Origin of the sequence: Streptomyces sp. NPDC090127, from assembly GCF_044746945.1 — a bacterium.
Classification (GTDB): domain Bacteria; phylum Actinomycetota; class Actinomycetes; order Streptomycetales; family Streptomycetaceae; genus Streptomyces.
In genome coordinates, this window is record NZ_JBIVDE010000007.1 from 226,264 (window position 1) to 337,488 (window position 111,225).

Genomic DNA, 111,225 nt, shown 5'->3' on the forward strand with positions numbered 1-111,225 from the left:
GGCCTCGCGGAAGGCCAGCTGCAGGGACTTCAGGCCGTCCCGCAGCGGCGCCGCGTGGAAGGAGCTGATCTCCGTCGTGCTGGCGTCCAGGAGGCCGGCCAGGGCGTGGACCAGCTTGCGGGCCTCGTCGAGGTCCTTGTGCTGCTCGCCGTCCTCGGTGAGACCGAGCTTCACCGCGGCGGCGCTCATCAGGTTCACCGCGACGGTCACGATGACCTCGACCGCGGGGACCTCCGCGATGTCACGGGTCATGTCGTCGAAGTCGGGGGAGTCGGGGGACTCGGTGTGGGGCGTCTCGCTCATGCCCACACGATATGCCGGGACGCCCCGCACTCCTGCCCGCGGGCTCGGTTGGTCAAGCAACCCGGACGGTGCTAACCTTGTGTAACGACCGGCCGGACACCTATGTGCCCGGCCCACAAGTGGAGGCTCCGATCTCCCACCTGACCGCCCTCGCGGGCGGCGGGTCACCGGTCAGGTGGCGCCCATCGTTCCGTACGGACGATGGAGCCGCCCGATGTGCGCCCCGCGGAACACCGCGGCGGTGCTCCGGTATTTCCGTGGAGCCCCGCCTGTGTCCCGTCCGGGGCATTTTTCATGTACCGGCGCGGTTGGTCTCACGAAACAGAACATACGTGTCCGTCCGCCAGGCGGTCACGTGGTGCTACCGAGGAGGATCCATCAGCGCCGAGCCCCGCATCAACGACCGGATTCGCGTTCCCGAGGTGCGACTTGTCGGTCCCAGCGGCGAGCAGGTCGGGATTGTTCCGCTTGCCAAGGCCCTGGAGCTCGCACAGGAGTACGACCTCGACCTGGTCGAGGTCGCGGCGACCGCCCGTCCGCCCGTGTGCAAGCTCATGGACTACGGGAAGTTCAAGTACGAGTCGGCCATGAAGGCCCGTGAGGCGCGCAAGAACCAGGCGCACACGGTCATCAAGGAGATGAAGCTCCGGCCGAAGATCGACCCGCACGACTACGACACCAAGAAGGGTCACGTCGTCCGGTTCCTCAAGCAGGGTGACAAGGTCAAGATCACGATCATGTTCCGTGGTCGTGAGCAGTCCCGCCCCGAGCTTGGCTTCCGGCTGCTGCAGCGGCTGGCTTCGGACGTCGAGGAGCTTGGCTTCATCGAGTCCAACCCGAAGCAGGACGGCCGGAACATGATCATGGTTCTCGGCCCGCACAAGAAGAAGACCGAGGCCATGGCCGAGGCGCGTGAGGCCCAGGCCGCGCGTAAGGCGGAGCGTCAGGGCGTCTCGTCCGACGACACCGCCGAGGCCCCGGCCGAGGAGGCTTCGGCCGAGGCTCCCGCCGAGGCCGAGAACCCCGAGGCGTGACCCGAGGGGCTGCCATCCAGGCAGCCCCGGGCCCCGCCCGGAACCACCACACGAACTGACGCTCCCGGATGTCCGGTGCCCGCACCGGGGGGAGCGCCACTGACGAGGAGATAACGGCGCGATGCCGAAGAACAAGACGCACTCCGGTGCCAAGAAGCGCTTCAAGATCACCGGCTCCGGCAAGGTGCTGCGCGAGCGCGCCGGCAAGCGCCACCTGCTCGAGCACAAGTCGTCCAAGCTGACGCGTCGCCTCACCGGCAACGCCGAGATGGCCCCGGGCGACGCGGCCAAGATCAAGAAGATGCTGGGCATCTGATCTTGATCTCCCGCCCTCGGCGACGAGGGCATCCGGCCAAGACCGGGACCCATCCGTTTTCCGGGTCGTGTGTGTACCCCCACGGCCCCGCTACAAGGAGTTAAGAAGTGGCACGCGTCAAGCGGGCAGTCAACGCCCACAAGAAGCGCCGGGCGATCCTCGAGGCGGCCTCCGGCTACCGCGGTCAGCGTTCGCGCCTGTACCGCAAGGCCAAGGAGCAGGTCACCCACTCCCTGGTCTACAACTACAACGACCGCAAGAAGCGCAAGGGCGACTTCCGTCAGCTGTGGATCCAGCGCATCAACGCCGCTGCCCGCGCCAACGGGATGACGTACAACCGCCTCATCCAGGGTCTGAAGGCCGCCAACATCGAGGTGGACCGCAAGATCCTCGCCGAGCTGGCCGTCAACGACTCGAACGCGTTCGCCGCGCTCGTCGAGGTCGCGCAGAAGGCCCTTCCGGCCGACGTCAACGCGCCGAAGGCCGCTGCCTGATCTCCAGGCCGCAGATCTTCCGCACCGGACCCGCAGGCCTTCGGGCCTGCGGGTCCGGTCGTGTTCGGAGCACGCCAGACCCTCACCCGCCCGGACCCCTGAAAAGAGCCACCGACCCCATGGGCACCCCCGAGCTGATCTCCCCGCGTTCGCCGCGCGTCGTCGCCGCACGGCGGCTCGCCAAGCGCAACTTCCGGGGCAAGGACCGTCTCTTCATCGCCGAGGGCCCCCAGGCCGTCCGCGAGGCCGTCGAGCACCGCAGCGGCTCCGGTGAGCCCACCCTCGTCGAGCTCTTCACCACCGTCGAGGCGGCCGAGCGGTACGCCGGGATCGTCGACGCCGCCCGCGCGGCCGGGGCCCGGGTCCACTACGCCGACGCCACCGTCCTCGCCGAGGTCTCCCAGACCGTCACGCCGCAGGGCCTCGTGGGGGTCTGCCGCTTCCTGGACTCGCCGTTCGAGGAGATCCTCGCGGCCAGGCCCAAGCTGGTCGCCGTCCTCGCCCACGTACGCGACCCCGGGAACGCCGGCACCGTGCTGCGCTGCGCCGACGCGGCCGGCGCCGACGCGGTCGTCCTCACCGACGCCTCCGTCGACCTCTACAACCCCAAGTCGGTCCGCGCCTCCGTCGGCTCCCTCTTCCACCTCCCGGTCGTCGTCGGCGTACCGGTCGAGCAGGCCGTCGCGGGACTGAAGAGCGCGGGCGTACGGATCCTCGCCGCCGACGGCGCCGGACAGGACGACCTCGACGACGAGCTGGACGCCGGCACCATGGGCGGCCCCACCGCCTGGGTCTTCGGCAACGAGGCCTGGGGGCTTCCCGAGGAGACCCGCGCCCTCGCCGACGCGGTGGTGCGCGTCCCGATCCACGGCAAGGCCGAGAGCCTCAACCTCGCGACGGCCGCCGCCGTGTGCCTCTACGCCTCGGCACGTGCGCAGCGCCCCCGAACCTCCGCCTGAGGGGCTCCAAAGCGTCACCCGCACCTAGTAGGGTGGCCAACTCGGGGGCCCACTGCGCAACACGGAGGGGTGGGGAACGGGGATGACGGTCGGCACGGACAGTCCCGCACAGGCACGGAGCGCCCCACCGGATGCCCCGGAGGACCAGGACGGGTCCTCCCTCGCGGCACCGGGCGTTCCCGGCATCGACCCCGACGACCTGCCCGACGGACTCGTCGTCGCCGACGCCACCGGACACGTCGTCTGCTTCAACGCCGCCGCCGCCCGCATCACCGCCGTACCGCCGGAACGGGCCCTCGGCCTCCCGCTCGACCAGGCGCTCCCGTTGGAAGATCTCAAGGGCCGCCGCTGGTGGGCCCTCACCGATCCGTACGGCGGCCTCGCCACCCGCCGCGGCCAGCCCGAGCGCAACCTGCTCCTGCCCGGCGGTCGCGAGGTCCTCGTCTCCGCCCGTTACGTCCGCGAGCACCCCACCGGCCCGGTCCGCCGGGTCGTCGTCTCCCTGCGCGGCACCGAGGCCCGGCGCCGTACCGAACGCAGCCACGCCGAGCTCATCGCCACCGTCGCCCACGAGCTGCGCTCCCCCCTGACCTCCGTCAAGGGCTTCACGGCGACCCTGCTCGCCAAGTGGGAGCGGTTCACCGACGACCAGAAGCGGCTGATGCTGGAGACCGTCGACGCCGACGCCAACCGGATCACGCGGCTCATCGCCGAGCTCCTCGACATCTCCCGGATCGACTCCGGCCGACTGGAGGTGCGCCGGCAGCCCGTCGACATCGCCGCCGCCGTCGGCCGCCACATCCAGGCCCACACCGCCGGCGGCCAGTCACCCGACCGCTTCTTCGTCCGGGTCCGGACCCAGCTGCCCGACCTGTGGGCCGACCCCGACAAGGTCGACCAGGTCCTCGGCAACCTGCTGGAAAATGCGGTGCGCCACGGCGAGGGAACCGTCACCATCGAGGTGGCACCCACCAGCGACACCCCCGACGGAGAGAAGGGAACGGCGGTCACCGTGAGCGACGAGGGCCCCGGCATCCCCGAGGAGTCGATGGGCCGTGTCTTCACCCGCTTCTGGCGGGGCAGCAAGCGCGGTGGCACCGGTCTCGGTCTCTACATCGTCAAGGGCATCGTCGAGGCCCACGGCGGAACGATCACCGTCGGCCGGGGCCCCCGCGGCGGCGCCGAGTTCCGATTTATCCTGCCCGTCGGCGCCCCGGCCTATCTCGCCTGACGAGATCACCGGCCGCCCGGGCCGCCCACGGGCTCATTCGCGTCCCCGCGCCCCGTTAGACTCGACCTTTGGCACGTTTGCGCCCTTGACGTCGAGCGGGGCCGCGCCCAAGCCAGCCAAACGGAAGCACGGGAAGAGATGTCCGCACCCAATAAGTCGTACGACCCGGTTGAGGTCGAGGCCTTGAAACCGGAAGAGATCGAGCGCATGCGGGACGAGGCGCTCGCCGCCTTCGCCGCCGCGGGTGACCTCGACGCGCTCGCGCACGCGAAGGTCGCGCACACGGGTGGCACCTCGCCGCTCGCGCTGGCCAACCGCGAGATCGGCGCGCTGCCGCCGCAGGCCAAGGCCGCGGCCGGCAAGCTCGTGGGCCAGGCCCGCGGCGCCGTCTCCAAGGCCCTCGCCGGCCGCCAGGCGGAGCTGGAGGACGAGCGCGACGCCCGCGTCCTGGTCGAGGAGGCGGTGGACGTCACGCTGCCGTACGACCGGGTTCCGGCCGGCGCCCGCCACCCGCTGACCACGCTCATGGAGCGGGTCGCCGACGTCTTCGTATCCATGGGGTACGAGGTCGCCGAGGGACCCGAGGTCGAGGCGGAGTGGTTCAACTTCGACGCCCTCAACTTCGTGCCGGACCACCCGGCACGCCAGATGCAGGACACCTTCTTCGTCCAGGGCCCCGAGGGGACCACCGGGGACGAGTCCGGTGTCGTGCTGCGGACGCACACCTCCCCGGTGCAGGCCCGCACGCTCATCGACCGGGAGCCGCCGGTCTACGTCGTCTGCCCCGGCCGGGTCTACCGGACCGACGAGCTCGACGCGACGCACACCCCGGTCTTCCACCAGATCGAGCTGCTCGCCGTCGACGAGGGCCTGACCATGGCCGACCTCAAGGGCACCCTCGACCACATGGTCCAGGCGCTCTTCGGGTCCGACATGAAGACCCGGCTCCGCCCGAACTTCTTCCCCTTCACCGAGCCGTCCGCCGAGATGGACATGCTCTGCTACGTCTGCCGCGGCGAGTCCGTCGGCAACCCCGACCGCCCCTGCCGCACCTGCGGCAGCGAGGGCTGGATCGAGCTGGGCGGCTGCGGCATGGTCAACCCCAAGGTGCTCGTCGCCTGCGGTGTCGACCCGGAGAAGTACAGCGGATTCGCCTTCGGGTTCGGCATCGAGCGGATGCTGATGTTCCGCCACAACGTCGATGACATGCGAGACATGGTCGAGGGTGACGTCAGGTTCACCCGGCCGTTCGGGATGGAGATCTGATGCGGGTCCCGCTTTCTTGGCTGCGGGAGTACGTCGACCTGCCGGCGACGGAGACCGGACGTGACGTCCAGGCCAAGCTCATTTCGGCAGGGCTCGAGGTCGAGGCCGTCGAGCGGCTCGGCGCGGGCCTCACCGGTCCGCTGGTGGTCGGCAAGGTCCTCACCATCGAGGAGCTGACGGAGTTCAAGAAGCCCATCCGCTTCTGCACCGTCGACGTCGGCCAGGCCAACGGAACCGGTGAGCCCCAGGAGATCATCTGCGGCGCCCGGAACTTCGCCGTGGGCGACAAGGTCGTCGTGGCGCTGCCCGGCGCCGTGCTCCCCGGTGACTTCCGGATCGCCGAGCGCAAGACGTACGGCCGGGTCTCCCGCGGCATGATCTGCTCCGGCGACGAGCTCGGCATGGGCGACGACGGCACGCACGGCATCATCGTGCTGCCGCCGGAGCACGAGATCGGCATCGACGCCACCGTGCTCCTGGAGCTGTACGACGAGGTCCTCGACATCGCCGTCACGCCCGACCGCGGCTACTGCCTCTCGATGCGCGGCGTCGCCCGCGAGACCGCCATCGCGTACGGCCTGCCGCTGCGCGACCCGGCGCTGCTCGACGTGCCCGCGCCGAACTCGTACGGCTACCCGGTCCAGATCACCGACCCGATCGGCTGCGACCGCTTCACGGCGCGCACCGTCGTCGGCCTGGAGCCGGAGGCGCGTACGCCGATCTGGATGCGGCGCCGTCTGCAGAAGGCCGGCATGCGGCCGATCTCGCTCGCCGTGGACATCACCAACTACGTGATGCTGGAGCTCGGTCAGCCGCTGCACGCCTACGACCGCACGCGGATCGAAGGTCCCATCGGGGTCCGCCGCGCCGAGCAGGGCGAGAAGATCACCACGCTCGACGGCACCGTGCGCGTCCTGGACGCCGCCGACCTGGTCATCACCGACGACCGCGGGCCGATCGGCATCGCGGGCGTCATGGGCGGCGCCAACACCGAGATCGCAGATCACGCGGACGAGGCGGGCGCCACCACCGAGGTCGTCATCGAGGCCGCGCACTTCGACGCGATCTCGATCGCCCGGACCGCCCGCCGGCACAAGCTGGCCTCCGAGGCGTCCAAGCGCTTCGAGCGCGGTGTCGACCCGCAGGCCGCGGCGGCCGCCGCGCAGCGCACCGTCGACCTGCTCGTGCTGCTCGCGGGCGGCACGGCCGAGGCCGGCGTCACCGAGATCCTCGCGCCGTCCGCGCCGCGCACCATCACCATCCCGGCGGACCACCCGGACCGCGTCGCGGGTGTCGCCTACGGTCGCGAGACCGTCGTCCGCCGCCTCCAGGAGGTCGGCTGCGACGTCTACGGCCAGGACGAGCTGATCGTCACCGTCCCGTCGTGGCGCCCGGACCTCAACGAGCCGAACGACCTCGCCGAAGAGGTCATCCGGCTCGAGGGGTACGAGAACCTGCCCTCGACGCTGCCCAAGCCGCCCGCCGGGCGCGGTCTCACCGAGAGCCAGCGCACCCACCGCCGGGTCGGCCGCGCGCTGGCCGGCGCCGGTTACGTCGAGGCGCTGAACTACCCGTTCATCGGCGCGCAGGTCTTCGACCAGCTCGGCCTGGACGCGGACGACGCCCGCCGTCGCGTGGTCACTCTGGTCAACCCGCTCTCCGACGAGGAGCCCGCGCTCCGTACGACGCTGCTGCCGGGCCTGCTCGGCGCGCTGCGCCGCAACGACGGGCGCGGCAGCCACGACCTGGCGCTCTTCGAGACCGGTCTGGTCTTCCGGCCGGGCGACCGGCCGGGGGTCGCCGTCCGGCTGCCCGTCGACCGCCGTCCCACGGCCGAGGAGATCGCCACGGTCAACGCGGCGCTGCCCGCGCAGCCGCGCCGGGTCGCCGTCGTCCTCGCCGGGGCCCGCGAGCAGGCCGGCTGGTGGGGCAAGGGCCGCCCGGCCGACTGGGCCGACGCGATCCAGGCGGCCCGCACCGTGGCCGCCGAGGCCGGTGTCGAGCTGATCATCAGCTCCGACCAGCACGCCCCGTGGCACCCGGGCCGCTGCGCGGCGTTCCACGTGGTCGCGGGCGGCGAGAAGGTCCTCGTCGGCCACGGCGGCGAGCTGCACCCGCGCGTCGTCAAGGCGCTGGGCCTGCCCGACCGCACCTGCGCGATGGAGCTGGACCTGGACCTGGTGGAGCAGGCCAACGAGGGCCCCCTGAAGGCCCCGAGCATCTCCTCCTTCCCGGTCGCCACGCAGGACGTCGCCCTGGTCGTCGACGCGTCGGTCCCGGCCGCGACGGTCGAGGCCGCGCTGCGCGACGGCGCCGGTGAACTCCTGGAGTCCGTCCGGCTGTTCGACGTCTACACCGGCGACCAGCTCGGTGCGGGCAAGAAGTCCCTGGCGTACGCGCTGAAGTTCCGCGCCACGGACCGCACGCTCACGGTCGACGAGGCCACCGCCGCACGCGACGCGGCCGTCGCCCTGGCGTCGACGCGCACGGGCGCTGCCCTGCGCGGCGCCTGAGCGTCCCGCTCCCTGAGGGGGCCGACCCGGTAGATCCCGGGCCGGCCCCCTCCGGCGTTCCCGGGGGCTACGCGAGGCCGGTTCGCCGGTCCGTCGTCTACCCGTCCGTCGATTCGCCGTTTGTCGATCCCCCGTGCGGAGAGCGATCTCCCGTGCGGGTGGCGCGCCGGTGGCGAAGGGCGGCGTGTGGGGGGCGCTCACTCCTTCGGGTGAGATGGCCGGGGGCTGTTCCCCGGTGACCGGTGCGGTCGGGAGAATCGACGCGGCCACAGGGGCGGGCCTGTGTGCCGCAGGGCCTTCGGGCGCTGCAGGGCCTCAGGAAGGGCCGTGCATGATCCGTACCAGGACGTCGCTCTCCGATGGCAACCGGCTGCGCCGGCTGGGGCCACTCGCTCTTCCCACCCTCTGGGGTGCCGTGGCCGTGACCTGGAAACTCGGCTGTCCGCTGGCCCAGCAACCGGGCCTTCCCATGCGCATCGCGACCAGCGTGGTCTTCTTCAGCGTCGGCACCGGACTGATCCTCGGCATCCGCCGGGGCCTCTCCCGCGAACTGGAGCGGATGCGGGCCATCGCGCACGCCACCCAGCGCGTCCTGCTGCGCCCGCCGCCGCCCCGGCTCGACGGCCTCTCCGTCGCCGCGGGCCAGCTGTCCGCCTCCCGGGGCGCGACCGTGGGCGGGGATCTCTACGAGGCGGTGGCCACGCCCTACGGCGTACGGATCGTCATCGGCGACGTCCGGGGCCACGGTCTCGCCGCGCTCGGCGCGGTGGTCGCCGTGCTCGGCAGTTTCCGCGAGGCCGCCCACGACGAGCCCGAGCTCGGCGGCGTCCTGCGCCGGCTCGACCGCGCCCTCGGCCGCCATCTGCGGGAGCGGGCGCGCGAGGAGCACCCGGCGGCCTGCTCCGGACGTGAGCCGGAACACCCGGCCGCCGAGGAGTTCGTCACCGTACTGCTCCTGGAGATCGGCAAGGACGGGGAGGTGTACGCGCTGAACTGCGGGCACCCCGGCCCGTACCGGATCGGCCGCCGGGTGGAGGCCCTCTCCGTCGGCGACCCGCTGCCGCCGCTCGGCACCTTCCCGCTGCCGGCCGACCTCACCCCGTACCCCTGCACCCGGCTCCTGCCGGGCGAGGCGCTCTTCCTGCACACCGACGGCGCGGAGGACGCGCGGGACGGGACGGGGCGCTTCTTCGGCCTCGAAGCGGTGCTGACGGAGGCCGTCCGTGACGAGCCCGTCTCCCCGGCGGCGCTGGTCGGTCGGGTGCACGGTGCGCTGCTGCGGCACACCCGTGGCCGACTCGCCGACGACGTGGCCCTGTTGGTCGTCAGGAACGACCGGATGCGGGTGCCGGCGCAGCCCGCCGAACCCGGGCTGCGCCGTACCCGACCTGAACCCTCCCGTCAGTGTTGAGCGGACAGGTTCCTGAGGCCGGCGCCGCCCGGACCGCCTGGGAGTGTCGGGCAGGTCGGCGGGCGGGCGGCGCGGGACGGGCCGCCGCACTGTACGAGGGGGGAGCCCGGCGGCCCGGTTCGCCTTGCGGCGAGGCGCTCAGTCAACCGGCCCCGAGGGGGCGGCGGCAGAGTGCACGGACCGGGGGAACGGGCACTCCATTCACACCCCGTGCGAAACCGCCCGGCCCTACGCTGGGCGGACCGCTTCATCGGAGGGGCCCATGCACCCCAACACCCTGCTCGACGCCCTGCTCGACGAGGCGGGCGTCTCGCACGCCGGCCTGGCCGCCCATGTGAACCGGGCGGGCCGCTCCCGGGGGCTCGCCCTGCGGTACGAACACACCGCCGTCGCCCGCTGGTTGAAGGGCCAGCGACCCCGCGGCCAGGTGCCCGACCTGATCTGCGAGGTGCTCGCCGCGCGGCTCCACCGGGCGGTCACCCTCGACGACATCGGCCTGGGCGTCTCCGGCGGCTCCGCCGTCGCGCACGGCACACCGCTCTCCGCGTTCGTCGAGCGGGCCGCCGCCCTCTGGCGCTCCGACGAGCAGCAGCGGCCGCACATACTCGGTGTGCAGGCGGTGACCGGCACCCCGGCCGTGATGCCGGTCTGGGAGTGGGAGAACCCGCCGGAGGACGCCGACGTCTCGCGCGACGGCATGACCAGGGTCTCGACGGCCGACATCGCCATGCTCGGGGCCGCCCGGGCGCACTACGAGCAGATGTACCGCAAGACCGGCGGTGTGGCTACCAGGCAGCGGATCGTCGGCTTCCTCAACTCCGAGACCGCGCCGCTGCTGCGGGGCGCGTACGGCGACCGGCTGGGCCGGCAGCTGCACCGGGCCACCGGCGGTCTGGTGGCCGTCGCCGGCATCTGCGCCTACGACTCCGACGCCCTCGGCCTCGCGCAGCGCTACTTCCACCAGGCGCTGCGGCTCGCGAAGGCGAGCGGCGACCGGGGCCTCGGCGCGTACGTGGTCGCGCTGCTCGTCAACCAGTCGCTGTTCATGGGGGAGTACCGGCAGGCGGTCGCCTTCGCCGAGGCGGCGCTGCGGTCGGCCGGCGCGCGGATCACCCCGGCGCTCGCCGCCGACCTCTCCGCGATGCAGGCGAAGGCCTACGCACATCTCGGCGACGGGGCCGCCGCGTTGACCTGCATCCGGCGGGCGGAGTCCGAGGCGGAGGGGATCCGTCCCGGGTACGAGCCGGCCGAGACCGGATACGTCCAGCCGGGACTGGTCGATGTGCAGGTCGCCGAGGCGCTGCTCAGCCTGGGTGATCTTCCGGCGGCCCGGGAGCACGCCCGGACGGCCGTGGAGACCCCGGCGCACGACCGGGGCCGGGTGCACCGGCTGGCCATGCTCTGCCAGATCGAGCTGCGGCAGGGGGAGGCCGACGCGGCGGCCCGGACGGCGGTGGAGATGACCGAACGGGCCCGCGGTATGGAGTCGCGCCGGTTGCGGGACCGGCTGCGGCTGGTGCGGGAGCATCTCCTCGCGAGCCGGTGCGGGGACGCGAAGCAGGCCGCCGAACTCATCGACGGGGCGCTACGCGTTCCCCTGTGACCCCGGGACTGCTCCCATATTGCCACCGAACAATCGGAAGGTGGCAGAAACGTGCAGTGGACGAAACTGAGCGAACAACCGGTCTATGAGAACCGCTGGTTCCGTGTGAACCTCGCGGACGTCGTGCTCCCGGACGGCCGCCACCTCGACCACTATCTGATCCGGCTCCGCCCGGTCGCCGTCGCGACCGCCGTCAACGAGGCCAACGAAGTCCTCATGCTCTGGCGGCACCGCTTCATCACCGACAGCTGGGGCTGGGAGCTGGCCGCCGGTGTCGTCGAGGACGACGAGGACCTCGAAACGGCGGCCGCCCGCGAGATGGAGGAGGAGACCGGCTGGCGGCCGGGGCCCCTGCGCCACCTCCTCACCGTCGAGCCCTCCAACGGCCTCACCGACGCCCGGCACCATCTCTACTGGGCCGAGGAGGCCACGTACACCGGCCCGCCGGTGGACGACTTCGAGTCCTCGCGGCGCGAGTGGATACCGCTCAAGCTGGTCCCGGACATGATCGCCCGGGGCGAGATCCCGGCCGCCAACATGGCCGCCGGACTGCTGATGCTCCACCACCTGCGGCTCGGCTGACCGCGCGTCGCCGGTGGCCGGACGCCGAACGGCCCGTACCTGTGCGGGTGTACGGGCCGTTCGGACGTCTGGGGCGGCGCTCAGGAGTACGGGTAGAAGCCCGAGCCCGTCTTGCGGCCGAGCCGGCCCGCGTCCACCATGCGCTGGAGCAGCGGGGGAGCGGCGTACAGCGGCTCCTTGTACTCCATGTACATCGAGTCGGCGATGGAGGCGATGGTGTCCAGGCCGATCAGGTCGGCGAGCTTCAGCGGGCCCATCGGGTGGGCGCAGCCGAACTCCATGCCGTTGTCGATGTCCTCGCGGCTCGCGATGCCCGACTCGAACATCCGGATCGCGGAGAGCAGGTACGGGACCAGCAGCGCGTTGACCACGAAGCCGGACCGGTCCTGGGCGCGGATCGCGTGCTTGCCGAGCACCTTCTCGGCGAAGACCTGGGCGCGGCTGATCGTGCCCTCGGAGGTGGTGAGCGCCGGGATGAGCTCCACCAGCTTCTGCACCGGGGCCGGGTTGAAGAAGTGGATGCCGATGACCTGGTCCGGGCGGAAGGTGGCCACCGCCAGCTTGACCAGCGGGATGGAGGAGGTGTTCGAGGCCAGGATCGCGTCGGGCCGGGTGACCACCTGGTCGAGGACCTTGAAGATCTCGGTCTTGATCTGCTCGTTCTCCACCACGGCCTCGATGACGAGGTCGCGGTCGGCGAACTCGCCGAGGTCGGTGGTGAAGCTCAGCCGCGCGAGCGTGGCGTCGCGCTCCTCCTCGCTGATCTTGCCGCGCTCGGCGGCCTTCGCGAGCGAGTTGTAGAGCCGCGTACGACCGATCTCCAGCGCCTCGCCGGTGGTCTCGGCGACCATCACCTCAAGACCGCTGCGGGCACACACCTCCGCGATGCCCGCGCCCATCTGGCCGCAGCCCACCACTCCGACGCGCTCAATGTCGGCCATGGAGTCCGTCACCTCGTGCCTTTCGCTTTTCACTGGCGGCGGGCCCCGAGTGCTTCGGTGCGTCCGCCTCGACCCCACGACGTTACCGCTCATTAACCGATGATCGATCGGCCGGGGCGGGCATGCTCTGCCTGTGGGTGTGACCTATCCGACACAAGAGGGGCGACAAATGGGACTGATCGGGAGAAGGGGGTTCGTGGCGGGCACGGCCGCTGCGATGCTCGCCACGACGGGTGCGAGCGCGGGACGGGGTGCGGACCCGGCAGCGGGTCGAGGAGGGGGACCAGGAGTGGGGGGAGCGGACCCGGGTACCGATCCGGGCCTCGCCGACGCTCGGGCGGAGCCGAGGGCGCCGCGCGCGAGCGAGTTCCGGGGGATGTGGGTCGCCACCATCGCCAACCGCGACTGGCCCTCCCGTACCGGCCTCGAACCCGAGGTCCAGCGGGCCGAACTCCTCGCCCACCTGGACCGCGCCGTCGCCCGTCGGCTGAACGTCGTCGTCCTCCAGGTCCGGCCCAGCGCCGACGCCCTGTGGCCCTCGCCGCACGAGCCGTGGGCGCAGTGCCTGACCGGGGTGCAGGGCCGTGACCCCGGCTGGGACCCGCTGGGGACGGCCGTCGAGGAGGCCCACGCACGGGGGCTCGAGCTGCACGCCTGGTTCAACCCGTACCGTGTGGCGAACCACACGGACCCGACCAGGCTGTCGGCGGACCATCCGGCCCGGCGTCACCCGGAGTGGACCGTTCCGTACGCCGGGAAGCTGCACTACAACCCCGGCCTGCCCGAGGTGCGCCGCTTCGTCCAGGACGCGATGCTCGACGCCGTCGGCCGCTACGCCCTCGACGCCGTCCACTGGGACGACTACTTCTACCCGTACCCGGTGGCCGGCCAGGCCTTCCCCGACGACGAGGCCTACGCGCGCCACGGCGGCGACTTCCCGGACAGGGCGGCCTGGCGGCGGAACAACGTCGACCTGCTCGTCTCGGAGACGGCCGCCCGCATCAAGGAGATCAACCCGCAGGTCGCCTTCGGCATCAGCCCGTTCGGTGTCTGGCGGCACGCCACCACCGACCCCAAGGGCTCGGACACCCGGGGCGTGCAGAGCTACGACGACCTGCACGCGGACACCCGGAAGTGGGTCAGGGAGGGCTGGATCGACTACGTGGTGCCGCAGTTGTACTGGCACATCGGCTTCGCGGGCGCCGATTACGCCACGCTCGTGCCCTGGTGGGACGCGGTCGTACGGGACACGGGCGTCGCGCTCCACATCGGCGAGGCGCTCTACAAGGCCGGCGACCCCGCGCAGCCCGCCCCCTGGCAGGACCCGAAGGAACTCTCCCGCCATCTGACCCTCGCCGAGCGCTATCCGGGGGTCGGCGGGCACTGCTGGTTCGCGGCGAAGGAGGTCACCACGGACCCGATCGGGGCGATGGCCGCCGTCGTGGCCGACCACTACCCGACCTCGGTGCGTCCGCCCGGCTAGGGCGTGTTTCGACAGGGCACGCCCGTGCGGGCGGCCGTGCCGCGGGCGGCCTTCCTCACTTCTCGTGGTGGCGTACGACGGTGTCGGGGCCGGGAGCCATCAGGGCCTCGTGGCCGTCGTCGTCGAACTTGACGCGGTACGGGGGGTTGCCGTTCTCGCCGAGCACCTGAAGGACCTCGGCCGTACGGTCGTGCTGACCGACGGTCCGGCCGTGCACCAGCAGTTTGTCGCCCACGCTCGCTTCCATCGGGGTGACCTCCTCGCGGCCGTGCTTGTCCTCGATCCGAGCCTGTCCCCGCCATTGTGACCCTCGCCACCCCGGGGCGCGCGCCCGGGCCGTCCGCTCGGCGGCGGGTCAGCTGTTCGCGCGCCGGGTGACGAGCCCTCCGGCGCGCTGGGTCACGAGCTCTTCCGCGTGCCGGCTCACGAGCTCCTCCCCGCGCCGGGTCACGAGCTCTTCGCGCGTTGGGTCACGGCGATGCAGACGAGCACGGCGGCGGCGGCCAGGGGGGCGGCGGGCGAGAGCGACTCGCCGAGCAGCGTCACCGACCAGACCAGGGTCAGCAGCGGCTGGGCGAGCTGGAGCTGGCTGGCCTTGGGGATGCCGATGGCCGCCATGCCCCGGTACCAGACGTACAGGCCGAAGAAGGTGGAGCCGGCCGCGACCCAGATCAGGCCGGCGACGCCATGGGCGTTCAGGTGGACCGGCTCGAAGGAGAGGGCGAGGACCGAGCCGACGAGCATGAGCGGCAGGCAGAGGATCAGGGCCCAGCCGATGACCTGCCAGCCGGGCATGAGCGTCGCGAGCCGCCCGCCCTCGGTGTATCCGGCCGCGCAGACGAGCAGCGCGCCGAACAGGTACAGGTCACCCGTCGACAGGGCGCCGCCGCTCTGCTGGAGCGTGAAGGCGAGGACGACCACCGCGCCGGAGACGGCCGCGATCCAGAACGTACGAGAGGGGCGGCGGCCGGTCCGGATCGCGGCGAAGGCCGCCGTGGTGAGCGGCAGCAGGCCCACGACCACGGCGGCGTGCGAGGTGGTGGAGGTCTGCAGGGCGAGGGTGGTCAGCAGCGGGAAGCCCACCACGACGCCGCCGGCCACGACGGCGAGGCCCGCCCAGTGGCGCCGCGCGGGCAGCGGGACCCTCAGGGCGAGCAGGAAGGCGCCCGCGATGAGCGCGGCGAGGGCCGAGCGGACGGCGACGAGCGACCAGGGGCCGAAGCTCTCCAGGCCCCAGGCGGTGGAAGGGAAGGTGAGCGAGAACGCGAGGACGCCCAGGCCGGCGAGGAGCGTGCCGCGGGTCGGCGGGGAGGCCGTGTCCGGAGCCTCGACCGCTATCGTGGAGGAGTGGGTAGCGCTATCCTGTGCTGTCATGCACGAGCGTAGCAGCGTCTCTGAACTGGCCACATCCCTGAGGGCGGAGCTCAACCGCTACTCACCCGGCGGGAAGCTGCCATCGAGTCGCGCCCTCGTCGAGCGCTACCGCGTCTCCCCGGTGACCGTCACCCGAGCCCTCGCCCAGCTCTCCGCCGAGGGCCTCGTCGTCACCCGGCCCGGAGCCGGGGCGTTTCGCGCGGAGCCGCGCGAGCGGGCGGTCGAGACGGGCGACACCTCCTGGCAGGAGGTCGCGCTCAGCGCCGACACCGCGACGGAGCTGGTCCCGCGCAGCGTCGACGCGTCCGGCGTCCTGGTGACCCTGTCGGCGCCGCCGCCGGGCGTCATCGAGTTCAACGGCGGCTATCTGCACCCCTCGCTCCAGCCGGAGCGGGCCATGGCCGCCGCCCTCGCCCGCGCCGGCCGCCGCCCCGGCGCCTGGGGGCGGCCGCCCACCGACGGCCTGCCCGAACTCCGCGAGTGGTTCGCCCGCGAGATCGGCGGCACCGTCACCGCCGCCGACGTCCTCGTCACCGGTGGCGGCCAGCCCGCGATCGCCACCGCCCTGCGGGCCCTCGCCCCGCCCGGTACCCCCGTCCTCGTCGAGTCGCCCACCTACCCGGGCATGCTCGCCGTCGCCCGCGCGGCCGGCCTGCGTCCCGTGCCGGTACCGGCCGACGCCGACGGGGTGCGCCCCGAACTGCTCGAAGCCGCCTTCCGGGCCACCGGCGCCCGGGTCTTCGTCTGCCAGCCGCTCTTCCAGAACCCGACCGGCGCCGTGCTCGACCCCGAGCGGCGGCGTGCCGTGGTCCGGATCGCGCGGGCCGCCGGAGCCTTCGTGGTGGAGGACGACTTCGCCCGCCTGCTCGTCCACGAGGACGCCGGACCGCTCCCCGCGCCCCTGGCCGCAGCGGACCCCGACGGCGTCGTCGTCCACGTCCGGTCGCTGACCAAGCCGACCTCGCCCAGCCTGCGCGTCGGCGCCCTCGCCGCGCGCGGCCCCGTCCTGGAACGGCTCCGCGCCATCCAGGTCGTCGACAGCTTCTTCGTCCCGCGCCCCCTCCAGGAGACGGCCCTCGAACTCGTCGGCTCGCCCGCCTGGAGCCGCCATCTGCGTGCCGTCTCGCAGGAGTTGAAGGACCGGCGCACGGCGATGGCCGGCGCCCTCGCCCACGTGCTCCCCGAGCTGGTCCTGCCGCACATCGCCGCCGGCGGTTACCAGCTCTGGCTCCGGCTGCCCGACACCCTCCCCGAGGCCGCGCTCCTCGCCGGAGCCCTGCGGGCCGGGGTCGCCGTCGCCCCCGGCCGCCCCTACTTCAGCGCCGAACCGCCCGCCGGGCACATCCGCCTCAGCTTCGCCGGCGTGGCGGGTCGCGCCGAGATCGCCGAGGGGGTGCGCCGGCTGCGGACGGCCGTCGACGAGCTGACGGGCTGACGGGCTGACGGGCCGACGGGCTGACGGGCTGACGGGCTGACGGGCTGACGGGCTTGAGCGGCCGACCGGGCGGGGCCGTCCGCCCTCGCCGCCCCCGCCCCCCGCCGCAAAAGAACCTGACAGGCGGCCGGGCGGTCTGCCAGCCTGCGCGTCATGACCGACACGCACACCCCCGCGACGCTCACGCACGGCGCGTACGAGATCTCCACCGACCCGGCCCGCGTCGACCGCGACCGCGTCCACCACTGGCTCTCCACCGACGCCTACTGGGCGCTCGGTCGCCCCCGGGACAAGCAGGACCAGGCGATCGACGGCTCCCTCAACTTCGCCGCGTACCACCGCGAGACGGGCGAGATCGCCGCCTACGCCCGGATCGTCACCGATCGCGCCACCTTCGCCTACCTCTGCGACGTCTACGTCGACCGCCCCGCCCGCGGCACCGGCCTGGGGACGGCGCTCGTGACCGCCGTACGGAACCACCTGGAGCCGTACGGCCTGCGCCGCATCCTTCTGGCCACCGACGATGCGCACGGTCTGTACGAGAAGGTCGGATTCGAGCCACTGCGGAACGCGGACAAGTGGATGGTTGTCGGACAGCAGTAGGGTCCGAAGGTCTCACAACCGTGACCGGAGCCCGCGCATATGCCCTCTTGACCTGCCAGGCGTCCGGCCTCACGATCGCGGCCATGGGTCTACGGGTCACGCTCGTGGCAGCGGCGCGCAGCTCCTCCCTGCTCGCCGAGCGGTTCGACGACGACCGGCCGCTCGACGAGGCCGGCTGGTACGAAGTGCAGCTCGCCGCGCACTCACTGGTCCCGCTCGGCGCGGCCGAGTTGCGCTACTGCTCCCCGACGCCCCGCAGCAGGGCCACCGGCACCGCGCTGGGGTACGCCCCGCTCGCCCAGCCCGCCCTGCGCGACTGCGACATGGGCCGCTGGCGCGGGCTGACCCTGGCGGAGGTCGCGGCGCTGGAGCCCGCCGCCGTCGACGCCTGGCTCGGCGATCCGCGGGTCGCCCCGCACGGAGGCGAGAGCCTCCTCGCCTTCATCTCGCGGATAGGGGGCTGGCTCGACACCCGCCCCGCCGACGACGGTGCCATCGTCGCCGTCGCCGAGCCCTCCGTCGTCCGGGCCGCCCTGGTGTACGCCCTGAAGGCGCCGCCCGCCACGTTCTGGAGCGTGGACGTCCGCCCGCTGTCCACCGTCACCCTCACCGGCCGCCCCGGCCTCTGGCACCTCCACCTCCAGGCGGCCGTGGGCTGACGACCGGTCGAGGCGACGCCCTGGCGGCCCGGCACCCCGGCGACCGGGGGCGGCGGCGGCCCGGCACCCCACCGGCCGGCAAGTCGGCACCCCGCCGGCCGACGAGGCGGCGACCCGGCGACCGGCGTCGCGGCGGCCCGGCCACCGGTCGGCCAGCGGGACCGGCGAGGCGGCGGCCCGGCGACCTGTCGGTCGGCGACAGGCGGGCGACCGGCTAGCCTGAGGGCACGATGAACCGTCTGACCACGTCATGGGGCGACTTCCCGCTCACCCGCTTCCCCGAGGACCCGCGCGACACGCTCCGAGCCTGGGACGCGTCCGACGAGTACCTGTTGAACCACCTGACCGAGACGGAGACCGACCTCTCCGGCACGGTCGCCGTCGTCGGCGACCGCTGGGGCGCCCTCGCCACGGCGCTCGCGGCCCGCCGCCCCGGCGCGCTCGCGCAGATCTCCGACTCCTACCTCGGCCGCCGGGCGACCGCCGAGAACCTCGCCCGCTCCGGTGCCGACCCGGACGCGGTACGGCTCCTCACCACCCTGGACACCCCGCCCGAGCGGATCGACGTGCTCCTCGTCCGTGTCCCCAAGAACCTCGCGCTCCTGGAGGACCAGCTGCACCGGCTGGCGCCCGCCCTGCACGAGGGCACCGTGGTCGTCGGGACGGGCATGGTCAAGGAGATCCACACCTCCACGCTCCAGCTCTTCGAATCGATCATCGGCCCCACCCGCACCTCGCTCGCGGTGAAGAAGGCCCGGCTGATCCTCTGCACCCCGGACCCCGCGCGGGAGCGGGCGGCGAATCCCTGGCCGTACCGCTACGACCTGCCCGCCGACGCCGGGACGGTCGCGGGGCGGACGGTCGTCAACCAGGCCGGCATCTTCTGCGCCGACCGCCTCGACATCGGCACCCGCTTCTTCCTGAAGCACCTGCCGACCGGCATCGGCGGCGCCCGCGTCGTCGACCTGGGCTGCGGCAACGGAGTCGTCGGCCTGGCCGTCGCGCTCGCCGAGCCCGAGGCCGACCTGGTCTTCACCGACGAGTCGTACCCGGCCGTCGCCTCGGCCGAGGAGAACTTCCGTACCCACGCGGAGCCCGGCCGCACGGCGGAGTTCGTGGTCGGCGACGGTACGGCCGAGCTCGCCGCGGACTCGGTCGACCTGGTCCTGAACAATCCGCCCTTCCACAGCCACCAGGCGACCACCGACCGCACCTCCCGTCGGATGTTCACCGACGCGCGGCGGGTCCTGCGGCCCGGCGGCGAACTGTGGGTGGTGGGCAACCGGCACCTCGGCTACCACGCCACACTGCGCCGGATCTTCGGCTCCTGTGAACTGGTCGCGAGCGGACCGAAGTTCGTGGTCCTGCGGGCCGTCAAGCGGGCGGGCGGGCAGGACCGGCGGCGCGAGCGGGCGGCGGCCGCCACCCCACCGGAATCGCACGTGTGACCAGGACCGTGCCCCGCTCGGTGACCCCGGGCGGGGCACGGCCTGGTCCGCGTAGACGTGACGGGCCCAGTCCGGCGGCGGCACGGCCGCTCGGGGGCGGCGGCCCGCGCCGTCAGTTCAGGTCCGGGCGGCCCGCGCCGTCAGTTCAGGTCCGGGCGGCCCGCGCCGTCAGTTCAGGTCGACGAGGTCCCGGTACTCCTCGCTCCACAGGTCCTCGTCCCCGTCCGGGAGCAGCAGCACCCGGTCGGGCCGCAGCGCGTCGATCGCCCCCGCGTCGTGCGTGACCATCACGATCGCGCCCGGGTACGTACCGACGGCTGCCAGGACCTCGTCGCGGGAGGCGGGGTCCAGGTTGTTCGTGGGCTCGTCGAGCAGCAGGACGTTCGCGCCCGAATGGACGAGACAGGCGAGCGCGAGCCGCGTCTTCTCGCCGCCCGACAGCACCCCGGCCGGCTTGTCGGCGTCGTCGCCCCGGAACAGGAACGCCCCGAGGACGCGCCGGACCTCACCGTCCGTCAGATGAGGCGCCGCCGCGGCCAGCTGCGCCCGGACCGTACGGCCGGGGTCGAGCGTCTCGTGCTCCTGGGCGAAGTACCCGACCCGCAGCCCGTGCCCGCGCACCACACGTCCCGAGTCCGGCACCTCCACGCCTGCGAGCAGCCGCAACAGGGTCGTCTTCCCCGCGCCGTTGAGGCCGAGCACGACGAGACGGCCGCCCCGGTCCACGGCGAGGTCGATGCCGTCGAGGACCGGGCGCCCGCCCCCGTACGACATGGTCAACGAGACCGCGCCCAGCGGCGTCCGGCCGCACGGCGCGGGCTCGGGCAGCCGGATCCGCGCGACCCGCTCGGCCTGCCGGACGGGGTCGAGCCCGTCCAGCATCCGGTCGGCGCGGCGGGCCATGCTCCGGGCCGTCGTCGCGGTCGCCGAGCGGGCCTTCATCCTGTCCGCCTGGGCGTGCAGCGCGGCCGCCTTGCGTTCGGCGTGGGAGCGCTCGCGGGCGCGCCGGCGCTCGTCCGCGTCCCGCCGGGCGAGGTACTGCGCCCAGCCGGTGTTGTGCACGTCGACCGTGGCGCGCGCCGGATCGAGGTGGAAGACCCGGTTGACCGTGTCGGCGAGGAGCGTCACGTCGTGGCTGATCAGCACGAGACCGCCCTGGTGGGCGGCGAGGAAGCCGCGCAGCCAGCCGATCGAGTCGGCGTCGAGGTGGTTGGTGGGCTCGTCGAGCAGCAGGGTGCCTTCGCGGCCGTGCCCGGCGAACAGGATCCTGGCCAGCTCGACACGGCGTTTTTGGCCGCCGGAGAGCGTGCCGACGGCCCGGTCCATGACGTCGGCGGGCAGCCCCAGGCCGGCCGCGACCCGGGCGGCCTCCGCCTCGGCGGCGTACCCGCCCCGGGTCTGGAACTCCGTCTCCGCGCGGGCGTAGGCCGCCATGCGCCGCTCGTCCGGGGCCTCGCCGAGGGCGACGGCGGCCGTGTGCAGATCGCGTACGGCCCGGTCGAGGCCGCGCGCGGAGAGGATCCGGTCGGTGACGGACACGGTCGGGTCGGCGGCGCGGGAGTCCTGCGCGAGATGACCGATCCCACCGGTACGGGTGAGGGTTCCGGCAGCCGGCGGGCGCAGCCCGGCCAGGGTGTCGAGGAGGGTGGTCTTCCCGGCTCCGTTACGGCCGACGAGGCCGATCCGGTCACCGGGGGCGACGTGGAAGGAGAGGTCGGACAGCAGGAGCCGGGCGCCGACGCGCACGTCGGCACCGCGAACGGTGATCATGGGGTAACGCTCCGAAAAAGCAGAAGGACACACGGGTGGCGTGGAAGCGGGTCCTTGAGCTAGGAGATTCGGGGCGTGGACATGCGTCCACGCTAAGGCAGGCCCCGGCCCGGACGCAGGTGGTTTTCCGCGGCACCGCCTCGGACGCGCCGCCGGGCGCGCTGGACGAGGCGCGCCGCGTCCGCCGTCGTACGGCCGGTGAGGCGGGCGACCTCGGGGAGCGGCAGGGCGAACAGGTCGTGCAGGACGAGCGCGAGCCGCTCGTCCGGCCCGAGGGAGCCGAGGACGACGAAGAGCGCGAGCTGAGTGCCGTCCGCGAGAGCTGCGGCGTGCGGGTGGGCGGTCTCGGGCGTGGGCGCGGTCGTGGGCACCGGCCCGAGCGTGTGCGCGGGCCCGAGCGTGGGCCCGGGCGTGGGCCCGGGCGTGGGCGGGTGGCCGGGCGGGAACGTGTGGCTGGGCGTGAACGCGGGTCGGGGTGCCGACGCGTGGCCGGGCGGGAAGCCGGGTCGGGGTGCGCCCGCGTGGCCGGGCGGGAAGGCGGGTCGGGGTGCGCCCGCGTGGCCGGGCGGGAAGGCGTGTCGGGGTGCGGACGCGTGGCCGGGCGCGGAGGCGGTTCGGTGCCCGAGTGCCGTCTCGTGCGGGTGAGAGGGCGGCCTCGGCTGCGCCCGCGCCCGGGCCCGCAGCCGCTCCACGCACACACGCGCGACCACCGTCGCCAGCCAGGAGTCGATCTCCGCGAGGCCGGCCGCCCTGGCCGTACGCAGCGCCTCCTCCGCCTCGCGCCGCGAGCCCAGCATCCGCTGGGCGACGGCACGCAGACGCTCGTGGTGCAGGTCGAACTGCTCGGCCAGAAACGCGTCCCCGCTCATGGGCCCTCACTCCTCTACGTCGGCTCACCTCGCCGTTCGTAGCGATGACGCGCCCGTCGGGGCTGATGTGACAGGGCGGGCCGGGCCACGGGGCGGCGGAGCCGGGGCGCGGTCGGGGCGGTGCGGGACGGTCGGCAGGAGCGGACCGAGGTCCCGGCCGAGGCGGGCAGGCTCTCCTCGCACCCGAGCAGCGTGGCGGAACGCGTGTCACACCCGTCTGCGATGCTGGTCGATGTGACCACGCTCGAAGACCTGGTGCGCCTGCGCCGCGCGCGCGACGCGATGGACCGCGACTACGCCCAGCCGCTGGACGTCCCCGCGCTGGCGCGCATCGCCCTCATGTCGGCAGGGCACTTCTCCCGCAGCTTCCGCGCGGCCTACGGGGAGACGCCGTACAGCTATCTCATGACCCGCCGCGTCGAGCGGGCGAAGGCGCTGCTGCGCCGCGGCGACCTGAGCGTCACGGACGTCTGCCTCGCCGTGGGCTGTACGTCGCTGGGCTCGTTCAGCACGCGCTTCACCGAGCTGGTCGGAGAGAGCCCCAGCGCCTACCGGGCCCGCTGCCACGAGGCGGGCGCGCCGATCCCGGCCTGCCTGGCGAAGATCCACACCCGACCGGTCAGGAACGGCGCCCCCGCCGCCTAGAGAGCCTCTGCCCCGCTGGGTGAAGAACCCGTGCCCCACCGCGTAAAGCCAAGGCAAGCCAAGGCAAGCCAAGCCAAGGCAAGACGCGGCAAGGCAAGACGCGGCAAGGCAAGACGCGGCAAGGCAAGACGCGGCAAGGCAAGCGGAATGCGGCGCCGCCTCCTATCGTCGGAGCCATGACCATCAAGCTCGCACAGTGCTTCATCGCGGTGGACGACCACGACAAGGCGCTCGCCTTCTACCGCGACGTCCTCGGCATGGAGGTCCGCAACGACGTCGGCTTCGAGGGAATGCGCTGGGTCACCGTCGGCTCGCCCGAGCAGCCCGACGTCGAGATCGTCCTCGAACCGCCGCTCGCCGACCCGAACGCCTCATCCGCCGACCGCCGGGCGATGGCGGAGCTGCTCGCGAAGGGCATGCTCCGTGGGGTGATCTTCCAGACGGACGACTGCGACGCCACCTTCGAGCGCATCCGGGCGGCCGGCGCCGAGGTCCTCCAGGAGCCGGCCGACCAGCCCTACGGCGTCCGCGACTGCGCGTTCCGCGACCCGTCGGGCAACATGCTCCGCTTCAACCAGCCCCGCACGGCCTGACCCCGCCGCACCCGGCCCAGCCCCACAGGGCCTGACCCGGCCCAGCCGCGCACGGCCTGCCCCCGCATCACCCGACCCCGCATCACCCGACCCCGCACCGCCTGACCCCGCCTCACCCGGCCCCGCCCCGCGCCACCTTCCGGCCGGCGCCGAGGGCGCCCGGGAGGTGCTCGGCCGCCTCTGCGGCCGTGTACGACGAGGCGAAGGTGAACGCGCGCGGCGACGGGCCGTGCGTCCGCAGGTCCGTCAGCCGCTCCAGCGCCTCGTCGACGGTCGGGAGGTGGCCGGCGGGGACCCACCAGAGCACCATGTACGCCTCGACGTGCCGCTCGAACCACTCACGCCGTCGCCGCATCACCTCCAGGTGCCCGCTGCGGTAGGCGAAGTCCCACAGCGCCTCCTGGGTCTCCCACACGGACAGGTTCACGATCACGTCCTCACCGGCCGGGCGCATGCCCGTGGCGTCGGGTGCGCCCTCCTCGACGAGCCGCCAGACGAAGCCGGTCGCCGCGTCGGCGGCGGCGTTGACCGGTTCGAGCGCCTCGACGAACGGCGCCACACGCGGGTCGTCGAGGGGGTGGCGGAGCGTTGCGACATTGAGTTGGGCGAGGTGGGCGGCGGCAGGCGTGGGTGCGGTCATGGCGCCATCCCAGCACGGCCCGCTTTTCTATGTCAATGCTCGTTGTTTTTAGAGTTCTGGACCACGACGCAACACTCGCCCGGCCGGGCGTCCATGCGGGCGCGCACCGGACCGTCCGTGCCGAGCAGCCCTTCGAGGAGTGCGAGGTTCATGCCGCAGACGAGGGGCGGGAATCGCTCGGCGACGGCGTGGAAGGGGCAGTTGCGCATCCGTACGACCGCCTCTTCGGCGCCGCTCCCCGGCGTCTCGCCCGCCTCCGGTCCTTCCAGGTGGGGCTCGTACCCTCGGTCGGCCAGCGCCTTCATGGCCTCGTCGAGGTCGCCGCAGGGCGCCGCCGAGCCGCGCAGGGCCTCGCCCCGGCGGCGGGCGGCCGCGCAGAGTCCGGCGTCGAGCCCGGCGTGCTCGGCGGCTTCGGCGAGCAGCTCGGCGGCGGTGCGGTAGTCGCGGGCGGGCAGCGCCACCGACCACTCGGCCCGTGCCCGCGTGTACACCTTGGCGGGGCGCCCCGCCCCCGGCCCCGAGCGTCCCGTCAGGCGCCGGCTCCCGCTCTCCAGCAGCCCGGCCTCGGCCAGCCGGTCCAGATGGTGCGCGGCGAGCGTCCGCGCGACCCCGGCCGCCTCGGCGGCCTCGTTCCGGCCGACCTCGCGGCCCTGTGCGGCCACGTACTCGTACAGGCGGCGTCGTACCGGATCCTGCAACATTGCGATCGCGTCGATGTCCTCCACCCGGCCAGTCTACGAACAACGTAGGTTGGAGATAGAAGCTCCCGCCGCAGGGGGCGGGTCGGTGAGCGATCGCCCGGTGAGCGTCCGGGGCGGAGTCTGATTGCATAAAAGTGCGGCGGCACGTATAGTCATGCCATCCATGAGGAGGGTTCTGATGACGGTACGAGCAGCAGTGGCGGGTGCGAGCGGATACGCGGGCGGAGAGCTCCTGCGTCTTCTTCTCGGCCACCCCCACGTCGAGATCGGCACTCTGACCGGCCACTCCAACGCCGGTCAGCGCCTGGGCGGCCTCCAGCCGCATCTGCTCCCGCTCGCCGACCGCGTCCTCGCGCCGACGACCCCCGAGTCGCTGGCCGGGCACGACGTCGTCTTCCTCGCGCTGCCGCACGGGCAGTCCGCCGCCGTGGCCGAGCAGCTCGGCCCGGACGTCCTCGTCGTCGACATGGGCGCCGACTTCCGGCTCGCGGACTCCGCCGACTGGGAGACTTTCTACGGCTCCCCGCACGCCGGCACCTGGCCCTACGGCCTCCCGGAACTGCCGGGTGCCCGCACCGCGCTGGAGGGGTCCAAGCGCATCGCGGTACCCGGTTGCTACCCCACCGCCGTCTCCCTCGCGCTCTTCCCCGCGTACGAGAACGGCCTCGCCGAGCCCGACGCGGTGATCGTCGCCGCCACCGGCACCTCGGGCGCGGGCAAGGCCCTCAAGCCGCACCTCCTCGGCAGCGAGGTCATGGGCTCCATGTCCCCGTACGGCGTCGGCGGTGGCCACCGGCACACCCCCGAGATGATCCAGAACCTCAGCGCCGCGGCCGGCGAGCGCGTCGGGGTCTCCTTCACCCCGACCCTCGCCCCCATGTCCCGGGGCATCCTCGCCACCTGCTCCGCCAGGGCGAAGCCCGGCGTCACCGCCGAGACCGTGCGCGCCGCGTACGAGAAGGCCTTCACGGACGAGCCCTTCGTCCACCTGCTGCCCGAGGGCCAGTGGCCCGCCACGGCGTCGGTCCACGGTTCCAACGCCGTGCAGATCCAGGTCGCCCACGACGTCGCCGCGGGCCGGATCATCGCGATCAGCGCCATCGACAACCTGACCAAGGGCACCGCCGGCGGCGCGGTGCAGAGCATGAACATCGCCCTCGGGCTCCCCGAGGACACCGGACTTTCCACGATTGGAGTCGCTCCATGAGCGTCACAGCGGCGAAGGGATTCACGGCAGCGGGCATCGCCGCCGGGATCAAGCAGAACGGCAACCCGGACCTGGCCCTCGTGGTCAACACCGGGCCGCGCCGCGCCGCCGCGGGAGTCTTCACCTCCAACCGCGTCAAGGCCGCGCCCGTGCTGTGGTCGCAGCAGGTGCTGGCCACCGGCGAGCTGGCCGCCGTCGTCCTCAACTCCGGCGGCGCCAACGCCTGTACGGGCCCGCAGGGCTTCCAGGACACCCACGCCACCGCCGAGAAGGTCGCCGAGGTGCTCTCGGCGAAGGGCGCGACGGGCACGGACATCGGCGCCGGCGAGGTCGCCGTCGCCTCCACCGGCCTCATCGGCCTCCTGCTGCCCATGGACAAGGTCCTGGCCGGTGTCGAGAAGGCCGCCGGCGAGCTCTCCGAGCACGGCGGCGAGAAGGCCGCCATCGCCATCAAGACCACCGACACCGTGCACAAGACCTCCGTCGTGACGAAGGACGGCTGGACGGTCGGCGGCATGGCCAAGGGCGCGGGCATGCTCGCCCCCGGTCTCGCCACCATGCTCGTCGTCCTCACCACCGACGCGGACGTGGAGAGCAAGGACCTGGACGCGGCCCTGCGCCGGTCCACCGAGGTCACCTTCGACCGGGTCGACTCCGACGGCTGCATGTCCACCAACGACACCGTCCTCCTCCTCGCCTCCGGCGCCTCCGGCATCACCCCGGAGCGGACCGCGTTCGCCGAGGCCGTGACGGCCGTCTGCGACGACCTCGCCCGGCAGCTCATCGGCGACGCCGAAGGCGCCAGCAAGGACATCCGTATCGAGGTGATCAACGCCGCGACCGAGGACGACGCCGTCGAGGTGGGCCGCTCCATCGCCCGCAACAACCTGCTCAAGTGCGCCATCCACGGCGAGGACCCCAACTGGGGCCGGGTGCTCTCCGCCATCGGCACGACGCGGGCCGCCTTCGACCCCGACCAGCTGAACGTCGCCATCAACGGCGTCTGGGTCTGCAGGAACGGCTCGGTCGGCGAGGACCGCGACCTCGTCGACATGCGCTACCGCGAGGTCACCATCACCGCCGACCTCGCCGCGGGCTCCGAGACGGCCGTCATCTGGGCCAACGACCTCACCGCCGACTACGTCCACGAGAACAGCGCGTACTCGTCATGACCGAGACCCGGAAGCACACCGCGCTCCCCAAGGCCGAGATCCTCATCGAGGCGCTGCCCTGGCTGACCCGGCACAACGGCAAGACGGTCGTCATCAAGTTCGGCGGCAACGCGATGATCGACGACGAGCTCAAGGCGGCCTTCGCCCAGGACGTCGTCTTCCTGCGCCACGCCGGTCTCAAGCCGGTCGTCGTGCACGGCGGCGGGCCGCAGATCAGCGCCGCGCTCGACCGGCACGGCATCGTCAGCGAGTTCAAGGCCGGGCTGCGCGTCACCACCGAGGACGCGATGGACGTCGTACGGATGGTGCTCGCCGGCCAGGTCCAGCGCGAACTCGTCGGCCTGCTCAACCAGCACGGGCCGTTCGCCGTCGGCCTGACCGGCGAGGACGCCCACACCATCACCGCCATCAAGCACCAGCCGGTCATCGCGGGCGAGGCGGTCGACATCGGCCGGGTCGGCGAGATCACCGCGATCGAGACCGGCGCCATCGAGGCGCTCCTGGAGGACGGCCGGATCCCGGTCATCTCCTCCATCGCCCGCTCCGAGGACGACGGACATGTCTACAACGTCAATGCTGATACGGCGGCTGCGGCTCTCGCTGCGGCGCTGGGCGCCGAGACCCTGATGGTCCTGACCGACGTCGAGGGGCTCTACGAGGACTGGCCCCACAGCGACGAGGTCATCAGCCGGCTCACCGCGAGCCAGCTGGAGAAGCTGCTGCCCGAGCTCTCCAGCGGCATGGTCCCCAAGATGCAGGGCTGTCTGCACGCGGTACGGAACGGGGTCACCACGGCCCGTGTGATCGACGGCCGCGTGCAGCACTCGATCCTGCTGGAGATCTTCACCGACTCGGGCATCGGCACGATGGTCGTGGCCGACGAGACGACAGGGGGCGGGAAATGAGCAACGAGGAACTGACCCGGCGGTGGCAGGGCGCGCTCATGAACAACTACGGGACGCCGAAGCTGTCCCTCGTCCGTGGCGCGGGCGTCAAGGTCTGGGACGCCGACGGCAAGGAGTACCTGGACTTCGTCGGCGGCATCGCGGTCAACGCCCTCGGCCACGGCCACCCGGCGGTCGTCGAGGCCGTGTCACGGCAGATCGCCTCCCTCGGCCATGTCTCCAACCTCTTCGTCGCCGAGCCGCCCGTCGCGCTCGCCGAGCGGCTCCTGCAGCTCTTCGGCCGGCCGGGCAGGGTCTTCTTCTGCAACTCCGGCGCCGAGGCCAACGAAGGCGCCTTCAAGCTCGGTCGGCTGACCGGCCGTACCCACATGGTCGCGACCCACGGCGGCTTCCACGGCCGGACCATGGGCGCGCTCGCACTCACCGGCCAGCGGGGCAAGCAGACGCCGTTCCTGCCGCTGCCCGGTGACGTCACGCACGTGCCGTACGGAGACGTGGAGGCGCTGCGCGCCGCGGTCACCGAGGAGACCGCGTTCGTGATCATCGAGCCGATCCAGGGCGAGATCGGTGTCGTCGTGCCGCCCGCCGGCTACCTCCAGGCCGCCCGCGAGATCACCCGCGCCACCGGCACCCTGCTCGTCCTCGACGAGGTCCAGACGGGCGTCGGCAGGACCGGCCCCTGGTTCGAGTACCAGGGCCACGACGGGGTCGACCCCGACATCGTCACCCTGGCCAAGGGGCTCGGCGGCGGGCTGCCGCTCGGCGCGACCGTCGCCTTCGGCCCGGCGGCGGAGCTCTTCGAGCCCGGTCACCACGGCACGACCTTCGGCGGGAACCCGGTCGCCTGCGCCGCCGGACTCGCCGTGATCGACACCCTCGGGGCGGACGGAACCCTCGACGAGGTCAAGCGGCTCGGCGAGAAGCTGCGGAGCGGAATCGAGGGTCTGAACCACCCGCTGGTCTCCCATGTCCGTGGTGCGGGCCTCCTGCTGGGTATCGTGCTCACCGAGTCCCTCGCGCCCCAGGTGCAGCAGGCGGCTCAGGACGCCGGTCTCCTGGTGAACGCGCCCGCCCCCGATGTCGTACGGCTCATGCCGGCACTGATCATCACCGACGTGGAGGTGGACGCGTTCCTGGCAGCGCTGCCCGGTGTCCTCGACGGAGCGGTGAACGGGGAAGGACGAACCGGAGAATGAGACGACGATGACCGATGCGCAGGAAACCGAGCACGGCGGGCCGTCCGTTCCGCAGACCCGTACCGCCCGCCACCGCAGGATCGTCGACATCCTCAACCGGCAGCCGGTGCGCTCGCAGAGCCAGCTCGCCAAGCTCCTCGCGGACGACGGGCTGAGCGTCACCCAGGCGACGCTCTCCCGCGACCTCGACGAGCTCGGTGCGGTGAAGATCCGCAACACGGGCGGCGAGCTGATCTACGCGGTGCCCAGCGAGGGCGGCTTCCGCACCCCGCAGGCGCCGCTCGGCGAGTCCGCCAAGGAGGAGCGCATGCGGCGCCTCTCCGGCGAACTGCTGATCTCCGCCGAGGCCTCCGCCAACCTGGTGGTCCTGCGGACCCCGCCGGGGGCGGCCCAGTTCCTCGCGTCGGCCATCGACCAGGCCGAACTCCGCGCGATCCTCGGCACGATCGCGGGCGACGACACGCTGCTGCTGATCTCCCGCGACCCGGCGGGCGGCCAGGCGCTCGCCGACCACCTGCTGCGACTCGCGCAGAACGACCGCTAGGCGACCGGGGCGAGCGAGGCCGACCACCGGCCCCGCCCGCCCCGCCTTCCGCTACGGCGCCGCCGGGCGCCGGCCTACCGCCCCGGCCGGGGGAGCGGTGGCAGCGGGAGCGGCAGCCCCGGCAGCCCGTCCATGCTGACGCCGATGTGGTCCTTCTTCTCGAAGTACGCGCTCAGCGAGGCGTCGTCCTCGCGCGCGAACCGCCGCCCGTGCAGATCGCGATCCTCGTCGTACGTCATGAACGGCACCGCGTACCCGCAGGAGTCCCGGATCACCTCGGCCGTGACGACGATGATCGCGCGCAGCCCGTGCTGGGTCACATCGATCGAGGGGAAGTGCGCCATGAGCCCCTCCCACCGCGGATCGTCCCGGAACACGGGCTCGCCCCGCCCGTGCACCCGCACGATGCTCGGCGGCCCCTGGAAGGCGCACCACATGAGCGTGATGCGTCCGTTCTCGCGCAGATGCGCGACGGTCTCGGCGGTGGACCCGGCGAAGTCGAGGTAGGCGACGGTCAGTTCGTCGATGACGGCGAAGGACCCCGTCAGCCCCTTGGGCGAGAGGTTGACGGTGCCGTCGGCGTCGAGCGGGGCGGTGGCGTGGAAGAAGATCGGCTGGGCCTCTATGAAGGCGCGAAGGCGCCCGTCGATGCGTTCGTAGGTCTTTCCCATGGTCCTATTCTCCTTCTCCGGGTGGGACGATGGAGGAACGGTTCGGCCTCGTCGTGCCGACCGGCCCGGCGCACGCGGTGACGCCTGCCGCGCGCACGCGTCCCGGGCGGGCGCCGAGCAGGGGGAGCAGTACGGCGTCGGTCAACCCCGAGCCGGTCGCGGCGAGCGCGGAGGCATCGGGTGGGGTGCGGGACGGGTTCAGGCTCGGAAGCGGGCTGTTCCCGCCCTGGCGCAGGCGCCGACCGCGGAACCAGGCGTGGCTGGGCGCCCGACAACGACCCCAGCGGATCTCCTCGCGTATGCCGAGATCCAGCGCGATCCATGCGGCCGCAGACCCCGTGTCGAGCACGTCGGCCAGCGGTGTGCCATCGGCGAGCCGACGTGCGGCACCCTCTTCCCCCTCCCTCATGCACCGCAGCCTACGGAGGGCGCACCCCGCCGACCAGGCCTTTTCCCTGCGTCGTTGACAAACCATACGGAGGACCGCATAGTTATACCCATCGTGCTCGCAAGATAAGGAGGAACCCGTGACCGACCGTGTCGTACTCGCCTACTCCGGTGGCCTGGACACCTCCGTCGCCATCGGCTGGATCACCGAGGAGACGGGCGCCGAGGTCGTCGCGGTCGCCGTGGACGTCGGCCAGGGTGGCGAGGACCTGGACGTCATCCGTAAGCGCGCCCTCGCCTGCGGGGCCGTCGAGGCCGAGGTCGCGGACGCGCGGGACGAGTTCGCCGAGGAGTACTGCCTCCCGGCGATCAAGGCCAACGCCCTCTACATGGACCGCTACCCGCTGGTCTCCGCCCTCTCCCGTCCCGCCATCGTCAAGCACCTCGTCGCCGCCGCCCGCAAGCACGGCGCCGGAACCGTGGCGCACGGCTGCACCGGGAAGGGCAACGACCAGGTCCGCTTCGAGGCCGGCATCCAGGCCCTCGGGCCCGACCTGACCTGCATCGCCCCGGTCCGCGACTACGCCATGACCCGCGACAAGGCCATCGCCTTCGCCGAGAAGGCCGACCTCCCGATCGCGACCACCAAGAAGTCCCCGTACTCCATCGACCAGAACGTCTTCGGACGCGCCGTCGAGACCGGGTTCCTGGAGGACATCTGGAACGCGCCGATCGAGGGCATCTACGAGTACACCTCGAACCCGGCCACCCCGCGCGAGCCCGACGAGGTCGTCGTCTCCTTCGACGCGGGCGTCCCCGTCGCGATCGACGGCAGGCCCGTCACCGTCCTCCAGGCGATCCAGCAGCTCAACGAGCGCGCCGGAGCCCAGGGCGTCGGCCGGATCGACATGGTCGAGGACCGGCTCGTCGGCATCAAGTCCCGCGAGGTCTACGAGGCTCCCGGCGCGATCGCCCTGATCACCGCCCACCAGGAGCTGGAGAACGTCACCGTCGAGCGTGAACTCGCCCGCTACAAGCGACAGGTCGAGCAGCGCTGGGGCGAACTCGTCTACGACGGCCTCTGGTTCTCCCCGCTCAAGCGCGCCCTCGACGGCTTCCTCCAGGAAGCCAACCAGCACGTCACCGGCGACGTCCGGATGACCCTGCACGGCGGCCGCGCCGTCGTCACCGGCCGCCGCTCCGAGAAGTCCCTCTACGACTTCAACCTCGCGACCTACGACTCGGGCGACACCTTCGACCAGTCGAAGGCCCAGGGCTTCATCGACGTCTTCGCCCTCTCGGCGAAGATCGCCGCCCGGCGTGACCTCGCGTAACCACGACTCGTTCCACAGCCGCCTCCCCACCACGGGACCGGGGAGGCGGCCTGTTATCCACCCTCCTGAGGAGCAGTAGCTGTGAGCAGCAACAACGGTGACGTCCGGCTCTGGGGCGGCCGTTTCGCCGACGGACCGGCCGAGGCCCTGGCGAAGCTGTCCGCGTCGGTCCACTTCGACTGGCGCCTCGCGCCGTACGACATCGCCGGTTCCCGCGCCCACGCGCGCGTGCTCCACAAGGCCGGGCTGCTCACCGAGGACGAGCTGACGCGTATGCTCGCCGGCCTCGACCAGCTGGAAGCGGACGTCGCCGACGGCTCCTTCGTCGGTACCATCGCCGACGAGGACGTCCACACCGCCCTGGAGCGGGGCCTCCTGGAGCGCCTCGGCGCCGACCTCGGCGGCAAGCTGCGCGCCGGCCGGTCCCGCAACGACCAGGTCGCCACCCTGTTCCGGATGTACCTGCGCGACCACGCCCGGATCATCGGCGGTCTGATCGCCGACCTCCAGGACGCCCTCGTCGGCCTCGCGGAGGCCCACCCGGACGTCGCGATGCCGGGCCGGACGCACCTCCAGCACGCCCAGCCGGTGCTCTTCGCCCATCACGTCCTCGCCCACGTCCAGTCCCTCTCCCGGGACGCCGAGCGGCTGCGGCAGTGGGACACCCGTACCGCGGTCTCGCCGTACGGCTCCGGCGCGCTGGCCGGCTCCTCCCTCGGGCTCGACCCGGAGGCGGTCGCCAAGGACCTCGGCTTCGAGCGGGGCTCGGCGGGGAACTCCATCGACGGCACGGCCTCGCGCGACTTCGTCGCCGAGTTCGCCTTCATCACCGCGATGATCGGGGTCAACCTCTCCCGTATCGCGGAGGAGATCATCATCTGGAACACGAAGGAGTTCTCCTTCGTGACCCTGCACGACGCCTTCTCCACCGGGTCGTCGATCATGCCGCAGAAGAAGAACCCGGACATCGCGGAGCTGGCCCGGGGCAAGTCGGGTCGCCTCATCGGCAACCTCAGCGGTCTGATGGCCACCCTCAAGGCCCTCCCGCTCGCCTACAACCGCGACCTCCAGGAGGACAAGGAGCCGGTCTTCGACTCCTGCGACCAGCTGGAGGTCCTGCTGCCGGCCTTCACCGGCATGATGGCCACGCTCACCGTCAACCGGGAGCGCATGGAGGAGCTGGCCCCGGCGGGCTTCTCGCTCGCGACCGACATCGCCGAGTGGCTGGTCAAGCAGGGCGTGCCGTTCCGGGTGGCGCACGAGGTGGCCGGCGAGTGCGTGAAGGTCGCCGAGGCGGAGGGCAAGGAGCTGGACGAGCTCACGGACGAGCAGTTCGCCAAGATCTCCGCGCACCTCACCCCCGAGGTCCGTACCGTCCTCAACGTCCCGGGCGCGCTCGCCTCCCGTGACGGCCGCGGCGGCACGGCCCCGTCGGCCGTCGCCGCCCAGCTGATCGAGGTCAAGGCCGACCTGGTGATCCAGCACGCCTGGTCCACCGCCAAGCGGTAACCCGCAGCAGCAACCGCAGCCCTACAGCGCCGCCGCCCAGTCCGCGAGCGCGTCGAAGTCCGACCGGAGCAACCCGAGCCGGGGATCGACACGCGGCGACAGGGCGGCGGCGAGGCGTTTCTGGCCCACGTAGGCGTGGTCGTACGACGTGATGTCGTCGTCGAGCGGGCGCCCGGGGGGCCAGCGCTTCGCCTCTCCCGGGCTAGGCGTCGATTTATTGAATGAGACGTTGATGTCTCATTCGGTGTATGGTCGTCTCATGTCAGTCGACCGCACCCAGGTGCTCCGCGCCGCCGCCGCCCTGCTCGCCCGGAAGTCGACCTCCACCATGGACGAGGTCGCCCGGGCCGCCGGTATCGGTCGCGCCACCCTGCACCGGCACTTCGCCGGGCGGGACGCGCTGGTCAGGGCCCTTGAGGCGATGGGTATCGAGGAGTTCGAGGCCGCGCTCGACGCCGCGCGCCTCGACGACGGACCCGCCGACGAGGCCGTGCGGCGGCTCATCGCCCAGTCCGAGGCCAACGCCCAGCTGCTGGCCTTCCTGGTCACCGAGAACCAGCTCTTCGAGGGCGACCAGGTCAACGAGGGCTGGGCCCGGCTCGACGCGCGCGTCAGCGACGTCTTCAAGCGCGGCCAGGAAGAAGGCGTCTTCCGGATCGACCTGAGCCCCGCATGGCTCACCGAGGCCCTCTACGGCCTCATCTCGTCCTGCGCCTGGGCCGTCATGGACGGCCGGGTCGCGGCCAAGGACTTCCCATTCATGATCACCGAGCTGCTGCTCGGTGGCGCACGACGGAGCGTGGAGAAATGAGCGGCACCCGCCAACTGGACCCGACGACGGAGGCCGAGGTGAGGAGCCCCGGCCGCTGGCTCGCGCTCTCGGTGCTCGTCCTCGCCGTGCTGCTGGTCGCCGTGGACGCCACCGTCCTGGGGCTCGCGACGCCCGCCCTCAGCGAGGACCTGGAGCCCACCGGCACCCAGCTGCTCTGGATCGGCGACATCTACTCCTTCGTCATCGCCGGACTCCTGGTCTCCATGGGCTCCCTCGGTGACCGGATCGGCCGCAAGAAGCTGCTCCTGATCGGCGCGACCGCGTTCGGCGCCGTCTCGGTGCTCAACGCCTACGCCACCAGCCCCGAGATGATGATCGTCGCCCGCGCGCTCCTCGGCGTCGCCGGTGCCACGCTGATGCCGTCGACCCTGGCGCTCATCCGGAACATCTTCCACGACCCCAAGGAGCGCAGCCTCGCCATCGGCATCTGGGGCGCCACGGCCTCGGCCGGCGCCGCCGTCGGCCCGGTCGTCGGCGGAGCGCTGCTCCAGCACTTCTGGTGGGGCTCGGTCTTCCTGATCAACCTGCCCGTGATGGCCGTCCTGGTCGTCGTCGGCGTCAAGCTGCTGCCCGAGTCCAAGAACCCGGTCTCCGGCCCATGGGACCTGATCAGTGTCGGGCTCTCGCTCGTCGGCGTCATCGGTGTCGTCTACGCGATCAAGGAAGCCGCCTCCCACGGCCTGTCCTGGGAGATCGGGGCCGCCGTCGTCATCGGTGCCACCGCCCTGTGGGCCTTCGTGCGCCGCCAGCACCGGCTGACCTCACCCCTGCTCGACATGCGCCTGTTCAAGCACCGCGGCTTCTCCGGCGCGGTCCTGGCCGATCTGCTCACCGTCTTCGGCCTGTCCGGACTGGTCTTCTTCCTCTCCCAGTTCCTCCAGCTCGTCCAGGGCCGTGAGCCGCTGGAGGCCGGTCTCGCCGAACTGCCCGCCGCCATCGGCGCGGTGGTGACGGGTCTGATCGCGGGCCGGTACGCCCGGCGGTTCTCCGTACGGGGCGTGGTGACCGGCGGCCTCGCGGCGATCGGGCTCGCCCTCGCCGTCGTCACCGTGATCCACCAGGACACCGGCTATCCGCTGCTGGGCGCGGCCCTCCTGGTCGTCGGCCTCGGTGCGGGCTTCTCGTTCACCGTCACGGCGGACGTGATCCTCTCCAGCGTTCCCAAGGAGCAGGCCGGTTCGGCCTCCGCCGTCTCCGAGACCGCGTACGAACTGGGCGCGGCGCTCGGCATCGCGCTCCTCGGATCGATCGTCACCGGCGTCTACCAGGGCTTCGTGACCCCGGCGGGCGTCCCGGCCGACGCCGCCGCCGCGGCGCACGAGTCGCTCGGCGGCGCGGTCGAGGCCTCCGCGGGCCTCGCCCCCGACGCGGCGAACGCCCTGGTCTCCACGGCCCAGGACGCCTTCGTCGACGGCCTGAACATGGCGGCGGGCGTCGGCGCGGCGGTCCTCCTCGCCACCGCCGCCGCGGCCTGGTTCCTGCTGAAGGGCCAGAAGCTGCAGGACGGCATCGAGCACTGACACGCGGCATCGAGCACTGACACGCAGGGCTCACACGAAGCAGGGCCCCGTACGGCACGCGCCGTACGGGGCCCTGCTGTGTATGCCGTCGCCGCGGTTACGCGGCCTTCGCCTTGGTGGCGTACATGTCGACGTACTCCTGGCCGGACAGTCGCATCACCTCGGCCATCACCGAGTCCGTCACCGCCCGCAGCACATAGCGGTCGCGGTCCATGCCCTCGTACCGGGAGAACTCCATCGGCTCGCCGAAGCGGACCGTCACCCGGCCCGGCCGGGGCAGCCCCGCCCCGCCCGGCTGGATCTTGTCCGTGCCGATCATCGCGAACGGCACCACCGGCGCACCGGTCATCAGGGTCAGCCGCGCGATGCCGGTACGGCCCCGGTACAGCCGGCCGTCGGGGGAGCGGGTGCCCTCCGGGTAGATGGAGAACATCCTGCCCTCGTCCAGCACCCGGCGACCCGTCATCAGCGCCGCGACACCGCCCCGGCCGCCGTCGCGGTCCACCGGGATCATGCCGACGCTGGTGAAGAACCAGGCCATCAGCCGGCCCTTGAGCCCCTTGCCGGTGACGTACTCGTCCTTGCCGATGAAGAAGACCGGACGGTCGATGCAGATGGGCATGATCATCGAGTCGATGAACGTGAGGTGGTTGCCCGCCAGGATCACAGGACCGGTCCCCGGGATCTTCTCCGCACCGTCGACACGGGGACGGAACATCAGGCGCAGGAGCGGTCCGAGCACTGCCTTGATGAGTGCGAGACGGGACAACGGTTCCTCCGGTGTCGGGGGCTGGAGCGGCGTCGTACGGGGGCCGTGCAGATGAGGACGATACTCGCGGGTCACCCTCGTGCGCACATCGGGTTCATCGGGTGGATACGCAGTGTTGACGTGTGTTTCCGCCGTGTTCGGCCAAGGTCTGCCGTACGGAGGGGCCGACTGCCTACCGTCGGACCGGCGTTGGACAGGTGCGGGACATCACATCGAAGGAGCCTCGGATGACACAGGGTGAGCACGCGAGCCCCGCTCGGCGCACGATCCTCGGAGCGGCGGGCGCGGCGGTGACCGGAGTGGCGGGAGCCGCCGTCCTCGGCGCCTCCTCGGTCCTCGCCGCCGGTACGGCCCAGGCCGCCGAGGCGCGGGCAGGAGCCCAGGAGCACGGCCGGGAGCACGGCCACGGCTACCGCTCCCTCCCCGTCCCCACCGTCATCGCCCACCGCGGCGCGAGCGGCTACCGCCCCGAGCACACCCTCGGCTCCTACCAGCTCGCCCTCGACCTCGGCGCCCACGTCATCGAGCAGGACCTCGTCCCCACCAGGGACGGCCACCTGGTCTGCCGCCACGAGAACGACATCACCGGCACGACCGACGTCGCCGACCACCCCGAGTTCGCCTCCCGCAGGACCACCAAGTCCGTCGACGGCGTCTCGTACACCGGCTGGTTCACCGAGGACTTCACGCTCGATGAGCTGAAGACCCTGCGCGCCAAGGAGCGCATCCCGGGCACCCGCCAGGAGAACACCCTCTACGACGGCCGCTGGCAGATCCCGACCTTCGAGGAGGTCCTGCGCTGGGCGGAGCGCGAGGGCCGCCGTCGGGGCCGCGACGTCTGGCTGCACGTCGAGACCAAGCACCCCACCTACTTCCGCTCCCTCGGCCTCGGCCTGGAGGAGCCCCTCGCCAAGCTGCTGCGCCGGTACGGCCGCCACCGCGCCGACTCCCCCGTCTTCCTCCAGTCCTTCGAGCCGAGCAGCGTCCAGCGCCTGGCGAAGCTGGTGAACTCGCCGCGCGTCGTGTTGCTCTCCGCCGCGAGCAGCCGCCCGTGGGACTTCGTCCAGGCGGGTGACCCGAGGACCGTCGCCGACCTGGTGACCCCGCAGGGCCTGCGCTGGATCGCCTCCTACGCGCAGGGCATCGGCCCGACCCTCGACCTGGTCGTCCCGCGCGACACGAGCGGCCGGCTGGGGAGCCCGACGACCCTGGTGCGGGACGCGCACGCGAAGGGCCTGATCCTCCACCCGTACACCCACCGCAACGAGAACAGCTTCCTGCCCGCCGACTTCCGTCGAGGCACGGATCCGAACGCCTACGGCGACTCCTTCGGCGCGCTGAAGGCGTACCTCGCGACGGGCATCGACGGCATCTTCTCCGACAACCCGGACACGGCCCTGCTGGCGGTCTCCGACTGACCGTCGCGCCCACGGGTGCGGTGCCGTGGTTCTGGTCCGTGGCGCCCGGGACCAGGGCAACGGCACCCACCCGAGTGGTTTACCGCCCGTCCGGCAACCGCCCGCGACAGCGCGCCGTCGTGCCGGTCATGACCGACCCCACCCTCCTGCGCACCCTCGCCCCCCTCCTCGCCGCGGAATCGAAGGCCGAGGCCCCCGCCGCCGGTGTCGAGGCGGGCGACCTCGAACAAGCCGTGTGGCTGCGGCTCCTGGAGCGTCTCGACCGGGACGACGCGCCCAGCCACCCCGCCGACTGGCTCCGCCGCGCCGTCCGTTCCGAGGCCCGGCGAGCCCGCCGCGCCGCCCTGCGGGAGCGCCCGTACCGGGGTGAGGAGGCCACCGAGCCGCACGAGCGCTCGCCCGAGAGCACCGCCCTCACCAGCGAACGCCGCCGTGCCGTCCGCGCCGCCGTGCGCCGGACCCCTGGTCACTGCCCGCGTCTGCTCACCGCGATGCTCGACCCGGCCGACCCCACCTACCGAGAAATCGCAGGGGAGTTGGGTATCTCACAGGGCAGTCTGGGGCCCATGCGTTCCCGTTGCCTGGGATGCCTGCGCAGAATGCTGGCTGCAGAGGTTCCCGCAGCGACCCCGAGGGGAAGGGTGCGGGAGACCGACCGATGGACCAGGTGAGCGGGAGGCATGCGCACATGGGCATGAGCGTGACCATCTCAGCGGCGGACGCACAGGACGCGGAGCACATACTGAAGCTGCAGTACCTCTGTTACCAGAGCGAGGCCGAGCTCTACGGCGACTGGGGCATCGAGCCGCTCACCCAGACCCTGGACGCGCTGCGCGCCGAACTCTCCCTCGGGCACGCGCTCGTGGCGCGCCTCGGCGACGAGGTCGTCGCCTCCGTACGCGGGCGGGTCGACGAGGCCGGCACCGTACGGATCGCCAAGCTCATCGTCCACCCGCGGCTGCGGCGGCACGGAATCGGCGGCCGGCTCCTGGACGCCATAGAGCGGCACTTCGCCGGCGACCCGGCGCCCACCGCCAAGCGCTTCCAGCTCTTCACCGGCCACCGCAGCGAGGGCAACCTCCGGCTGTACCGCAGCAGGGGCTACGAGCGGGTGGCCGCCCGCGAGGTCGGCCCTCGGCTCACCCTGGTGACCCTGGAGAAGGCGGCCTAGGGGGTGCTCGCGACGGTCGCGCGGGACCGTCGCAGCCACCAGATCCCGGTCACCGGCAGCAGGACCGGGATGAAGATGTAGCCGTAGCCGTAGTCCGACCAGACCGTGGCGTCGGGGAACGCGGACGGGTCGGCCAGCGTCCACGTCCCCACGGTCAGTACGCCCACCAGCTCGGCGGCGCAGCACACCAGCGCCGCCCTGCGGGCCGTCTCCCCGCCGCGCACCAGCGTGTACGTGATGAAGGCGTACACCACGGCCGCCACCGCCGACAGCGCGTAGGCGAGCGGTGCCCGGTCGAACTCGGTCGCGATCTGGTAGATCGAGCGCGAGACCGCGCCGACCGACATCACCCCGTACAGCCAGACCAGCAGCATGCCGGGGCCCTTGACCAGACGCGTCCCCGCGCCGGTCTCCCGCGTCGCGGTCATCAGCCCACCGTCCAGATGTCGAAGAGACGTACTTCCAGGACCGCGAGCACGACGCCGCTCGCCGCCACCGTCGCCGAGCCCCACCGGCTGCGTTCCGTCAGCGACATGAAACCGGCCGCCGGCACCGCGCACAGCGCGCCCAGCAGATACGCGACGAAGATCGTCGTGCCCTCCTCGGCCTTGTCGCCGCCGGAGAGCCGCACGATGCCGACGACCAGCTGCACCAGGGCGAGAAAAGTCACCACGGCCATGCCGATGAAGTGCCAGTCCTTGGTCGGCTGGTCGCGGGTGAAGGCGAAGCCGCACCAGGCGGCGAGGGCGAGCGCGGCCACCGAGACCGCGACCGTCAGGGCGTCAAGCATGCGCCCGAGGGTATTACGGGCCGAAAGGCCCGATGCGCTCACCCCCCACCCTCCCTTTAGGGTCGGGAGGCATGAAGATACGCGCGGAAGCCCTCCTGTTCGACAACGACGGAACCCTCGTCTCCTCCATGGCGTCCGTGTACCGGTGCTGGACCCGCTGGGCGGTGGAGTACGGGATCACGGCGGAGGAGTTCGCGCGGGTCGAGCTGCACGGCCGGCCCGCCGCCGAGATCATCGGCGACCTGCTGCCCGCCGCCCGGGTGCCCGGCGCGCTGCGCCGCATCGAGCAGCTGGAGGTCGAGGACGTCCCCGGCGGTGTCGAGCTGCTGCCCGGCACCAAGGACCTGCTCTCCTCCCTCCCCGCCGACCGCTGGGCCGTCGTCACCTCCGCGACCCGGCCGCTCGGCGAGGCGCGGCTGCGCGAGGTCGGCATCGATGTCCCCGTCCTGGTGGCCGCCGACGACATCACGCGCGGCAAGCCCGACCCGGAGCCCTTCCTGCTGGCCGCCGCCAGGCTCGGCGTCGACCCGGCCGCCTGCGTCGTCTTCGAGGACGCCCCCGCGGGTCTCGCCGCCGGTCGCGCCGCGGGCATGCGGACCGTGGCCTTGGCCACAACCCACGACCGAGCCGCACTCGACGCCGACGTCGTCGTGACCGACCTCTCGGCGGTGTCCGCCCAGGCCACGGACGGGGGAGTGGAGATCGTCATCGGCGTCTGACGGACGGCGGAGGTGTCCGCATGGTGTCTCAACGCCGTCCGCTATACGGACACCCCCGGAGCCGCCGTACCCCCGCGTGCTTTACTTGCAGACATGACCACGACGAGCAGCCGCACCCTTGCGACCGAGGCGAACACGACGCCCGGTGCTCGCTGTATGTGTCGAATGTGCGCCTTCTGAGGGCCCCCGTTCGAGCCTCGCGCCCCGAAGCGAGACCCTGACGGCCGTGCCGTTCCACCTGCCGAAACCGGCGCCGGAACGTGCCCGCCCCGCGCACGCGCTGCCTGCGGTCCACCCACCGAAGCGGCCCCTGCGCGCCTGACTGTCCGAACGACGAATGCCCCGTGCCCGGCGGACCCCGCGCCGCGCACTCGACAGTGACGGAAACCCCTGTGATCACCACTTCGGGCCTGACCAAGGTCTACGAGTCGCGAGGCCGCCAGGTCACCGCTCTGGACGGCGTCGACCTCCACGTCCGCGAGGGCGAGGTGTTCGGCGTGATCGGCCAGAGCGGCGCCGGCAAGTCCTCGCTCATCCGCTGCGTGAACCTCCTGGAGCGCCCCACCTCCGGCACCGTGACCGTGGACGGTGTCGACCTCACCGCGCTCGCCGCCACCGGCCGCCGCGCCGGCAAGGACCTGCGTCGCGCCCGCAGCAGCATCGGCATGGTCTTCCAGCACTTCAACCTGCTGTCCTCCCGCACGGTCAAGGACAACATCGAGCTCCCCCTGGAGATCCTCGGCCTCTCCGGCGCCGAGCGCAGCCGCCGCGCCCTTGAGCTCCTCGACCTCGTCGGCCTCGCCGACAAGGCGAAGTCCTACCCGGGCCAGCTCTCCGGCGGCCAGAAGCAGCGCGTCGGCATAGCCCGCGCCCTGGCCGGCAACCCCAAGGTCCTGCTCTCCGACGAGGCCACCAGCGCCCTCGACCCGGAGACCACCCGCTCCATCCTCCAGCTGCTGCGCGACCTCAACCAGCAGCTCGGCCTCACCGTCCTGCTCATCACGCACGAGATGGACGTCGTCAAGACGATCTGCGACTCGGCCGCGCTGATGCAGAAGGGCCGGATCGTCGAGTCCGGCACCGTCGCCGAACTGCTCGCCACCCCCGGCTCCGAGCTGGCCGCCGAGCTGTTCCCGGTCAGCGGCGCCCCCACCGGCCCCGACCGCACGGTCGTCGACGTCACCTTCCACGGCGAGGCCGCCACGCAGCCGGTGATCTCCCAGCTCTCCCGTACGTACAACATCGACATCTCGATCCTGGGCGCCGCCATGGACACCGTCGGCGGCCGGCAGATCGGCCGGATGCGGATCGAGCTGCCCGGACGGTACGAGGAGAACGTCGTGCCCGTCGGCTTCCTGCGCGAACAGGGCCTCCAGGTCGACGTCGTCGACGAGGACGCCCAGGCGTCCGCGCCCACCGAGATCCTGGTCAAGGAAGGTGCCAAGTGACCTGGTCGGAGATGCAGCCCCTCCTGGAGCAGGGCACGGTCGACACCCTCTACATGGTCCTGTGGGCCACGCTGGTCACCGTCCTCGGCGGACTGCCGCTCGGCATCCTCCTCGTCCTCACGGACAAGGGCGGCCTGCTGCAGAACACCGTGGTCAACAAGGTCGTCGGCGTGATCGTGAACATCGGCCGCTCGCTGCCGTTCATCATCCTGCTGATCGCCCTGATCCCCTTCACGACCTTCGTCGTCGGCACCTTCATCGGCCCCACCGCGATGATCGTCCCGCTCGCCATCGGCGCCATCCCGTTCTTCGCGCGCCTCGTCGAGACCGCGATCCGCGAGGTCGACCACGGCCTGGTCGAGGCCGTCCAGTCCATGGGCGGCTCGGTGCCGACGATCATCCGCAAGGTGCTGCTGCCGCAGGCGCTGCCCTCGCTGGTCTCCGGGACCACCACCACCGTCATCGTGCTCATCGGCTACTCCGCGATGGCCGGAGCGGTCGGCGGCGAGGGCCTCGGCTCCAAGGCGATCACCTACGGATACCAGCGCTTCGACACCCAGTTCATGCTGGTCACCGTCGTCATCCTGATCGCGATCGTCACCGTCGTCCAGCTCATCGGCGACCTCGCCGTCCGGCTCCTCGCCCGCCGGGGCCGTACCGCGTAACCCCCCCCAGACTTCGTCCTTCGAAGAAGAGCCCGGACTTGTTGTCCAGGCGTCCCACCGCACCACCGGAAAGAGGCACTTTTCGTGCGTAAGAACATCAAGCTCACCGCCGGTATCGCCGCCACCGCCGCGCTCGCCCTGGGCCTCACCGCCTGCGGCACGGCCTCGGACCCGTCCTCCTCGAAGGGCGCGGCCGGCTCCGCCGACAAGCCGCTCGTCGTCGCCGCGTCCCCGACGCCGCACGCCGACATCCTCAACTACGTCAAGGACAACCTCGCCGCGAAGGAGGGCCTGAAGCTGGAGGTGAAGGAGTTCACGGACTACGTCCTGCCGAACACCGCCACCGAGACCGGCCAGGTCGACGCCAACTTCTTCCAGCACAAGCCGTACCTCGACGACTTCAACAAGAAGAACAACACGCACATCGTCCCGGTGGTCAACGTCCACCTGGAGCCGCTCGGCCTCTACTCCAAGAAGGTCAAGGCGCTCTCGGACATCAAGGCCGGCCAGACCATCGCCGTCCCCAACGACACCACCAACGGCGGCCGCGCCCTCCAGCTGCTCGCCGAGAACGGTCTCATCACGCTGAAGGACGGCGTCGGCACCAACGCCAAGATCTCCGACATCACGGACAAGAAGGGCCTGGAGTTCAAGGAGCTGGAGGCCGCCACCGTGCCCCGCGCCCTGAACGACGTCGACGCCGCCGTCATCAACGGCAACTACGCCATCGAGTCCAAGCTGTCCCCGGCCAAGGACGCCATCGCCGTGGAGAAGGCCGAGGGCAACCCGTACGCCAACTTCCTCGCCGTCAAGGAGGGCAACGAGAAGGACGCCCGCGTGCAGAAGCTCGTGAAGCTCCTCAACTCGCCCGAGGTGAAGAAGTACATCGAGAACACCTACAACGGCTCGGTCGTCCCGGCCTTCGGCGCCGTCGCCAAGTAAGGCCCGCCGCACCGCCCTTGTCGCGAAGGCCCCCGCACCCCGTCCGGTGCGCGGGGCCTTCGTCGTACCCCCGCGCACCCGAACCTGACGCCACATCGGACCCGGCCATGCACACCGACCGCTGCATGCTGCATGCTGTGCGTTCACGGTCGATTCGGACGGTCCACGGCATGGAGCTGCGCATGACTACCACCTTTCCGGACATCTCCATCAACACGGACCGGTTGGTGCTGCGCGCGCTCGAGGAGGCGGACGCGCCCGCCCTCGCCGAGATGATGAACGACGAGATGGTCGCCGCGTGGACGGCCGTCCCCCAGCCCTACACCGAGGACGCCGCGCTCCGCTGGATCACCGAGTACGCCCCCACCGAGCGCACCGAAGGCCGCGGCCTCGACCTCGCCGTCACCGAGTTCCTCACCCAGCGCCTGGTGGGGATCATCCAGCTCGGCAACACCAACTGGCGGGTCCGCTCCACCGAGATCTCCTACATCGTCGCCCCCTGGGCCCGCGGCGAGGGATACGCCACCGAGGCCGCCCTCGCCACCGCCCAATGGCTCTTCGGCGACCAGGGGTTCGAACGGATCGAGCTGCGCACCGCCGCCGGCAACACCGCCTCCCAGCAGGTCGCCCAGAAGATCGGCTGCATCAGCGAGGGCGTCCTCAGAGGCGCCTGCATAGCCCGCACCCGCACCGAGGACGGCACCTGGGCCGACCTGCGCACCGACTTCATCGTCTGGGGCCTGCTCCCCGAGGACCTCGAAGGCGTCGCCGACCAGATGGCGGAGGCCGGCTACTCCTCCTTCACCGACTGGAGCTGAGCCCGCCACCCGAGCCGGGTACCCTCGACACGCCCACGACCCGCGACCAGACCTCAGGAGACAGACGAGATGGCCGACCGGGTCACGGTGATCGGCTGGGACGGCTCGCCCCTCACCGCGGCGGCCCGATCCGCCCTCTCCGCCGCCACGCTCGTGGCCGGTGCCGCGCACCACCTCGCCCTGCCCGAGGTCCCGCCCGCCGCCGAAAGGATTCGCCTCGGCAGCGTGGACCTCGCCGCCCGCCGCATCGCGGGACACCGCGGCAGCGCCGTCGTCCTCGCCGACGGCGACCCCGGCTTCTTCGGCGTCGTCCGCACCCTGCGCGCCCCCGAGCACGGCCTGGAGGTCGAGGTCGTCCCGGCCGTCTCCTCCGTCGCCGCCGCCTTCGCCCGCGCCGGCATGCCCTGGGACGACGCCCGGGTCGTCGTCGCCCACCAGCGCACCCTGCGCCGGGCCGTCAACGTCTGCCGGGCCCACCCCAAGGTCGCCGTCCTCACCTCGCCCGGCGCCGGACCCGCCGAACTCGCCCTCCTCCTCGACGGCGTCCACCGCACCTTCGTCATCTGCGAGGAACTCGGCACCGACCGCGAACAGGTCACCGTCCTCACCTCCGACAAGGCCGCCGACCACGCCTGGCGCGACCCCAACGTCGTCATCGTCATCGGCGGCACCGCCGGAGCCCCGCCCGGCGGCTGGCTCCTGGGCCAGGAGACCCCGGCCGTCCGCGGCTGGGCCCTGCCCCCGGACGCGCCCGCCGCCCCCCGGGGCGGCAGCGGCGAGGACCGCACCCTGCGCGCCGCCCAGCTCGCCCGGCTCGGCCCCCGCGTCGGCGACCTCGTCTGGGACATCGGCTGCGGGCGCGGAGCGCTCTCCGTCGAGGCCGCCCGCTTCGGAGCCGCCGTCATCGCCGTGGACGCCGACCCGGAGGCCTGCGCCCGCACGGAGGCCGCCGCCCGCCGCCACGGCGTCCAACTCCAGGCCGTGCGCGGCCGCGCCCCGCACGTACTGGAGCGGCTGCCCGAACCCGATGTCGTACGGATCGGGGGTGGCGGCGTCCCCGTAGTCACTGCCTGCACCGACCGCAGGCCCGAGCGGATCGTCGCGCACGCCTCCACCCGCGACGAGGCCGAGGCCATCGGCGCGGCCCTCGCCGACGGCGGCTACGACGTCGAGTGCGCCCTGCTGCAGAGCGTCGGTCTCGACCCCGACGACTGGTCGGAACGCGACCGCACGGTGGTCTTCCTGCTCTCCGGCCGCCGGTCGACCGCCTCCTGACGGCACGGGGTGGACCCCCACCCGTGATCAGCCCGTCCACCGGGCCAGGTAGGCTGGCCGATCGTTGTACCGCCCCCGGACCTTCGGTGTTTTGTTCGCCCACGTCCGGATTGAGGGGCCCGAAAGGGCCCCTGATGTGGTACTGGGCAACGGGGGACGCGCGACGTGGCGCAGTCCACAGCAAACCGTGGCGGATCCGCCTGTCACGACGGCCGATGGCCGCGACAATGCTGGGGTGCCCGCGCGTCATTCGTGCCGCACGGCGCGCACGCTCGTTCTTGTTGACGGGCGAAGGTCTGAAGGAGCACAAGCGATGGGCGAGGGGTACGCATGACGGACACCGGCCAGGTCCCGGGCGAGGGGCTGCCGGAGAACGCAGGCATGGTCGAGCAGCCGGGCATCCCCGCTCCGGGCGCGTACACCTTCCTGGACCCCTCCGAGAACGTAGCCGAGGACGACGACCTGCTCCTGATGCCGGGTGCCCAGGGTGCCTGGAGCGAGCACCCGCCGGGCGCCGTGGCCGCCCAGCCCGTCGCCGTCCCGGCCCCCGGGACCATGCCGGGTCGACCGGTCGGCGACCCGCTCACCGATCCGCTGGCCGGCCCGATCGCCGACGCCCTCGCCGCCCAGACCCCGATGGCCCCGCCCGCTCCGGCCGCCCCCGTCGCCCACGAGGCCCTCTCCACCCCCGCGCACGGTGTGCCCCTGGCGCCCGAGGCCCCGCACGTCCCCTCGACCCCCGCGCACGGCGTGCCCGTCGCCCCGGAGGCCGGACAGATCCTGTCCACCCCCGCCCACGGCGTCCCCGTCGCGCCGCAGGAGCAGGCCGAGGTCATGACGGACCACGGCTACGAGCCCGGCATCCTCGACACCGGCGCCCACGAGGCCGCCGGCCGCGACTCCGGTTCCGTGGATCTCCGGGGCGTACGCGTTCCCTCGGCGGCCTCGGCCCCGACCCCGCCGCCCGCCCGCCGCCCGCTGCACATGGGCCCGCCGGTACCCGAGACCGGCGGAGTCGTCCGCTCCCTCGCCGACCGGGGCCCCGCCGCCCCCGCGCCCGCGCCGATGCACACGCCGGTCGCGACCCCGGTCGCCGCGACGGCACCCGCCCCGATGCCGACCCGGGCCCCGGGCCCGCCGACCACCGGCCTCGAGTACCTCGACGTCCCCCAGGAGCAGCCGGCCGCGCCCCACTTCGGCGACGTCCCGCCGCAGGGCGCCGTGCCGTGGGACACGCAGCCGCAGGGCCCTGTGCGGCAGCCGGGGTCCGCAGAAACGGTCGGCCAGTTCGTCCCGGTCGAGGGCACGGTCCCGACGACCCCGCACCTGGCGCCCACGCCGGTGACCGAAGAGCCGCCGGCCGAGGTCCCCGACGCGCCCGACGCCGCCCACGCTCCCGCCGAGGACGCCCAGGCGGTCGTCCCCGCCCCACGCGACGGCGGCCCGGCCGCCGCCGTGCCCGTACCGCCGGCCGAGGACGCCGCCCCCGAGGCGTCGCCGGAGCCCGAGGCAGCCGAACCCGCCCTGGAGCAGGCCGAACCGTTCGAGGAGCCGCAGGCGCAGGAGCCCGCGGCGGATGAGCCGCCGGCTGCCGAGGTCCCGGCCCCCGAGACGGCGACCGCGGCCGAAGACCCCGCTGCCGAGCAGGCCCCGGCGGCCGAAGACTCCGCTGCCGAGGAACCGGCGGCCGAGGCCGTCGTGACCGTCGCCGCCCCGGAGGCCCCCGACGAGGGAGCGGCCGTCGCCGAGTCGATCGTCGTCGAGCCGGCCGCCGACGCCGAACCCCTCGCCGCGGAACCGGCCGTCGCCGAGGCTGCCACCGAGGCCGAGGCCGAGGTCGAGGTCGAGGTCGAGGTCGTCACGGCCGAGCCGATCGTCGCGGATACCGCCGTGGAACCCGTCGTGGAGGGCGCCGTCGCGGAGGCCACTGTCGTGGAACCCGCCGTCGTGGAGCCGGATCTCACCGAGCCCGTCGTCCCCGAGCCGACCGTCGCGGACCCCGCCGCCACGGAGCCGGACGCCACCGAGCCCGCCACCGCCGCGGTCGCCGACGACTCCGCCGCCGCGGATCCGACCGCTACCACCCCCGACGTCACCACCCCCGAGGTGGCCGACCCGGACACCACCGACCCGGACGCCACCGACCCGGACACCACCGACCCGGACGCCACCGACCCGGACGTGGCCGACCCGGACGTGGCCGACCCGGGTGTCGCTCCCGTCGCCACGGACCCGGCCGTCGCCGAGCCCGCCGTCGCCGCCCCCGCCGTCGACGCATCCCTTGCCGAAGCACCCCCCGTCGAGGAGCTCCCGGTCGACGAACCCGTCGGCGCCCCCGCGCCCGGGTACGACGACGCCGAGCGCGAGGCCGTGCTCCGGGTCATGCGCGAGCGCCGCGACATCCGCAACGGCTTCCGCTCCGACCCGATCCCGCACGAGGTGCTGCTCCGCGTCCTGGAGGCCGCCCACACCGCGCCCAGCGTCGGCCACTCCCAGCCCTGGGACTTCGTCGTCATCCGCTCGGCGGAGACCCGCCGGACCATGCACGAACTGGCCCAGCGCCAGCGCGAGGCGTACGCCAAGTCGCTGCCGAAGGCGCGGGCGAAGCAGTTCAAGGAACTGAAGATCGAGGCCATCCTCGACACCCCGGTCAACATCGTCGTGACCGCCGACCCGACGCGGGGCGGCCGCCACACCCTGGGCCGCTACACGCAGCCGCAGATGGCCCCGTACTCCTCGGCCCTGGCGGTCGAGAACCTCTGGCTCGCGGCCCGCGCCGAGGGCCTCGGCGTCGGCTGGGTCAGCTTCTTCGACGAGCGCGAGATGGTGCGCACCCTCGGCCTGCCCGAGCACCTCGAAGTGGTCGCGTACCTCTGCGTCGGTTACGTCGACGAGTTCCCCGAGGAGCCCGAGCTGATGCAGGCGGGCTGGTCCAAGCGCCGCCCGCTGTCCTGGGTCGTCCACGAGGAGACGTACGGACGCCGGGCGCTGCCCGGCGAGGAGCCGCACGACCTGCTCCAGGAGACCGTCGCCAACATCCGCCCGCTGGACGCCAAGGCGCTGGGCGAGGCGTGGGAGCGGCAGAAGCGCATGACGAAGCCGGCCGGGGCGCTCGGCATGCTGGAGATCATCTCCGCGCAGCTCTCCGGGCTCTCCCGGATGTGCCCTCCCCCGATCCCCGAGCCGGCCGCCGTCGCGATCTTCGCGGGCGACCACGGCGTGCACGCCCAGGGCGTCACTGCCTGGCCGCAGGAGGTGACCGGCCAGATGGTCGCGAACTTCCTCGGCGGGGGAGCGGTCTGCAACGCCTTCGCCAACCAGGTGGGCGCCGAGGTCTGCGTCGTCGACGTGGGCGTCGCCTCCGACCTGCCCGCCACGCCCGGCCTCCTTCCCCGCAAGGTCCGGGCGGGCACCGCCGACTTCACGACGGGCGTCGCGATGACCCGTGACGAGGTGCTGGCGGCGATCGAGGTGGGCATCGAGACCGCGCGCGACCTCGTCGCCGCCGGTAACAAGGCGCTCCTCACGGGCGAGATGGGCATCGCGAACACCACCGCGTCCGCCGCGCTGATCTCCGTGTACACCGGCGTCGACCCGGTCGAGGTGACCGGTCGCGGTACGGGCATCAACGACGAGATGCACGCGCGGAAGGTGGACGTCGTCCGCCGCGCCCTGGAGTTCCACCAGCCGGACCCGGCGGACCCCGTCGGCGTCCTCTCCGCGATCGGCGGCCTGGAGCACGCGGCGCTCGTCGGTCTGATCCTGGGCGCGGCCTCGCTGCGCGTCCCGGTCGTCCTCGACGGTGTCTCGACGGGCGCGGCCGCGCTGGTGGCCCGGGCCATCGCGCCCGAGGCGCTGGCGGCCTGCATCGCGGGCCACCGCAGCGCCGAGCCGGGCCATGTGGCGGCTCTCAACAAGCTGGGCCTGCGGCCCCTGGTCGACCTCGACCTGCGCCTCGGCGAGGGCACGGGCGCCCTCCTCGCCCTCCCGATCGTCCAGAGCGCGGCCCGGGCGATGCACGAGGTGGCGACGTTCGACTCGGCGGGCGTGACCGAGAAGTAGCCGCCGCCCCGCGCGTCCCCGCACTCACCGGGAGTGGGGGACGCGCGGCGGTCGCGGACACCGGCACCCGTACCCGTACGCGTATCGGCACAGGGTTCCGAGCGTTCCGCACCTCGATACAGCCCCGCGCGCGGCCCCAGGCTTCTCCCGCAGCAGGGGCGCACGCACCGCGAGGGACAAGCGTCACAGGGAGCCCACCTCGGGTGACCGATATCGTGGGCACCAGGGCCTCGCACCGCCCCACCCGCGTCCCCACCAGCCGCTTCACCGCCGCAGCGGCCCCCGTCACACCGCCCTTCCGAGGAGCCGCACACCCATGGCTGACCCCGCCGCCTCCGCCGCGACCCCCGCCTACCCCGTAGGCCTCCGCCTCTCCGGCCGGCGCGTCATCGTCCTCGGCGGCGGCCAGGTCGCCCAGCGCCGGCTCCCGGCCCTGATCGCGGCCGGCGCCGACGTCACCCTGATCTCCCCGTCCGCGACCCCGTCCGTCGAGGCGATGGCCGAGGCCGGCGAGATCACCTGGGTGAAGCGCCGGTACGAGGACGGGGACATCGCCGACGCCTGGTACGCGCTCGTCGCCACCAGCGACGCCGTCGCCAACGCGGCCGCCTCCGCCGAGGCCGAGCGGACGAAGACCTGGTGCGTGCGCTCCGACGACGCCGAGGCGGCCACCGCGTGGACCCCGGCGACCGGCCGCAGCGAGGGCGTCACCGTCGCCGTGCTCACCGGCCACGACCCGCGCCGCTCCGCCGCCGTGCGCGACGCGATCGTCGAGGGCCTCCGGGACGGCTCGATCGCCGCCCCCGCGCAGCGCTCCCGTACGAACTTCGTGGCGCTGGTCGGCGGCGGCCCCGGTGACCCCGACCTGATCACGGTCCGCGGCCGCCGCCTGCTCGCCGAGGCCGACGTGGTCATCGCCGACCGCCTCGGCCCCCGCGACCTGCTCGCCGAACTGCCCCCGCACGTCGAGGTGATCGACGCGGCGAAGATCCCGTACGGCCGGTTCATGGCCCAGGAGGCCATCAACAACGCGCTGATCGAGCACGCCAAGGCCGGCAAGTCGGTCGTACGGCTCAAGGGCGGCGACCCCTTCGTCTTCGGCAGGGGCATGGAGGAGGCGCAGGCACTCGCGGCGGAGGGCATCGCCTGCACGGTCGTGCCCGGGATCTCCAGCTCGATCTCCGTCCCCGGCGCGGCGGGCATCCCGGTCACGCACCGCGGGGTGGCCCACGAGTTCACCGTCGTCAGCGGCCATGTGGCGCCCGACGATCCGCGGTCCCTCGTCGACTGGGCGTCGCTCGCCAAGCTCACCGGCACGCTGGTGATCCTCATGGGCGTCGACAAGATCGGGAAGATCGCCGAGGCGCTCGTCGCGCACGGCAAGTCCCCCGACACCCCGCTCGCCCTCATCCAGGAGGGCACGACGGCGACGCAGCGTCGGGTCGACGCCACCCTGGCGACGGTCGCGGAGACGGTCGTGGCCCAGGAGGTCCGCCCGCCGGCGGTCATCGTCATCGGCGACGTGGTGGCCGAGGGCCCCGAAAAGCTGGTGAAGCCGTAAAGCCGACTGCTGTGGCGCCGTCATGAAGTGACCACGCCGCAGCAGTAACAGGGGGTGACCGAACCCCCGCCGCAGCGCACACATTGGCACCGCACCCCGGACAAGGCAGTATCACCCCGTGGCCGAACTCATCACGATCGACGACCCTGACGACCCGCGCCTGCGCGACTACACCGGCCTGACCGACGTGGAGCTGCGCCGCAGGCGCGAGCCCGCCGAGGGCCTGTTCATCGCCGAGGGCGAGAAGGTCATCCGCCGGGCCAGGCAGGCCGGGTACGAGATGCGGTCGATGCTGCTCTCGGCCAAGTGGGTCGACGTCATGCGCGACGTCATCGACGAGGTCCCGGCGCCCGTGTACGCGGTGCAGCCGGAGCTCGCCGAGCGCGTCACCGGCTACCACGTCCACCGCGGCGCCCTCGCCTCCATGCAGCGCAAGCCGCTGCCGAGCGCGGAGGACCTGCTGCGTCCGGCCCGCAGGGTCGCGGTGATGGAGTCGGTCAACGACCACACCAACATCGGCGCCATCTTCCGCAGCGCGGCCGCGCTCGGCATGGACGCGGTGATCCTCTCCCCGGACTGCGCGGACCCGCTGTACCGCCGGTCCGTGAAGGTCTCCATGGGCGCGGTCTTCTCGGTCCCGTACGCCCGCCTGGAGACCTGGCCGCGCGGCCTGGAGGCGGTACGGGAGGCGGGCTTCAAGCTGCTCGCCCTCACCCCGGACGAGAAGGCCTCCCCGATCGACGTGGCGGCCCCGCACAAGCTGGAGCGGGCGGCCCTGATGCTGGGCGCGGAGGGCGACGGTCTGTCCACCCAGGCGCTCAGGGCGGCGGACGAGTGGGTCCGGATCCCGATGGCGCACGGAGTGGACTCGCTCAACGTGGGCGCGGCGGCGGCCGTGGCGTTCTACGCGGTGGCGAGCGGCCGCCCGCAGGACTGACGGGCCGGCCCTAGCCCTGCAACGGCCGCCCGCAGGACTGACGGGCCGGACCTAGCCCTGCCACGGCCGCCCGCGGGACTGACGCGTCGGGCGCCAGCCCTGCAACGGCCGCCCGCAGGACTGACGGGTCGGCCCTAGCCCTGCAACGGCCGCCCGCGGGACCGACGGGCGGCCGCTAGCCCTGCAGCGCCTGAGCGGCCGCGATCCCCAGCGCCACGACCACCGTCACCACGACGAAGACGAAGAGCCGCTGGCGCAGCAGCCGGGGGTTGGCGGGCCGCCGGCCGGTCGACGTGCTGCGCGCGCCGCCGGGCCGGGAGGGCGTGGGACGGCCGTTGGGCCGCGACTGCGGAGCGGACCGGCCGCCGGTACGTGACGGGGAGGACGGCCGCGAGTCGGTGGTGCGCTCGGTGTAGCGCTCCGTGGGCCGGCTGCCGGTCGTCTGCTCCGTACGCTCCCGCTGGGCGGGCGGACGGGCGGCGGGCAGCCCCTGGGCCTCACGGGCGGCGATCTCCTTGAGTCGCATGGACAGCTGGAGGGTGCTGGGACGGTCCTCGGGATCCTTGGCCAGACAGGCCCGGACGAGCGGCGCCAGCGCGTCCGGTACGCCGCCGAGCTGCGGCTCCTCGTGCACCACCCGGTAGAGCATGACCTCCGAACTGCCGTGCCCGAACGGCGAGTCCGCCATCGCCGCGTACGCCAGGGTGGCGCCCAGCGAGAAGACGTCCGTCGCCGGGGTGACGGCCGCGCCCCGCACCTGCTCGGGCGCGAGGAAACCGGGGGAGCCGACGGCGGTGCCCACGTGGGTGAGGGTGCTGGCGCCGGTGGCCCAGGCGATGCCGAAGTCGATGATCCGAGGGCCCTTGGGGGAGAGCAGGATGTTCGACGGCTTGAGGTCCCGGTGGACGACACCGGCCTCGTGGACGGCGACCAGGCCCTCCGAGAGCGCGGCCCCGATGGCGGCGACGTCGGCGGCCCGCAGCGGCCCCTCTTCGGCGACACGGTCGTGCAGGGAGGGGCCGGGCACGTACTGGGTGGCGAACCAGGGGCGGTCGGCATCCAGGTCGGCGGCGACGAGTCGGGCCGTACAGCCGCCCCGGATCCGCCGGGCGGCGGACACCTCGCGGGCGAACCGGGAACGGAACTCCTGGTCCTCGGCCAGATCCGGCCGGATCACCTTCAGCGCCACCCGCTGTCCGCGCCGGTCGGATCCCAGGTACACGACCCCCATCCCACCGGCCCCGAGCCGGCGGTGGAGCCGGAACGACCCGACGATCCGCGGATCCTCGCGCCGGAGCCGCATCATCGCCATGTCCGTCCCCTCGTCCGTTCGACGTGGCACAGCTTACGTATGGACGCCCCGGTGTGCTCATAGGCCGCGCCCTCGCGCGCGGATCGATTGTCAGTGCTGGGGAGGACACTTGAGGGGTGGTCAGGACGCGGGCGCGGAGCCGCGGCCCGACTTCGGAATTCTCCAAATATCCAACAGCGGAAGGGGGATTCGGCCGATGAAGGGTGATCGTGTGGAGATAGTCGTGGACGCGGGGGACACGACTCGGACGTACGAAGTGGTGGCAAGCAGGGCGGGCCGGAGGGTGGAGACGGCGGTACGGAGAGGGGTGGTGGAAGTGAGCGAAGTCACGCGCACGGGGGTGGTCGTCCGGACGGCCCGCTTCATGGCGAGCCGGGTCCTCGCGCTGGTCGAGCAGCCGGTCCCCCTCCGGGAAGACCCTCAGTCCTAGGCCGGTCTCTCCACCCTGGGGAGTACGCCGTGGGGGTACGCGTCATCCTCCCGTAGGCCCGGTATTCGGTACGCGGGCATGACGTCCGGGCGGTGCCGGGTCCCTAGTGTTGAAGTCAAGCGGCGGGTGCAGCACTCGTCCCCCGAGGTCAGACACCCGCCGCTGCCAACTCGACAGGAGAGGAACCATGGCGTACCCGGTTTCGCGGATCACCACCCGTCCCTCGGGCCGCCGCCACCCCCTGGTGGCGACCGCCATGGTCCTCCCTCTCGCGACCCTGCTGGTCGTCGTCTTCGGCGGCTGGGACGCAGTGGTCACACAGGCGTCGTCCGTGGGCGTGATGCTGGGGCGCTGAGCGGCGCCCCGGACCCGGGAGAGCGGCTCGGGTCGGGGACATCCGGCCAACAACCCCGTGGGGACGGGGGTGCGGCGGACGGCAGCGTGCGGCCGGTCAGCTGGGGAGCTGACCGGCCCTCGCGCTTTCCCGGTACGGGCGCGCACAGCGAAGCACGCCCCCCTGGCAACAGCCCCCTCGGTGTCCACGGCGGGCGGCCCCCTGACCGCGGCGGCAGGCGGGCCCCCACCCCCCTGCTGACAACGCGTACGCTCCCCCCGTGGAGCACGGCGAACTCGAACAGCTCAGCGTCCTCGCGCGCCGCGCGGCGCACCAGGTCGACCCCACGTGCCCGTGCGCGCCGCACGCGACCACCGTGCTCGCCGATCGGGACGACGGCACCGTCGTCCGGCACGGCGCCGTCGTCGTCAAGGCGCACGCCCCGGGCACGGATCTCCCCGCGCACCGAGCCCGCATCGACGTCGCCGGGCTCCGCGAGCTGGACGGGATCCTCCTCCCGCCCCACCCGCTCCGCGAGCTGGACGGGACCCCCCTCCCGCCCCGCCCCCGGACCGCCCCCGACCCCGACGGCGTCCGCCCCCGCACCGCCTGGCCCTACGGCACCCCCGTCGACCCCACCGACCCCGACGCCGCCCCCTGGGAGGATGCCGCGCGGCTCCTGGCCCGGCTCCATCGCACCCCGCCGCCCGCCCACCTCCCGATCCCGCCCATGCGCGCGCCCGCCAAGGCCGCCCTCGCCGTCGAACGGATGCGCCGCTCCACCGCGCCCCGACCCGCCGTCGAGACCGTGCTCCGCGCCTGGCGCACCCTCCCGGAGGAGCCGGCCCACCGCCCCCTCCTCTGCCACGGCGACTTCCACCTGGGCCAGCTCGTCCGCGACCCCCGGGTCCCCGGCGCCCCCTGGGTCCTCATCGACGTGGACGACCTCGGTCTCGGCGACCCCGCCTGGGACCTGGCCCGTCCCGCCGCCTGGTTCGCCGCCGGCCTGCTGCCGCCCGAGGTCTGGACCCGGTTCCTCGACGCGTACCGGGAGTGCGGCGGCCCGGCCGTCGGAACCCGTACCACCGACGCGCCCGACGCACACCACGCGCCCGATGCCCACCATGCGCCCCACGCCCACCGCGCGCCCGATGCCCACCACGCACCCGACGCCCACGAGGCGCACCCCGCCCGCGACGCCCGCGACCCCTGGGCCCAACTGGACCTTCCCGCCCGCGCCCTGACCGTCCAGACCGCCGCGCTCGCCCTCGCCAAGTCCTCCGCCGAGAACCGGCCGCTCGACGAGGTGGAGGAAGTGATGATCGACACCTGCGCCCGAATCGGGTCGCTCCGAACCGAGTTGGCCCGGCCCGCGTCCCCATAAGCTGAAAGCACCATTCGAACCGCAGGGAGTTGAGCCGACCATGCAGTGTCCCAAGTGCCACGCAGCGATGCACACGTACAACCGCAACGGCGTCCAGATCGAGCAGTGCAGCGGCTGCCGCGGGATATTCCTGGACTACGGCGAGCTGGAGTCCCTGACCCGGCTCGAGTCCCAGTGGGTGCAGCAGGCTCCGCCCCCGCCCGCCCCGCCGGCCTACCCGGCCCAGGGCGCTCCCGTCGCGCCCGCCTGGGGCGCCCCGCAGCACCACGGCGGACACCACGGCGGTCACCACCAGCGCGGCTTCGGCCGGATGCTCTTCTCCTCCTGACGGGGAGCGGGCACGACGAAGCCCCCGACCGCGAGAGGCGGCCGGGGGCTTCGACGTATGGTGCGCGATACTGGGATTGAACCAGTGACCTCTTCCGTGTCAGGGAAGCGCTCTCCCGCTGAGCTAATCGCGCGGGACGGTCCCGAACCATCCAGGACCAGGTGTTACTGCGTGCTACGTGCGCGATACTGGGATTGAACCAGTGACCTCTTCCGTGTCAGGGAAGCGCTCTCCCGCTGAGCTAATCGCGCGGGACGGCCCATGCGGACCGGATCTTCGGTTGTTCTGCGTGCGCGATACTGGGATTGAACCAGTGACCTCTTCCGTGTCAGGGAAGCGCTCTCCCGCTGAGCTAATCGCGCTTGGAGGTGGAGACGGGATTTGAACCCGTGTAGACGGCTTTGCAGGCCGTTGCCTCGCCTCTCGGCCACTCCACCAGGAGTGAGACGGGGGTTCGGGAAGATCCCCCAACATCGAGCGGACGACGAGATTCGAACTCGCGACCCTCACCTTGGCAAGGTGATGCTCTACCAACTGAGCCACGTCCGCTTGTCGTTTCCGTTTCGCTTGCGCGTCCCGGCGACGTGTTGAACTCTAGCGGATTCCTGGGCCAGCACAAAAACGCGTTTCCGCAGCGTGCTGAGCTGCACAGGGAGCCGGGGCGGCGGAGAGGTTCCCGCGCCGTTCACTCCCCGTGTCCCGAAGGTGGCAGGCAGCCGTCCCCCGATCGGTGTCCGCCGCCGGTCTCGGTGCCCGCCATAGACTCGATCCGTGCACGACCTTGCTCCTCTGGCCCGCTTCGGCGGCCTCGTCGCGACCGACCTGCGGGATGTCACCAGTGATCCCGCGGCCCTGGACTCCGCCGGCTTCTGGACCGTCTCCGCGGACTTCGAGGGCCGTCTGACCTGCGCCCGCTTCGGCGACGTACGGAGCGCACCCGTCCCCGCGCCCGCTCCGGGCGCCTGGCGCGGTCCCGCGACCGGTGACTGGACGTCCTCCCTCGACCGCGCCGCGTACACGGCGGGCGTCCGCCGCATCCGGGAGCACATAGCGCGCGGGGAGGTCTATCAGGCCAATCTCTGCCGCGTGATGTCCGCGCCGCTGCCCGACCCCCGCGCCGCCGACGTCGACGCCCTCACCGCGCTGCTGGCCCGCGGCAACCCCGCTCCGTACGCCGGAACGATTCGGCTGCCCGGGCACGGGGTGGAGATCGCGACCGCGTCCCCCGAGCTCTATCTGCGCCGCGCGGGCCGCACCGTCGAGTCCGGCCCGATCAAGGGCACCGGGCGCACCGCGGAGGATCTGCTGGAGAAGGACCACGCCGAGAACGTGATGATCGTGGACCTCGTACGGAACGACCTCGGCCGGGTCTGTGCGACCGGCTCGGTCACCGTGCCCGAGCTCTGCGCCGTCGAGCCCCACCCGGGCCTGGTCCACCTCGTCTCCACCGTGCGCGGCGAGCTCGCGGCGGGGGCGGGCTGGCCGGAGCTGCTGGCCGCGACGTTCCCGCCCGGCTCCGTCACGGGCGCCCCGAAGTCGAGCGCCCTGCGGATCATCGAGGCCCTGGAGACCGCCCCGCGCGGCCCGTACTGCGGTGGCATCGGCTGGGTCGACGCCGACCGCCGCACCGCCGAGCTGGCCGTCGGCATAAGGACCTTCTGGATCGACCGCCCCGAGGGCGTGCTGCGCTTCGGCACCGGCGCCGGCATCACATGGGGTTCGGACCCCGAGCGCGAGTGGGCGGAGACCGAGTTGAAGGCGTCCCGGCTGCTGGCGGTAGCGTCGGGCGCGTACGAGGCGAGCGGAAAGGCCATATCGCGATGAAACTCTGGGTCAACGGCGGACTGCGCGACGCGGAGGAAGCCCAGGTGTCCGTCCTGGACCACGGTCTGACCGTCGGCGACGGCGTCTTCGAGACGGTCAAGGCCGAGCGTGGCGGGACCTTCGCGCTCACCCTCCACCTGGAGCGCCTCACCCGCTCCGCGCGCGGCCTGGGTCTGCCCGACCCCGACCTCGACGAGGTCCGCCGTGCCTGCGCGGCCGTCCTGGAGGCCAACCCGATGGAGCTCGGCCGGCTCCGTATCACGTACACCGGCGGGCTCTCCCCGCTCGGCTCCGAGCGCGGCGACGCCGGGCCCAGCCTCGTCGTGGGGCTCGGGGAGTCGGGCCGCCGTCCCGACACCACCGCCGTGATCACGGTGCCCTGGACCCGGAACGAGCGCGGCGCGCTCACCGGCCTGAAGACCACGTCGTACGCCGAGAACGTCGTCGCCCTCGCCCGGGCCCGCGAACAGGGCGCGTCCGAGGCGCTGTTCGCCAACACCGTCGGGCAGCTCTGCGAGGGGACGGGATCCAACGTCTTCGTCGTGCTGGACGGCCGGATCCACACCCCGCCCGTCTCCTCCGGCTGCCTGGCCGGCATCACCCGCGCCCTCGTCGTCGAGTGGACGGGGGCGGTCGAGGCCGACCTGCCGCTGGACGTCCTGGAGAGCGCCGAGGAGATCTTCCTGACCTCGACCCTCCGTGACATCCAGGCCGTGCACCGGGTCGACGGTCGTGCGACGACGCCCGCGCCGGGACCGGTGACGGCCAAGGCGATGCGGGTCTTCGACGAGCGCGCGGGGGCCGACCGGGACCCGCGCCTCGGGTAAATCCGGATGACGGACCGGCCCGAGGTGGGTAGAACACCCGTGATGACCACCACTCTGCGGCCGGCCGGGCCGCTTCAGCAGACCCCCGACGGCGACCGGTCCCGCACGTACGACGTCTGTGTGAACAGCCGTCGCGTGGGTTCCGTGCGCCTCGCCACCGCGCCGGGCTTCGGCGCCGGAGCCGGGACCATCCAGGCCCTGAGCATCGAGGAGCCGGACCGCCGCCGGGGCCGGGGCGCGGTCGCCGCGCTCGCCGCCGAGGAGGTGCTGCGCGGCTGGGGCTGCGGCGAGGTCCAGATCTCCGTACCGGCGCGGGCCGAGGCGGCGCTGCGGATGGCGCGGATACTCGGCTACACCGAGCGCGGCAGGAACATGCTCAAGGAACTCCCGCCCGAGCCGCCGGCCCCGCCCTCCGGGATCGAGGTCCGGCCCATGACGCCCGCCGAGTTCGGGCCCTGGGAGGTGGAGGCCCGGGAGAGCTACGCCCGGAGCTGGGTCGAGCGGGGCGTCGCCGAGGACCGGGCCCGCGCCAAGTCCGAGGCCGCCCATCGGCAGCTGCTGCCCGAGGGGCTGGACTCCCCGGGCACGGCGATCCACGTGGCGGTACGGGACGGGGAGACCGTCGGCCATGTGTGGACGGCCGACCGCGAGCTGGAGCCCGGTGTCCACGGGAGCTACGTCTACGGCATCGCGGTCGCCGAGGGCCACCGGGGCCACGGCTACGGCCGGGCCCTGATGCTGGTCGCCGAAGGGGTCGCGCTCGGCGCCGGGGCGCGTCTGCTCGGACTCCATGTCTTCGCGGGCAACACCCCGGCGATCCGGCTCTACGAGTCGCTCGGCTACCGGACGACGTTCGTCAACAGCTGGAAGCCGCTGTTCTAGGGGGCGCCCCCTAGCCGGCGAGCAGGCGGTCGGTGATCTCCTCGATGCGCGCGCGCAGGCCGTCCTGGCTCTGGCCGCCGTCCAACCGCTCGCCGTCGACGACGTAGGTGGGGGTGCCGGTGACCTTGATCGCCTTGCCCTCCGCCTGGTCGGCGTCGACGGTCAGCAGATGCCGTCCGTCGATCAGGGCGGTGTCGAACTCCTCGGCGTCCAGGCCCAGTTCGCGGGCGACGTCCAGGAGCACCGACTCGCCCCGCTCGCCCAGCTCCGCCGTCCTGGCCAGCAGCGCCTCCGCGTACGCCCAGCCCTTGCCCTGGTCGGCCGCCTCCTCGGCGGCCTGGGCGGCGGCGTACGCGTGCTTGTGCTTCTCCAGCGGGAAGTGCCGCAGCTGGACGTCGATCCGCTCGCCGTACTTCTCGCGCAGCGCGCGCACGTCGTCGAGGGCCTGGAAGCAGTCGGGGCACTGGAGGTCGAACCATGCCTCCACGGTGACGGCGGAGGCGGGCGGGGTGGTGGAGTCGCTCATGGGAGCAGTCTCCCAGCCCGCGTGGGCCCGGCCCAACCGGGACCTGGGGAGGAGATCCCGCAGGGGAGACCCGGAGATCTCCCTGAGACCGGCGGCGGAACGTGGCCCCGGGGCCCCTCGCCGGTGCAGGATGGAAGGGACGTATCGCCCTGGCCCAGGAGGCTCGCATGCTCGCCGAGACCATTTTTTCCGCGGTGTCCGTGGCGGGCCTGGGCATCGCCGCGATCACGGCGTACCGCAAGCGTTTCCTCGCCGCGACGCGGATCGCCGCCTATGCGCTGGTGCCCATCGGCCTGGTCATGACCGGGGCGGTGGAGTGGGCCTTCGAGACGGCCTTCAGCCCGACGGCCTGGGCGGGCTTCGGCGTGCTCGGTGTGGCGTGGGCGCTCTTCATGACGAGCCGGGCCGTCGAGCGGCGCAGATCGGGCCGGAAGGCGGCCGAGCAGGGCGAGATGCCGGGCGCCGTCGCGCCGGCCGCGTCCGCGCCGTCGCTCGGTGGCGGACAGCGGGGTGCGACCCCGAAGCCGCAGGCCAAGACGGCCGGGGACGACTTCAGCGACATCGAGGCGATTCTGAAGAAGCACGGGATCTGACAGCCGTGGCGAGCGTCGCCCTCCCGGCCATGCCCGCCACGGCTGCGCCCGTCGGCATTCAGCCGCGGCTGCGCCCGCCCGCGTCCAGCCGCGGCTGCGCCCGCCCGCGTCCAGCCGCGGCTGCGCGCGCCCGCGTCCGACGGTGTGGTGACGTCCGCATCCACGGGGTGTGGTGACGCCCCCATCCACGGGGTGTGGTGACGCCCGCGTCCACGGGTTGTGATGACGCCCGCATCCACGGGATGTGATGAACTGCCGCGGCCGAGGGGCGTGTTGCGGGTGGTCTCGTGGAGGGCTGCGCCATGATCGCCCCGAGATGCTGGATACCTCGCGGGATCAGGTCCCCGCCCCCACCGAAGAGCCGCGCGGTTGTCTGTTCGCGCTGTCCCAGCCGCCGCTGATGATCTTCCTCGCGGTGATCGGCTGTCTGCTCATGATCGCCGCCGTGCACGACCTCTTCCTGCTGTGAAGGTGCGGTGGGGCGCCCCCTGCCGGGCCGGTCGGTGACGGCCGCCGACGGCGAGGGCGGCGGGTCGGCTCAGCCCGCGGCTTCCTTGCGGCGCGCCCGGTACGCGGCGACGTGCAGCCGGTTACCGCAGGTGCGGCTGTCGCAGTAGCGGCGCGAGCGGTTGCGGGAGAGATCGACGAAGGCCCGGCCGCAGTCGGGGGCCTCGCAGCGCCGCAGCCGTTCCTGCTCACCGGCGACCACGATGAACGCCAGGGCCATGCCGCAGTCGGCGGCGAGGTGGTCGGCGACCGAGGCGCCCGGCGCGAAGTAGTGCACGTGCCAGTCGTAGCCGTCGTGGTCGGTGAGCTGCGGCGTCGTGCCCGCGGCGGCGACCAGCTGGTTGATCAGCGTGGCCGCGATCCGGGCGTCGGGGGCCGAGAAGACCGCCGTGAACCTGGCCCGTACCTCCTGGACGGCCTTCAGGTCCCGGCCGGTGAGCTCGCCGACGTCGCTGATGTCGTGGGCCCGTACGAAGGTGCGCAGCGAAGGGACGTCTCCGAGCTCGTCGCCACGGTCGCCCTCGGGCGCGGTGTTCACCAGATCGACGACGGTGTCGAGGGCGATCCGGGTGTCGTGGGGGATCAGCACGATTCGCTCCCTGGCCGGCTGCGGGCGGGCGCCCGCGGAATTGCGCTGACTCTAGCGGCTTCGCCGCGCGGCGCAGGGAGAGGACCGGGAGCGGCCGGGAAACGGGCATCGGCGCCCTCGGCCGCGCCGGCTGCGCGGTGAGGACGCCGATGTCTGCCGTATGCGGTTGTCCGCGCGGCGCCGTCGCCCCGAGTCGGACGGCGCCGTGCGGCTCTCGGCCTGGCTCAGCTGTCGGCCAGGATGTGGGAGAGCTCCGTGTCGAGATCGAAGTGACGGTGCTCGGTGCCGGGTGGCACGGCGGCGTCGGTCCGCTTGAGGAACGACTCCAGGGCCCTCGCAGGGGCTTCGAGCAGTGCTTCGCCCTCGGGGGAGCTCAGCGCGATGCAGACGACGCCTTGACCGTGACTGCGGGACGGCCAGACTCTGACGTCGCCGGTGCCGGTGGGCCGGTGCAGCCCCTCGGCGAGAAGGTCGCGGGCGAAGACCCACTCGACCGTCTCCTCGGCTCCGGTGTGGAAGGTGGCGTGCACGGCATACGGATCGGCCGTGTCATACCGCAGGCCCGCGGGTACAGGCAGTGAGGACTCGCTCGACACAACGAGGCGCAGGTGCAGCTCGCAGCTGACCGTGGTGTTCATAAGCGCCAGGGCCTTTCGCTCAGTGTGCGCTCGGGGATTCGCACGTCGGCGAAATCGACATGCCACCTACGGTGCCGTTGTAAACCCCTCTGTCTGTTTTGTGGTCGTTCAGGTAGCTCGTATGGGGGTGTGTAACTTTGGGTAATACGGCCATACCGGTGACGGCGCTCGGTCCGGTAGGTTATGGACCATGAATGCGGAGAGTGACGAGCGCGCCGGGGGGTCCGCGGCCGACGGGGAGTCCGAGCTGGGATCCCGGGCCCCCGAGTTCATCAAGGCCCGGCGGACCCTGCACCTGAGCTGGCAGGTCGGCGTCTTCATCGTGGGGCTGGCGGTGGTGGGCGCCGGCATCGTGATGCTGCCCCTGCCCGGCCCCGGCTGGCTGGTGATCTTCGGCGGCATGGCGATCTGGGCCACCGAGTTCGTCTGGGCCCAGCTCGTGCTCCGCTGGACGAAGCGGAAGGTCACCGAAGCGGCGCAGCGCGCGCTCGACCCGAAGGTCCGGCGGCGCAACATCATCTTGACCACCGTCGGTCTGGTGATCATCGGCGTGCTGCTCGGTTTCTACCTCTGGAAGTACGGCTTCGTCATGCCGTGGAAGATCGACACCTGACCCGGAAGGACGGTCGGGGCACCGGCTGACATGCGGTAATGTTTGCGGTGCGCCCGGGCGATTAGCTCAGTGGGAGAGCGCTTCGTTCACACCGAAGAGGTCACTGGTTCGAACCCAGTATCGCCCACCACCCGGACCGAAGGCCCGGAGACTGGATCCAGTCTCCGGGCCTTCGGCGTACCCCGGCCGGGGTCACCGCATCCGGCCGAGCCGCTCCCGGAGCCGCCGGGCGTCCCGCAGCCGTTGCTCGTACGTCGCGCCGACCGCGAGCAGGAGCAGACCGGCCAGCGCCGGCGGCAGCCAGCGGGGGAGGGCGCCGACGGCCTGGACGACGTACGGGGCCAGCTCGTGCAGGGCGTCCAGGGCCAAAACCGCGCCGCCGAGCACCAGCAGCGCCTGCAGCCGGAACCGGGCCCCCAGGAGCGTCACCGCGAGCGCGGCGACGCCGAGGAGCAGCGGGCGCGGCCAGTCCGGGTCCACCCAGGCGGCCAGCAGGCTCGGTACGAGGGTGGCCGCGAGACCGGGGCCGTAGGCCACCCAGGACGACGCCTCCGGGTCGCGGCGCCGCCTCAGCACCCCGACGGCCAGCGCGGGGACCGTGACGGGCAGGGTGTACGCCTCCGGGGTCGTGACGTCCCAGGCGGCCAGCCGCACCCAGGTCGCCAGGAGGAAGAGCGCACCCGCCGTCCACGAGGCGAACCGGCGGCGCTCGGGCCGGACGGCCGTCGCGGCGGCGAGCACACCGGCCAGGGCCAGGGTGAGCGCGAGGACCGCGGGGCCGGCCACGGCCGCCGTGACGAGCGCGAGCAGCCCCACGGCCGCACCGGTGATCTCCACGGCCAGCGCGACGGCGTCCCGGCGCAGCCGCGCACCGACCCCGGCGGTGGCCGCGGGGACCAGGAGCAGGGCCAGCGCCGTGGGACCGTCCCCGAATCCGGCGGCCGCCGCCCCGGCGCCGACGAGCCCGGCCGTGACGGCGACGGCCGCGCACGCGGCCACGATCCGGCGCGCGCCCTCCGCGAGGAACGCCACCGCGAGGAAGAGCCCGAGCACCACGCCGAGCACGCCGAACGTGGCCGCGCGCGTGTCAAGGGCCAGAGCGATGGCGCTCGACGCGGTGGCGCTTCCGCACCCGAACGCGCTCCACCCGAGCACCTCGCGCGGCGGCAACGGCCGGGACACGGTCCCTGGGGCGGCGCCCGGCCCCCACCCGGGCCACGGTGAACCGGGAGTGGCCTTCTGCTCGGTACCGCCTGCCTCGACGGCCCCGTCGAGGCCACGCGTCAGCATCTGCGCGCGCGTGGCCGGCAGCAGGGTGGCCGCGGCGGTCACCAGCTGGAGGACGAGCGTCGTGGTGTGCGACAGGGACAGGGCGACGGGAAGGGCCGTCGCAGTGGCCCAGGCCAGGAGGAGGGCGGCGCACCGCGACCACGGGCGGGCCACGGTCACCAAGGCCGCCGCCGCGACGAGCAGGACGAGCGGGGCGGTCGCCGGGTACGTGGGGAGGACCGGGTCCGCGTGCGCGCCCGACCAGACCGGGGTCGTCCGCGCCAGGGGCGCCAGCAGGCCGGCCGCCACCGGCGGAAGCGCCCATGTCACGCCCAGCGCGAGCACCCCGGCGCCCGCACCGGCCAGGCCCGTGCGCACCGCCTGCGGCGCCGACGACCGCAGGACGCCCGCCAGGGCCACCGCGCACAGCACGTACCCCGGCACCTCCCAGTCGCCCGGCAGCAGGGCGCGCAGTACGCCGCCCGCCGCCGCGACCAGTGCCAGACCCGCCACCACCGACGCGGCCACCGCAGCCCGGGCCGCCCGCCACGCCACGGACAGGGCCACCGCCGCGCAGGCGAGCAGCAGCCCACCGGCCGGGAGCGGGGAGGAGACGGACAGCGCGCCGCCGGTGAACAGCGCCCAGCCGCCCAGGACACCGGCCGTCACCGCCGCCGTGCCCCGGACCGCCGCCGGCTTCGCCCACAGCACCACCGCCAGATCCGCGACCGCCGTCGCCAGCGCCGCCCAGGCCAGCGCGAGGGGACCGCCGTCGGCGGCCAGGACCCCGAGAGGCAGGGGGAGTTGAGCCGTCACCACCGCCACCGGCAGCGGGATCCGCAGCCGGCCGAGCGCCGTCCCGTACGCCGTCCACGCGCCCGCCAGCACCGCCGAGGCCACCGCTGTGAAGGCGAGCCCGTCGGTCTCCGGCAGCGCCACCCGGTGCAGCGCGTACGCGTCCAGGACCATCAGCACCATGGACAGGGCCGCGACCGCCTCCGCTGTCGAGCCGAGCCCGCGGCGCAGCAGCACCACCGGCGCCGCCAGGGCCGCGGAGGTCACCACGCCGAGCACGGCCGCACGGCCGCCGATCCCCATCGACCCCCAGCTCACCAGCGTGAACGCGAGGGCCGCGATCGTCAGCAGCACCCCGCCGAGCGTGAGCAGCACGTTCTGCGCGCTGCGCGGGGTCGAGTCGGCGACCGGCCCGCTCCCGGGTCGTGGCGGCGTCGGAGCCGCCGTCGGCGCCGACGGCGCCTGCAGGATCCGCAGCAGCCAGGCACGGCGGGCCAGCAGCTGTGACCTGCGGGCGTCGAGGTGCGCCAGCTCGCGATCGACGAGCACCAGTTCGTCGGCGGGTGGCAGGGGAGAGTTCATGCCCGGAGTGTGCTCCCGGCCACACCCCGGAACCATGCGCCCGGGTACTCAGATCCGCGACTGAGTACGTACACACTGGGGGCATGGACTGGTCCCGCTACCGCTTCCGCAGCGTCTGGCAGTTGGCCGCGCCGCCCGACGAGGTCTTCGCGGTGCTCGAACGCGCCGAGGAGTACCCGCGCTGGTGGCCCCAGGTCCGCGAGGTCGTCCCGGTCGACGACGTCAGCGGCACCGCGCGGTTCCGCTCGCTCCTCCCGTACGACCTCCTCGTGACCGTCCGGGCCCAGCGACGGGACCCGGCCGCCCACGTCCTGGAGATCGCGCTCGGCGGCGATCTGGAGGGCTGGGCCCGCTGGACGCTGACCGCACGCGGCCGCGGGACCCGCGCGGTGTACGAGCAGGAGGTCGAGGTGACCAGCCCCCTGATGCGCCGGCTCGCGGTCCCGGGGCGGCCCGTCTTCCGCGCCAACCACGCCCTGATGATGCGCGCGGGCCGACGGGGCCTCGCGGCGCACCTGCGCGCGGTTTGAACCGAGCGCGCGGAAACCTGTATGGTTCAACCCGTTCCCGGGCGATTAGCTCAGCGGGAGAGCACTTCGTTCACACCGAAGGGGTCACTGGTTCGATCCCAGTATCGCCCACCGGGACAGGCCGGTCCGTCGCGAGACGGACCGGCCTTCCGCATGTCAGGGGCGCTCCACGCCTCACGCCGCCGTCCGCATCTCCGGCCGGAGCGGCCACGCCGGATCCACCATCTCCGGCGTCCCGTTCCGCGTGAACCACGCCTGCAGGCCGCGCGCCTGCGCCGCGTGCCACACCGCCTGCAGGGTGTGCAGCTCCGCCGGTGACAGCCGCTCCAGCCGGGACGCGAACCGCCGCGCCACCGCCCGTACGACATCCAGCGCCGCCGTCGCGTCCGCCGCCGCGTCGTGCGCGTCGTCCAGCTCCACGCCGTACTGCGCACACAGGTCCGTCAGCGTCCGGCGGCCCTTGCGATAGCGGTCCAGATGCTTGTCGAGCACCCGCGGATCCAGCACGCACAGCGGTGAGTTCTCCAGATAACGGCCCAGGGAGGAGGCGCGGTGGCGGCGCAGCTCGCGGTCCAGGATCGTCAGATCGAAGGGCGCGTTCATCACCACCAGCGGCCGGCCCGCCGCGCACTGATCGGCCAGCGCGCGCCCCAGTTCCTCCATGACGGGCGCCGGCCAGCGCCCGTTGCGTCGTAGATGATTGTCCGTCAGTCCGTGGACCACCGTGGCCGCAGGGGGCACCGGAATCCCGGGGTTGACCAGCCAGCGCGTGACCCGCGGACGCCCGCCGGCCGTGTCCTGGACGACGAGCGCGGCCGAGACGATCCGGTCCTGCTCGACGTCAACTCCCGTGGTTTCCGTGTCGAATGCGGCCAGGGGCCCTTCATACCAGTGCGTCATCCCCGAACTCCTCGCACATGTGCGGCAGATGGCGATCCCCCTGCCCGAATCGGTGATACCCGGGCTGTTTGCCCCGTACGCGGACCGGTGACAACACAGATGACGGGGAAGGGAATTGACATGGCGATCGCCCAGCCCGAATCGGGAGGGCTGCCGCCTCAGCGGGCAGCAATGCTGCGCGGCTCACTCGCCACCACCGCCTGCATGGAGACACTCCAGGTCGGATATCTGCATGCGGTCGCGGCGGCGGCGGGCTGTTCGCTGTCGCAGCCGTTTCCGGACAACGGCATCGACTGGCACGTCAGCCACAGCGCTCCGGGCCACACCGTCGACGACGAAGTGACCATCAAGGTGCAGCTGAAGGCCACCTATCAGATACCGCCGAGGCCACCCGGTCCCGCGTTCTCCTTCACCCTGGACAACGACCATCTGGTGAAGCTGGCGCGGACCCCGGTCTCGGTGCACAAGATCCTGGTCGTGATGATCGTGCCGCGCGACCGGGACGACTGGCTGCGGGCCGGGCACGACCGACTGGACCTGCGGCACTGCTGCTACTGGATCAACCTGGCCGGCCACCCGGTGACGGGGCGGCGGCGGACGACCGTGCGCATACCGACGGCACGCGTCTTCGACGACCGGGCACTGTGCGAGATCATGACCCGGGTCGGCGTGGGAGGGAGACCGTGATGCACCGGCCGATCGGCGAACCGGAGGGCGGGGGCCACGGCCCGGCTCTGCCACCGTTCCGCCCCCACCCCGCCCCCGGCGAACTCCCCGGCGGCCCCTGGGCCGACGCGGGGGGCTCGCCCGACCCGGGACGCGTCGACCCGCTGGTCCTCGGCGCGCTGCTCGCCCGGCACGGCTGGCGGCGACGCGGCGGGGCCGCGGGCCGCTACAGCCGCTGGACACCTCCCGGCACGGGCGCCTCGTCCGGCTCCACCAGCCTCCTCGTCCCCGAGAGCCGCGCGTTCCCGGACTGCGAGGACCTGCTCGGCGAGGCGCTCGCCGCCCTCGCCCACAGCGCCGCGCCCTCCGCCAGGGAGGTCCTCGTCGGGCTGACCGTGCCCAGCGACGAGATCCGCTGGTGGCGCGACGTACCGCCGGGACCCGCGGGCACCGTGCCGTGGACCGTCCAGGAACAACTCAGGTCGGCCGCCCGGCAGCTGCTGCTCGCCGGGGCGCTGGCCGTGCGCGGCCGGGCCGGGTACTACGGCGCCCGGCACCGCCGCCAGGCACAGGCGTCCCTGGAGGCGGTGGTCGTGGGGGCGGCGCCGGGCGGCCAGGGCCTGACCGCGTTCGTGCCCGTCGCGCAGGGCCGGGCGATCGCCGTACGGCTGTACCACGCGCTGTACGCGGCGCGGGAGGCCGCCGACTACCAGCGGGCGACGGGCGGGATGGAGGCCTTCGACGCCGCCGTGGAGGCGGGGGTGAGCCGTGAGCTGACCGAGGCGCTCGTCGCCCTGGTGCGGGGCACCGAGGGCGCCAGGATCGCGCTGGAGTGGGCCCCCGCCGCCGGGACGCCCGCGGGGTGCGCCGCCCGGCCCGAGCCGGTCGAGTTCTCGGCGGGCGATCTGCCGGCCCTGCGCGAGGCCGGTGCCCGTTATCTGACCGACGAGCCGTCCGTACCGGTACGGATCACCGGCGCCGTGGTCCGGATGCGCCGCTCGGGCCCGCGCGGCGAGGGGACCGTACGGCTGCGGGTGCTGGGCGGGGCGGAGGTGCCGCACGTCCGGGTGACCCTGGACGAGGAGTCGTACCGTACGGCCGGCCACGCGCACCTGGTCGGGCTGCCGATCCGGGTGGTGGGCCGGCTGGAGAGCCGGGGCGGCTTCCGACGGCTGACCGATGCCACCGGGGTCGTACCGGTCCAGGTCGACGAGGCGGAGCGGGACCGGCTGATGAAGTCGCTCCACGAGAACCTGGACTTCTTCGAGGAGGCCTGCGGCCCGGGGGAGTGACCGCCGGGGGGCCGCCCGGTGCCCTGTGGATCATGGCTGACGTGATCCACAGGGCACCCCTCGGCGAGCTGTGCGGACGAAACCGGAGCGCACCGAGGCGGGCCGAGCCCGTACCATCGGGGGCGACGCGGCACCTCGTCTCTGCCGCGCGTCGCCGGCGCCGGCACCTCGTGTCTGCCTGCGCCCCAAAGGAAAGAGCACCCGTGTCTGATGTCCGTGTGACCGTCCAGTCCGCCTCAGGAGCCGAGGATCGGGCGGTGAGCGCGGGCAGCACCGCCGGCGCGCTGTTCGCCGACGACCGGTCCGTGATCGCCGCCCGCGTCGGCGGCGAGCTGAAGGACCTCACCTACGTCGTCGCCGAGGGCGACGTCGTCGAGCCCGTCGAGATCTCCTCCCCGGACGGCCTCGACATCCTGCGCCACTCCACCGCGCACGTCATGGCCCAGGCCGTGCAGGAGCTCTTCCCCGAGGCCAAGCTCGGCATCGGCCCGCCGGTCCGGGACGGCTTCTACTACGACTTCGACGTCGAGAAGCCGTTCACCCCCGAGGACCTCAAGGCCGTCGAGAAGAAGATGCAGGAGATCCAGAAGCGGGGTCAGCGCTTCTCCCGCCGCGTGGTCACCGACGAGGCCGCCCGCGAGGAGCTCGCCGACGAGCCGTACAAGCTGGAGCTCATCGGCATCAAGGGCTCCGCGTCGACCGACGACGGCGCGAACGTCGAGGTCGGCGGCGGCGAGCTGACCATCTACGACAACCTGGACGCCAAGACCGGCGAGCTGTGCTGGAAGGACCTCTGCCGAGGCCCGCACCTGCCCACCACCCGGAACATCCCGGCGTTCAAGCTGATGCGCAACGCCGCCGCCTACTGGCGCGGCAGCGAGAAGAACCCGATGCTCCAGCGCATCTACGGCACCGCCTGGCCGTCGAAGGACGAGCTGAAGGCCCACCTCGACTTCCTGGCCGAGGCCGAGAAGCGCGACCACCGCAAGCTCGGCAACGAGCTGGACCTCTTCTCCGTCCCGGACGAGATCGGCTCCGGCCTCGCCGTCTTCCACCCCAAGGGCGGCATCATCCGCCGGGTCATGGAGGACTACTCGCGCAAGCGCCACGAGGAGGAGGGCTACGAGTTCGTATACTCGCCGCACGCCACCAAGGGCAAGCTGTTCGAGAAGTCGGGCCACCTCGACTGGTACGCCGAGGGCATGTACCCCCCCATGCAGCTCGACGAGGGCGTGGACTACTACCTCAAGCCCATGAACTGCCCGATGCACAACCTGATCTTCGACGCGCGCGGGCGTTCGTACCGTGAACTGCCGCTGCGCCTCTTCGAGTTCGGCACCGTGTACCGGTACGAGAAGTCCGGCGTCGTGCACGGCCTGACCCGCGCCCGCGGCTTCACCCAGGACGACGCGCACATCTACTGCACCCGCGAGCAGATGGCGGAGGAGCTGGACAAGACCCTCACCTTCGTCCTCAACCTGCTGCGCGACTACGGCCTGACCGACTTCTACCTGGAGCTGTCCACCAAGGACCCGGAGAAGTTCGTCGGCTCGGACGAGGCGTGGGAGGAGGCCACCGCGGTCCTCCAGCAGGTCGCCGAGAAGCAGGGCCTCCCGCTCACCCCCGACCCGGGCGGCGCCGCGTTCTACGGCCCGAAGATCTCCGTGCAGGCCCGCGACGCCATCGGCCGTACCTGGCAGATGTCGACCGTGCAGCTGGACTTCAACCTGCCCGAGCGCTTCGACCTGGAGTACACCGGCCCCGACGGCACCAAGCAGCGTCCGGTCATGATCCACCGCGCGCTGTTCGGCTCCATCGAGCGCTTCTTCGCCGTCCTCCTGGAGCACTACGCGGGCGCCATGCCGCCGTGGCTGGCCCCGGTCCAGGCGACCGGCATCCCGATCGGCGACGCCCACATCCCGTACCTCCAGGAGTTCGCCGCCAAGGCGAAGAAGCGGGGGCTGCGGGTCGACGTGGACGCGTCCTCGGACCGGATGCAGAAGAAGATCCGCAACGCGCAGAAGCAGAAGGTCCCGTTCATGATCATCGCGGGCGACGAGGACATGGCCAACGGCGCCGTCTCCTTCCGCTACCGCGACGGTTCGCAGGAGAACGGCATCCCCGTCGACGAGGCCATCGGCAAGATCGCCAAGGTCGTCGAGGAGCGTGTCCAGGTCTGACCTGGACGGCGCCGAGCTCAGGAGGCCCCCGGGTAGTTCCCCGGGGGCCTCTTCTCGTCCTCCCGCGTGAACGTCTGGATCAGCCAGGACGAGAACGAACCCGTCACCGCCCCCAGCAGCGCGACCCCGCACGCCATCATGCCCACCGCGATGATCCGGCCGACCGGCGTCACCGGGGTCACGTCCCCGTACCCCACCGTCGTCAGCGTCTCGGCGGCCCACCAGAGCGCGTCGCCGAACGTACGGATGGTCGCGCCCGGGGCCCCGCGCTCGCGCTGGTAGACGGCGAGCGCGCCGGCGAAGCCGAGCAGGGCGACGGTGAGACTGGAGTAGGCCATGACGCGGGCGTAGAGGGTGAGCCGCGGCTTGTCGCGGCGGCGCTGGATCTTCTCGTAGATCTTCACCATCTGCAGCGGCCGCAGCAGCGGCAGCAGCAGGACCACCGTGCCCAGGACGTGCGCGCGGACGAAGCGCAGCGGGCCGAGACCGCTGAGCCGCAGCCGTACCGCGTAGTCGAGGACGAAGACGCCCCACGCCGCGAGCGTCACCGCCAGGCAGAGGTCCAGCCAGACCTGGTCGAGACCGTGGGCCAGTACCCGCACCGCGTACCCGGTCAGGTAGAGCAGGGAAGCCACCGCGAGCGGTGCCTCCATGCGGCGGTCCCAGCGCGCCTGTTTCTCCGGGCTCTCGTTCATCCGATCAGCATCTCCGGGTCCGGGCGGGCAACGCCCCGGCGACACGTTCCGAACGGGCGAAGCCATATGCTGCACAGCATGACGATTGAGCCGGAGCAGCAGATCGGAGTCGGGACGCAGGACGCGTTCCAGCGCCTGTGGACGCCTCACCGGATGGCGTACATCCAGGGGGAGAACAAGCCGACCGGGCCAGGGGCCGAGGACGGCTGTCCGTTCTGCGTGATTCCGTCGAAGTCGGACGAGGACGGGCTCGTCATAGCGCGGGGTGAGCAGGTGTACGCCGTGCTCAACCTCTACCCGTACAACGGCGGTCACCTGATGGTGGTCCCCTACCGCCACGTCGCCGACTACACGGAGCTGGACGCGGCGGAGACCGCCGAGCTCGGTGAGTTCACCAAGCGGGCGATGATCGCGCTGCGGTCCGCGTCCGGCGCGCACGGCTTCAACATCGGCATGAACCAGGGCGCGGTGGCGGGCGCCGGAATCGCCGCCCACCTGCACCAGCACGTCGTGCCCCGGTGGGGCGGCGACACCAACTTCATGCCGGTCGTCGGGCACACCAAGGTGCTGCCGCAGCTGCTCGCGGACACCCGCGCGATGCTCGCCGCCGCCTGGCCGGCCACGTCCGAACTGGCCTAGGGGCCCGCACCGCCTGGCATCCGGAGGCGCCGGCCTCCGGAGAACGGGGGGCCTCCGGAGACCGAGGGGCTCGGTGCCTACGCGTCGTAGACGTCGGCCTTCTTCGTGCCCGGGTCCTGGACCGCTCCGCTCAGGATCAGCGAGCGGTTGGTGAAGCGCTCCGTGTCCACGCCGTGGTCGTCGAGCACCGCGATGGTCGCCGCGTGGACCGCGCGCATCACGGGCGTCGCGGCGCGGATCGCGTCGTCGGCCATGAAGCGGTGCCGCCAGGGCTGCGCGGCCCAGGCGTGCCGCAGGCCGAACGGCTCGGGCAGGACCAGCTTGCCGCCGAGGAAGTCCAGGATCGACGGGAACCAGGTCAGCGGGGCCCGGACCGCCTTGCGGACGATCTCGTCCGTCTCCAGGAGCGGCAGCTGGACCGTCCGGGTCTCCCAGAACTTGACGGTCTTGGAGACGTCCTTGGTCTTCGCCGCCGGCTTCGAGGTGAAGAGCGAGTGGACCGGGCCGAGCGCGTGACCGGTCACCTCCACGCGCAGCGTGTGGTGCAACGAGGTCACCGTGATCATCATCGTCAGGACGAGCTGCCCGTCCCAGAGCGTGAACTGCACGCCGAGGTAGTGCCGGTTGCCCGCGCCGAACTGCTGGTCGTTGCAGATGCGCTGTATCTCGTGCGGCTTGACCTGGAAGTGCACGATGTTGTCGCCGTCGGGCCGGGCGACCTCGTCGGCGCCCTCGCCGACCGGGGAGACGATCCAGTGCTTGACGGTCGGCTTGGGGAAGCCGGTCTTCAGGGAGCCCCGCTCCAGCAGGGTCAGCTGGTCGTGGATCTTCCGTACGACGTCCCAGGCGCGGAAGTCGTGGATCTCGCGCCCGTCCTTGGGGATGAGCTCCTCGGCCAGCGTCCAGCTGCCCCAGCGGGTGCCCATGCCCAGTATTCCCTTGGGGCCCGCGTAGAAGACGATGTTGGACTGCTGCTCGGCGGAGAGCTTCTCCAGGTTCTGCCGGAGCTCCTCGGCGGCCTTCTCGGTCGGGTCCCCGGGGACGGCCTCGGGGATCTTGGCGCCGATGCCGCCGCCGCTCAGCAGCGCGGTCCAGCGTTCCCGCAGGTCCCTGGCCGTGGACTCGCAGATCCGCTTGGCGAGGAACCAGCCGAGGACCGGGGCGACGATCATGGCCCGGAGATAGATCCCGAGGAAGCCGCCGAACGGCAGCTTGATCATGAAACCCACCGCGATCAGGGCGGCGACCAGCAGGATCACCGTGCCCAGCGCGCTGGTGCGCTTGTTCTCCGAGCCGGCGACCATGCGGCGCAGCTGGATCACGCCGAGCCAGAGCAGCAGTCCGGGCAGGAACAGGACGCCGAAGACGAAGGTGACCAGGGTCAGCCTGACGTCCCGCTGCTTGCGGATGCCGGTGGCGGCCAGACAGTGCTCGACCACGGGCTGCGGGTCGGTGCCGAAGGACTGGATGAGCGCCTTGCGGGCCCCGCCGAGCATCCGCACCTGGACCGCGCGCGAGAAGGCCTCGCCGAGGTCGGGACGGAAGAGCCTGGCCCACTTGCCGTCGGTGACCTTGGACTTGTGCCAGTCGTTGTTGGCGTCCAGGATCGCCGCCACCGGACTGTCGCGGTACGCGGCGGAGGCCAGGGCATGGGTCGCCGCCGTCTGTCCGTCCGAGCCCTGCAGCGGAATCTGCGCCCCGGGTCCGAAACTGCCGATCGTCACTGATGCCCCCATCGCCGCGTGCCCGCGTGGTTCACCGCGTCTTCCTCTGCGGCCTGTTCCCGACTACCGCGCCCCGCACACCTGCTGAGCTGGGCACCACAGCGTAGCCGGGTACCGGCGGGTGCGTCACGAGTCGGCCGAATGCCGCCCACCGGAGGGGAGTTGGACGGCGGCATCCGGTCATCGGCATCGGGACGGTCCGGAGCTCCGAGACGGTCGGGGCACCGCCGGGCCGGTCCGGGCGGTCGGGGCACCGCCGGGCCGGTCCGGGCGGTCGGCTAGGCGCCGTGCCCGGCCTGTTCGCGGATCCTCTCCGTGAGGTGGGGCGGCATCGGCTCGTGCCGGGCGTACGAGCGGTCGAAGCGGCCGGTGCCGTGCGAGACCTGTCGGAGGTCGATCGCGTACCGGCCGATCTCGATCTCGGGGACCTCCGCACGCACCAACGTCCGTCCCGGCCCCGCCTGTTCGGTGCCGACGACCCGGCCGCGCCGTCCGGACAGGTCGCTCATCACCGGACCCACGTACTCGTCGGGGACGAGGACCCGCACCTCGGCGACCGGCTCCAGGAGCCGGATGCTCGCCTCGGCCGCCGCCTCCCGCAACGCCAGGGCGCCCGCGGTCTGGAAGGCCGCGTCGGAGGAGTCGACCGAGTGGGCCTTGCCGTCCCGCAGCGTGATCCGCACGTCGACCAGCGGATGACCGGCGGCGACCCCGCGCGCGGCCTGCGCCCGGACGCCCTTCTCGACGGACGGGATGAACTGGCGCGGAACAGCCCCGCCCACCACCTTGTCGACGAACTCGATCCCGCTCCCCGTCGGCAGCGGCTCCACGTCGATCTCGCAGATCGCGTACTGGCCGTGGCCACCGGACTGTTTGACGTGCCGGCCCCGTCCCGCCGACGGCCCGCCGAAGGTCTCCCGGAGTGCCACCCGGTGCGGTACGGCGTCGACCTGCACCCCGTACCGGCTGCGCAGCCGCTCCAGCGCCACGTCCATGTGCGCCTCGCCCAGGCACCACAGGACGACCTGACGGGTGTCCTGGTTCTGTTCGAGCCGCATGGTCGGGTCCTCGGCGACCAGCCGGGCGAGACCCTGCGAGAGCCGGTCCTCGTCGGCCTTGCTGTGCGCCTCGATCGCGAGCGGCAGCAGCGGGTCGGGCATCGTCCAGGGCTCCATGAGAAGCGGATCGTCCTTGCCGGAGATCGTGTCGCCGGTCTCCGCGCGCCCCAGCTTGGCCACGCACGCCAGGTCGCCGGCGATGCACCGGCCCAGCTGGCGCTGCTGCTTGCCGAAGGGCGAGGTCAGCGCCCCGACCCGTTCGTCGACGTCGTGGTCCTCGTGGCCCCGGTCGGCAAGGCCGTGACCGGAGACATGGACGGTCTCGTCCGGTCGCAGGGTGCCGGAGAAGACCCGGACCAGCGAGATCCGGCCGACGTACGGGTCGGATGCGGTCTTGACGACCTCGGCGACGAGCGGCCCTTCCGGGTCGCAGGTGAGCGCGGGCCGCGGGACGCCGTCCGGTGTGGTCACCGCCGGGGCCTCGCGCTCCAGCGGCGTCGGGAACCCGCCGGTGATCAGTTCGAGCAGCTCGACGGTGCCGAGCCCCTGCTTTCCCCCGTCCGACGCGGGCGCCGCGGCGAGCACCGGATGGAAGGTGCCCCGGGCGACGGCCTTCTCCAGGTCGTCGATCAGGGACGCGATGTCGATGTCCTCGCCGCCGAGATAGCGGTCCATGAGGGTCTCGTCCTCGCTCTCGGCGATGATCCCCTCGATGAGCCGGTTGCGGGCCTCGCCGATCAGCGGCCGCTGGCTGTCGTCCGGCAAGCCCTCCTGCCGTACGCCCGTGGAGTAGTCGAAGATCCGCTCCGAGAGCAGCCCGACCAGACCGGTCGTCGGCGCGTGCCCGTCCGGCGCCTCGGTCCCGTACAGCGGCAGATAGAGCGGGAGGACGGCGTCCGGGTCGTCCCCGCCGAGGACGGAGGAGCAGACCGAGGTCAGCTCGTCGTAGCCGGTGCGGGCGGTGTCCAGGTGCGTCACGACGATGGCGCGGGGCATGCCGACGGCCGCGCACTCCTCCCACACCATGCGGGTCGAACCGGCGATCGCCTCGGCCTCCTGGGCGGCCGAGACGACGAAGAGGGCCGCGTCCGCCGCGCGCAGACCGGCCCTCAGCTCCCCGACGAAGTCGGCGTACCCGGGGGTGTCGAGGAGGTTGATCTTGCACCCGCCCCATTCGAGCGGGACGAGCGAGAGCTGTACGGAACGTTGCTGGCGGTGCTCGATCTCGTCGTGGTCGGAGAGCGTTCCGCCGTCCTCGACCCGGCCGGCCCGGTTGACCGCCCCCGCGGTCAGCGCCAGCGCCTCGACGAGGGTCGTCTTTCCCGATCCGCTGTGGCCGACCAGTACCACGTTCCGTACGTCCGAGGGCCGGTCGGCCGTCGGAGCCCTGCCGGCGGCCCCGGAGTGTGCGTTCGCCTTGTCGCCCATGATGGGTCCTCCCGATCGCTTGCACCGCTCGCTCGCACGGTGAGGCGGGGCGCGGGCGCGGGGGGAGACGCTGGGCAAGCTCCGAAGGTGCCCGCGGTTGTCCTTCGAGCTTTGCACCGACGTCATGGTGCGTCCATACGTCGTACGCGACGCGACGGACGGGTGCCCGGCGGACCGGCGGCAGCCTCGCTGGCTACGATGGGCGGGCCGGTGGTCATTGGGGCCGCGCGGCCCACCGAACCTCGGGAAGGCCATGCTGAACAAGTACGCGCGTGCATTTTTTACGCGTGTCCTCACACCGTTCGCCGCGTTTCTGCTTCGCCGGGGTGTCAGCCCCGACGCGGTCACGCTCATCGGCACGGCCGGAGTGATGGCGGGAGCCCTGGTCTTCTTCCCCAGGGGAGAGTTCTTCTGGGGCACGATCGTCATCACCCTCTTCGTCTTCTCGGACCTGGTCGACGGCAACATGGCCCGGCAGGCGGGGATCTCCAGCCGCTGGGGCGCGTTCCTCGACTCGACCCTCGACCGGGTCGCCGACGGCGCCATCTTCGGTGGCTTCGCGCTCTGGTACGCGGGCACGGGCGACGACAACGTGCTCTGCGCGGTCGCCATCTTCTGCCTCGCCAGCGGTCAGGTCGTCTCGTACACCAAGGCGCGCGGAGAGGCGATCGGCCTTCCGGTCGCCGTCAACGGTCTGGTGGAACGGGCCGAGCGGCTCGTGATCTCGCTGGTCGCCGCGGGCCTCGCCGGACTCCACGGCTTCGGAGTGCCGGGCATCGACGTCCTGCTGCCGATCGCGCTGTGGATCGTGGCCGTGGGCAGCGCGGTGACCCTCGGCCAGCGGGTGGTCACCGTACGGCGGGAGTCGGCCGAGGCCGACGCGGCCGCGGGCGCCGCCGACGCGGGCGGCCCGCGCGGGAACGAGGCGACGTCATGAGCGGGATGAAGGACCGGCTGACCGACTCGCTGTACGGGCTCGGCTGGGCGACCGTGAAGAAGCTTCCCGAGCCGGTCGCGGCCGGGCTGGGGCGGCGGATCGCCGACACCGCCTGGAAGCGGCGGGGCAAGAGCGTGCTGCGGCTCGAGTCCAACCTCGCGCGCGTGGTGCCCGACGCCTCGCCCGCGCGGCTCGCCGAGCTCTCGCGGGCCGGCATGCGCTCGTACATGCGGTACTGGATGGAGTCCTTCCGGCTGCCGACCTGGAGCAAGGAACGGGTCGAGCGCGGCGTCTCCATCAAGGACGTCCACCACCTGGTCGACGGCCTCGCCGCGGGCCGGGGCGTCGTCCTCGCCCTGCCCCACCTGGCCAACTGGGACCTCGCCGGGGTGTGGGTCACCCGCGCGCTGGGCGTGCCCTTCACCACGGTCGCGGAGCGGCTGAACCCGGAGACGCTGTACGACCGGTTCGTCGCCTACCGCGAGTCGCTGGGCATGGAGGTCCTGCCGCACACCGGTGGCGCCGCCTTCGGGACGCTCGCGCGGCGGCTGCGCGCGGGCGGCCTGATCTGCCTGGTCGCCGACCGCGACCTGTCCGCATCGGGCACCGAGGTCACCTTCTTCGGCGAGACGGCACGGATGCCGGCGGGCCCGGCGATGCTCGCCCAGCAGACCGGCGCGCTGCTGCTGCCCGTGACGCTCTGGTACGACGAGACACAGGTCATGAAGGGGCAGATCCACGCGCCCGTCGACGTACCCGAGTCAGGTACGCGGGCCGAGAAGACGTCCGTGATGACACAGGCACTGGCGGACGCCTTCGCCACCGGCATCGCGGACCACCCGGAGGACTGGCACATGCTCCAGCGACTGTGGCTGAAGGACCTGGAGGAGCGCGAGCCGCTCGGCGAGGAGCGACGACCGTGAAGATCGGCATCGTCTGCCCGTACTCCTGGGACGTGCCCGGTGGCGTGCAGTTCCACATCCGGGACCTCGCCGAGCACCTGATCAGGCTCGGCCACGAGGTCTCGGTACTCGCCCCCGCCGACGACGAGACGCCGCTTCCGCCGTACGTCGTCTCGGCGGGGCGTGCCGTGCCGGTGCCGTACAACGGATCCGTGGCGCGGCTGAACTTCGGCTTCCTGTCGGCGGCGCGGGTACGGCGCTGGCTGCACGACGGCACCTTCGACGTGATCCACATCCACGAGCCGGCCTCGCCCTCGCTGGGCCTGCTGAGCTGCTGGGCGGCGCAGGGGCCGATCGTCGCCACCTTCCACACCTCGAACCCGCGCTCGCGGGCGATGATCGCCGCGTACCCGATCCTGCAGCCCGCGCTGGAGAAGATCAGCGCGCGGATCGCGGTGAGCGAGTACGCGCGACGGACCCTGGTCGAGCACCTGGGCGGCGACGCGGTGGTCATCCCCAACGGCGTCGACGTCGACTTCTTCGCGCGCGCCGAGCCGAAGGCGGAGTGGCAGGGCCAGACCCTGGGCTTCATCGGGCGGATCGACGAGCCGCGAAAGGGCCTTCCGGTCCTGATGAAGGCGCTGCCGAAGATCCTCGCGGAGCGGCCGGAGACGCGGCTCCTCGTCGCCGGGCGCGGCGACGAGGAGGAGGCGGTGGCCTCGCTGCCGCGCGAGATGCGGGACCGGGTGGAGTTCCTCGGGATGGTCAGCGACGAGGACAAGGCCCGGCTGCTGCGCAGCGTCGACGTCTACGTGGCGCCGAACACCGGCGGTGAGAGCTTCGGGATCATCCTTGTCGAGGCGCTGTCGGCGGGCGCGCCCGTCCTCGCCTCCGACCTGGACGCCTTCGCCCAGGTCCTGGACCAGGGCGCGGCGGGCGAACTCTTCACCAACGAGGACGCCGACACGCTGGCGGACGCGGCGATCCGCCTCCTCGGGGACGAGGCCAGGCGCGAGGAACTGCGCAAGCGCGGCAGCGCGCACGTACGGCGATTCGACTGGTCGACGGTGGGCGCGGACATCCTCGCGGTCTACGAGACGGTGACCGACGGCGCGGCCTCGGTGGCGACGGACGAACGCGTGGGCCTGCGGGCGAGGTTGGGCCTGGCGCGGGACTGACGCCCGGTCGCGGGCGGGCGGTTGGGGGCGACTGACGCGCACCGGCGGAACGGACGCCCCCGGCGGGCACGTCTCCGGTCGTCCGCACCGCCCCGGTAGCCTGTGCGCCCGTGACCCAAACCCTGATCTGGACCGTCGTCGCGCTCATCGCGATCGGCCTGTACCTCAGCTGGACCGCCGGCCGGCTCGACCGCCTGCACGCGCGGATCGACGCGGCCCGCGCCGCCCTCGACGCCCAGCTGCTGCGCCGCGCCTCGGTCGCCCAGGAGCTGGCCACGTCCGGAGTGCTCGACCCGGCCGCCTCGATCGTGCTCTACGAGGCCACGCACGCCGCCCGGCAGGCCGAGGAGGACCATCGTGAGGTCGCCGAGAGCGAGCTGAGCCAGGCGCTGCGCGCCGTCTTCGGCGAGACCGAGCAGGTCGAGGCGGTACGGGAGGCCCCGGGCGGCGAGGAGGCGGCGGGCGAACTCGCGGCGGCCGTCCGCCGCGTCCCGATGGCCCGCAGGTTCCACAACGACGCGGTGCGCGCCGCGCGGGCGCTGCGCCGTCACCGTACGGTGCGCTGGTTCCGGCTCGCGGGCCACGCCCCCTTCCCGCTGGCCTTCGAAATGGACGACGAGCCGCCCGTGGCCCTTGCTGATCGTCCGGCCTGACCCCCGTAGCCTGCGAAATCAACGAAAACGATCCACCGGCTCCCTATTGGCCCTTGCTGTGGACTGCTGCGGGAATGTTTCCTCACTCTTGTCTCAACACCGCTTTCACGAGTGAGGTCCCCGTGTCCACCACGCTTCCCACCAGCACCCAGTCTGCAGATTCCTCGGCTGTCGGCACGTCCCGCGTCAAGCGCGGCATGGCCGAGCAGCTCAAGGGCGGCGTGATCATGGACGTGGTCAACGCCGAGCAGGCGAAGATCGCCGAGGATGCCGGCGCTGTCGCCGTCATGGCCCTGGAGCGGGTCCCCGCCGACATCCGCAAGGACGGCGGCGTGGCCCGGATGTCCGACCCGAACATGATCGAGGAGATCATCGGCGCGGTCTCCATCCCCGTCATGGCCAAGTCCCGCATCGGCCACTTCGTCGAGGCCCAGGTCCTGCAGTCGCTCGGCGTCGACTACATCGACGAGTCCGAGGTCCTCACCCCGGCCGACGAGGTCAACCACTCCGACAAGTGGGCCTTCACCACCCCCTTCGTCTGTGGCGCCACCAACCTGGGCGAGGCCCTGCGCCGCATCGCCGAGGGCGCGGCCATGATCCGCTCCAAGGGCGAGGCCGGCACCGGCAACGTCGTCGAGGCCGTCCGCCACCTGCGCCAGATCAAGAACGAGATCGCCAGGCTGCGCGGCTACGACAACAACGAGCTGTTCGCCGCCGCCAAGGACCTGCGCGCCCCGTACGAGCTGGTCAAGGAGGTCGCCGAGCTCGGCAAGCTGCCGGTCGTGCTGTTCTCCGCCGGTGGTGTCGCCACCCCCGCCGACGCCGCGCTGATGCGCCAGCTCGGCGCCGAGGGCGTCTTCGTCGGCTCCGGCATCTTCAAGTCCGGCGACCCGGCCAAGCGCGCCGCCGCCATCGTGAAGGCCACCACCTTCTACGACGACCCGAAGATCATCGCGGACGCCTCCCGCAACCTGGGCGAGGCCATGGTCGGCATCAACTGCGACACCCTCCCCGAGTCCGAGCGCTACGCCAACCGCGGCTGGTAGTCCCTGCCATGACCACCCCCGTGATTGGTGTCCTGGCCCTCCAGGGCGACGTACGGGAGCACCTGATCGCCCTGGCCGCGGCGGACGCCGTGGCCAGGCCGGTCCGGCGCCCCGAGGAGCTCGCCGAGGTCGACGGCCTCGTCCTGCCCGGCGGCGAGTCCACCACCATCTCCAAGCTGGCCGAGCTCTTCGGCCTGGCGGCACCGCTGCGCGAGCGGATCGCCGCGGGCCTGCCCGTCTACGGCACCTGCGCCGGTCTGATCATGCTCGCCGACAAGATCCTCGACCCGCGCTCGGGCCAGGAGACCTTCGGCGGCATCGACATGATCGTCCGCCGCAACGCCTTCGGGCGGCAGAACGAGTCCTTCGAGGCCGCCGTCGAGATCCGCGGCATCGAGGACGGCCCCGTCGACGGCGTCTTCATCCGCGCCCCGTGGGTCGAGTCCGTCGGTGCCGAGGTCGAGGTCCTCGCCGAGTACGGGGGCCACATCGTCGCCGTACGGCAGGGCCGGGCCCTGGCCACCTCGTTCCACCCCGAGCTCACCGGTGACCACCGCATCCACGCCCTGTTCGTCGACATGGTGCGCGACGCGCGGTGACGAGGTCCCGGTAGGATCTCTGGGGTTGGTGCAGAAACTGGTTACGCGAAGGAGACAGGCAGATGTCCGGCCACTCTAAATGGGCTACGACGAAGCACAAGAAGGCCGTGATCGACGCCAAGCGCGGCAAGCTCTTCGCGAAGCTGATCAAGAACATCGAGGTCGCCGCCCGGACCGGCGGCGCCGACCTGGACGGCAACCCGACGCTCTTCGACGCCGTGCAGAAGGCGAAGAAGAGCTCGGTCCCGAACAAGAACATCGACTCGGCGATCAAGCGCGGCGGCGGCCTCGAGGCCGGCGGCGTCGACTACGAGACGATCATGTACGAGGGCTACGGCCCCAACGGTGTCGCGGTCCTCATCGAGTGCCTGACCGACAACCGCAACCGTGCCGCCTCCGACGTCCGCGTCGCCATGACCCGCAACGGCGGCTCCATGGCCGACCCGGGCTCGGTCTCGTACCTGTTCAACCGCAAGGGCGTCATCGTGCTGCCCAAGGGTGAGCTGACCGAGGACGACGTCCTCGGCGCCGTCCTCGACGCGGGTGCCGAAGAGGTCAACGACCTCGGTGAGAGCTTCGAGGTCATCAGCGAGGCCACCGACATGGTCGCCGTCCGTACCGCCCTCCAGGAGGCCGGCATCGACTACGACTCGGCCGATTCCAACTTCCTCCCGACCATGCAGGTCGAGCTGGACGAGGAGGGCGCGCGCAAGATCTTCAAGCTGATCGACGCGCTGGAGGACAGCGACGACGTGCAGAACGTCTTCGCCAACTTCGACGTCAGCGACGAGGTCATGGCGAAGGTCGACGCCTGAGCGCGACCACTTCCACGGCGGGCCGACGGGGACACACCCCGTCGGCCCGCCGCCGTTCGTGCGTCGTTGTCAGTGCCAGCCGATAGCCTGCACAAACAGATATACGAAGACGGTCCACGGTCCAGGGAGGGGCTCAGGTGCGCGTGCTCGGGGTGGACCCGGGGCTGACCCGGTGCGGTGTCGGCGTCGTCGAGGGGGTGGCGGGCCGCCCGCTGACGATGCTCGGCGTCGGTGTCGTACGGACCCCGGCGGACGCGGAGACGGGTGTGCGACTGGTCGCCGTCGAGCGCGGCATCGAGGAGTGGCTCGACGAGTACCGCCCCGAACTGGTCGCCGTGGAGCGGGTGTTCAGCCAGCACAACGTCCGTACGGTGATGGGCACCGCCCAGGCGAGCGCCGTCGCCATGCTCTGCGCCTCACGCCGGGGCATCCCCGTCGCCCTGCACACCCCCAGCGAGGTCAAGGCCGCCGTCACCGGCAGCGGACGGGCCGACAAGGCCCAGGTCGGCGCCATGGTCACCCGGCTGCTCCGGCTCTCCGCCCCGCCCAAGCCGGCCGACGCGGCCGACGCCCTCGCGCTGGCCATCTGCCACATCTGGCGGGCCCCGGCCCAGAACCGGCTGCAGCAGGCCGTGGCCGCCCATCACGCATCGAAAGGCCGTTCCGCATGATCGCCTTCGTCAGCGGCCCGGTCGCCGCGCTCGCCCCCACCACCGCGGTCGTCGAGGTCGGCGGCATCGGCATGGCCGTCCAGTGCGCACCGAACACCATCGCCGGGCTGAGGATCGGTCAGGAGGCGCGCCTGGCCACGTCGTTGGTGGTCCGCGAGGACTCCCTGACGCTGTACGGCTTCGCCGACGACGACGAGCGCCAGGTCTTCGAGCTGCTCCAGACCGCGAGCGGGGTCGGCCCGCGCCTCGCCCAGGCCATGCTCGGCGCGCACAGCCCGGACGCCCTGCGCCTCGCCGTCGCCACCGGCGACGAGAAGGCCCTGACGGCCGTCCCCGGCATCGGCAAGAAGGGCGCCCAGAAGCTCCTCCTGGAGCTCAAGGACAAGCTCGGCCAGCCCCTCGGCACCAGCGGCCTCCTCGGCGCCCAGCGCGTGGTGGCCTCCGGCCCCGCCCCGTGGACGGAGCAGCTCTCCGCCGCCCTGATCGGCCTCGGCTACGCGAGCCGCGAGGCGGAGGAGGCGGTCTCTGCGGTGACCCCGCAGGCCGAGGCGGCGATTGCGGAGTCCGGCGCGGCGCCCGTCCCGCAGCTGCTGCGGGCGGCCCTGCAGACCCTGAACCGCGCCCGCTGAGACGTCCGCCGCGCGGAGCCTCCTCCCGCCGTAGGCGCCCCGCCCGTACAGACGCCCGCACCACACCACGAAGGCAGACCACGTGAACTGGGACGACGACACCGCACCGGAGGTCGAGGACCGTATCGTCGGCGCCTCCGCCGACGGCGACGAGCAGGCCGTCGAGGCGGCGCTGCGCCCCAAGGACCTCACCGAGTTCGTCGGCCAGGAGAAGGTCCGCCAGCAGCTCGACCTCGTCCTCAGGGCCGCCCGCCAGCGCGGCGCCACCGCCGACCACGTCCTGCTCTCCGGCGCCCCCGGCCTCGGCAAGACGACCCTCTCGATGATCATCGCGGCGGAGATGAACGCCCCGATCCGGATCACGTCGGGCCCCGCCATCCAGCACGCCGGCGACCTGGCCGCCATCCTCTCCTCCCTCCAGGAGGGCGAGATCCTCTTCCTCGACGAGATCCACCGGATGTCCCGGCCCGCCGAGGAAATGCTCTACATGGCCATGGAGGATTTCCGCGTCGACGTCATCGTCGGCAAGGGTCCCGGCGCCACCGCCATCCCCCTGGAACTGCCGCCCTTCACCCTGGTCGGCGCCACCACCCGGGCCGGACTCCTGCCGCCCCCGCTCCGGGACCGCTTCGGCTTCACCGGCCACATGGAGTTCTACGACCCCGGCGAGCTGGAGCGGGTCATCCACCGCTCCGCCGGCCTCCTCGACGTCGAGATCGACACCGCCGGAGCCGCCGAGATCGCCGGCCGCTCCCGGGGCACCCCCCGGATCGCCAACCGCCTCCTGCGCCGTGTCCGCGACTACGCCCAGGTCAGGGCGGACGGCGTGATCACCCGCGAGATCGCCGCCGCCGCCCTCGGCGTCTACGAGGTGGACAGCCGCGGTCTCGACCGGCTCGACCGGGGCGTCCTGGAGGCCCTCCTCAAGCTCTTCGGCGGCGGACCCGTCGGCCTGTCGACCCTCGCCGTCGCCGTGGGGGAGGAGCGGGAGACCGTCGAGGAGGTCGCCGAGCCCTTCCTCGTACGCGAGGGACTCCTGGCCCGTACTCCGCGTGGTCGGGTCGCCACTCCCGCGGCATGGGCGCATCTCGGACTCGTTCCGCCGCAGGCAGCGGCCCCGGGCGCGCCCGGAAGCGGACAACAGGGGCTCTTCGGGGCGTGACGGCGCGGTGACGGCGCGGAGACTGGTCGGACGAGGAACCACGGTGCGATGCTGGACGTTGTTCCAATGATGCGGACTCGCCTAGACTCCGCCGATGCCGACCTTTCTGGTCGGCGCGCCCACCCCCGAAGATCAGGCCGCGGGTTCTCCGCGTCCGTGCGAAGGAAACCCGTCCCGTGAGTATCGTGACCCTCCTCCCCTTCATCGTCCTCATCGGGGCCATGTTCCTGATGACCCGCTCTGCGAAGAAGAAGCAGCAGGCGGCCGCGCAGATGCGCGACGAGATGCAGCCCGGTACCGGCGTGCGCACGATCGGGGGGATGTACGCCACCGTCAAGGAGATCGCCGACGAGACCGTCCTCCTCGAGGTCGCGCCCGGCGTCCACGCCGTCTACGCGAAGAACGCCATCGGCGCGGTCCTCTCGGACGACGAGTACAACCGCATCGTCCACGGTGACGAGCCGGACACCGAGGCGGTCGTCCCGGACGACGCCTCCTCGCTGACCGAGTCGTCCGAGGCGGGGGAGCCGGCCGAGGCCGGCGCGTCGGACGAAGTCGTCGAGGACGCCAAGCCCGACCTGACCAAGAAGGCGCAGGCCGTCGAGGCCGACGCCGAGGTCAAGGCCGAGGCCAAGAAGGACGGCACCACGGACGGCGAGACCGAGGCGAAGTAGTCGCGACCGGGGACCGCGGTACGCCCACCGGCGTCCGCGGTCCCCGGCACGATTCCACGTCTGCGGGGGCAGGTCCCCACACACACTTCGTGGCCGCACCGCGCACACCCGGCGCGGGACGGTTGGACAGGGAGAAACGACAAGGTGGCAGCACCGAAGAAGGGCCGAAGGCCGGCGGGGGGCCCGGGGGGCCAGAGCAGGCCGGGGCGTGCCCTGGCACTGATCCTGATCGCCATGGTCGCGCTCACGGGCGGCATGTTCTGGTCCGGTCACACCACGCCGCGGCTGGGCATCGACCTCGCCGGCGGTACGTCGATCACGCTGAAGGCGAAGGCCGACCCCGGCCAGGAAGACGCCGTCAACGAGACCAACATGAACACCGCGGTCGGCATCATCGAGCGCCGTGTCAACGGTCTGGGTGTCTCCGAGGCCGAGGTCCAGACGCAGGGCCGCGAGAACATCATCGTCAACATCCCCCGGGGTGTGAACGAGAAGCAGGCCCGTGAGCAGGTCGGCACCACCGCCCAGCTCTACTTCCGGCCCGTGGTGACCTACGCGCCGTCCGCCCCCGCCGAGCAGCCCGCGCCGAGCGCCAGCTCCTCGACGGCGCCGAAGCCCTCGGCGTCCGGCGCGACCGCGGACCAGGGCAAGGACGGGAAGTCGGCCACGCCGTCGGCGAGCGCCTCCACCCAGGGCCGCGCGGTCTCCGAGGCCCTGAAGGCCCCGAGCCCGACGCCCACGCCGAGCGGCTCCACCGCCCCGAAGCCCTCCGGCACCCCGAGTGCCGACCCGGCGACCTCTGCCCTGGAGCAGAAGTTCGCCGCCCTGAACTGCCTCGACCCGAAGCAGCGGGCCGCCGCCGCCCAGGGCTCCAAGCCCACCGACTCCATCGTCGCCTGCGGCAAGAACTCGGTCGGCCAGTGGGAGAAGTACCTCCTCGGCCCGGCCGAGGTGGACGGCAAGGACGTCGACGACGCGCAGGGCACCTTCGACCAGCAGCGCGGCATGTGGATCGTGAACATGGAGTTCACGGACGCCGGTGCCAAGAAGTTCTCGAAGATCACCAGCAAGCTGTCGCAGCAGCAGGAGCCGCAGAACCAGTTCGCGATTGTCCTGGACGGTGAGGTCGTCTCGGCGCCCTCCGTGCGCACGGTGCTGAGCGCCAACGCGGAGATCTCCGGCAGCTTCAACCAGCAGTCCGCCCAGGACCTCGGCAACATCCTGTCCTACGGCGCCCTGCCGCTCTCCTTCGACACCCAGAGCGTCGACACCGTCACCGCCGCGCTCGGTGGCGAGCAGCTGGAGGCCGGTCTGATCGCCGGCGCCATCGGCCTCGCCCTGGTCGTCCTCTACCTGATCGTCTACTACCGCGGCCTCTCCCTGATCGCGCTGCTCAGCCTCGGTGCCTCGGCCCTGCTGACGTACGTGCTCATGGCCCTGCTCGGCCCGGCCATCGGCTTCGCGCTGAACCTGCCGGCCGTCTGTGGCGCCATCGTGGCCATCGGTATCACCGCGGACTCGTTCATCGTCTACTTCGAACGCATCCGCGACGAGGTCCGCGAGGGCCGTTCGCTCCGCCCGGCCGTCGAGCGCGCCTGGCCGCGCGCCCGTCGCACGATCCTGGTCTCCGACTTCGTGTCGTTCCTCGCCGCCGCGGTGCTCTTCGTGGTCACGGTCGGCAAGGTCCAGGGCTTCGCGTTCACCCTCGGTCTGACCACCCTGCTCGACGTGGTCGTGGTGTTCCTCTTCACCAAGCCGCTGATGACGCTGCTCGCCCGTACCAAGTTCTACGGCGAAGGCCACGCCTGGTCCGGGCTGGACCCGAAGCGCCTCGGCGCCAAGCCGCCGCTGCGCCGCTCCCGCCGTGTCTCCGCCCCCGCCGACCACCCGAAGGAGGCGTGAGATGGCGAAGAAGCGCGACAGTCTCGGCGCCCGGCTCAACCGCGGTGAGGTCGCCTACGACTTCATCGGGAACCGCAAGCTCTGGTACGGCCTGTCCATCCTGATCACCATCACGGCGATCGTGGCGCTGGCCGTCCGAGGCCTGAACATGGGCATCGAGTTCCAGGGCGGTGCCGTCTTCACCACTCCCAAGTCCGAGGTCTCGGTCTCCCAGGCCCAGGAGTACGCGGAAGAGGCCTCCGGCCACGACGCGCTGGTCCAGAAGCTCGGCAGCGGCGCGCTGCGCATCCAGGTCGGCGGCCTCGACACCGAGAAGTCCGACCAGGTCCGCTCCGAGCTCGCCAAGGACCTCGGCATCGCCGAGAGCAAGATCGCGGCGGAGCTGGTCGGTCCGAGCTGGGGTGAGCAGATCGCCAACAAGGCATGGACCGGTCTCGCGGTCTTCATGATCCTCGTGGTGATCTATCTGGCCATCGCCTTCGAATGGAGAATGGCGGTAGCGGCGCTCATCGCCCTGATCCATGACCTGACCATCACCGTCGGCATCTACTCACTCGTGGGCTTCGAGGTCACGGTCGGTACGGTCATCGGTCTGCTGACGATCCTCGGATATTCGCTGTACGACACGGTCGTCGTCTTCGACTCCCTCAAGGAGGGAACGAAGGACATCACGAAACAGACCCGCTACACCTACAGCGATCTGGCCAACCGTTCGATCAACGGCACGCTGATCCGTTCGATCAACACCACCGTCGTGGCCCTGCTGCCGGTCGCCGGCCTGCTCTTCATCGGTGGCGGCGTCCTCGGCGCCGGCATGCTGAACGACATCTCGCTGTCGCTCTTCGTCGGCCTCGCCGCCGGCGCCTACTCCTCGATCTTCATCGCCACCCCGCTCGTCGCCGACCTCAAGGAGCGCGAGCCGGCGATCAAGGCCCTGCGCAAGCGCGTGCTCGCCAAGCGCGCGGCGGCGGCAGCCAAGGGCGAGAGCCTGGACGGCGCCGACTCGGAGGACCACGGGGACGGCTTCGACGAAGACGACGACCGCGCCGCCGTCGTGGGCCAGCGCGGCCGCGGCGGGCGGGCGTCGGAGCAGCGCGGATGACCGCCGGGACCCAGGACACCACGGCCCTGCTCCTCAGTCGGATCCGGGACGTCCCCGACTATCCGAAGCCGGGCGTGCTGTTCAAGGACATCACCCCGCTGCTCGCGGACCCGGTGGCGTTCACCGCGCTGACCGACAGCCTCGCCGCGCTGTGCGCCACGCACGGTGCGACGAAGATCGTCGGGCTAGAGGCGCGTGGCTTCATCCTCGCCGCACCGGTCGCCGTCCGCGCGGGCCTGGGCTTCGTCCCGGTCCGCAAGGCCGGCAAGCTCCCCGGTGCGACGCTGCGGCAGGCCTACGAGCTGGAGTACGGCACCGCCGAGATCGAGGTGCACGCCGAGGACCTGGCCGCGGGCGACCGCGTCATGGTCATCGACGACGTCCTCGCCACCGGCGGGACCGCCGAGGCCTCCATCGAGCTCATCCGGCGTGCCGGGGCCGAGGTCGCGGGCGTCGCGGTCCTCATGGAGCTCGGCTTCCTGCCCGGCCGTGCCCGTCTGGAGCCCGCCCTGCGCGGCGCTCCGCTGGAGGCACTGATCACGGTCTGACACCGCACGTCGGACCGCGCACGTCGACAGCTGTCGGTCGGCACCGCACCACGTCGACACCGCACCCGCCTGCGGTGAGGGGCGCCCCGGGGAATCCCCGGGGCGCCCCCTGTCGTTGTCCCGGTATGTCCCGGAACGGGGCCCACGCGCGCGTGGCGCCCGTCTCACCACCCGCACGCGTGAGCACGGCGGCTCCGGGGTCGATACCATGGCCTTTCCGGGCCTGACCGGGGGACCCGGTACCGCACGAGGAGCGCTCTTGCCAGACGAGGCCCAGCCACTCTCCGCCGCGCAGCCCGACCCGCAGGCCGACAAGGCCCTTGCGGCGGAGCCCGCGACGCCCCCGAACAAGCCTGCGGAGAGCACGCCCACGCCCGTGGCCCCCGCCCCGGCAGAGGCCCCGGCCCCGGCCCCGGCACCCACGCCGAAGACCCCCACGCCGAAGCCCGCGCCCACCCCCGCCACCCGCTCGGGCGGCTCGTCCAACCGTGTCCGCGCCCGCCTCGCCCGGCTGGGCGTCCAGCGCTCCTCCCCGTACAACCCGGTCCTCGAACCGCTGCTCCGGATCGTCCGCTCCAACGACCCGAAGATCGAGACGGCGACCCTGCGCCAGGTCGAGCGGGCCTACCAGGTCGCCGAGCGCTGGCACCGCGGCCAGAAGCGCAAGAGCGGCGACCCGTACATCACCCACCCGCTCGCCGTCACCACCATCCTCGCCGAGCTCGGCATGGACCCGGCGACGCTGATGGCCGGACTCCTGCACGACACCGTCGAGGACACCGAGTACGGCCTCGACACCCTGCGCCGCGACTTCGGCGACCAGGTCGCGCTGCTCGTCGACGGCGTCACCAAGCTCGACAAGGTCAAGTTCGGCGAGGCCGCGCAGGCCGAGACGGTCCGCAAGATGGTCGTCGCCATGGCCAAGGACCCCCGCGTCCTGGTCATCAAGCTCGCCGACCGCCTGCACAACATGCGCACCATGCGCTACCTCAAGCGGGAGAAGCAGGAGAAGAAGGCGCGCGAGACCCTGGAGATCTACGCGCCGCTCGCCCACCGCCTGGGCATGAACACCATCAAGTGGGAGCTGGAGGACCTCGCCTTCGCGATCCTCTACCCCAAGATGTACGACGAGATCGTCCGGCTCGTCGCCGAGCGCGCCCCCAAGCGCGACGAGTACCTCGCCATAGTGACCGACGAGGTCCAGACCGACCTGCGCGCCGCCCGCATCAAGGCCACCGTCACCGGCCGGCCGAAGCACTACTACAGCGTCTACCAGAAGATGATCGTCCGCGGCCGTGACTTCGCGGAGATCTACGACCTGGTCGGCATCCGCGTCCTCGTGGACACCGTCCGCGACTGCTACGCGGCGCTCGGCACCGTCCACGCGCGATGGAACCCGGTCCCCGGCCGGTTCAAGGACTACATCGCGATGCCGAAGTTCAACATGTACCAGTCGCTGCACACCACGGTCATCGGCCCCAACGGCAAGCCCGTCGAGCTCCAGATCCGTACGTTCGACATGCACCGCCGCGCCGAGTACGGCATCGCCGCGCACTGGAAGTACAAGCAGGAGGCCGTCGCCGGCGCCTCCAAGGTGCGCACCGACGTGCCCAGGAGCGTCGGCAAGGACGACCACCTCAACGACATGGCGTGGCTGCGTCAGCTGCTCGACTGGCAGAAGGAGACCGAGGACCCGGGCGAGTTCCTGGAGTCCCTGCGTTTCGACCTGTCGCGCAACGAGGTCTTCGTCTTCACCCCCAAGGGTGACGTCATAGCGCTGCCCGCCGGCGCCACCCCCGTCGACTTCTCCTACGCCGTCCACACCGAGGTCGGCCACCGCACCATAGGGGCCCGGGTCAACGGGCGGCTCGTGCCGCTGGAGTCGACGCTCGACAACGGCGACCTGGTCGAGGTCTTCACCTCCAAGGCATCCGGCGCGGGTCCCTCCCGCGACTGGCTGGGCTTCGTCAAGTCGCCGCGCGCCCGCAACAAGATCCGCGCCTGGTTCTCCAAGGAGCGCCGCGACGAGGCGATCGAGCAGGGCAAGGACGCCATCGCGCGGGCCATGCGCAAGCAGAACCTGCCGATCCAGCGGATCCTCACCGGCGACTCGCTCGTCACCCTCGCCCACGAGATGCGCTACAGCGACATCTCCTCGCTGTACGCGGCGATCGGCGAGGGCCACGTCACGGCCCAGTCCATCGTCCAGAAGCTGGTCCAGGCGCTCGGCGGCGAGGAAGCCGCCAACGAGGACATCGCCGAGACCGCGCCGCCCACGCGCGGACGTTCCAAGCGCCGCTCCAGCGCCGACCCCGGTGTCGTCGTCAAGGGTGTCGAGGACGTCTGGGTCAAGCTGGCCCGCTGCTGCACGCCCGTACCCGGCGACCCGATCATCGGCTTCGTCACCCGGGGCAGCGGCGTCTCGGTGCACCGCAGCGACTGCGTCAACGTCGACTCGCTCTCCCGCGAGCCGGAGCGCATCCTCGAGGTCGAGTGGGCGCCGACCCAGTCCTCGGTCTTCCTGGTCGCCATCCAGGTCGAGGCCCTGGACCGGTCCCGGCTGCTCTCGGACGTCACCCGCGTCCTGTCCGACCAACACGTCAACATCCTGTCGGCGGCCGTCCAGACCTCCCGCGACCGGGTCGCCACCTCGCGCTTCACCTTCGAGATGGGCGACCCGAAGCACCTCGGCCACGTCCTGAAGGCCGTCCGGGGGGTGGAGGGCGTCTACGACGTCTACCGCGTCACCTCGGCCCGCCGCCCGTAGGGGCACGAAGACACCCGTAGGGGACACGACGAGAAGGGCCCCGGTACCTGTTCCAGGTACCGGGGCCCTTCTCGTCGCACCGGCGGGACACATCGCCGACCGCCGAACCTACCGGCCGCCGAACTCCTCCAGGCCCTTCAGGGCCTGGTCGAGGAGCGCCTGGCGGCCCTCCAGCTCACGCGCCAGCTTGTCGGCCTTGCTGTCGTTGCCGGCCGCGCGAGCCGCGTCGATCTGCTTCTGGAGCTTGTCGACCGCGTCCTGCAGCTGGCCCGTCAGACCCGCGGCACGCGCGCGTGCCTCCGGGTTCGTCCGGCGCCACTCCGACTCCTCGGCCTCCTGGATCGCCCGCTCCACCGCGTGCATCCGGCCCTCGACCTTGGGCCGGGCGTCGCGCGGAACGTGGCCGATGGCCTCCCAGCGCTCGTTGATGGAGCGGAAGGCCGCACGTGCCGCCTTCAGGTCCCCCACGGGCACCAGCTTCTCGGCCTCGACCGCGAGATCCTCCTTCAGCTTGAGGTTCTCGGTCTGCTCCGCGTCCCGCTCGGCGAAGACGCCGCCGCGCGCCGCGAAGAACACGTCCTGGGCGCCGCGGAAGCGGTTCCACAGGTCGTCCTCGTGCTCGCGCTGGGCGCGGCCCACGGCCTTCCACTCCGCCATCAGCTCGCGGTAGCGGGCGGCCGTGCCACCCCAGTCGGTGGAGTTCGACAGCGACTCCGCCTCGGCGACCAGCTTCTCCTTCGCCTTGCGGGCGTCCTCGCGCTGCGCGTCCAGCGAGGCGAAATGCGCCTTGCGGCGCTTGGAGAACGCCGAGCGGGCGTGCGAGAAGCGGTGCCACAGCTCGTCGTCGGACTTCCGGTCGAGCCTCGGCAGGCCCTTCCAGGTGTCCACGAGCGCGCGCAGCCGCTCACCGGCGGACCGCCACTGCTCGCTCTGCGCCAGCTCCTCGGCCTCCTTGACCAGCGCCTCCTTGGCGCCGCGCGCCTCGTCGGCCTGCTTGGCCTTCTGGACCTTGCGCTCCTCGCGGCGCGACTCCACGGTCTCGACCAGCTTGTCGAGACGCGTCGCCAGCGCGGCGAGGTCACCCACGGCGTGATGCTCGTCCACCTGCTGCCGGATGTGGCCGATCGCGGCAGTGGCGTCCTTCGCCGAGAGGTCGGTGGTCTTCACCCTCTTCTCGAGGAGGCCGATCTCGACAACCAGGCCCTCGTACTTGCGCTCGAAGTAGGCCAGTGCCTCCTCGGGAGTGCCGGCCTGCCACGATCCGACGACCTTCTCGCCCTCGGCAGTACGCACGTACACGGTGCCCGTCTCGTCGACGCGGCCCCACGGGTCGCTGCTCACAGCGCCTCCTCCACATGATGCCGACGAGGGGGCTCTCACCCCCTGGGCATCGTCCACAGTTTCCCGGCGGGCCTCGCCCGCCCTCAACAACGCGGATACAGGACCGCGCTGCACAACGCCAATCTAGGCGACCGGCCGCCCGGCTGTCCGCTCTCCGCGCGACCGAAATTGGGCGGTCACGCGGCGTGTCACTTCTTGGTGACCGTGCCCTTCTCGATCGTGACGGCCGACTTCGGCGCGCCGTCCTTGGCGCCGCCCTCGACCCCGCCCGCCGCGACGTCCTTGACGACCTGGAGACCGGCCGGGTCGATCGTGCCGAAGGGGGTGTAGCTCGGCGGAAGTTTGGTGTCCTTGTAGACGAGGAAGAACTGGCTTCCGCCGGAGCCCGGCTGGCCGGTGTTGGCCATCGCGACCGTGCCCGCGGGGAAGGTCACCGTGCCGTTCGCGCCGGCCTTGCCGAGCGCGTCCAGATTCTCGTCCGGGATCGTGTACCCCGGGCCGCCGGTGCCGTCGCCCTTCGGGTCACCGCACTGGAGGACGAAGATGCCCTCGGTGGTCAGCCGGTGGCACTTGGTGCCGTCGAAGTACTTCTTGTCCGCCAGGTGCTTGAACGAGTTCACCGTGTGCGGGGTCTTCGCGGCGTCCATCGCGATCCCGATGTCGCCCCTGGTCGTCTTCAGGGACATCGTGTACGTGGCCTTCTTGTCGATGGCCATCGCCGGCTCCGGCGTCTTCGGCTCGCTCGCCGAGGGCGTCGGGGCGGCCGAGTTCGACGGGGTGTCGCTCGCCGCCGCGTTGTCGGAGCCCTTGTCCTCGCCGTCGGTCAGCGCGACCGAGGCGTACACCGCTCCACCGGCGGCCAGCACCACGGCGAGCGAGGCGGCGATCACGGTGTTGCGGCGCCTGGCCTTCTGATGCGCCTCCTGCCGCCGCTGCTGCTGTCGCGCGTACTTCTCCCTGGCGAGCTGCCGCCGCCGCTGATCGCTGCTGACCACCGGGTCTGCTCCTTGTCGCTCGTCTGTTCCTGTCCTGGCCGGATGTGCCCGTACCGTATACGGGTTGGCTGTGGAATACGCAGCGCCGGTAGGCTCTGATCTGCCGCTTCCGCTCCGCCGCACTCCGTGCCGGACGACAATTAAGGACGATCGTGCTGATTGCCGGGTTCCCCGCCGGGGCCTGGGGGACCAACTGCTATCTGGTCGCCCCCGCCGCAGGCGAGGAGTGCGTGATCATCGACCCGGGCCACCAGGCGGCCCAGGGAGTCGAGGAGACGCTGAAGAAGCATCGGCTCAAGCCCGTCGCGGTGGTCCTCACCCATGGCCACATCGACCACGTCGCCTCCGTCGTCCCGGTCTGCGGCGCCCATGACGTACCCGCGTGGATCCATCCCGCCGACCGGTACATGATGAGCGACCCGGAGAAGGCCCTCGGCCGCTCCATCGGGATGCCGCTCATGGGCGAGCTGACCGTGGGCGAGCCGGACGACGTGCACGAGCTCTCCGACGGCGCGAAGCTGGAGCTCGCCGGACTCGAGTTCTCCGTCGCCCACGCGCCCGGCCATACCAAGGGGTCGGTGACCTTCCGGATGCCCGCGAACCCGGAGATCCCCTCCGTGTTCTTCTCGGGCGACCTGCTGTTCGCCGGCTCCATCGGACGCACCGACCTGCCCGGCGGTGACATGGACGAGATGCTCGAATCGCTGGCTCGCGTATGCCTGCCGCTCGACAACTCGACCGTGGTGCTGTCGGGGCACGGTCCCCAGACGACCATCGGCCAGGAGCGCGCCACCAACCCCTACCTGCGGGACGTGGCGGCCGGCCTCGGGAGCACGAAGGCTCCCCGACGAGGAATGTGACGAGAACGCAGTGAGCACCTTCAAGGCCCCCAAGGGCACGTACGACCTGATCCCGCCGTACTCCGCGACGTACCTGGCGGTCCGGGACGCCATCTCCGGACCCCTGCGGACGTCGGGCTACGGCTACGTCGAGACCCCCGGCTTCGAGGACGTCAACCTCTTCGCGCGCGGAGTCGGCGAGTCCACCGACATCGTCACCAAGGAGATGTACGCCTTCGAGACCAAGGGCGGCGACAAGCTCGCCCTGCGTCCCGAGGGCACCGCCTCCGTGCTGCGCGCGGCCCTGGAGGCCAGCCTGCACAAGCAGGGCAACCTGCCCGTCAAGCTCTGGTACTCCGGCTCGTACTACCGCTACGAGCGCCCGCAGAAGGGCCGCTACCGCCACTTCTCGCAGGTCGGTGCCGAGGCCATCGGCGCCGAGGACCCGGCGCTCGACGCCGAACTGATCATCCTGGCCGACCAGGCGTACCGCTCGCTCGGCCTGCGGAACTTCCGCATCCTGCTGAACTCGCTGGGCGACAAGGAGTGCCGTCCCGTCTACCGCGAGGCGCTGCAGACCTTCCTGCGCGGCCTCGACCTGGACGAGGACACGCTCCGCCGGGCCGAGATCAACCCGCTGCGCGTCCTCGACGACAAGCGCGAGGCCGTGCAGAAGCAGCTCGTCGGCGCCCCGCTGCTGCGGGACTACCTGTGCGACGCGTGCACGGCGTACCACGAGGAGGTGCGCGCGCTGATCACCGCGGCGGGCGTGGTCTTCGAGGACGACGCCAAGCTGGTGCGCGGCCTGGACTACTACACGCGCACGACCTTCGAGTTCGTCCACGACGGCCTGGGCTCGCAGTCCGCGGTCGGCGGCGGCGGGCGCTACGACGGCCTCTCCGAGATGATCGGTGGCCCGGCGCTGCCGTCCGTCGGCTGGGCGCTCGGTGTGGACCGCACGGTGCTGGCCCTGGAGGCGGAGGGCGTCGAGCTCGACATCCCGGCGACCACCAGCGTCTTCGCGGTGGCCCTCGGCGAGGAGGCCCGCCGGGTCCTCTTCGGCAAGGTCACCGAGCTGCGCAAGGCCGGCATCGCGGCGGACTTCTCCTTCGGCGGCAAGGGCCTGAAGGGCTCGATGAAGGACGCCAACCGGTCCGGCGCCCGCTTCGCGATCGTCGCCGGCGAGCGTGACCTCGCCGAGGGCGTCGTCCAGCTCAAGGACATGCAGGCCGGCGAGCAGGAGCCGGTGGCCCTGGACGCGCTGGTCGACACCGTCCGGGCCAAGCTGGCCTGATCGGCTCGTCCAGGAAGGGCCCCGGCGCACCCGCCGGGGCCCTTCCTTATCTCCACCGAACGGTGGGCGGCGGCCCGTGTGCGGCACAATGACCGTGCCCGGAATCAGGCGAGCGAAGTGATGGATCGGGGATATGACGAACACCGCGGTTGACGAGCCGGCGCGCGACACGATCGGCGCGAGCCGCGCCCTCGCCTGGCTGCTCGTGATCACCGGCGCCGCGGGACTGCTCGCCGCCTGGGTGATCACGATCGACAAGTTCAAGCTGCTGGAAGACCCGAACTTCACCCCCGGGTGCAGCCTCAACCCCGTCGTCTCCTGCGGCAACATCATGAAGAGCGACCAGGCGTCGGTCTTCGGCTTCCCGAACCCCATGCTCGGCCTCGTGACGTACGCGATGGTGATCGCGATCGGCGTGGCCCTCCTCGCGGGCGCCCGCTACCGCCGCTGGTACTGGCTCGGCCTGAACGCCGGCACGCTGTTCGGCGTCGGCTTCTGCACCTGGCTCATGCAGCAGTCGCTGTACGAGATCAACGCGCTCTGTCTCTGGTGCTGCCTCGCCTGGGTCGCCACCATCCTCATGTTCTGGTACGTGACCTCGCACAACGTCCGCAGCGGCGTCATCCCCGCCCCGCGCGGCCTGCGGACCTTCTTCGACGAGTTCACCTGGGTGCTGCCCGTGCTGCACATCGGGATCATCGGCATGCTGATCCTGACGCGCTGGTGGGACTTCTGGACCAGCTGACGGCCCGGGCGGCCGCGCCGGGGGCGCGGGCGAGGGCGGGCGTGGACGGCGCTGTCAGTGCTCTGACTTAGGCTTCATGACTGTGGAGCCCGACCTCTTTACCGCAGCCGCCGAAGAACGCCAGGAGAAGGACCCGTCCAGCAGCCCCCTGGCCGTACGGATGCGTCCGCGCACCCTGGACGAGGTCCTCGGCCAGCAGCACCTGCTCAAGCCGGGATCGCCGCTGCGTCGGCTCGTCGGCGAGGGCGGCGGGGGCCCGGCGGGCTCCTCGTCCGTGATCCTCTGGGGTCCGCCCGGCATCGGCAAGACCACCCTGGCGTACGTCGTCTCCAAGGCGACCAACAAGCGCTTCGTGGAGCTCTCCGCGATCACGGCGGGCGTCAAGGAGGTCCGTGCCGTCATCGAGGGCGCACGGCGCGCGGCCGGCGGCTTCGGCAAGGAGACCGTCCTCTTCCTGGACGAGATCCACCGCTTCTCCAAGGCCCAGCAGGACTCCCTGCTCCCCGCGGTGGAGAATCGCTGGGTGACGCTGATCGCGGCCACGACGGAGAACCCGTACTTCTCGATCATCTCCCCGCTGCTCTCCCGCTCCCTCCTGCTCACGCTCGAACCGCTCACCGACGACGACCTGCGGAACCTGCTGGAGCGGGCCCTCACCGAGGAGCGGGGTCTCGGCGGCGCGGTCACGCTGCCCGAGGACGCCGAGGCCCATCTGCTGCGGATCGCCGGCGGCGACGCCCGGCGGGCGCTCACCGCGCTGGAGGCGGCGGCGGGCGCGGCCATCGCCAAGGGCGAGCCGGAGATCACCCTCTCGACGGTGGAGGAGACGGTCGACCGCGCGGCGGTGAAGTACGACCGGGCCGGCGACCAGCACTACGACGTCGCCAGCGCGCTCATCAAGTCCATCCGGGGCTCCGACGTGGACGCGGCGCTGCACTATCTGGCCCGGATGATCGAGGCGGGGGAGGACCCCCGGTTCATCGCCCGCCGTCTGATGATCTCCGCGAGCGAGGACATCGGCCTCGCCGACCCGACCGCCCTGCCGACGGCCGTGGCGGCCGCCCAGGCCGTCGCGATGATCGGCTTCCCCGAGGCCGCGCTGACCCTGAGCCACGCCACGATCGCCCTGGCCCTCGCCCCCAAGTCGAACGCGGCGACCCTCGCGATCTCCGCCGCCCAGGCCGACGTGCGGAACGGTCTGGCGGGCCAGGTCCCACCGCATCTGCGCGACGGCCACTACAAGGGCGCGGCCAAGCTCGGCCACGCCCAGGGGTACGTCTATCCGCACGACGTCCCGGGCGGCATCGCGGCCCAGCAGTACGCCCCGGACGAGGTCCACGGCAGGCGCTACTACGAACCGACCCGCTACGGCGCCGAGGCGCGGTACGCGGACGTAGTGGAGAAGGTGCGGGAGCGGCTGCGCGGCGACGGCTGACGGCAGGACCGGGCGCGTGCACGGACCCCCCGTTCGACCCGGTACACTCGTGCGGAGTGCTGCGTCCCGTGTCCGGCTTAGGCCGGCGCCACCAGAACGGGACATGCAGCCGGAGCCCCGCCTCAGGCGGGATCTCCAGGAGTGTCGCGCACCTTCGAAGGTGTCGCGGGCAACCCATCACCTCCCCGGACCCCCGGGACCAGGCGATGGGCCGTTCGCGTGCTGCACGTATGTGCCCAGACCAGGGAGCGGCTGCCCGACAGGTCCTTGATGACTGTTCGGGTTTCCCCGGCTGCGGATGCGACCTCCTCTAACCCTGGTGAAGCCGTATACGTACAGATAGAGAGGTTGGTTCATGCCGAACCAGTCCCGTCCCAAGGTCAAGAAGTCGCGTGCGCTCGGTATCGCGCTGACGCCGAAGGCCGTCAAGTACTTCGAGGCCCGCCCCTACCCGCCGGGCGAGCACGGCCGTGGCCGCAAGCAGAACTCGGACTACAAGGTCCGTCTGCTCGAGAAGCAGCGTCTGCGTGCGCAGTACGACATCAGCGAGCGCCAGATGGCGCGCGCCTACGACCGCGCCAAGAAGGCCGAGGGCAAGACGGGCGAGGCGCTGGTCGTCGAGCTCGAGCGTCGCCTCGACGCCCTGGTCCTGCGTTCGGGCATCGCCCGCACCATCTACCAGGCCCGCCAGATGGTCGTGCACGGTCACATCCAGGTCAACGGTGGCAAGGTCGACAAGCCGTCGTTCCGTGTCCGTCCCGACGACGTCGTGATGGTCCGCGAGCGCTCCCGCGACAAGGCGCTGTTCCAGGTCGCCCGCGAGGGTGGCTTCGCCCCCGACGGTGAGACCCCGCGCTACCTGCAGGTCAACCTGAAGGCCCTGGCCTTCCGCCTCGACCGCGACCCGAACCGCAAGGAAATCCCGGTCATCTGCGACGAGCAGCTGGTCGTCGAGTACTACGCCCGCTGATCCAGGCGCCGTAGTACCACCCCCGCGGTGTTCAGCCCGCCGCTTCCCCGCTCCTACCAGTGGGGGAGCCGGCGGGCTTCCGCGTTCTCCGGGGCCTTCGTACGGAACGGGCGCGGCGCCGGGGAGCCACTCACGCGGGCGGCCGGATGCCGACGCACGCTGAGCGCCCGGTCCACCGCCGCGTCCAGCGAGAGCCCCTGGCCCTCCCGCACCGACGCCCCGTAACGCTCCGCACCCAGCAGCTCGCCCGCCTCCCGCGCACAGAGCGCCCGCGGCCCGTTGAAGTGTCCCGAGCCGAACAGCTGCAGGCCCACCACGTCCCACACGGGCAGCGCCGCACCCTGCAGGACGGCCGCCTCCGAGGGATCGCCCTCGCTCGCCGTCACCAGTGCGAGCAGCTCGATCGCCAGCACCAGACCCACGAGATCGTGGAAGGTGTGGTTGATCGTCACGCACTCGGTCAGCAGGGCCCGCGCCTCCGGGTGATCGCCCCTGGCCCAGGCCGCGTAGGCCAGCACGTAGAGCGCGTACGCCCGGGTCCAGCGTTCGCCGCGCTCCTCGCAGATCTCGCGCACGTCGACGCAGAGCGCGACCGCGCCCTCCAGATCGCCCAGGAAGCCCCGGGCCATCGCCAGCTCGACCTGGGCCATCAGCACGTTGCTGTTCAGCTCGCCGAGCTCCCGGTACGCCACCAGGGCGCGGTCGATCAGCTCCTCCGCGCGCGGCATGTCGTCCGAGAGCAGCGCCAGGCAGCCCATCCGATGCGTCGCGTACGCCTGCGCCAGGGCGTTGCCGGTCGCGCGGGCGCGCTTCCCGCACTCGTGCAGCGCCGCCACCCCGGCCGTGCCGTCGCCCTGCAGGATCGCCACATAGCCGAGGACCCACAGCGCCTTGAGCCGGGCGGAGGTGTGGTCGGTGTGGTCGGGGTGGACCGGGCCGGACGCGAGGGCCCGGTCCAGCCAGTGCCGACCCTCGGCCAGCCGCCCGCAGCCCACCCAGGCGAACCAGAGCGTCCCCGCCAGCTGCTGCGCCAGATGCGCCTCGTCCGGCTCCTCCAGGCAGAGTTCGAGCGCCGCCCGCAGATTCGGCAGGGCCGCGTCCACGCAGACCGCGACCTCGGCCTGGCGGGGGCTGAACCACTCCAGCTCGCACCAGGTGGCCAGGCCCATGTACCAGTCGCGATGGCGGCGGCGCATGCGCTCGGCGTCCCCGAGCGCGGCCAGCCACTCCGCCCCATAAACGGATACGGTGTCCAATATCCGAAATCTCGGTCCGGCGGGCGTGACCTCCCGTACGACGAGCGACTGGGCGAGCAGGCCATCCAGCACGTCCAGGACCCGCTCCGGCGGCAGCTCCCGGCCGGCGCAGACGTACTCCACCGCCTCCAGGTCGAACGGCCCGGCGAAGACCGAGAGCCGCGCCCAGAGCAGCCGCTCCTCCGGCGTGCACAGTTCATGGCTCCAGCCGATCGCCGTCCGCAGCGTCTGGTGCCGGGGGAGCGTGCCCCGCGCCCCGTTCGCGAGGAGCCGGAACCGGTCGTCGAGCCGGTGCAGAACCTGCTCCACGGTGAGCAGCGGCATCCGGGCGGCCGCCAGCTCCAGGGCCAGCGGAATCCCGTCGAGCCGCCGGCACAACTCCCGCACGGCCGCCGGGTCGAAGGCGGGTCCCGGAGCGTCCGGGTCGCTCCCGGGCGCGCCGGCCGCCGCCGCCCTCGCCAGGAACAGCCGCTCGGCGTCGTCCGCGCCCATCGGCGCCAGCGCGAACACCGTCTCCCCGGCCACGCGTAGCGGGCGCCGCCCCACCGCGAGCACGGTGAGCCCGGGGCAGCGCTCGAGGAGCTGTCGCAGCAGCGGGGCGCACTCCTCGACGAGCTGCTCGAAGCCGTCCACCACGAGCAGGGTCCGCCGCTCGGACAGATGGTCGATCAGCGTCTCTTCCGGCGGCCGCAGCGAGTGATCGGTCAGCCCCAGCGCCTCGGCCAGCGCGAGGGCCACGAGTTCGGGGTCGCGCAGCACCGAGAAGTCGGCCAGCCACGCGCCGTCGGCGTAGCGTTTCTCCGCGGCGGACGCGGCCCGCAGGGCGAGCCGTGACTTGCCCACGCCGCCCATCCCGACGACCGTGACCAGGCGGGATTCGCCCAGGAGCCGGGCCAGTTCCCGCTGCTCCGAGGTCCGTCCGACGAACCGGTTCAGCTCGGCCGGGAGATTGCTCCTTCGCATGGGACACGGAGCGTACCCACCCGCGCGCGCTCCGTACAATCCGCCGGGGCGAATCCCGGCGGGGAGCCGCGTCGCGACGGCGAATGCGGTACGGGGAAAGAGCCCGGGCGCGATAGGGTCGGAGGACGACTTTTGGCAAGGGCCCAACGACAGCAGAGAGCGGTGCGGAGTGACCGGTGGAGAGGTTGCCGGGATTCTGGTGGCCGTGTTCTGGGCGATTCTCGTCTCCTTCCTCGCGGTGGTTCTGGTGAGGCTGGCACAGACGCTCAGAGCGACCACCAAGCTGGTGGCGGACGTGACCGAACAGGCAGTCCCGTTGCTCAGTGACGCCTCCGCCACCGTGCGCGCGGCGCAGACCCAGCTGGACCGGGTCGACGCCATCGCCTCGGACGTCCAGGAGGTCACCTCCAACGCCTCCGCGCTCTCCACCACGGTCGCCTCGACCTTCGGTGGACCGCTCGTCAAGGTCGCGGCCTTCGGCTACGGAGTGCGCAAGGCCCTCGGCCGCGGCAGGGACCAGGCGCCGTCGGCGCCCGCCCCCGCCCGCCGTACCGTCGTCGGTCGCACCGTGCCGTCCGCGCGGCGCCGGAAGCAGAAAGGCTGAGCCGCCGATGTTCCGCCGTACGTTCTGGTTCACCGCAGGCGCCGCAGCCGGCGTGTGGGCCACCACCAAGGTCAACCGGAAGCTCAAGCAGCTGACCCCGGAGAGCCTCGCCGCGCAGGCGGCGAACAAGGCGATCGAGACCGGCCACCGGCTCAAGGACTTCGCCCTGGACGTCAGGTCGGGCATGGTCCAGCGCGAGGCCGAACTCGGTGAGGCGCTCGGCCTGGAGGCCTCCGTGGACGCCTCAGCCGACCGCGAACTCCCGGGGCCGCGCCGCAGGGCAGGGCTCGACGCGACTGCCCAGCACCCCACGACCACGTATCCGTACCGCACGATCTCGTACAACCGGAATGAGGACCACTGATGGAGTCGGCTGAAATCCGCCGCCGCTGGCTGAGCTTCTTCGAGGAGCGCGGGCACACCGTCGTGCCTTCGGCGTCGCTCATCGCGGACGACCCGACTCTGCTTCTGGTCCCCGCCGGCATGGTTCCCTTCAAGCCGTACTTCCTCGGCGAGGTGAAGCCGCCGTTCCCGCGCGCCTCCAGCGTGCAGAAGTGCGTGCGTACCCCGGACATCGAAGAGGTCGGCAAGACCACCCGCCACGGCACGTTCTTCCAGATGTGCGGCAACTTCTCCTTCGGCGACTACTTCAAGGAAGGCGCCATCAAGCTGGCCTGGGAGCTGCTGACCTCCTCGGTGGAGCACGGCGGCTACGGCCTCGACCCGGAGAAGCTCTGGATCACCGTCTACCAGGAGGACGACGAGGCCGAGCAGATCTGGCGCGACGTCGTCGGTGTCCCCGCCGAGCGCATCCAGCGCCTCGGCAAGAAGGACAACTACTGGTCGATGGGCGTCCCCGGCCCCTGCGGCCCGTGTTCCGAGATCAACTACGACCGCGGCCCCGAGTTCGGCGTCGAGGGCGGCCCGGCCGTCAACGACGAGCGGTACGTGGAGATCTGGAACCTGGTCTTCATGCAGTACGAGCGGGGCGAGGGCACCTCGAAGGAGGACTTCGAGATCCTCGGCGACCTGCCGTCGAAGAACATCGACACCGGTCTCGGTCTCGAGCGCCTCGCCATGATCCTGCAGGGCGTACAGAACATGTACGAGACCGACACCCTCCAGGTCGTCATCGACAAGGCCACCGCGCTCACCGGCGTCGCCTACGGCAAGGCCCACGACAGCGACGTCTCGCTGCGTGTGGTCGCCGACCACATGCGCACGTCCGTGATGCTCATCGGCGACGGCGTCACCCCGGGCAACGAGGGCCGCGGCTATGTGCTGCGCCGCATCATGCGCCGCGCCATCCGCAACATGCGCCTGCTCGGCGCCACCGGCGTCGTGGTCAAGGACCTCGTCGACGTCGTCATCGACACGATGGGCGAGCAGTACCCGGAGCTGGTCACCGACCGCAAGCGGATCGAGACCGTCGCCCTCGCCGAGGAGGCCCGCTTCCTCAAGACGCTCAACGCCGGCTCGAACGTCCTGGACGGCGCCGTCACCGAGACGAAGGCCGCCGGCTCCACCGTGCTCCCCGGCGACAAGGCGTTCCTGCTCCACGACACCTGGGGCTTCCCGATCGACCTCACCCTGGAGATCGCCGCCGAGCAGGGGCTCTCCGTGGACGAGGCCGGCTTCCGCCGCCTGATGCAGGAGCAGCGGGACAAGGCCAAGGCCGACGCGAAGGCCAAGAAGACCGGCCACGCCGACGTCGCCGCCTACCGCGAGATCGCCGACGGCAGCGGCGCCACCGAGTTCACCGGCTACACCAACACCGAGGGCGAGTCCACCGTCGTCGGCCTGCTGGTCAACGGTGTGCCGTCGCCGGCCGCCTCCGAGGGCGACGAGGTCGAGGTCGTCCTCGACCGCACCCCCTTCTACGCCGAGGGCGGCGGCCAGCTCGCCGACCACGGTCGGATCAAGCTGCACAGCGGCGCCGTCATCGACATCCGCGACGTCCAGCAGCCGGTCCCCGGTGTCTCCGTGCACAAGGGTTCGGTCCAGGTCGGCGAGGTGACGGTCGGCGCCACCGCCTACGCCGCCATCGACGTCCGCCGCCGCCGGGCCATCGCCCGCGCCCACTCGGCCACGCACCTGACCCACCAGGCCCTGCGGGACGCCCTCGGCCCGACGGCCGCCCAGGCCGGTTCGGAGAACTCGCCCGGCCGCTTCCGCTTCGACTTCGGCTCGCCCAACGCGGTGCCCGGCACGGTCCTCACGGACGTCGAGCAGAAGATCAACGAGGTCCTCTCCCGCGAGCTCGACGTGCACGCCGAGGTCATGCCGATCGACGAGGCCAAGCGCCAGGGCGCCATCGCCGAGTTCGGCGAGAAGTACGGCGAGAAGGTCCGCGTCGTCACCATCGGCGACTTCTCCAAGGAGCTGTGCGGCGGTACGCACGTCCACAACACCGCCCAGCTGGGTCTGGTGAAGCTGCTCGGCGAGTCGTCGATCGGCAGCGGCGTGCGCCGGGTCGAGGCCCTCGTCGGTGTCGACGCGTACAACTTCCTCGCCCGGGAGCACACGGTCGTCGCCCAGCTCCAGGAGCTGGTCAAGGGCCGTCCCGAGGAGCTGCCGGAGAAGATCTCCTCCATGCTCGGCAAGCTGAAGGACGCCGAGAAGGAGATCGAGAAGTTCCGCGCCGAGAAGGTGCTGCAGGCCGCCGCCGGGCTGGTCGACACCGCCAAGGACATCCGTGGCGTCGCGCTCGTCACCGGGCAGGTGGCCGACGGCACCTCCGCCGACGACCTGCGCAAGCTCGTCCTGGACGTGCGCGGCCGCATCTCCTCCGACCGCCCCGCCGTCGTGGCCCTGTTCACCACGGCCAACGGGCGCCCGCTGACGGTCATCGCCACCAACGAGGCCGCCCGCGAGCGCGGGCTCAAGGCCGGTGACCTCGTCCGCACGGCCGCCAAGACCCTCGGCGGCGGCGGTGGCGGCAAGCCGGACGTCGCCCAGGGCGGCGGCCAGAACCCCCAGGCCGTGGGCGAGGCCATCGACGCCGTCGAGCGCGTCGTCCTGGAGACGGTGTGACGATGCGCCGCGGCCGTCGACTCGCGGTCGACGTCGGGGACGCCCGGATCGGGGTCGCCTCGTGCGACCCCGACGGGGTCCTCGCCACCCCGGTGGAGACCGTGCCGGGACGTGACGTCCCGGCCGCCCACCGGCGGCTGCGCCAGATCGTCGAGGAGTACGAACCGATCGAGGTCGTGGTCGGCCTCCCGCGCTCCCTCTCCGGGGGCGAGGGCCCGGCCGCGGTGAAGGTCCGGCGCTTCGCGGGCGAGCTGGCCAAGGGCATCGCACCGGTGCCGGTCCGGCTGGTCGACGAACGGATGACGACGGTGACGGCCACTCAGGGGCTGCGGGCCTCCGGCGTGAAGTCCAAGAAGGGGCGGTCCGTCATCGACCAGGCCGCCGCTGTGATCATCCTTCAGAACGCTCTTGAGTCCGAACGGGTATCAGGTAATCCGCCCGGTGAGGGCGTCGAAGTGGTCATCTGATCGCGATACGGTAACGTTCCGCGCGATGCGGCGGTGTTCGAACAGCTGCCGCACAACGTAGAGGCGGACCGTCCGGAAGCCTCGCGGCTGGTTGGGGATCGATGACTGAGTATGGCCGGGGCTCCGGCTCCGAACCGTGGCATCCCACGGACCCGTTGTACGGGGACCAGGGATGGGGAGGTCAGCAGCAGTACCCGCAGCAGGACCAGCAGTACGGCCACCAGGAGCAGCAGTACGCGCAGCAGGACCAGAGCTACGGGCAGGACCCGTACGGCCAGGCCGCGTACGGGCACGGCCAGGGCCAGGCGCAGGGTTACGACCCCCAGTACCAGCAGGACCCTCAGTACCAGCAGTCGCAGTACCAGCAGCACACCCAGCAGCACCCGCAGGTCCAGGGTCACCAGGGTCAGCAGCAGCACGCCCAGCACCCGCAGCAGTACGTCGATCCGGCGGCGTACGGCGGCGGCTACCAGCAGGGCGGGTCGGGCCAGGGCTACGACACGCCCGGGTATCCCGGACAGCAGTACGACCCCAGCTGGGAGACCGGCCAGGCGTCCATGCCGTACGGCACCACCCCCGCGGATCCGTACGGCGGCCAGGACCCGGACCTCTACGGCACCCCCGACGCGTACCCGCCGCCGCAGCCCCCGGGCCGGCGGCAGGCGCCGCCGGAGCCCGTCACCGACTGGGAGGCGGAGCCGGAGGAAGAGGAGCGGCACCCCTTCTTCACCGGTGCGGACGACTCCGACGACGGCGACGACGACGAACCGGCCGACCGGCGCTCGTCGCGCGGCGGCCGTGACCGGCGTGGCGGCAAGGGCAAGAAGAAGAGCAAGAACGGCGTGGCGTGCCTCGTCGTGGCGCTCGTCCTCGCGGGCGGCGTGGGCGGCATCGGCTACTTCGGCTACCAGTTCTGGCAGGGCCAGTTCGGCGCGTCGCCCGACTACGCGGGTGACGGCAGCGGCACGGTCACCGTGGAGATCCCGAAGGACTCCGGCGGCTACCAGATCGGCAACATCCTGAAGAAGGCGGGTGTCGTCAAGAGCGTCGACGCCTTCGTCTCGGCGCAGGGCAAGCACCCCAAGGGCCTGTCGATCCAGGCCGGCGTCTACACGCTGAAGAAGGAGATGTCGGCGGACAGCGCGGTCGCCCTGATGCTCAGCCCGGCGAGTCAGGCGAACTTCGTCATCCCCGAGGGCCGGCGGAACGTCTGGATCTACGGGGAGATCGACAAGAAGCTGGAGCTCAAGGCCGGTACGACGCAGGGCGTGGCCCAGGCCCAGGCCAAGAACCTCGGTCTGCCCGACTGGGCGACCGGCCACTCCAACCTCAAGGACCCGCTGGAGGGCTTCCTCTTCCCGGCGAGCTATCCCGTGGCCAAGGGGCAGAAGCCCGAGGACGTGCTGCGCAAGATGGTCGCGCGTTCGAACGCGGAGTACGCCAAGTTCGAGCTGGAGGCCAAGGCGAAGGAGCTCGGTGTCGAGAGCCCCTGGCAGCTGATCACGATCGCCAGCCTCGTCCAGGCCGAAGGCACCTCGCACGACGACTTCCGCAAGATGGCCGAGGTCGTCTACAACCGCCTCAAGACCAACAACCCGCAGACGTACGGCAAGCTCGAGTTCGACTCGACGTACAACTACATCAAGAACCAGAGCAAGATCGACCTCACGCTCGAAGAGCTGCGGAAGTACGACAACGTCTACAACACGTACTTCCACAAGGGCCTGCCGCCCGGGCCGATCGGCAACCCCGGTGCCGAGGCGCTCAGGGGCGTGGTCGACCCGACCAGCGACGGCTGGTACTACTTCATCTCGCTGGACGGCAAGACGTCGCAGTTCACGAAGACCAACGCCGAGCACCAGAAGCTCGTCGAGAAGTTCAACGAGTCGAGGAAGAACTGATGGGGACCCCTCGCCGGGCGGCCGTCCTCGGGTCGCCCATCGCCCACTCGCTCTCCCCGGTCCTGCACCGGGCTGCGTACGCGGCGCTCGGCCTCGACACCTGGTCGTACGACCGGTTCGAGGTCGACGAGGCCGGGCTGCCCGCGTTCGTCGCCGGGCTCGACGACACGTGGGCCGGCCTCTCGCTGACCATGCCGCTGAAGCGGGCGATCATCCCGCTGCTCGACGAGATCAGCGGCACGGCCGCCTCGGTCGAGGCCGTCAACACCGTCGTCCTCACCGAGGACGGCCGACGGGTCGGCGACAACACCGACATCCCCGGACTGATCGCGGCCCTGCGCGAGCGGGGCGTCGAGAAGGTCGAGTCGGCGGCGGTCCTCGGCGCCGGTGCCACCGCCTCCTCCGCGCTCGCCGCGCTCGCGCGGATCTGCGCGGGCCCGGTCACCGCCTACGTACGGAGCGAGGCGCGCGCCGAGGAGATGCGGGGCTGGGGCGATCGGCTCGGCGTGGACGTACGGACCGCCGACTGGGCGGACGCGCACCGGGCGTTCACCACCCCTCTCGTCATCGCGACCACCCCGGCCGGCAGCACCGACGCGCTCGCCGCGGCGGTCCCCGACGCCCCCGGCACCCTCTTCGACGTGCTGTACCACCCGTGGCCGACACCGCTCGCCGCCGCCTGGTCGCAGCGCGGCGGCGCCGTCCTCGGCGGCCTCGACCTCCTCGTCCATCAGGCCGTTCTCCAGGTCGAGCAGATGACGGGCGTCGCCCGGGCGCCGCTGGCCGCGATGCGCGCGGCCGGCGAGAAGGCGCTCGCGACCGCGTGAACGGCGGGCCTCGCGCAGACCTCCGGACCGCTGCCGAGACACCTCGGGCCCACCCGATCTGACATTGTCCGCGTCCGACAGTTGGACCGACGGCCAGGTTCCGCCCCCGGACGTGGGAGGATCGGTAGCGGCGGGCCAGGGCCGCGCACCCGGTCGCGCCGCAGCAGTTCCAGGCGCGAGCATGAGGAGCATCGTTGAGCAGGTTGCGTTGGCTGACCGCTGGGGAGTCCCACGGACCCGCGCTGGTCGCGACGCTGGAGGGGCTTCCCGCCGGCGTTCCGGTCACCACCGAGCTGGTGGCGGACCATCTTGCGCGGCGCCGCCTCGGCTATGGGCGTGGTGCGCGGATGAAGTTCGAGCAGGACGAGGTGACGTTCCTGGGCGGTGTCCGGCACGGGCTCTCGCTCGGCTCGCCGATCGCCGTGATGGTGGGCAACACGGAGTGGCCGAAGTGGGAGAAGGTCATGTCGGCCGACCCCGTCGACCCCGCGGAGCTCAAGGAGACCGGTCGTAACGCGCCGCTGACCCGGCCGCGTCCCGGTCACGCCGACCTCGCCGGCATGCAGAAATACGGCTTCGACGAGGCCCGGCCGATCCTGGAGCGCGCCAGCGCCCGGGAGACCGCCGCCCGCGTCGCCCTCGGCGCCGTCGCCCGGTCCTTCCTCAAGGAGGCCGCGGGCATCGAGATCGTCTCCCACGTGGTCGAGCTGGCCGCGGCCAAGGCGCCCTACGGGGTCCTCCCGAAGCCCGGCGACGTCGAGTACCTGGACGCCGACCCGGTCCGCTGCCTGGACGCGGACGCGTCGAAGGCGATGGTCGCCGAGATCGACCAGGCGCACAAGGACGGCGACACCCTGGGCGGTGTGGTCGAGGTCCTCGCCTACGGCGTCCCGGTCGGGCTCGGTTCGCACGTGCACTGGGACCGCCGTCTCGACGCGCGGCTGGCCGCCGCGCTGATGGGCATCCAGGCGATCAAGGGCGTCGAGGTCGGCGACGGCTTCGAGCTCGCCCGGGTCCCCGGCTCGCAGGCCCACGACGAGATCGTGCGGACCGAGGACGGCATCAAGCGCACCTCCGGCCGCTCGGGCGGTACGGAGGGCGGCCTGACCACCGGTGAGCTGCTGCGCGTCCGCGCCGCGATGAAGCCGATCGCGACCGTGCCGCGCGCGCTGGCCACGGTCGACGTCGTCACGGGCGAGGCGACGCAGGCGCACCACCAGCGCTCCGACGTCTGCGCCGTCCCGGCCGCCGGGATCGTCGCCGAGGCCATGGTCGCGCTCGTCCTCGCGGACGCCGTGGTCGAGAAGTTCGGCGGCGACAGCGTCCCGGAGACCCGCCGCAACGTCCGGTCCTACCTCGACAACCTCCAGATCCGGTGACCGGACCTCTGGTCGTCCTCGTCGGACCGATGGGGTCCGGCAAGTCCACGGTGGGCGCGCTCCTGGCCGAGCTGGCCGGCGCGCCCTACCGGGACACCGACGCCGACATCGTCGCCGCCGAGGGTCGCGAGATCTCCGACATCTTCATCGAGGACGGCGAGGAGCACTTCCGCGCCCTCGAACGGGACGCCGTTCGGACCGCGGTCGCCGAGCACGAGGGCGTCCTCGCGCTCGGCGGCGGCGCGATCCTCGACGCGGGCACCCGCGAACTGCTCGCCGGGCTGCCCGTCGCCTACCTCTCGATGGATGTCGAAGAGGCCG

Annotated in this window: 106 protein-coding genes and 7 tRNA genes (2 of these 113 cut by a window edge); 83 read left to right on the plus strand and 30 right to left on the minus strand. The window is 72.2% G+C overall.

What is annotated here, in order from left to right; all coding sequences use genetic code 11:
* Window positions 1–303, minus strand: the 5' portion of a protein-coding gene (locus ACIPPS_RS25620) for a DUF1844 domain-containing protein (RefSeq protein WP_401436348.1). 66 nt of this gene lie to the left of the window's left edge; the window shows 303 of its 369 coding nt (coding positions 1–303); the start codon lies at window positions 301–303; its stop codon lies off the left edge, out of view.
* Between the two features lie 332 nt (window positions 304–635).
* On the opposite strand from ACIPPS_RS25620, the gene infC reads away from it, so the two are divergent.
* The 10 genes from infC to ACIPPS_RS25670 all read left to right on the plus strand — a co-directional run bounded on the left by infC (window position 636) and on the right by ACIPPS_RS25670 (window position 11,712).
* Window positions 636–1,337 carry a translation initiation factor IF-3 gene (infC, locus tag ACIPPS_RS25625; protein WP_401436350.1) on the plus strand — a complete coding sequence of 234 codons (702 nt, stop codon included), beginning with the start codon at window positions 636–638 and terminating at the stop codon, window positions 1,335–1,337.
* Window positions 1,338–1,458: 121 nt separating this feature from the next.
* Complete coding sequence (gene rpmI, locus ACIPPS_RS25630) at window positions 1,459–1,653, plus strand: 50S ribosomal protein L35 (RefSeq protein WP_019884943.1); 195 nt, start codon at window positions 1,459–1,461, stop codon at window positions 1,651–1,653.
* 107 nt (window positions 1,654–1,760) lie between these two features.
* Window positions 1,761–2,147 (plus strand): 50S ribosomal protein L20, encoded by a 387-nt coding sequence (rplT, locus tag ACIPPS_RS25635; RefSeq protein WP_362418871.1) that lies wholly within the window; start codon window positions 1,761–1,763, stop codon window positions 2,145–2,147.
* Window positions 2,148–2,266: 119 nt separating this feature from the next.
* A complete protein-coding gene (locus ACIPPS_RS25640) occupies window positions 2,267–3,106 on the plus strand; it encodes a TrmH family RNA methyltransferase (protein WP_401436352.1) in 840 nt (279 codons plus the stop codon).
* An 82-nt stretch (window positions 3,107–3,188) separates the two neighbouring features.
* Complete coding sequence (locus ACIPPS_RS25645) at window positions 3,189–4,337, plus strand: ATP-binding protein (protein WP_401436355.1); 1,149 nt, start codon at window positions 3,189–3,191, stop codon at window positions 4,335–4,337.
* Between the two features lie 138 nt (window positions 4,338–4,475).
* On the plus strand, window positions 4,476–5,603 hold the full coding sequence (pheS, locus tag ACIPPS_RS25650) for a phenylalanine--tRNA ligase subunit alpha (protein WP_401436358.1): 1,128 nt from the start codon (window positions 4,476–4,478) through the stop codon (window positions 5,601–5,603).
* Window positions 5,603–8,116 carry a phenylalanine--tRNA ligase subunit beta gene (gene pheT / locus ACIPPS_RS25655; RefSeq protein WP_401436361.1) on the plus strand — a complete coding sequence of 838 codons (2,514 nt, stop codon included), beginning with the start codon at window positions 5,603–5,605 and terminating at the stop codon, window positions 8,114–8,116. Before pheS ends, pheT begins: the two co-directional genes overlap by 1 nt.
* 331 nt (window positions 8,117–8,447) lie before the next feature.
* Window positions 8,448–9,527, plus strand: coding sequence for a PP2C family protein-serine/threonine phosphatase (locus ACIPPS_RS25660; RefSeq protein WP_401436363.1), 1,080 nt, complete (start codon window positions 8,448–8,450; stop codon window positions 9,525–9,527).
* Window positions 9,528–9,789: 262 nt separating this feature from the next.
* Window positions 9,790–11,130 carry a transcriptional regulator gene (locus tag ACIPPS_RS25665; RefSeq protein WP_401436365.1) on the plus strand — a complete coding sequence of 447 codons (1,341 nt, stop codon included), beginning with the start codon at window positions 9,790–9,792 and terminating at the stop codon, window positions 11,128–11,130.
* 51 nt (window positions 11,131–11,181) lie between these two features.
* Window positions 11,182–11,712 (plus strand): NUDIX hydrolase, encoded by a 531-nt coding sequence (locus ACIPPS_RS25670; RefSeq protein WP_401436367.1) that lies wholly within the window; start codon window positions 11,182–11,184, stop codon window positions 11,710–11,712.
* Between the two features lie 80 nt (window positions 11,713–11,792).
* On the opposite strand, the gene ACIPPS_RS25675 is transcribed toward ACIPPS_RS25670, so the two are convergent.
* Window positions 11,793–12,653 carry a 3-hydroxybutyryl-CoA dehydrogenase gene (locus tag ACIPPS_RS25675; protein WP_401436370.1) on the minus strand — a complete coding sequence of 287 codons (861 nt, stop codon included), beginning with the start codon at window positions 12,651–12,653 and terminating at the stop codon, window positions 11,793–11,795.
* Between the two features lie 169 nt (window positions 12,654–12,822).
* Between ACIPPS_RS25675 and ACIPPS_RS25680 the strand changes: the two genes are divergently transcribed.
* Window positions 12,823–14,136, plus strand: a complete 1,314-nt coding sequence (locus tag ACIPPS_RS25680) for a glycoside hydrolase family 10 protein (RefSeq protein ID WP_401436372.1) — start codon at window positions 12,823–12,825, stop codon at window positions 14,134–14,136.
* 55 nt (window positions 14,137–14,191) lie between these two features.
* Here the strand turns inward: ACIPPS_RS25680 and ACIPPS_RS25685 are convergent, their stop codons facing one another.
* Window positions 14,192–14,383, minus strand: coding sequence for a DUF1918 domain-containing protein (locus ACIPPS_RS25685; RefSeq protein WP_401436374.1), 192 nt, complete (start codon window positions 14,381–14,383; stop codon window positions 14,192–14,194).
* A 200-nt stretch (window positions 14,384–14,583) separates the two neighbouring features.
* Window positions 14,584–15,510, minus strand: coding sequence for a DMT family transporter (locus ACIPPS_RS25690; protein WP_401436377.1), 927 nt, complete (start codon window positions 15,508–15,510; stop codon window positions 14,584–14,586).
* Between ACIPPS_RS25690 and ACIPPS_RS25695 the strand changes: the two genes are divergently transcribed.
* From ACIPPS_RS25695 to ACIPPS_RS25710, 4 genes are all read left to right on the plus strand, one after another.
* Window positions 15,509–16,945, plus strand: coding sequence for a PLP-dependent aminotransferase family protein (locus ACIPPS_RS25695; protein WP_401436379.1), 1,437 nt, complete (start codon window positions 15,509–15,511; stop codon window positions 16,943–16,945). The genes ACIPPS_RS25690 and ACIPPS_RS25695 overlap by 2 nt on opposite strands.
* A 153-nt stretch (window positions 16,946–17,098) precedes the next feature.
* Window positions 17,099–17,548, plus strand: coding sequence for a GNAT family N-acetyltransferase (locus ACIPPS_RS25700; RefSeq protein ID WP_401436382.1), 450 nt, complete (start codon window positions 17,099–17,101; stop codon window positions 17,546–17,548).
* Window positions 17,549–17,631: 83 nt separating this feature from the next.
* Window positions 17,632–18,207: a histidine phosphatase family protein gene (locus tag ACIPPS_RS25705; RefSeq protein WP_401436385.1), complete on the plus strand. Its 576-nt coding sequence runs from the start codon at window positions 17,632–17,634 to the stop codon at window positions 18,205–18,207.
* Window positions 18,208–18,437: 230 nt separating this feature from the next.
* Window positions 18,438–19,655, plus strand: coding sequence for a methyltransferase (locus tag ACIPPS_RS25710; RefSeq protein WP_401436387.1), 1,218 nt, complete (start codon window positions 18,438–18,440; stop codon window positions 19,653–19,655).
* 168 nt (window positions 19,656–19,823) lie between these two features.
* Here ACIPPS_RS25710 and ACIPPS_RS25715 read toward each other — a convergent pair whose 3' ends face one another.
* Window positions 19,824–21,425: an ABC-F family ATP-binding cassette domain-containing protein gene (locus ACIPPS_RS25715; protein ID WP_401436389.1), complete on the minus strand. Its 1,602-nt coding sequence runs from the start codon at window positions 21,423–21,425 to the stop codon at window positions 19,824–19,826.
* A gap of 92 nt (window positions 21,426–21,517) precedes the next feature.
* Complete coding sequence (locus tag ACIPPS_RS25720; protein WP_401436392.1) at window positions 21,518–22,294, minus strand: sigma factor-like helix-turn-helix DNA-binding protein; 777 nt, start codon at window positions 22,292–22,294, stop codon at window positions 21,518–21,520.
* 222 nt (window positions 22,295–22,516) lie between these two features.
* On the opposite strand from ACIPPS_RS25720, the gene ACIPPS_RS25725 reads away from it, so the two are divergent.
* Both ACIPPS_RS25725 and ACIPPS_RS25730 read left to right on the plus strand, forming a co-directional pair.
* Window positions 22,517–22,939: a helix-turn-helix transcriptional regulator gene (locus tag ACIPPS_RS25725; RefSeq protein WP_401436394.1), complete on the plus strand. Its 423-nt coding sequence runs from the start codon at window positions 22,517–22,519 to the stop codon at window positions 22,937–22,939.
* A 176-nt stretch (window positions 22,940–23,115) separates the two neighbouring features.
* On the plus strand, window positions 23,116–23,532 hold the full coding sequence (locus ACIPPS_RS25730; protein ID WP_401436397.1) for a VOC family protein: 417 nt from the start codon (window positions 23,116–23,118) through the stop codon (window positions 23,530–23,532).
* A gap of 112 nt (window positions 23,533–23,644) precedes the next feature.
* On the opposite strand, the gene ACIPPS_RS25735 is transcribed toward ACIPPS_RS25730, so the two are convergent.
* Both ACIPPS_RS25735 and ACIPPS_RS25740 read right to left on the minus strand, forming a co-directional pair.
* A complete protein-coding gene (locus ACIPPS_RS25735) occupies window positions 23,645–24,172 on the minus strand; it encodes a DUF3291 domain-containing protein (protein WP_401436400.1) in 528 nt (175 codons plus the stop codon).
* Window positions 24,173–24,204: 32 nt separating this feature from the next.
* On the minus strand, window positions 24,205–24,897 hold the full coding sequence (locus ACIPPS_RS25740) for a helix-turn-helix transcriptional regulator (protein ID WP_401436402.1): 693 nt from the start codon (window positions 24,895–24,897) through the stop codon (window positions 24,205–24,207).
* A gap of 154 nt (window positions 24,898–25,051) precedes the next feature.
* Between ACIPPS_RS25740 and argC the strand changes: the two genes are divergently transcribed.
* From argC to ACIPPS_RS25765, 5 genes are read left to right on the plus strand one after another with little or no spacing between them, the layout of a single operon-like run.
* Window positions 25,052–26,080: an N-acetyl-gamma-glutamyl-phosphate reductase gene (argC, locus tag ACIPPS_RS25745; RefSeq protein ID WP_401436405.1), complete on the plus strand. Its 1,029-nt coding sequence runs from the start codon at window positions 25,052–25,054 to the stop codon at window positions 26,078–26,080.
* Window positions 26,077–27,252, plus strand: a complete 1,176-nt coding sequence (gene argJ, locus ACIPPS_RS25750) for a bifunctional glutamate N-acetyltransferase/amino-acid acetyltransferase ArgJ (RefSeq protein WP_401436407.1) — start codon at window positions 26,077–26,079, stop codon at window positions 27,250–27,252. The genes argC and argJ overlap by 4 nt, the downstream gene beginning before the upstream one ends.
* Window positions 27,249–28,157 carry an acetylglutamate kinase gene (gene argB / locus ACIPPS_RS25755; RefSeq protein WP_401436410.1) on the plus strand — a complete coding sequence of 303 codons (909 nt, stop codon included), beginning with the start codon at window positions 27,249–27,251 and terminating at the stop codon, window positions 28,155–28,157. The genes argJ and argB overlap by 4 nt, the downstream gene beginning before the upstream one ends.
* Window positions 28,154–29,353, plus strand: coding sequence for an acetylornithine transaminase (locus ACIPPS_RS25760; protein ID WP_401436412.1), 1,200 nt, complete (start codon window positions 28,154–28,156; stop codon window positions 29,351–29,353). The genes argB and ACIPPS_RS25760 overlap by 4 nt, the downstream gene beginning before the upstream one ends.
* A 7-nt stretch (window positions 29,354–29,360) precedes the next feature.
* Window positions 29,361–29,897, plus strand: a complete 537-nt coding sequence (locus tag ACIPPS_RS25765; protein ID WP_361963496.1) for an arginine repressor — start codon at window positions 29,361–29,363, stop codon at window positions 29,895–29,897.
* A 74-nt stretch (window positions 29,898–29,971) separates the two neighbouring features.
* Here the strand turns inward: ACIPPS_RS25765 and ACIPPS_RS25770 are convergent, their stop codons facing one another.
* Window positions 29,972–30,568 carry a pyridoxamine 5'-phosphate oxidase family protein gene (locus ACIPPS_RS25770; RefSeq protein ID WP_401436416.1) on the minus strand — a complete coding sequence of 199 codons (597 nt, stop codon included), beginning with the start codon at window positions 30,566–30,568 and terminating at the stop codon, window positions 29,972–29,974.
* Between the two features lie 4 nt (window positions 30,569–30,572).
* Entirely contained in the window at window positions 30,573–30,977 is a 405-nt protein-coding gene (locus tag ACIPPS_RS25775) for a hypothetical protein (RefSeq protein ID WP_401436418.1), read from the minus strand.
* Between the two features lie 118 nt (window positions 30,978–31,095).
* Here ACIPPS_RS25775 and ACIPPS_RS25780 point away from each other — a divergent pair, with 118 nt between their 5' ends.
* The 4 genes from ACIPPS_RS25780 to ACIPPS_RS25795 all read left to right on the plus strand — a co-directional run bounded on the left by ACIPPS_RS25780 (window position 31,096) and on the right by ACIPPS_RS25795 (window position 36,150).
* Window positions 31,096–32,289, plus strand: a complete 1,194-nt coding sequence (locus ACIPPS_RS25780; RefSeq protein WP_401436420.1) for an argininosuccinate synthase — start codon at window positions 31,096–31,098, stop codon at window positions 32,287–32,289.
* 81 nt (window positions 32,290–32,370) lie between these two features.
* Window positions 32,371–33,798, plus strand: coding sequence for an argininosuccinate lyase (argH, locus tag ACIPPS_RS25785; protein WP_401436422.1), 1,428 nt, complete (start codon window positions 32,371–32,373; stop codon window positions 33,796–33,798).
* A gap of 259 nt (window positions 33,799–34,057) precedes the next feature.
* A complete protein-coding gene (locus ACIPPS_RS25790) occupies window positions 34,058–34,609 on the plus strand; it encodes a TetR/AcrR family transcriptional regulator (protein WP_401436425.1) in 552 nt (183 codons plus the stop codon).
* The gene (locus ACIPPS_RS25795) at window positions 34,606–36,150 is read left to right on the plus strand and encodes an MFS transporter (RefSeq protein ID WP_401436427.1); all 1,545 of its coding nucleotides are present in this window, start codon (window positions 34,606–34,608) and stop codon (window positions 36,148–36,150) included. The genes ACIPPS_RS25790 and ACIPPS_RS25795 overlap by 4 nt, the downstream gene beginning before the upstream one ends.
* Window positions 36,151–36,247: 97 nt before the next feature.
* On the opposite strand, the gene ACIPPS_RS25800 is transcribed toward ACIPPS_RS25795, so the two are convergent.
* Entirely contained in the window at window positions 36,248–36,919 is a 672-nt protein-coding gene (locus ACIPPS_RS25800) for a lysophospholipid acyltransferase family protein (RefSeq protein ID WP_401436429.1), read from the minus strand.
* Between the two features lie 227 nt (window positions 36,920–37,146).
* On the opposite strand from ACIPPS_RS25800, the gene ACIPPS_RS25805 reads away from it, so the two are divergent.
* The 3 genes from ACIPPS_RS25805 (at window position 37,147) to ACIPPS_RS25815 (ending at window position 39,508) form a co-directional block, all read left to right on the plus strand.
* A complete protein-coding gene (locus ACIPPS_RS25805; protein ID WP_401436432.1) occupies window positions 37,147–38,337 on the plus strand; it encodes a glycerophosphodiester phosphodiesterase in 1,191 nt (396 codons plus the stop codon).
* Window positions 38,338–38,465: 128 nt separating this feature from the next.
* Window positions 38,466–39,008 (plus strand): sigma-70 family RNA polymerase sigma factor, encoded by a 543-nt coding sequence (locus ACIPPS_RS25810; RefSeq protein ID WP_401436435.1) that lies wholly within the window; start codon window positions 38,466–38,468, stop codon window positions 39,006–39,008.
* A 17-nt stretch (window positions 39,009–39,025) separates the two neighbouring features.
* On the plus strand, window positions 39,026–39,508 hold the full coding sequence (locus tag ACIPPS_RS25815) for a GNAT family N-acetyltransferase (RefSeq protein ID WP_401436438.1): 483 nt from the start codon (window positions 39,026–39,028) through the stop codon (window positions 39,506–39,508).
* On the opposite strand, the gene ACIPPS_RS25820 is transcribed toward ACIPPS_RS25815, so the two are convergent.
* Both ACIPPS_RS25820 and ACIPPS_RS25825 read right to left on the minus strand, forming a co-directional pair.
* Window positions 39,505–39,936: a hypothetical protein gene (locus ACIPPS_RS25820; RefSeq protein ID WP_401436441.1), complete on the minus strand. Its 432-nt coding sequence runs from the start codon at window positions 39,934–39,936 to the stop codon at window positions 39,505–39,507. The genes ACIPPS_RS25815 and ACIPPS_RS25820 overlap by 4 nt on opposite strands.
* A complete protein-coding gene (locus tag ACIPPS_RS25825) occupies window positions 39,936–40,298 on the minus strand; it encodes a hypothetical protein (protein WP_361966570.1) in 363 nt (120 codons plus the stop codon). Before ACIPPS_RS25825 ends, ACIPPS_RS25820 begins: the two co-directional genes overlap by 1 nt.
* 71 nt (window positions 40,299–40,369) lie before the next feature.
* Between ACIPPS_RS25825 and ACIPPS_RS25830 the strand changes: the two genes are divergently transcribed.
* From ACIPPS_RS25830 to ACIPPS_RS25870, 9 genes are all read left to right on the plus strand, one after another.
* Window positions 40,370–41,017, plus strand: coding sequence for an HAD-IA family hydrolase (locus tag ACIPPS_RS25830; protein WP_401436444.1), 648 nt, complete (start codon window positions 40,370–40,372; stop codon window positions 41,015–41,017).
* A 344-nt stretch (window positions 41,018–41,361) separates the two neighbouring features.
* The gene (locus tag ACIPPS_RS25835; RefSeq protein ID WP_401436447.1) at window positions 41,362–42,465 is read left to right on the plus strand and encodes a methionine ABC transporter ATP-binding protein; all 1,104 of its coding nucleotides are present in this window, start codon (window positions 41,362–41,364) and stop codon (window positions 42,463–42,465) included.
* Window positions 42,462–43,130 (plus strand): methionine ABC transporter permease, encoded by a 669-nt coding sequence (locus ACIPPS_RS25840; RefSeq protein WP_401436449.1) that lies wholly within the window; start codon window positions 42,462–42,464, stop codon window positions 43,128–43,130. The genes ACIPPS_RS25835 and ACIPPS_RS25840 overlap by 4 nt, the downstream gene beginning before the upstream one ends.
* 84 nt (window positions 43,131–43,214) lie before the next feature.
* On the plus strand, window positions 43,215–44,072 hold the full coding sequence (locus tag ACIPPS_RS25845) for a MetQ/NlpA family ABC transporter substrate-binding protein (protein WP_401436452.1): 858 nt from the start codon (window positions 43,215–43,217) through the stop codon (window positions 44,070–44,072).
* A gap of 182 nt (window positions 44,073–44,254) precedes the next feature.
* Window positions 44,255–44,890: a GNAT family N-acetyltransferase gene (locus ACIPPS_RS25850; protein WP_401436455.1), complete on the plus strand. Its 636-nt coding sequence runs from the start codon at window positions 44,255–44,257 to the stop codon at window positions 44,888–44,890.
* A gap of 69 nt (window positions 44,891–44,959) precedes the next feature.
* On the plus strand, window positions 44,960–46,165 hold the full coding sequence (cbiE, locus tag ACIPPS_RS25855) for a precorrin-6y C5,15-methyltransferase (decarboxylating) subunit CbiE (RefSeq protein WP_401436457.1): 1,206 nt from the start codon (window positions 44,960–44,962) through the stop codon (window positions 46,163–46,165).
* A 330-nt stretch (window positions 46,166–46,495) separates the two neighbouring features.
* Entirely contained in the window at window positions 46,496–50,227 is a 3,732-nt protein-coding gene (cobT, locus tag ACIPPS_RS25860) for a nicotinate-nucleotide--dimethylbenzimidazole phosphoribosyltransferase (protein WP_401436460.1), read from the plus strand.
* Between the two features lie 316 nt (window positions 50,228–50,543).
* The gene (gene cobA, locus ACIPPS_RS25865; protein WP_401436462.1) at window positions 50,544–51,788 is read left to right on the plus strand and encodes a uroporphyrinogen-III C-methyltransferase; all 1,245 of its coding nucleotides are present in this window, start codon (window positions 50,544–50,546) and stop codon (window positions 51,786–51,788) included.
* 118 nt (window positions 51,789–51,906) lie between these two features.
* A complete protein-coding gene (locus ACIPPS_RS25870) occupies window positions 51,907–52,725 on the plus strand; it encodes a TrmH family RNA methyltransferase (RefSeq protein WP_401436465.1) in 819 nt (272 codons plus the stop codon).
* A gap of 175 nt (window positions 52,726–52,900) precedes the next feature.
* Here ACIPPS_RS25870 and ACIPPS_RS25875 read toward each other — a convergent pair whose 3' ends face one another.
* On the minus strand, window positions 52,901–54,037 hold the full coding sequence (locus ACIPPS_RS25875; protein ID WP_401436467.1) for a protein kinase: 1,137 nt from the start codon (window positions 54,035–54,037) through the stop codon (window positions 52,901–52,903).
* A gap of 196 nt (window positions 54,038–54,233) precedes the next feature.
* Here ACIPPS_RS25875 and ACIPPS_RS25880 point away from each other — a divergent pair, with 196 nt between their 5' ends.
* The 4 genes from ACIPPS_RS25880 (at window position 54,234) to ACIPPS_RS25895 (ending at window position 56,513) form a co-directional block, all read left to right on the plus strand.
* A complete protein-coding gene (locus ACIPPS_RS25880; RefSeq protein WP_137990476.1) occupies window positions 54,234–54,467 on the plus strand; it encodes a hypothetical protein in 234 nt (77 codons plus the stop codon).
* A 187-nt stretch (window positions 54,468–54,654) separates the two neighbouring features.
* A complete protein-coding gene (locus tag ACIPPS_RS25885) occupies window positions 54,655–54,822 on the plus strand; it encodes a hypothetical protein (RefSeq protein ID WP_362004690.1) in 168 nt (55 codons plus the stop codon).
* A gap of 259 nt (window positions 54,823–55,081) precedes the next feature.
* Window positions 55,082–56,185: a phosphotransferase family protein gene (locus ACIPPS_RS25890; RefSeq protein ID WP_401436471.1), complete on the plus strand. Its 1,104-nt coding sequence runs from the start codon at window positions 55,082–55,084 to the stop codon at window positions 56,183–56,185.
* A gap of 40 nt (window positions 56,186–56,225) precedes the next feature.
* Window positions 56,226–56,513 (plus strand): zf-TFIIB domain-containing protein, encoded by a 288-nt coding sequence (locus ACIPPS_RS25895; protein WP_401436473.1) that lies wholly within the window; start codon window positions 56,226–56,228, stop codon window positions 56,511–56,513.
* A 58-nt stretch (window positions 56,514–56,571) separates the two neighbouring features.
* Here the strand turns inward: ACIPPS_RS25895 and ACIPPS_RS25900 are convergent.
* The 5 genes from ACIPPS_RS25900 to ACIPPS_RS25920 all read right to left on the minus strand — a co-directional run bounded on the left by ACIPPS_RS25900 (window position 56,572) and on the right by ACIPPS_RS25920 (window position 57,062).
* Window positions 56,572–56,646, minus strand: a tRNA-Val gene (locus ACIPPS_RS25900).
* A gap of 46 nt (window positions 56,647–56,692) precedes the next feature.
* Window positions 56,693–56,764, minus strand: a tRNA-Val gene (locus tag ACIPPS_RS25905).
* Between the two features lie 39 nt (window positions 56,765–56,803).
* A tRNA-Val gene (locus ACIPPS_RS25910) sits at window positions 56,804–56,875 on the minus strand.
* A 1-nt stretch (window position 56,876) separates the two neighbouring features.
* Window positions 56,877–56,950 (minus strand) — tRNA-Cys (locus tag ACIPPS_RS25915).
* 39 nt (window positions 56,951–56,989) lie between these two features.
* Window positions 56,990–57,062 (minus strand) — tRNA-Gly (locus tag ACIPPS_RS25920).
* Between the two features lie 222 nt (window positions 57,063–57,284).
* Here ACIPPS_RS25920 and ACIPPS_RS25925 point away from each other — a divergent pair.
* Genes ACIPPS_RS25925 through ACIPPS_RS25935 form a run of 3 tightly spaced genes read left to right on the plus strand, consistent with a single transcriptional unit; the run spans window position 57,285 to window position 60,046 of the window.
* Complete coding sequence (locus ACIPPS_RS25925) at window positions 57,285–58,337, plus strand: chorismate-binding protein (protein WP_401436476.1); 1,053 nt, start codon at window positions 57,285–57,287, stop codon at window positions 58,335–58,337.
* Entirely contained in the window at window positions 58,334–59,164 is an 831-nt protein-coding gene (locus ACIPPS_RS25930) for an aminotransferase class IV (RefSeq protein ID WP_401436478.1), read from the plus strand. The genes ACIPPS_RS25925 and ACIPPS_RS25930 overlap by 4 nt, the downstream gene beginning before the upstream one ends.
* Before the next feature lie 42 nt (window positions 59,165–59,206).
* Window positions 59,207–60,046 (plus strand): GNAT family N-acetyltransferase, encoded by an 840-nt coding sequence (locus ACIPPS_RS25935; protein ID WP_401436481.1) that lies wholly within the window; start codon window positions 59,207–59,209, stop codon window positions 60,044–60,046.
* Window positions 60,047–60,056: 10 nt separating this feature from the next.
* On the opposite strand, the gene ACIPPS_RS25940 is transcribed toward ACIPPS_RS25935, so the two are convergent.
* On the minus strand, window positions 60,057–60,572 hold the full coding sequence (locus ACIPPS_RS25940) for a DsbA family protein (RefSeq protein ID WP_401436484.1): 516 nt from the start codon (window positions 60,570–60,572) through the stop codon (window positions 60,057–60,059).
* A 167-nt stretch (window positions 60,573–60,739) separates the two neighbouring features.
* On the opposite strand from ACIPPS_RS25940, the gene ACIPPS_RS25945 reads away from it, so the two are divergent.
* Together ACIPPS_RS25945 and ACIPPS_RS25950 are read left to right on the plus strand one after the other, a co-directional pair.
* Window positions 60,740–61,165: a hypothetical protein gene (locus tag ACIPPS_RS25945; RefSeq protein WP_401436486.1), complete on the plus strand. Its 426-nt coding sequence runs from the start codon at window positions 60,740–60,742 to the stop codon at window positions 61,163–61,165.
* Between the two features lie 316 nt (window positions 61,166–61,481).
* On the plus strand, window positions 61,482–61,634 hold the full coding sequence (locus ACIPPS_RS25950; protein ID WP_401436488.1) for a hypothetical protein: 153 nt from the start codon (window positions 61,482–61,484) through the stop codon (window positions 61,632–61,634).
* Between the two features lie 69 nt (window positions 61,635–61,703).
* Here ACIPPS_RS25950 and ACIPPS_RS25955 read toward each other — a convergent pair whose 3' ends face one another.
* Together ACIPPS_RS25955 and ACIPPS_RS25960 are read right to left on the minus strand one after the other, a co-directional pair.
* Entirely contained in the window at window positions 61,704–62,261 is a 558-nt protein-coding gene (locus ACIPPS_RS25955; RefSeq protein WP_401436491.1) for a CGNR zinc finger domain-containing protein, read from the minus strand.
* A 224-nt stretch (window positions 62,262–62,485) separates the two neighbouring features.
* Window positions 62,486–62,899 (minus strand): SsgA family sporulation/cell division regulator, encoded by a 414-nt coding sequence (locus ACIPPS_RS25960; protein WP_015032345.1) that lies wholly within the window; start codon window positions 62,897–62,899, stop codon window positions 62,486–62,488.
* 190 nt (window positions 62,900–63,089) lie between these two features.
* Between ACIPPS_RS25960 and ACIPPS_RS25965 the strand changes: the two genes are divergently transcribed.
* Both ACIPPS_RS25965 and ACIPPS_RS25970 read left to right on the plus strand, forming a co-directional pair.
* Window positions 63,090–63,512 carry a TIGR02611 family protein gene (locus ACIPPS_RS25965; RefSeq protein WP_401436493.1) on the plus strand — a complete coding sequence of 141 codons (423 nt, stop codon included), beginning with the start codon at window positions 63,090–63,092 and terminating at the stop codon, window positions 63,510–63,512.
* Between the two features lie 55 nt (window positions 63,513–63,567).
* Window positions 63,568–63,642, plus strand: a tRNA-Val gene (locus ACIPPS_RS25970).
* Window positions 63,643–63,704: 62 nt separating this feature from the next.
* On the opposite strand, the gene ACIPPS_RS25975 is transcribed toward ACIPPS_RS25970, so the two are convergent.
* Window positions 63,705–66,158, minus strand: a complete 2,454-nt coding sequence (locus ACIPPS_RS25975; protein ID WP_401436496.1) for an SCO7613 C-terminal domain-containing membrane protein — start codon at window positions 66,156–66,158, stop codon at window positions 63,705–63,707.
* An 83-nt stretch (window positions 66,159–66,241) separates the two neighbouring features.
* Between ACIPPS_RS25975 and ACIPPS_RS25980 the strand changes: the two genes are divergently transcribed.
* Window positions 66,242–66,688: an SRPBCC family protein gene (locus ACIPPS_RS25980; RefSeq protein ID WP_401436497.1), complete on the plus strand. Its 447-nt coding sequence runs from the start codon at window positions 66,242–66,244 to the stop codon at window positions 66,686–66,688.
* Window positions 66,689–66,727: 39 nt separating this feature from the next.
* Window positions 66,728–66,799, plus strand: a tRNA-Val gene (locus ACIPPS_RS25985).
* A 63-nt stretch (window positions 66,800–66,862) separates the two neighbouring features.
* Here the strand turns inward: ACIPPS_RS25985 and ACIPPS_RS25990 are convergent.
* Window positions 66,863–67,588, minus strand: coding sequence for a 3'-5' exonuclease (locus tag ACIPPS_RS25990; RefSeq protein WP_401436500.1), 726 nt, complete (start codon window positions 67,586–67,588; stop codon window positions 66,863–66,865).
* A 120-nt stretch (window positions 67,589–67,708) separates the two neighbouring features.
* Here ACIPPS_RS25990 and ACIPPS_RS25995 point away from each other — a divergent pair, with 120 nt between their 5' ends.
* The 3 genes from ACIPPS_RS25995 (at window position 67,709) to thrS (ending at window position 71,726) form a co-directional block, all read left to right on the plus strand.
* Entirely contained in the window at window positions 67,709–68,275 is a 567-nt protein-coding gene (locus ACIPPS_RS25995) for a DUF4365 domain-containing protein (RefSeq protein ID WP_401436502.1), read from the plus strand.
* On the plus strand, window positions 68,275–69,546 hold the full coding sequence (locus tag ACIPPS_RS26000; RefSeq protein ID WP_401436505.1) for a hypothetical protein: 1,272 nt from the start codon (window positions 68,275–68,277) through the stop codon (window positions 69,544–69,546). Before ACIPPS_RS25995 ends, ACIPPS_RS26000 begins: the two co-directional genes overlap by 1 nt.
* Before the next feature lie 203 nt (window positions 69,547–69,749).
* Window positions 69,750–71,726, plus strand: a complete 1,977-nt coding sequence (gene thrS / locus ACIPPS_RS26005; protein WP_401436507.1) for a threonine--tRNA ligase — start codon at window positions 69,750–69,752, stop codon at window positions 71,724–71,726.
* A 17-nt stretch (window positions 71,727–71,743) separates the two neighbouring features.
* Here thrS and ACIPPS_RS26010 read toward each other — a convergent pair whose 3' ends face one another.
* Complete coding sequence (locus tag ACIPPS_RS26010) at window positions 71,744–72,421, minus strand: potassium channel family protein (RefSeq protein ID WP_401436509.1); 678 nt, start codon at window positions 72,419–72,421, stop codon at window positions 71,744–71,746.
* Between the two features lie 66 nt (window positions 72,422–72,487).
* Here ACIPPS_RS26010 and ACIPPS_RS26015 point away from each other — a divergent pair, with 66 nt between their 5' ends.
* Window positions 72,488–73,060, plus strand: coding sequence for an HIT family protein (locus tag ACIPPS_RS26015; RefSeq protein ID WP_401436511.1), 573 nt, complete (start codon window positions 72,488–72,490; stop codon window positions 73,058–73,060).
* A 77-nt stretch (window positions 73,061–73,137) separates the two neighbouring features.
* Here ACIPPS_RS26015 and ACIPPS_RS26020 read toward each other — a convergent pair whose 3' ends face one another.
* Window positions 73,138–74,796 (minus strand): hypothetical protein, encoded by a 1,659-nt coding sequence (locus ACIPPS_RS26020; protein ID WP_401436514.1) that lies wholly within the window; start codon window positions 74,794–74,796, stop codon window positions 73,138–73,140.
* A gap of 266 nt (window positions 74,797–75,062) precedes the next feature.
* Window positions 75,063–77,270 (minus strand): elongation factor G-like protein EF-G2, encoded by a 2,208-nt coding sequence (locus ACIPPS_RS26025; protein ID WP_401436517.1) that lies wholly within the window; start codon window positions 77,268–77,270, stop codon window positions 75,063–75,065.
* A gap of 253 nt (window positions 77,271–77,523) precedes the next feature.
* On the opposite strand from ACIPPS_RS26025, the gene pgsA reads away from it, so the two are divergent.
* The 15 genes from pgsA to ACIPPS_RS26100 all read left to right on the plus strand — a co-directional run bounded on the left by pgsA (window position 77,524) and on the right by ACIPPS_RS26100 (window position 92,855).
* The gene (pgsA, locus tag ACIPPS_RS26030) at window positions 77,524–78,207 is read left to right on the plus strand and encodes a phosphatidylinositol phosphate synthase (RefSeq protein WP_401436520.1); all 684 of its coding nucleotides are present in this window, start codon (window positions 77,524–77,526) and stop codon (window positions 78,205–78,207) included.
* Window positions 78,204–79,130 carry a phosphatidylinositol mannoside acyltransferase gene (locus tag ACIPPS_RS26035; protein ID WP_401436522.1) on the plus strand — a complete coding sequence of 309 codons (927 nt, stop codon included), beginning with the start codon at window positions 78,204–78,206 and terminating at the stop codon, window positions 79,128–79,130. Before pgsA ends, ACIPPS_RS26035 begins: the two co-directional genes overlap by 4 nt.
* Complete coding sequence (locus ACIPPS_RS26040) at window positions 79,127–80,287, plus strand: glycosyltransferase family 4 protein (protein ID WP_401436524.1); 1,161 nt, start codon at window positions 79,127–79,129, stop codon at window positions 80,285–80,287. The genes ACIPPS_RS26035 and ACIPPS_RS26040 overlap by 4 nt, the downstream gene beginning before the upstream one ends.
* A 110-nt stretch (window positions 80,288–80,397) precedes the next feature.
* Window positions 80,398–80,940: a hypothetical protein gene (locus ACIPPS_RS26045; protein ID WP_401436527.1), complete on the plus strand. Its 543-nt coding sequence runs from the start codon at window positions 80,398–80,400 to the stop codon at window positions 80,938–80,940.
* Between the two features lie 74 nt (window positions 80,941–81,014).
* Window positions 81,015–81,986: a pyridoxal 5'-phosphate synthase lyase subunit PdxS gene (gene pdxS, locus ACIPPS_RS26050; RefSeq protein WP_401436529.1), complete on the plus strand. Its 972-nt coding sequence runs from the start codon at window positions 81,015–81,017 to the stop codon at window positions 81,984–81,986.
* 8 nt (window positions 81,987–81,994) lie between these two features.
* Window positions 81,995–82,585 carry a pyridoxal 5'-phosphate synthase glutaminase subunit PdxT gene (pdxT, locus tag ACIPPS_RS26055; RefSeq protein ID WP_401436531.1) on the plus strand — a complete coding sequence of 197 codons (591 nt, stop codon included), beginning with the start codon at window positions 81,995–81,997 and terminating at the stop codon, window positions 82,583–82,585.
* A gap of 62 nt (window positions 82,586–82,647) precedes the next feature.
* Window positions 82,648–83,400: a YebC/PmpR family DNA-binding transcriptional regulator gene (locus tag ACIPPS_RS26060; RefSeq protein ID WP_401436534.1), complete on the plus strand. Its 753-nt coding sequence runs from the start codon at window positions 82,648–82,650 to the stop codon at window positions 83,398–83,400.
* Window positions 83,401–83,537: 137 nt separating this feature from the next.
* Window positions 83,538–84,071, plus strand: a complete 534-nt coding sequence (ruvC, locus tag ACIPPS_RS26065; RefSeq protein WP_401436537.1) for a crossover junction endodeoxyribonuclease RuvC — start codon at window positions 83,538–83,540, stop codon at window positions 84,069–84,071.
* Window positions 84,068–84,700 (plus strand): Holliday junction branch migration protein RuvA, encoded by a 633-nt coding sequence (gene ruvA, locus ACIPPS_RS26070; protein WP_401436540.1) that lies wholly within the window; start codon window positions 84,068–84,070, stop codon window positions 84,698–84,700. Before ruvC ends, ruvA begins: the two co-directional genes overlap by 4 nt.
* An 82-nt stretch (window positions 84,701–84,782) precedes the next feature.
* Window positions 84,783–85,862, plus strand: coding sequence for a Holliday junction branch migration DNA helicase RuvB (ruvB, locus tag ACIPPS_RS26075; protein WP_401436543.1), 1,080 nt, complete (start codon window positions 84,783–84,785; stop codon window positions 85,860–85,862).
* A 176-nt stretch (window positions 85,863–86,038) separates the two neighbouring features.
* A complete protein-coding gene (gene yajC / locus ACIPPS_RS26080; RefSeq protein WP_401436546.1) occupies window positions 86,039–86,536 on the plus strand; it encodes a preprotein translocase subunit YajC in 498 nt (165 codons plus the stop codon).
* A 144-nt stretch (window positions 86,537–86,680) separates the two neighbouring features.
* Window positions 86,681–88,438: a protein translocase subunit SecD gene (gene secD / locus ACIPPS_RS26085; protein WP_401436549.1), complete on the plus strand. Its 1,758-nt coding sequence runs from the start codon at window positions 86,681–86,683 to the stop codon at window positions 88,436–88,438.
* Window position 88,439: 1 nt separating this feature from the next.
* Window positions 88,440–89,540 (plus strand): protein translocase subunit SecF, encoded by a 1,101-nt coding sequence (gene secF, locus ACIPPS_RS26090; protein ID WP_401436552.1) that lies wholly within the window; start codon window positions 88,440–88,442, stop codon window positions 89,538–89,540.
* Entirely contained in the window at window positions 89,537–90,088 is a 552-nt protein-coding gene (locus tag ACIPPS_RS26095) for an adenine phosphoribosyltransferase (protein WP_401436554.1), read from the plus strand. Before secF ends, ACIPPS_RS26095 begins: the two co-directional genes overlap by 4 nt.
* A gap of 259 nt (window positions 90,089–90,347) precedes the next feature.
* A complete protein-coding gene (locus ACIPPS_RS26100; RefSeq protein ID WP_401436557.1) occupies window positions 90,348–92,855 on the plus strand; it encodes a RelA/SpoT family protein in 2,508 nt (835 codons plus the stop codon).
* A 108-nt stretch (window positions 92,856–92,963) separates the two neighbouring features.
* Here ACIPPS_RS26100 and ACIPPS_RS26105 read toward each other — a convergent pair whose 3' ends face one another.
* Together ACIPPS_RS26105 and ACIPPS_RS26110 are read right to left on the minus strand one after the other, a co-directional pair.
* The gene (locus ACIPPS_RS26105) at window positions 92,964–94,196 is read right to left on the minus strand and encodes a DUF349 domain-containing protein (protein ID WP_401436559.1); all 1,233 of its coding nucleotides are present in this window, start codon (window positions 94,194–94,196) and stop codon (window positions 92,964–92,966) included.
* Window positions 94,197–94,384: 188 nt separating this feature from the next.
* Window positions 94,385–95,191 (minus strand): peptidylprolyl isomerase, encoded by an 807-nt coding sequence (locus ACIPPS_RS26110; RefSeq protein ID WP_401436562.1) that lies wholly within the window; start codon window positions 95,189–95,191, stop codon window positions 94,385–94,387.
* 152 nt (window positions 95,192–95,343) lie between these two features.
* Here ACIPPS_RS26110 and ACIPPS_RS26115 point away from each other — a divergent pair, with 152 nt between their 5' ends.
* The 5 genes from ACIPPS_RS26115 to rpsD all read left to right on the plus strand — a co-directional run bounded on the left by ACIPPS_RS26115 (window position 95,344) and on the right by rpsD (window position 100,474).
* Complete coding sequence (locus tag ACIPPS_RS26115; RefSeq protein WP_401436565.1) at window positions 95,344–96,051, plus strand: MBL fold metallo-hydrolase; 708 nt, start codon at window positions 95,344–95,346, stop codon at window positions 96,049–96,051.
* Between the two features lie 10 nt (window positions 96,052–96,061).
* Entirely contained in the window at window positions 96,062–97,324 is a 1,263-nt protein-coding gene (gene hisS, locus ACIPPS_RS26120; RefSeq protein WP_401436567.1) for a histidine--tRNA ligase, read from the plus strand.
* Between the two features lie 133 nt (window positions 97,325–97,457).
* The gene (locus ACIPPS_RS26125; protein ID WP_401436570.1) at window positions 97,458–98,069 is read left to right on the plus strand and encodes a vitamin K epoxide reductase family protein; all 612 of its coding nucleotides are present in this window, start codon (window positions 97,458–97,460) and stop codon (window positions 98,067–98,069) included.
* Between the two features lie 82 nt (window positions 98,070–98,151).
* Entirely contained in the window at window positions 98,152–99,504 is a 1,353-nt protein-coding gene (locus ACIPPS_RS26130; RefSeq protein ID WP_401436850.1) for a replication-associated recombination protein A, read from the plus strand.
* A gap of 355 nt (window positions 99,505–99,859) precedes the next feature.
* Window positions 99,860–100,474, plus strand: coding sequence for a 30S ribosomal protein S4 (rpsD, locus tag ACIPPS_RS26135; protein WP_401436572.1), 615 nt, complete (start codon window positions 99,860–99,862; stop codon window positions 100,472–100,474).
* 53 nt (window positions 100,475–100,527) lie between these two features.
* Here the strand turns inward: rpsD and ACIPPS_RS26140 are convergent, their stop codons facing one another.
* Entirely contained in the window at window positions 100,528–102,693 is a 2,166-nt protein-coding gene (locus ACIPPS_RS26140) for an ATP-binding protein (RefSeq protein ID WP_401436575.1), read from the minus strand.
* Between the two features lie 169 nt (window positions 102,694–102,862).
* On the opposite strand from ACIPPS_RS26140, the gene ACIPPS_RS26145 reads away from it, so the two are divergent.
* The 8 genes from ACIPPS_RS26145 to ACIPPS_RS26180 form a co-directional block, all read left to right on the plus strand.
* Window positions 102,863–103,297 (plus strand): DUF948 domain-containing protein, encoded by a 435-nt coding sequence (locus ACIPPS_RS26145; RefSeq protein ID WP_401436578.1) that lies wholly within the window; start codon window positions 102,863–102,865, stop codon window positions 103,295–103,297.
* Window positions 103,298–103,304: 7 nt separating this feature from the next.
* Window positions 103,305–103,661: a DUF6167 family protein gene (locus ACIPPS_RS26150; RefSeq protein WP_401436581.1), complete on the plus strand. Its 357-nt coding sequence runs from the start codon at window positions 103,305–103,307 to the stop codon at window positions 103,659–103,661.
* Window positions 103,661–106,330, plus strand: a complete 2,670-nt coding sequence (alaS, locus tag ACIPPS_RS26155; protein WP_401436583.1) for an alanine--tRNA ligase — start codon at window positions 103,661–103,663, stop codon at window positions 106,328–106,330. Before ACIPPS_RS26150 ends, alaS begins: the two co-directional genes overlap by 1 nt.
* A 2-nt stretch (window positions 106,331–106,332) precedes the next feature.
* Window positions 106,333–106,797, plus strand: a complete 465-nt coding sequence (gene ruvX / locus ACIPPS_RS26160) for a Holliday junction resolvase RuvX (RefSeq protein WP_401436852.1) — start codon at window positions 106,333–106,335, stop codon at window positions 106,795–106,797.
* Between the two features lie 101 nt (window positions 106,798–106,898).
* Window positions 106,899–108,698: an endolytic transglycosylase MltG gene (mltG, locus tag ACIPPS_RS26165; RefSeq protein WP_401436586.1), complete on the plus strand. Its 1,800-nt coding sequence runs from the start codon at window positions 106,899–106,901 to the stop codon at window positions 108,696–108,698.
* A complete protein-coding gene (locus ACIPPS_RS26170; protein WP_401436589.1) occupies window positions 108,698–109,525 on the plus strand; it encodes a shikimate dehydrogenase in 828 nt (275 codons plus the stop codon). The genes mltG and ACIPPS_RS26170 overlap by 1 nt, the downstream gene beginning before the upstream one ends.
* A 194-nt stretch (window positions 109,526–109,719) precedes the next feature.
* Complete coding sequence (aroC, locus tag ACIPPS_RS26175; RefSeq protein ID WP_401436592.1) at window positions 109,720–110,904, plus strand: chorismate synthase; 1,185 nt, start codon at window positions 109,720–109,722, stop codon at window positions 110,902–110,904.
* A gap of 29 nt (window positions 110,905–110,933) precedes the next feature.
* Window positions 110,934–111,225: the 5' portion of a shikimate kinase gene (locus tag ACIPPS_RS26180; RefSeq protein ID WP_401436854.1), read on the plus strand. It continues 194 nt past the right edge of the window; 292 of the gene's 486 nt are visible here — the first part of the coding sequence; the start codon lies at window positions 110,934–110,936; the stop codon falls past the right edge of the window.

Excerpts from the sequence above, each read along its gene's own strand:
- ACIPPS_RS25885 (WP_362004690.1), top strand. The coding sequence starts at position 54,655 with ATGGCGTACCCGGTTTCGCGGATCACCACCCGTCCCTCGGGCCGCCGC.
- ACIPPS_RS25690 (WP_401436377.1), bottom strand. The coding sequence starts at position 15,510 with ATGACAGCACAGGATAGCGCTACCCACTCCTCCACGATAGCGGTCGAG.
- ACIPPS_RS25760 (WP_401436412.1), top strand. The coding sequence starts at position 28,154 with ATGAGCAACGAGGAACTGACCCGGCGGTGGCAGGGCGCGCTCATGAAC.
- pheS (WP_401436358.1), top strand. The coding sequence starts at position 4,476 with ATGTCCGCACCCAATAAGTCGTACGACCCGGTTGAGGTCGAGGCCTTG.
- ACIPPS_RS25710 (WP_401436387.1), top strand. The coding sequence starts at position 18,438 with ATGAACCGTCTGACCACGTCATGGGGCGACTTCCCGCTCACCCGCTTC.
- ACIPPS_RS26170 (WP_401436589.1), top strand. The coding sequence starts at position 108,698 with ATGGGGACCCCTCGCCGGGCGGCCGTCCTCGGGTCGCCCATCGCCCAC.
- pdxS (WP_401436529.1), top strand. The coding sequence starts at position 81,015 with ATGTTTCCTCACTCTTGTCTCAACACCGCTTTCACGAGTGAGGTCCCC.
- ACIPPS_RS25640 (WP_401436352.1), top strand. The coding sequence starts at position 2,267 with ATGGGCACCCCCGAGCTGATCTCCCCGCGTTCGCCGCGCGTCGTCGCC.
- secF (WP_401436552.1), top strand. The coding sequence starts at position 88,440 with ATGGCGAAGAAGCGCGACAGTCTCGGCGCCCGGCTCAACCGCGGTGAG.
- ACIPPS_RS25965 (WP_401436493.1), top strand. The coding sequence starts at position 63,090 with ATGAATGCGGAGAGTGACGAGCGCGCCGGGGGGTCCGCGGCCGACGGG.
- ACIPPS_RS25695 (WP_401436379.1), top strand. The coding sequence starts at position 15,509 with ATGCACGAGCGTAGCAGCGTCTCTGAACTGGCCACATCCCTGAGGGCG.
- ACIPPS_RS25660 (WP_401436363.1), top strand. The coding sequence starts at position 8,448 with ATGATCCGTACCAGGACGTCGCTCTCCGATGGCAACCGGCTGCGCCGG.
- ACIPPS_RS26035 (WP_401436522.1), top strand. The coding sequence starts at position 78,204 with ATGAGCGGGATGAAGGACCGGCTGACCGACTCGCTGTACGGGCTCGGC.
- ACIPPS_RS25680 (WP_401436372.1), top strand. The coding sequence starts at position 12,823 with ATGGGACTGATCGGGAGAAGGGGGTTCGTGGCGGGCACGGCCGCTGCG.
- ACIPPS_RS25830 (WP_401436444.1), top strand. The coding sequence starts at position 40,370 with ATGAAGATACGCGCGGAAGCCCTCCTGTTCGACAACGACGGAACCCTC.
- ACIPPS_RS25715 (WP_401436389.1), bottom strand. The coding sequence starts at position 21,425 with ATGATCACCGTTCGCGGTGCCGACGTGCGCGTCGGCGCCCGGCTCCTG.
- pdxT (WP_401436531.1), top strand. The coding sequence starts at position 81,995 with ATGACCACCCCCGTGATTGGTGTCCTGGCCCTCCAGGGCGACGTACGG.
- ACIPPS_RS25810 (WP_401436435.1), top strand. The coding sequence starts at position 38,466 with ATGACCGACCCCACCCTCCTGCGCACCCTCGCCCCCCTCCTCGCCGCG.
- ACIPPS_RS25850 (WP_401436455.1), top strand. The coding sequence starts at position 44,255 with ATGACTACCACCTTTCCGGACATCTCCATCAACACGGACCGGTTGGTG.
- pgsA (WP_401436520.1), top strand. The coding sequence starts at position 77,524 with ATGCTGAACAAGTACGCGCGTGCATTTTTTACGCGTGTCCTCACACCG.
- ACIPPS_RS25960 (WP_015032345.1), bottom strand. The coding sequence starts at position 62,899 with ATGAACACCACGGTCAGCTGCGAGCTGCACCTGCGCCTCGTTGTGTCG.
- cobT (WP_401436460.1), top strand. The coding sequence starts at position 46,496 with ATGACGGACACCGGCCAGGTCCCGGGCGAGGGGCTGCCGGAGAACGCA.
- ACIPPS_RS25880 (WP_137990476.1), top strand. The coding sequence starts at position 54,234 with ATGAAGGGTGATCGTGTGGAGATAGTCGTGGACGCGGGGGACACGACT.
- ACIPPS_RS25720 (WP_401436392.1), bottom strand. The coding sequence starts at position 22,294 with ATGAGCGGGGACGCGTTTCTGGCCGAGCAGTTCGACCTGCACCACGAG.
- argC (WP_401436405.1), top strand. The coding sequence starts at position 25,052 with ATGACGGTACGAGCAGCAGTGGCGGGTGCGAGCGGATACGCGGGCGGA.
- ACIPPS_RS25995 (WP_401436502.1), top strand. The coding sequence starts at position 67,709 with ATGGCGATCGCCCAGCCCGAATCGGGAGGGCTGCCGCCTCAGCGGGCA.
- ACIPPS_RS26015 (WP_401436511.1), top strand. The coding sequence starts at position 72,488 with ATGCTGCACAGCATGACGATTGAGCCGGAGCAGCAGATCGGAGTCGGG.
- argJ (WP_401436407.1), top strand. The coding sequence starts at position 26,077 with ATGAGCGTCACAGCGGCGAAGGGATTCACGGCAGCGGGCATCGCCGCC.
- argB (WP_401436410.1), top strand. The coding sequence starts at position 27,249 with ATGACCGAGACCCGGAAGCACACCGCGCTCCCCAAGGCCGAGATCCTC.
- cbiE (WP_401436457.1), top strand. The coding sequence starts at position 44,960 with ATGGCCGACCGGGTCACGGTGATCGGCTGGGACGGCTCGCCCCTCACC.
- ACIPPS_RS25795 (WP_401436427.1), top strand. The coding sequence starts at position 34,606 with ATGAGCGGCACCCGCCAACTGGACCCGACGACGGAGGCCGAGGTGAGG.
- ACIPPS_RS26060 (WP_401436534.1), top strand. The coding sequence starts at position 82,648 with ATGTCCGGCCACTCTAAATGGGCTACGACGAAGCACAAGAAGGCCGTG.
- ACIPPS_RS25945 (WP_401436486.1), top strand. The coding sequence starts at position 60,740 with ATGCTCGCCGAGACCATTTTTTCCGCGGTGTCCGTGGCGGGCCTGGGC.
- cobA (WP_401436462.1), top strand. The coding sequence starts at position 50,544 with ATGGCTGACCCCGCCGCCTCCGCCGCGACCCCCGCCTACCCCGTAGGC.
- ACIPPS_RS25775 (WP_401436418.1), bottom strand. The coding sequence starts at position 30,977 with ATGAGGGAGGGGGAAGAGGGTGCCGCACGTCGGCTCGCCGATGGCACA.
- ACIPPS_RS26095 (WP_401436554.1), top strand. The coding sequence starts at position 89,537 with ATGACCGCCGGGACCCAGGACACCACGGCCCTGCTCCTCAGTCGGATC.
- ACIPPS_RS25735 (WP_401436400.1), bottom strand. The coding sequence starts at position 24,172 with ATGACCGCACCCACGCCTGCCGCCGCCCACCTCGCCCAACTCAATGTC.
- ACIPPS_RS25930 (WP_401436478.1), top strand. The coding sequence starts at position 58,334 with ATGAAACTCTGGGTCAACGGCGGACTGCGCGACGCGGAGGAAGCCCAG.
- ACIPPS_RS25645 (WP_401436355.1), top strand. The coding sequence starts at position 3,189 with ATGACGGTCGGCACGGACAGTCCCGCACAGGCACGGAGCGCCCCACCG.
- ACIPPS_RS25765 (WP_361963496.1), top strand. The coding sequence starts at position 29,361 with ATGACCGATGCGCAGGAAACCGAGCACGGCGGGCCGTCCGTTCCGCAG.
- ACIPPS_RS25665 (WP_401436365.1), top strand. The coding sequence starts at position 9,790 with ATGCACCCCAACACCCTGCTCGACGCCCTGCTCGACGAGGCGGGCGTC.
- ACIPPS_RS26140 (WP_401436575.1), bottom strand. The coding sequence starts at position 102,693 with ATGCGAAGGAGCAATCTCCCGGCCGAGCTGAACCGGTTCGTCGGACGG.
- ACIPPS_RS25675 (WP_401436370.1), bottom strand. The coding sequence starts at position 12,653 with ATGGCCGACATTGAGCGCGTCGGAGTGGTGGGCTGCGGCCAGATGGGC.
- ACIPPS_RS25770 (WP_401436416.1), bottom strand. The coding sequence starts at position 30,568 with ATGGGAAAGACCTACGAACGCATCGACGGGCGCCTTCGCGCCTTCATA.
- ACIPPS_RS26010 (WP_401436509.1), bottom strand. The coding sequence starts at position 72,421 with ATGAACGAGAGCCCGGAGAAACAGGCGCGCTGGGACCGCCGCATGGAG.
- ACIPPS_RS26125 (WP_401436570.1), top strand. The coding sequence starts at position 97,458 with ATGACGAACACCGCGGTTGACGAGCCGGCGCGCGACACGATCGGCGCG.
- ACIPPS_RS25980 (WP_401436497.1), top strand. The coding sequence starts at position 66,242 with ATGGACTGGTCCCGCTACCGCTTCCGCAGCGTCTGGCAGTTGGCCGCG.
- ACIPPS_RS26025 (WP_401436517.1), bottom strand. The coding sequence starts at position 77,270 with ATGGGCGACAAGGCGAACGCACACTCCGGGGCCGCCGGCAGGGCTCCG.
- rpmI (WP_019884943.1), top strand. The coding sequence starts at position 1,459 with ATGCCGAAGAACAAGACGCACTCCGGTGCCAAGAAGCGCTTCAAGATC.
- ACIPPS_RS25825 (WP_361966570.1), bottom strand. The coding sequence starts at position 40,298 with ATGCTTGACGCCCTGACGGTCGCGGTCTCGGTGGCCGCGCTCGCCCTC.
- ACIPPS_RS25975 (WP_401436496.1), bottom strand. The coding sequence starts at position 66,158 with ATGAACTCTCCCCTGCCACCCGCCGACGAACTGGTGCTCGTCGATCGC.
- mltG (WP_401436586.1), top strand. The coding sequence starts at position 106,899 with ATGACTGAGTATGGCCGGGGCTCCGGCTCCGAACCGTGGCATCCCACG.
- ACIPPS_RS25730 (WP_401436397.1), top strand. The coding sequence starts at position 23,116 with ATGACCATCAAGCTCGCACAGTGCTTCATCGCGGTGGACGACCACGAC.
- ACIPPS_RS26020 (WP_401436514.1), bottom strand. The coding sequence starts at position 74,796 with ATGGGGGCATCAGTGACGATCGGCAGTTTCGGACCCGGGGCGCAGATT.
- ACIPPS_RS25950 (WP_401436488.1), top strand. The coding sequence starts at position 61,482 with ATGCTGGATACCTCGCGGGATCAGGTCCCCGCCCCCACCGAAGAGCCG.
- ACIPPS_RS25685 (WP_401436374.1), bottom strand. The coding sequence starts at position 14,383 with ATGGAAGCGAGCGTGGGCGACAAACTGCTGGTGCACGGCCGGACCGTC.
- ACIPPS_RS25815 (WP_401436438.1), top strand. The coding sequence starts at position 39,026 with ATGGGCATGAGCGTGACCATCTCAGCGGCGGACGCACAGGACGCGGAG.
- ruvA (WP_401436540.1), top strand. The coding sequence starts at position 84,068 with ATGATCGCCTTCGTCAGCGGCCCGGTCGCCGCGCTCGCCCCCACCACC.
- ACIPPS_RS26150 (WP_401436581.1), top strand. The coding sequence starts at position 103,305 with ATGTTCCGCCGTACGTTCTGGTTCACCGCAGGCGCCGCAGCCGGCGTG.
- ACIPPS_RS25820 (WP_401436441.1), bottom strand. The coding sequence starts at position 39,936 with ATGACCGCGACGCGGGAGACCGGCGCGGGGACGCGTCTGGTCAAGGGC.
- ruvX (WP_401436852.1), top strand. The coding sequence starts at position 106,333 with ATGCGCCGCGGCCGTCGACTCGCGGTCGACGTCGGGGACGCCCGGATC.
- ACIPPS_RS26000 (WP_401436505.1), top strand. The coding sequence starts at position 68,275 with ATGCACCGGCCGATCGGCGAACCGGAGGGCGGGGGCCACGGCCCGGCT.
- ACIPPS_RS25705 (WP_401436385.1), top strand. The coding sequence starts at position 17,632 with ATGGGTCTACGGGTCACGCTCGTGGCAGCGGCGCGCAGCTCCTCCCTG.
- ACIPPS_RS25725 (WP_401436394.1), top strand. The coding sequence starts at position 22,517 with ATGCTGGTCGATGTGACCACGCTCGAAGACCTGGTGCGCCTGCGCCGC.
- ACIPPS_RS25790 (WP_401436425.1), top strand. The coding sequence starts at position 34,058 with ATGTCAGTCGACCGCACCCAGGTGCTCCGCGCCGCCGCCGCCCTGCTC.
- ACIPPS_RS25700 (WP_401436382.1), top strand. The coding sequence starts at position 17,099 with ATGACCGACACGCACACCCCCGCGACGCTCACGCACGGCGCGTACGAG.
- ACIPPS_RS25935 (WP_401436481.1), top strand. The coding sequence starts at position 59,207 with ATGACCACCACTCTGCGGCCGGCCGGGCCGCTTCAGCAGACCCCCGAC.
- ACIPPS_RS25990 (WP_401436500.1), bottom strand. The coding sequence starts at position 67,588 with ATGACGCACTGGTATGAAGGGCCCCTGGCCGCATTCGACACGGAAACC.
- ACIPPS_RS25895 (WP_401436473.1), top strand. The coding sequence starts at position 56,226 with ATGCAGTGTCCCAAGTGCCACGCAGCGATGCACACGTACAACCGCAAC.
- ACIPPS_RS25805 (WP_401436432.1), top strand. The coding sequence starts at position 37,147 with ATGACACAGGGTGAGCACGCGAGCCCCGCTCGGCGCACGATCCTCGGA.
- rpsD (WP_401436572.1), top strand. The coding sequence starts at position 99,860 with ATGCCGAACCAGTCCCGTCCCAAGGTCAAGAAGTCGCGTGCGCTCGGT.
- ACIPPS_RS25940 (WP_401436484.1), bottom strand. The coding sequence starts at position 60,572 with ATGAGCGACTCCACCACCCCGCCCGCCTCCGCCGTCACCGTGGAGGCA.
- pheT (WP_401436361.1), top strand. The coding sequence starts at position 5,603 with ATGCGGGTCCCGCTTTCTTGGCTGCGGGAGTACGTCGACCTGCCGGCG.
- alaS (WP_401436583.1), top strand. The coding sequence starts at position 103,661 with ATGGAGTCGGCTGAAATCCGCCGCCGCTGGCTGAGCTTCTTCGAGGAG.
- ACIPPS_RS25875 (WP_401436467.1), bottom strand. The coding sequence starts at position 54,037 with ATGGCGATGATGCGGCTCCGGCGCGAGGATCCGCGGATCGTCGGGTCG.